118 protein-coding genes, 2 tRNA genes, 1 riboswitch and 3 other annotated features (1 of these 124 running past the window's edge) are annotated in these 115,343 nt (G+C 38.0%); of the genes, 25 read left to right on the top strand and 95 right to left on the bottom strand.

Translation table 11 applies throughout. From position 1 onward, the window contains the following. From H5S39_RS09785 to H5S39_RS09765, 5 genes are all read right to left on the bottom strand, one after another. On the bottom strand, window positions 1-70 hold the start of the coding sequence (locus H5S39_RS09785) for an exonuclease SbcC (RefSeq protein ID WP_182595277.1). Its footprint begins 818 nt before the window's first position; only the first 70 of its 888 coding nucleotides appear in the window; its start codon is at window positions 68-70; its stop codon lies beyond the left edge, outside the window. A 170-nt stretch (window positions 71-240) separates the two neighbouring features. Beyond that, the gene (locus H5S39_RS09780; RefSeq protein WP_182595276.1) at window positions 241-555 is read right to left on the bottom strand and encodes a metal-sulfur cluster assembly factor; all 315 of its coding nucleotides are present in this window, start codon (window positions 553-555) and stop codon (window positions 241-243) included. Window positions 556-582: 27 nt separating this feature from the next. Next, on the bottom strand, window positions 583-1,464 hold the full coding sequence (gene sdaAA / locus H5S39_RS09775; protein WP_182595275.1) for an L-serine ammonia-lyase, iron-sulfur-dependent, subunit alpha: 882 nt from the start codon (window positions 1,462-1,464) through the stop codon (window positions 583-585). Window positions 1,465-1,484: 20 nt separating this feature from the next. After that, window positions 1,485-2,147, bottom strand: a complete 663-nt coding sequence (gene sdaAB / locus H5S39_RS09770; RefSeq protein ID WP_182595274.1) for an L-serine ammonia-lyase, iron-sulfur-dependent subunit beta — start codon at window positions 2,145-2,147, stop codon at window positions 1,485-1,487. Between the two features lie 40 nt (window positions 2,148-2,187). Then, the gene (locus tag H5S39_RS09765) at window positions 2,188-3,225 is read right to left on the bottom strand and encodes a PTS sugar transporter subunit IIC (RefSeq protein WP_259407329.1); all 1,038 of its coding nucleotides are present in this window, start codon (window positions 3,223-3,225) and stop codon (window positions 2,188-2,190) included. A gap of 428 nt (window positions 3,226-3,653) precedes the next feature. Between H5S39_RS09765 and H5S39_RS09760 the strand changes: the two genes are divergently transcribed. Beyond that, complete coding sequence (locus tag H5S39_RS09760; RefSeq protein ID WP_182595003.1) at window positions 3,654-4,364, top strand: helix-turn-helix transcriptional regulator; 711 nt, start codon at window positions 3,654-3,656, stop codon at window positions 4,362-4,364. A 78-nt stretch (window positions 4,365-4,442) separates the two neighbouring features. Here the strand turns inward: H5S39_RS09760 and H5S39_RS09755 are convergent, their stop codons facing one another. From H5S39_RS09755 to H5S39_RS09740, 4 genes are all read right to left on the bottom strand, one after another. Further along, the gene (locus H5S39_RS09755; RefSeq protein ID WP_182595102.1) at window positions 4,443-5,396 is read right to left on the bottom strand and encodes an L-lactate dehydrogenase; all 954 of its coding nucleotides are present in this window, start codon (window positions 5,394-5,396) and stop codon (window positions 4,443-4,445) included. 142 nt (window positions 5,397-5,538) lie between these two features. Beyond that, window positions 5,539-6,837, bottom strand: coding sequence for a serine--tRNA ligase (serS, locus tag H5S39_RS09750; RefSeq protein ID WP_182595004.1), 1,299 nt, complete (start codon window positions 6,835-6,837; stop codon window positions 5,539-5,541). Between the two features lie 305 nt (window positions 6,838-7,142). Then, entirely contained in the window at window positions 7,143-7,664 is a 522-nt protein-coding gene (msrA, locus tag H5S39_RS09745; RefSeq protein ID WP_182595005.1) for a peptide-methionine (S)-S-oxide reductase MsrA, read from the bottom strand. A 25-nt stretch (window positions 7,665-7,689) separates the two neighbouring features. Next, window positions 7,690-8,541 carry a MetQ/NlpA family ABC transporter substrate-binding protein gene (locus tag H5S39_RS09740; RefSeq protein WP_182595006.1) on the bottom strand — a complete coding sequence of 284 codons (852 nt, stop codon included), beginning with the start codon at window positions 8,539-8,541 and terminating at the stop codon, window positions 7,690-7,692. A 479-nt stretch (window positions 8,542-9,020) separates the two neighbouring features. Between H5S39_RS09740 and H5S39_RS11655 the strand changes: the two genes are divergently transcribed. Beyond that, a complete protein-coding gene (locus tag H5S39_RS11655; RefSeq protein ID WP_003664033.1) occupies window positions 9,021-9,146 on the top strand; it encodes a hypothetical protein in 126 nt (41 codons plus the stop codon). A 76-nt stretch (window positions 9,147-9,222) separates the two neighbouring features. On the opposite strand, the gene H5S39_RS09735 is transcribed toward H5S39_RS11655, so the two are convergent. The 4 genes from H5S39_RS09735 to miaA all read right to left on the bottom strand — a co-directional run bounded on the left by H5S39_RS09735 (window position 9,223) and on the right by miaA (window position 14,771). Next, a complete protein-coding gene (locus H5S39_RS09735) occupies window positions 9,223-10,404 on the bottom strand; it encodes an aminotransferase class I/II-fold pyridoxal phosphate-dependent enzyme (protein ID WP_182595007.1) in 1,182 nt (393 codons plus the stop codon). 112 nt (window positions 10,405-10,516) lie between these two features. Further along, window positions 10,517-12,022, bottom strand: coding sequence for a glutamate--tRNA ligase (gene gltX / locus H5S39_RS09730; protein WP_182595008.1), 1,506 nt, complete (start codon window positions 12,020-12,022; stop codon window positions 10,517-10,519). A gap of 315 nt (window positions 12,023-12,337) precedes the next feature. Next, a complete protein-coding gene (gene glnA, locus H5S39_RS09725) occupies window positions 12,338-13,681 on the bottom strand; it encodes a type I glutamate--ammonia ligase (RefSeq protein WP_182595009.1) in 1,344 nt (447 codons plus the stop codon). Between the two features lie 166 nt (window positions 13,682-13,847). After that, on the bottom strand, window positions 13,848-14,771 hold the full coding sequence (miaA, locus tag H5S39_RS09720) for a tRNA (adenosine(37)-N6)-dimethylallyltransferase MiaA (RefSeq protein WP_182595010.1): 924 nt from the start codon (window positions 14,769-14,771) through the stop codon (window positions 13,848-13,850). A 114-nt stretch (window positions 14,772-14,885) separates the two neighbouring features. Between miaA and H5S39_RS09715 the strand changes: the two genes are divergently transcribed. Next, window positions 14,886-15,062, top strand: a complete 177-nt coding sequence (locus H5S39_RS09715; RefSeq protein WP_003664039.1) for a DUF3042 family protein — start codon at window positions 14,886-14,888, stop codon at window positions 15,060-15,062. Between the two features lie 96 nt (window positions 15,063-15,158). On the opposite strand, the gene H5S39_RS09710 is transcribed toward H5S39_RS09715, so the two are convergent. From H5S39_RS09710 to H5S39_RS09680, 7 genes are all read right to left on the bottom strand, one after another. Then, complete coding sequence (locus tag H5S39_RS09710) at window positions 15,159-15,578, bottom strand: rhodanese-like domain-containing protein (protein ID WP_182595011.1); 420 nt, start codon at window positions 15,576-15,578, stop codon at window positions 15,159-15,161. Window positions 15,579-15,597: 19 nt separating this feature from the next. Then, the gene (locus H5S39_RS09705) at window positions 15,598-16,569 is read right to left on the bottom strand and encodes an ROK family glucokinase (protein WP_182595012.1); all 972 of its coding nucleotides are present in this window, start codon (window positions 16,567-16,569) and stop codon (window positions 15,598-15,600) included. A gap of 22 nt (window positions 16,570-16,591) precedes the next feature. Next, window positions 16,592-16,831 carry a YqgQ family protein gene (locus tag H5S39_RS09700; RefSeq protein WP_182595013.1) on the bottom strand — a complete coding sequence of 80 codons (240 nt, stop codon included), beginning with the start codon at window positions 16,829-16,831 and terminating at the stop codon, window positions 16,592-16,594. A gap of 6 nt (window positions 16,832-16,837) precedes the next feature. Further along, window positions 16,838-17,497: a rhomboid family intramembrane serine protease gene (locus H5S39_RS09695; protein ID WP_182595014.1), complete on the bottom strand. Its 660-nt coding sequence runs from the start codon at window positions 17,495-17,497 to the stop codon at window positions 16,838-16,840. Between the two features lie 2 nt (window positions 17,498-17,499). Beyond that, on the bottom strand, window positions 17,500-18,054 hold the full coding sequence (locus tag H5S39_RS09690; RefSeq protein WP_182595015.1) for a 5-formyltetrahydrofolate cyclo-ligase: 555 nt from the start codon (window positions 18,052-18,054) through the stop codon (window positions 17,500-17,502). A 183-nt stretch (window positions 18,055-18,237) separates the two neighbouring features. Further along, a complete protein-coding gene (gene rpmG, locus H5S39_RS09685; protein WP_003664049.1) occupies window positions 18,238-18,387 on the bottom strand; it encodes a 50S ribosomal protein L33 in 150 nt (49 codons plus the stop codon). Between the two features lie 138 nt (window positions 18,388-18,525). Further along, a complete protein-coding gene (locus tag H5S39_RS09680) occupies window positions 18,526-20,625 on the bottom strand; it encodes a peptidoglycan D,D-transpeptidase FtsI family protein (RefSeq protein WP_182595016.1) in 2,100 nt (699 codons plus the stop codon). A 210-nt stretch (window positions 20,626-20,835) separates the two neighbouring features. On the opposite strand from H5S39_RS09680, the gene H5S39_RS09675 reads away from it, so the two are divergent. Continuing rightward, a complete protein-coding gene (locus tag H5S39_RS09675; RefSeq protein ID WP_182595017.1) occupies window positions 20,836-23,457 on the top strand; it encodes a YfhO family protein in 2,622 nt (873 codons plus the stop codon). A gap of 56 nt (window positions 23,458-23,513) precedes the next feature. On the opposite strand, the gene H5S39_RS09670 is transcribed toward H5S39_RS09675, so the two are convergent. The 9 genes from H5S39_RS09670 to H5S39_RS09630 form a co-directional block, all read right to left on the bottom strand. Next, a complete protein-coding gene (locus H5S39_RS09670; protein WP_182595018.1) occupies window positions 23,514-23,906 on the bottom strand; it encodes a HesB/YadR/YfhF family protein in 393 nt (130 codons plus the stop codon). 130 nt (window positions 23,907-24,036) lie between these two features. After that, window positions 24,037-24,513, bottom strand: a complete 477-nt coding sequence (greA, locus tag H5S39_RS09665) for a transcription elongation factor GreA (RefSeq protein ID WP_153930895.1) — start codon at window positions 24,511-24,513, stop codon at window positions 24,037-24,039. A gap of 64 nt (window positions 24,514-24,577) precedes the next feature. Further along, window positions 24,578-25,234, bottom strand: a complete 657-nt coding sequence (udk, locus tag H5S39_RS09660; protein ID WP_182595019.1) for a uridine kinase — start codon at window positions 25,232-25,234, stop codon at window positions 24,578-24,580. A gap of 112 nt (window positions 25,235-25,346) precedes the next feature. Further along, window positions 25,347-25,997, bottom strand: coding sequence for a C40 family peptidase (locus H5S39_RS09655; protein WP_182595020.1), 651 nt, complete (start codon window positions 25,995-25,997; stop codon window positions 25,347-25,349). A gap of 210 nt (window positions 25,998-26,207) precedes the next feature. Then, window positions 26,208-28,625: a phenylalanine--tRNA ligase subunit beta gene (gene pheT / locus H5S39_RS09650; protein WP_182595021.1), complete on the bottom strand. Its 2,418-nt coding sequence runs from the start codon at window positions 28,623-28,625 to the stop codon at window positions 26,208-26,210. A gap of 6 nt (window positions 28,626-28,631) precedes the next feature. Then, window positions 28,632-29,678, bottom strand: coding sequence for a phenylalanine--tRNA ligase subunit alpha (pheS, locus tag H5S39_RS09645; RefSeq protein ID WP_182595022.1), 1,047 nt, complete (start codon window positions 29,676-29,678; stop codon window positions 28,632-28,634). A gap of 39 nt (window positions 29,679-29,717) precedes the next feature. Beyond that, window positions 29,718-29,920, bottom strand: a binding site (T-box leader). A 61-nt stretch (window positions 29,921-29,981) separates the two neighbouring features. Further along, the gene (locus H5S39_RS09640; RefSeq protein ID WP_182595023.1) at window positions 29,982-30,320 is read right to left on the bottom strand and encodes a winged helix-turn-helix transcriptional regulator; all 339 of its coding nucleotides are present in this window, start codon (window positions 30,318-30,320) and stop codon (window positions 29,982-29,984) included. A 19-nt stretch (window positions 30,321-30,339) separates the two neighbouring features. Further along, window positions 30,340-30,846 (bottom strand): HD domain-containing protein, encoded by a 507-nt coding sequence (locus H5S39_RS09635; RefSeq protein ID WP_153930890.1) that lies wholly within the window; start codon window positions 30,844-30,846, stop codon window positions 30,340-30,342. Between the two features lie 63 nt (window positions 30,847-30,909). After that, window positions 30,910-31,686: a TrmH family RNA methyltransferase gene (locus tag H5S39_RS09630; protein WP_182595103.1), complete on the bottom strand. Its 777-nt coding sequence runs from the start codon at window positions 31,684-31,686 to the stop codon at window positions 30,910-30,912. A 96-nt stretch (window positions 31,687-31,782) separates the two neighbouring features. On the opposite strand from H5S39_RS09630, the gene H5S39_RS09625 reads away from it, so the two are divergent. The 4 genes from H5S39_RS09625 (at window position 31,783) to H5S39_RS09610 (ending at window position 35,182) form a co-directional block, all read left to right on the top strand. Then, window positions 31,783-32,058, top strand: a complete 276-nt coding sequence (locus tag H5S39_RS09625) for an acylphosphatase (RefSeq protein WP_182595024.1) — start codon at window positions 31,783-31,785, stop codon at window positions 32,056-32,058. Window positions 32,059-32,153: 95 nt separating this feature from the next. After that, on the top strand, window positions 32,154-33,092 hold the full coding sequence (yidC, locus tag H5S39_RS09620; RefSeq protein WP_182595025.1) for a membrane protein insertase YidC: 939 nt from the start codon (window positions 32,154-32,156) through the stop codon (window positions 33,090-33,092). Between the two features lie 221 nt (window positions 33,093-33,313). Further along, a complete protein-coding gene (locus H5S39_RS09615; protein WP_182595026.1) occupies window positions 33,314-33,724 on the top strand; it encodes a peptide deformylase in 411 nt (136 codons plus the stop codon). 138 nt (window positions 33,725-33,862) lie between these two features. Next, the gene (locus tag H5S39_RS09610; protein ID WP_182595027.1) at window positions 33,863-35,182 is read left to right on the top strand and encodes an MATE family efflux transporter; all 1,320 of its coding nucleotides are present in this window, start codon (window positions 33,863-33,865) and stop codon (window positions 35,180-35,182) included. Between the two features lie 105 nt (window positions 35,183-35,287). Here the strand turns inward: H5S39_RS09610 and yjeM are convergent, their stop codons facing one another. The 22 genes from yjeM to polA all read right to left on the bottom strand — a co-directional run bounded on the left by yjeM (window position 35,288) and on the right by polA (window position 54,298). Continuing rightward, on the bottom strand, window positions 35,288-36,778 hold the full coding sequence (gene yjeM, locus H5S39_RS09605) for a glutamate/gamma-aminobutyrate family transporter YjeM (protein WP_182595028.1): 1,491 nt from the start codon (window positions 36,776-36,778) through the stop codon (window positions 35,288-35,290). A gap of 236 nt (window positions 36,779-37,014) precedes the next feature. After that, the gene (locus tag H5S39_RS09600) at window positions 37,015-38,490 is read right to left on the bottom strand and encodes a HAMP domain-containing sensor histidine kinase (protein WP_182595029.1); all 1,476 of its coding nucleotides are present in this window, start codon (window positions 38,488-38,490) and stop codon (window positions 37,015-37,017) included. Window positions 38,491-38,502: 12 nt separating this feature from the next. Further along, window positions 38,503-39,189, bottom strand: coding sequence for a response regulator transcription factor (locus H5S39_RS09595; protein ID WP_153931047.1), 687 nt, complete (start codon window positions 39,187-39,189; stop codon window positions 38,503-38,505). A 221-nt stretch (window positions 39,190-39,410) separates the two neighbouring features. Continuing rightward, window positions 39,411-39,590 carry a 50S ribosomal protein L32 gene (gene rpmF, locus H5S39_RS09590; protein WP_003664092.1) on the bottom strand — a complete coding sequence of 60 codons (180 nt, stop codon included), beginning with the start codon at window positions 39,588-39,590 and terminating at the stop codon, window positions 39,411-39,413. A 54-nt stretch (window positions 39,591-39,644) separates the two neighbouring features. Next, on the bottom strand, window positions 39,645-40,202 hold the full coding sequence (locus tag H5S39_RS09585; protein WP_182595030.1) for a YceD family protein: 558 nt from the start codon (window positions 40,200-40,202) through the stop codon (window positions 39,645-39,647). Window positions 40,203-40,330: 128 nt separating this feature from the next. Continuing rightward, complete coding sequence (locus H5S39_RS09580; protein WP_182595031.1) at window positions 40,331-41,467, bottom strand: nucleotidyltransferase; 1,137 nt, start codon at window positions 41,465-41,467, stop codon at window positions 40,331-40,333. A gap of 11 nt (window positions 41,468-41,478) precedes the next feature. Next, complete coding sequence (locus H5S39_RS09575) at window positions 41,479-42,219, bottom strand: class I SAM-dependent DNA methyltransferase (protein ID WP_182595032.1); 741 nt, start codon at window positions 42,217-42,219, stop codon at window positions 41,479-41,481. Continuing rightward, a complete protein-coding gene (rsfS, locus tag H5S39_RS09570) occupies window positions 42,219-42,575 on the bottom strand; it encodes a ribosome silencing factor (RefSeq protein WP_182595033.1) in 357 nt (118 codons plus the stop codon). The genes H5S39_RS09575 and rsfS overlap by 1 nt, the downstream gene beginning before the upstream one ends. Continuing rightward, entirely contained in the window at window positions 42,575-43,150 is a 576-nt protein-coding gene (gene yqeK, locus H5S39_RS09565; RefSeq protein WP_220477119.1) for a bis(5'-nucleosyl)-tetraphosphatase (symmetrical) YqeK, read from the bottom strand. The genes rsfS and yqeK overlap by 1 nt, the downstream gene beginning before the upstream one ends. A 31-nt stretch (window positions 43,151-43,181) precedes the next feature. Further along, the gene (locus H5S39_RS09560; RefSeq protein WP_182595035.1) at window positions 43,182-43,826 is read right to left on the bottom strand and encodes a nicotinate-nucleotide adenylyltransferase; all 645 of its coding nucleotides are present in this window, start codon (window positions 43,824-43,826) and stop codon (window positions 43,182-43,184) included. 19 nt (window positions 43,827-43,845) lie between these two features. Beyond that, window positions 43,846-44,157 (bottom strand): ribosome assembly RNA-binding protein YhbY, encoded by a 312-nt coding sequence (gene yhbY, locus H5S39_RS09555; RefSeq protein WP_182595036.1) that lies wholly within the window; start codon window positions 44,155-44,157, stop codon window positions 43,846-43,848. A 25-nt stretch (window positions 44,158-44,182) separates the two neighbouring features. Then, window positions 44,183-45,307, bottom strand: a complete 1,125-nt coding sequence (yqeH, locus tag H5S39_RS09550; RefSeq protein WP_182595037.1) for a ribosome biogenesis GTPase YqeH — start codon at window positions 45,305-45,307, stop codon at window positions 44,183-44,185. Further along, on the bottom strand, window positions 45,300-45,830 hold the full coding sequence (locus H5S39_RS09545) for a YqeG family HAD IIIA-type phosphatase (RefSeq protein ID WP_182595038.1): 531 nt from the start codon (window positions 45,828-45,830) through the stop codon (window positions 45,300-45,302). The genes yqeH and H5S39_RS09545 overlap by 8 nt, the downstream gene beginning before the upstream one ends. A 152-nt stretch (window positions 45,831-45,982) precedes the next feature. After that, window positions 45,983-46,336, bottom strand: coding sequence for a 50S ribosomal protein L20 (rplT, locus tag H5S39_RS09540; RefSeq protein WP_076459319.1), 354 nt, complete (start codon window positions 46,334-46,336; stop codon window positions 45,983-45,985). 44 nt (window positions 46,337-46,380) lie between these two features. Beyond that, window positions 46,381-46,578: a 50S ribosomal protein L35 gene (gene rpmI, locus H5S39_RS09535; RefSeq protein ID WP_003664106.1), complete on the bottom strand. Its 198-nt coding sequence runs from the start codon at window positions 46,576-46,578 to the stop codon at window positions 46,381-46,383. 22 nt (window positions 46,579-46,600) lie between these two features. Further along, window positions 46,601-47,113, bottom strand: coding sequence for a translation initiation factor IF-3 (gene infC / locus H5S39_RS09530; protein ID WP_182595039.1), 513 nt, complete (start codon window positions 47,111-47,113; stop codon window positions 46,601-46,603). A 42-nt stretch (window positions 47,114-47,155) separates the two neighbouring features. Then, window positions 47,156-47,296: a sequence feature (ribosomal protein L20 leader region), on the bottom strand. A gap of 46 nt (window positions 47,297-47,342) precedes the next feature. Then, a complete protein-coding gene (gene dnaI / locus H5S39_RS09525; protein ID WP_182595040.1) occupies window positions 47,343-48,284 on the bottom strand; it encodes a primosomal protein DnaI in 942 nt (313 codons plus the stop codon). 2 nt (window positions 48,285-48,286) lie between these two features. Further along, window positions 48,287-49,657: a replication initiation and membrane attachment family protein gene (locus H5S39_RS09520; protein WP_182595041.1), complete on the bottom strand. Its 1,371-nt coding sequence runs from the start codon at window positions 49,655-49,657 to the stop codon at window positions 48,287-48,289. 17 nt (window positions 49,658-49,674) lie between these two features. Then, entirely contained in the window at window positions 49,675-50,139 is a 465-nt protein-coding gene (gene nrdR / locus H5S39_RS09515; RefSeq protein WP_182595042.1) for a transcriptional regulator NrdR, read from the bottom strand. A 45-nt stretch (window positions 50,140-50,184) separates the two neighbouring features. Next, a complete protein-coding gene (gene coaE, locus H5S39_RS09510) occupies window positions 50,185-50,784 on the bottom strand; it encodes a dephospho-CoA kinase (protein ID WP_182595043.1) in 600 nt (199 codons plus the stop codon). Window positions 50,785-50,786: 2 nt separating this feature from the next. Then, window positions 50,787-51,617 (bottom strand): bifunctional DNA-formamidopyrimidine glycosylase/DNA-(apurinic or apyrimidinic site) lyase, encoded by an 831-nt coding sequence (gene mutM / locus H5S39_RS09505; protein WP_182595044.1) that lies wholly within the window; start codon window positions 51,615-51,617, stop codon window positions 50,787-50,789. Window positions 51,618-51,628: 11 nt separating this feature from the next. Continuing rightward, a complete protein-coding gene (polA, locus tag H5S39_RS09500) occupies window positions 51,629-54,298 on the bottom strand; it encodes a DNA polymerase I (protein ID WP_182595045.1) in 2,670 nt (889 codons plus the stop codon). Between the two features lie 122 nt (window positions 54,299-54,420). Here polA and H5S39_RS09495 point away from each other — a divergent pair, with 122 nt between their 5' ends. Beyond that, window positions 54,421-55,107, top strand: coding sequence for a YoaK family protein (locus tag H5S39_RS09495; RefSeq protein ID WP_182595046.1), 687 nt, complete (start codon window positions 54,421-54,423; stop codon window positions 55,105-55,107). 34 nt (window positions 55,108-55,141) lie between these two features. Here H5S39_RS09495 and H5S39_RS09490 read toward each other — a convergent pair whose 3' ends face one another. From H5S39_RS09490 to H5S39_RS09475, 4 genes are all read right to left on the bottom strand, one after another. After that, window positions 55,142-55,855, bottom strand: a complete 714-nt coding sequence (locus H5S39_RS09490) for a Bax inhibitor-1/YccA family protein (protein ID WP_182595047.1) — start codon at window positions 55,853-55,855, stop codon at window positions 55,142-55,144. A 92-nt stretch (window positions 55,856-55,947) separates the two neighbouring features. Continuing rightward, a complete protein-coding gene (gene murC, locus H5S39_RS09485; protein WP_182595048.1) occupies window positions 55,948-57,252 on the bottom strand; it encodes a UDP-N-acetylmuramate--L-alanine ligase in 1,305 nt (434 codons plus the stop codon). Window positions 57,253-57,378: 126 nt separating this feature from the next. After that, window positions 57,379-58,023, bottom strand: coding sequence for a YtpR family tRNA-binding protein (ytpR, locus tag H5S39_RS09480; RefSeq protein ID WP_182595049.1), 645 nt, complete (start codon window positions 58,021-58,023; stop codon window positions 57,379-57,381). Window positions 58,024-58,165: 142 nt separating this feature from the next. Then, window positions 58,166-58,486 carry a thioredoxin family protein gene (locus H5S39_RS09475; protein ID WP_182595050.1) on the bottom strand — a complete coding sequence of 107 codons (321 nt, stop codon included), beginning with the start codon at window positions 58,484-58,486 and terminating at the stop codon, window positions 58,166-58,168. A 163-nt stretch (window positions 58,487-58,649) separates the two neighbouring features. Between H5S39_RS09475 and H5S39_RS09470 the strand changes: the two genes are divergently transcribed. Further along, on the top strand, window positions 58,650-58,988 hold the full coding sequence (locus tag H5S39_RS09470; protein WP_182595051.1) for a hypothetical protein: 339 nt from the start codon (window positions 58,650-58,652) through the stop codon (window positions 58,986-58,988). 174 nt (window positions 58,989-59,162) lie between these two features. Beyond that, window positions 59,163-60,083: a glutaminase A gene (glsA, locus tag H5S39_RS09465; protein ID WP_182595052.1), complete on the top strand. Its 921-nt coding sequence runs from the start codon at window positions 59,163-59,165 to the stop codon at window positions 60,081-60,083. Window positions 60,084-60,129: 46 nt separating this feature from the next. On the opposite strand, the gene trmB is transcribed toward glsA, so the two are convergent. The 3 genes from trmB to H5S39_RS09450 are packed head-to-tail and all read right to left on the bottom strand — an operon-like array spanning window position 60,130 to window position 62,716. Continuing rightward, entirely contained in the window at window positions 60,130-60,771 is a 642-nt protein-coding gene (gene trmB / locus H5S39_RS09460; protein ID WP_182595053.1) for a tRNA (guanosine(46)-N7)-methyltransferase TrmB, read from the bottom strand. Between the two features lie 12 nt (window positions 60,772-60,783). Beyond that, complete coding sequence (locus H5S39_RS09455) at window positions 60,784-61,986, bottom strand: ABC transporter permease (RefSeq protein WP_182595054.1); 1,203 nt, start codon at window positions 61,984-61,986, stop codon at window positions 60,784-60,786. Continuing rightward, window positions 61,979-62,716, bottom strand: coding sequence for an ABC transporter ATP-binding protein (locus H5S39_RS09450; protein WP_182595055.1), 738 nt, complete (start codon window positions 62,714-62,716; stop codon window positions 61,979-61,981). The genes H5S39_RS09455 and H5S39_RS09450 overlap by 8 nt, the downstream gene beginning before the upstream one ends. A gap of 136 nt (window positions 62,717-62,852) precedes the next feature. Here H5S39_RS09450 and H5S39_RS09445 point away from each other — a divergent pair, with 136 nt between their 5' ends. Together H5S39_RS09445 and H5S39_RS09440 are read left to right on the top strand one after the other, a co-directional pair. Beyond that, window positions 62,853-63,287, top strand: coding sequence for an HIT family protein (locus tag H5S39_RS09445; RefSeq protein WP_182595056.1), 435 nt, complete (start codon window positions 62,853-62,855; stop codon window positions 63,285-63,287). 1 nt (window position 63,288) lies between these two features. Next, window positions 63,289-63,513, top strand: a complete 225-nt coding sequence (locus H5S39_RS09440) for a hypothetical protein (RefSeq protein ID WP_182595057.1) — start codon at window positions 63,289-63,291, stop codon at window positions 63,511-63,513. A 31-nt stretch (window positions 63,514-63,544) separates the two neighbouring features. Here H5S39_RS09440 and H5S39_RS09435 read toward each other — a convergent pair whose 3' ends face one another. The 6 genes from H5S39_RS09435 to argS form a co-directional block, all read right to left on the bottom strand. Further along, entirely contained in the window at window positions 63,545-64,480 is a 936-nt protein-coding gene (locus tag H5S39_RS09435; protein ID WP_182595058.1) for a peptidylprolyl isomerase, read from the bottom strand. A 114-nt stretch (window positions 64,481-64,594) separates the two neighbouring features. Continuing rightward, a complete protein-coding gene (locus tag H5S39_RS09430; RefSeq protein WP_182595059.1) occupies window positions 64,595-67,087 on the bottom strand; it encodes an ATP-binding protein in 2,493 nt (830 codons plus the stop codon). A 3-nt stretch (window positions 67,088-67,090) separates the two neighbouring features. Continuing rightward, window positions 67,091-68,275, bottom strand: coding sequence for a metallophosphoesterase family protein (locus H5S39_RS09425; RefSeq protein ID WP_182595060.1), 1,185 nt, complete (start codon window positions 68,273-68,275; stop codon window positions 67,091-67,093). 98 nt (window positions 68,276-68,373) lie between these two features. Then, window positions 68,374-68,745, bottom strand: coding sequence for a YlbF family regulator (locus tag H5S39_RS09420; protein WP_182595061.1), 372 nt, complete (start codon window positions 68,743-68,745; stop codon window positions 68,374-68,376). Window positions 68,746-68,794: 49 nt separating this feature from the next. Then, a complete protein-coding gene (locus tag H5S39_RS09415; RefSeq protein ID WP_182595062.1) occupies window positions 68,795-70,960 on the bottom strand; it encodes a PBP1A family penicillin-binding protein in 2,166 nt (721 codons plus the stop codon). 233 nt (window positions 70,961-71,193) lie between these two features. Next, window positions 71,194-72,894, bottom strand: a complete 1,701-nt coding sequence (gene argS / locus H5S39_RS09410) for an arginine--tRNA ligase (protein WP_182595063.1) — start codon at window positions 72,892-72,894, stop codon at window positions 71,194-71,196. A gap of 351 nt (window positions 72,895-73,245) precedes the next feature. Here argS and thiD point away from each other — a divergent pair, with 351 nt between their 5' ends. Together thiD and H5S39_RS09400 are read left to right on the top strand one after the other, a co-directional pair. After that, window positions 73,246-74,073 (top strand): bifunctional hydroxymethylpyrimidine kinase/phosphomethylpyrimidine kinase, encoded by an 828-nt coding sequence (gene thiD / locus H5S39_RS09405; RefSeq protein ID WP_182595064.1) that lies wholly within the window; start codon window positions 73,246-73,248, stop codon window positions 74,071-74,073. Further along, window positions 74,073-75,011 (top strand): L-lactate dehydrogenase, encoded by a 939-nt coding sequence (locus H5S39_RS09400; RefSeq protein WP_182595065.1) that lies wholly within the window; start codon window positions 74,073-74,075, stop codon window positions 75,009-75,011. Before thiD ends, H5S39_RS09400 begins: the two co-directional genes overlap by 1 nt. A 144-nt stretch (window positions 75,012-75,155) precedes the next feature. On the opposite strand, the gene H5S39_RS09395 is transcribed toward H5S39_RS09400, so the two are convergent. Together H5S39_RS09395 and H5S39_RS09390 are read right to left on the bottom strand one after the other, a co-directional pair. Then, window positions 75,156-75,226, bottom strand: a tRNA-Gly gene (locus H5S39_RS09395). Window positions 75,227-75,273: 47 nt separating this feature from the next. Beyond that, window positions 75,274-75,573, bottom strand: coding sequence for a hypothetical protein (locus H5S39_RS09390; protein WP_182595066.1), 300 nt, complete (start codon window positions 75,571-75,573; stop codon window positions 75,274-75,276). Window positions 75,574-75,711: 138 nt separating this feature from the next. Between H5S39_RS09390 and H5S39_RS09385 the strand changes: the two genes are divergently transcribed. After that, the gene (locus H5S39_RS09385; RefSeq protein ID WP_182595067.1) at window positions 75,712-76,047 is read left to right on the top strand and encodes a hypothetical protein; all 336 of its coding nucleotides are present in this window, start codon (window positions 75,712-75,714) and stop codon (window positions 76,045-76,047) included. A gap of 59 nt (window positions 76,048-76,106) precedes the next feature. Here H5S39_RS09385 and H5S39_RS09380 read toward each other — a convergent pair whose 3' ends face one another. After that, window positions 76,107-76,502: an ASCH domain-containing protein gene (locus tag H5S39_RS09380; RefSeq protein ID WP_182595068.1), complete on the bottom strand. Its 396-nt coding sequence runs from the start codon at window positions 76,500-76,502 to the stop codon at window positions 76,107-76,109. 50 nt (window positions 76,503-76,552) lie between these two features. Beyond that, complete coding sequence (locus H5S39_RS09375) at window positions 76,553-77,266, bottom strand: ion channel (RefSeq protein ID WP_182595069.1); 714 nt, start codon at window positions 77,264-77,266, stop codon at window positions 76,553-76,555. Between the two features lie 133 nt (window positions 77,267-77,399). Between H5S39_RS09375 and H5S39_RS09370 the strand changes: the two genes are divergently transcribed. Then, window positions 77,400-77,483, top strand: a tRNA-Leu gene (locus H5S39_RS09370). A gap of 311 nt (window positions 77,484-77,794) precedes the next feature. On the opposite strand, the gene H5S39_RS09365 is transcribed toward H5S39_RS09370, so the two are convergent. The 6 genes from H5S39_RS09365 to H5S39_RS09340 form a co-directional block, all read right to left on the bottom strand. Next, window positions 77,795-78,073: a heavy metal-binding domain-containing protein gene (locus H5S39_RS09365; protein WP_182595070.1), complete on the bottom strand. Its 279-nt coding sequence runs from the start codon at window positions 78,071-78,073 to the stop codon at window positions 77,795-77,797. 352 nt (window positions 78,074-78,425) lie between these two features. Further along, window positions 78,426-79,097: a CPBP family intramembrane glutamic endopeptidase gene (locus H5S39_RS09360; RefSeq protein WP_182595104.1), complete on the bottom strand. Its 672-nt coding sequence runs from the start codon at window positions 79,095-79,097 to the stop codon at window positions 78,426-78,428. Continuing rightward, the gene (locus tag H5S39_RS09355; protein ID WP_182595105.1) at window positions 79,090-79,335 is read right to left on the bottom strand and encodes a hypothetical protein; all 246 of its coding nucleotides are present in this window, start codon (window positions 79,333-79,335) and stop codon (window positions 79,090-79,092) included. The genes H5S39_RS09360 and H5S39_RS09355 overlap by 8 nt, the downstream gene beginning before the upstream one ends. Before the next feature lie 113 nt (window positions 79,336-79,448). Then, on the bottom strand, window positions 79,449-80,372 hold the full coding sequence (rbsK, locus tag H5S39_RS09350; RefSeq protein ID WP_182595071.1) for a ribokinase: 924 nt from the start codon (window positions 80,370-80,372) through the stop codon (window positions 79,449-79,451). A gap of 57 nt (window positions 80,373-80,429) precedes the next feature. Next, the gene (rbsR, locus tag H5S39_RS09345; RefSeq protein WP_182595072.1) at window positions 80,430-81,446 is read right to left on the bottom strand and encodes a ribose utilization transcriptional repressor RbsR; all 1,017 of its coding nucleotides are present in this window, start codon (window positions 81,444-81,446) and stop codon (window positions 80,430-80,432) included. A gap of 83 nt (window positions 81,447-81,529) precedes the next feature. Beyond that, entirely contained in the window at window positions 81,530-82,138 is a 609-nt protein-coding gene (locus H5S39_RS09340; RefSeq protein WP_182595073.1) for a hypothetical protein, read from the bottom strand. A gap of 215 nt (window positions 82,139-82,353) precedes the next feature. Between H5S39_RS09340 and H5S39_RS09335 the strand changes: the two genes are divergently transcribed. Beyond that, on the top strand, window positions 82,354-82,986 hold the full coding sequence (locus H5S39_RS09335; RefSeq protein ID WP_182595074.1) for a deoxynucleoside kinase: 633 nt from the start codon (window positions 82,354-82,356) through the stop codon (window positions 82,984-82,986). Window positions 82,987-83,070: 84 nt separating this feature from the next. On the opposite strand, the gene H5S39_RS09330 is transcribed toward H5S39_RS09335, so the two are convergent. From H5S39_RS09330 to pepV, 3 genes are all read right to left on the bottom strand, one after another. After that, window positions 83,071-84,108, bottom strand: a complete 1,038-nt coding sequence (locus tag H5S39_RS09330) for a glycoside hydrolase family 73 protein (RefSeq protein ID WP_310735862.1) — start codon at window positions 84,106-84,108, stop codon at window positions 83,071-83,073. 210 nt (window positions 84,109-84,318) lie between these two features. Then, window positions 84,319-84,831: a universal stress protein gene (locus tag H5S39_RS09325; protein WP_182595075.1), complete on the bottom strand. Its 513-nt coding sequence runs from the start codon at window positions 84,829-84,831 to the stop codon at window positions 84,319-84,321. A 30-nt stretch (window positions 84,832-84,861) separates the two neighbouring features. Continuing rightward, window positions 84,862-86,268 carry a dipeptidase PepV gene (gene pepV, locus H5S39_RS09320; protein ID WP_182595076.1) on the bottom strand — a complete coding sequence of 469 codons (1,407 nt, stop codon included), beginning with the start codon at window positions 86,266-86,268 and terminating at the stop codon, window positions 84,862-84,864. Between the two features lie 86 nt (window positions 86,269-86,354). On the opposite strand from pepV, the gene H5S39_RS09315 reads away from it, so the two are divergent. Then, complete coding sequence (locus H5S39_RS09315) at window positions 86,355-87,215, top strand: NAD(P)H-hydrate dehydratase (RefSeq protein ID WP_182595077.1); 861 nt, start codon at window positions 86,355-86,357, stop codon at window positions 87,213-87,215. A 54-nt stretch (window positions 87,216-87,269) separates the two neighbouring features. Here the strand turns inward: H5S39_RS09315 and H5S39_RS09310 are convergent, their stop codons facing one another. The 6 genes from H5S39_RS09310 to H5S39_RS09285 form a co-directional block, all read right to left on the bottom strand. After that, complete coding sequence (locus tag H5S39_RS09310) at window positions 87,270-88,919, bottom strand: putative polysaccharide biosynthesis protein (protein WP_182595078.1); 1,650 nt, start codon at window positions 88,917-88,919, stop codon at window positions 87,270-87,272. A 112-nt stretch (window positions 88,920-89,031) separates the two neighbouring features. Continuing rightward, entirely contained in the window at window positions 89,032-89,295 is a 264-nt protein-coding gene (locus tag H5S39_RS09305) for a type II toxin-antitoxin system HicB family antitoxin (protein WP_182595079.1), read from the bottom strand. A 56-nt stretch (window positions 89,296-89,351) separates the two neighbouring features. After that, window positions 89,352-91,772, bottom strand: a complete 2,421-nt coding sequence (gene leuS, locus H5S39_RS09300) for a leucine--tRNA ligase (protein WP_182595080.1) — start codon at window positions 91,770-91,772, stop codon at window positions 89,352-89,354. A 61-nt stretch (window positions 91,773-91,833) separates the two neighbouring features. After that, window positions 91,834-92,046 (bottom strand) — a binding site (T-box leader). 49 nt (window positions 92,047-92,095) lie between these two features. Beyond that, window positions 92,096-93,283, bottom strand: a complete 1,188-nt coding sequence (metK, locus tag H5S39_RS09295) for a methionine adenosyltransferase (RefSeq protein WP_182595081.1) — start codon at window positions 93,281-93,283, stop codon at window positions 92,096-92,098. Beyond that, window positions 93,281-93,392, bottom strand: a riboswitch (SMK box riboswitch). Its footprint overlaps the gene before it by 3 nt. Window positions 93,393-93,440: 48 nt before the next feature. Then, window positions 93,441-93,977, bottom strand: a complete 537-nt coding sequence (locus H5S39_RS09290) for a DNA-3-methyladenine glycosylase I (RefSeq protein ID WP_182595082.1) — start codon at window positions 93,975-93,977, stop codon at window positions 93,441-93,443. Between the two features lie 70 nt (window positions 93,978-94,047). Next, window positions 94,048-95,487 (bottom strand): MFS transporter, encoded by a 1,440-nt coding sequence (locus tag H5S39_RS09285; RefSeq protein WP_182595083.1) that lies wholly within the window; start codon window positions 95,485-95,487, stop codon window positions 94,048-94,050. A 123-nt stretch (window positions 95,488-95,610) separates the two neighbouring features. On the opposite strand from H5S39_RS09285, the gene H5S39_RS09280 reads away from it, so the two are divergent. Further along, entirely contained in the window at window positions 95,611-96,066 is a 456-nt protein-coding gene (locus H5S39_RS09280) for a Fur family transcriptional regulator (RefSeq protein WP_182595084.1), read from the top strand. Between the two features lie 70 nt (window positions 96,067-96,136). On the opposite strand, the gene H5S39_RS09275 is transcribed toward H5S39_RS09280, so the two are convergent. Continuing rightward, window positions 96,137-97,483: an amino acid permease gene (locus H5S39_RS09275; RefSeq protein ID WP_182595085.1), complete on the bottom strand. Its 1,347-nt coding sequence runs from the start codon at window positions 97,481-97,483 to the stop codon at window positions 96,137-96,139. Between the two features lie 134 nt (window positions 97,484-97,617). Here H5S39_RS09275 and H5S39_RS09270 point away from each other — a divergent pair, with 134 nt between their 5' ends. The 3 genes from H5S39_RS09270 (at window position 97,618) to H5S39_RS09260 (ending at window position 99,015) form a co-directional block, all read left to right on the top strand. Then, the gene (locus tag H5S39_RS09270) at window positions 97,618-98,184 is read left to right on the top strand and encodes a VanZ family protein (RefSeq protein ID WP_182595086.1); all 567 of its coding nucleotides are present in this window, start codon (window positions 97,618-97,620) and stop codon (window positions 98,182-98,184) included. Between the two features lie 11 nt (window positions 98,185-98,195). Next, entirely contained in the window at window positions 98,196-98,363 is a 168-nt protein-coding gene (locus tag H5S39_RS09265; RefSeq protein WP_182595087.1) for a hypothetical protein, read from the top strand. Between the two features lie 127 nt (window positions 98,364-98,490). Further along, a complete protein-coding gene (locus tag H5S39_RS09260) occupies window positions 98,491-99,015 on the top strand; it encodes an HdeD family acid-resistance protein (RefSeq protein ID WP_182595088.1) in 525 nt (174 codons plus the stop codon). Window positions 99,016-99,069: 54 nt separating this feature from the next. Here the strand turns inward: H5S39_RS09260 and H5S39_RS09255 are convergent, their stop codons facing one another. The 3 genes from H5S39_RS09255 to H5S39_RS09245 all read right to left on the bottom strand — a co-directional run bounded on the left by H5S39_RS09255 (window position 99,070) and on the right by H5S39_RS09245 (window position 101,571). Further along, on the bottom strand, window positions 99,070-99,498 hold the full coding sequence (locus H5S39_RS09255; RefSeq protein WP_182595089.1) for a hypothetical protein: 429 nt from the start codon (window positions 99,496-99,498) through the stop codon (window positions 99,070-99,072). Continuing rightward, window positions 99,498-101,015: a Y-family DNA polymerase gene (locus tag H5S39_RS09250; RefSeq protein ID WP_182595090.1), complete on the bottom strand. Its 1,518-nt coding sequence runs from the start codon at window positions 101,013-101,015 to the stop codon at window positions 99,498-99,500. The genes H5S39_RS09255 and H5S39_RS09250 overlap by 1 nt, the downstream gene beginning before the upstream one ends. Window positions 101,016-101,139: 124 nt before the next feature. Beyond that, on the bottom strand, window positions 101,140-101,571 hold the full coding sequence (locus H5S39_RS09245) for an Hsp20/alpha crystallin family protein (RefSeq protein ID WP_182595091.1): 432 nt from the start codon (window positions 101,569-101,571) through the stop codon (window positions 101,140-101,142). 141 nt (window positions 101,572-101,712) lie between these two features. Here H5S39_RS09245 and H5S39_RS09240 point away from each other — a divergent pair, with 141 nt between their 5' ends. After that, the gene (locus H5S39_RS09240) at window positions 101,713-102,561 is read left to right on the top strand and encodes an aldo/keto reductase (RefSeq protein ID WP_182595092.1); all 849 of its coding nucleotides are present in this window, start codon (window positions 101,713-101,715) and stop codon (window positions 102,559-102,561) included. A 49-nt stretch (window positions 102,562-102,610) separates the two neighbouring features. On the opposite strand, the gene preA is transcribed toward H5S39_RS09240, so the two are convergent. From preA to nrdD, 7 genes are all read right to left on the bottom strand, one after another. Next, a complete protein-coding gene (gene preA, locus H5S39_RS09235; protein WP_182595093.1) occupies window positions 102,611-103,909 on the bottom strand; it encodes an NAD-dependent dihydropyrimidine dehydrogenase subunit PreA in 1,299 nt (432 codons plus the stop codon). Further along, the gene (locus H5S39_RS09230; RefSeq protein ID WP_182595094.1) at window positions 103,902-105,143 is read right to left on the bottom strand and encodes an FAD-dependent oxidoreductase; all 1,242 of its coding nucleotides are present in this window, start codon (window positions 105,141-105,143) and stop codon (window positions 103,902-103,904) included. The genes preA and H5S39_RS09230 overlap by 8 nt, the downstream gene beginning before the upstream one ends. Before the next feature lie 335 nt (window positions 105,144-105,478). Then, a complete protein-coding gene (apf, locus tag H5S39_RS09225) occupies window positions 105,479-106,180 on the bottom strand; it encodes an aggregation-promoting factor (protein WP_182595095.1) in 702 nt (233 codons plus the stop codon). A 328-nt stretch (window positions 106,181-106,508) separates the two neighbouring features. Continuing rightward, the gene (locus tag H5S39_RS09220) at window positions 106,509-108,209 is read right to left on the bottom strand and encodes a phosphoenolpyruvate carboxykinase (RefSeq protein ID WP_182595096.1); all 1,701 of its coding nucleotides are present in this window, start codon (window positions 108,207-108,209) and stop codon (window positions 106,509-106,511) included. A gap of 201 nt (window positions 108,210-108,410) precedes the next feature. Then, window positions 108,411-109,199, bottom strand: coding sequence for an aggregation-promoting factor (gene apf / locus H5S39_RS09215; protein ID WP_182595097.1), 789 nt, complete (start codon window positions 109,197-109,199; stop codon window positions 108,411-108,413). A 423-nt stretch (window positions 109,200-109,622) separates the two neighbouring features. After that, window positions 109,623-110,201: an anaerobic ribonucleoside-triphosphate reductase activating protein gene (gene nrdG / locus H5S39_RS09210; protein WP_182595098.1), complete on the bottom strand. Its 579-nt coding sequence runs from the start codon at window positions 110,199-110,201 to the stop codon at window positions 109,623-109,625. A 74-nt stretch (window positions 110,202-110,275) separates the two neighbouring features. After that, window positions 110,276-112,510: an anaerobic ribonucleoside-triphosphate reductase gene (gene nrdD, locus H5S39_RS09205; RefSeq protein WP_182595107.1), complete on the bottom strand. Its 2,235-nt coding sequence runs from the start codon at window positions 112,508-112,510 to the stop codon at window positions 110,276-110,278. A 407-nt stretch (window positions 112,511-112,917) separates the two neighbouring features. Here nrdD and H5S39_RS09200 point away from each other — a divergent pair, with 407 nt between their 5' ends. Then, window positions 112,918-114,315, top strand: coding sequence for a DHA2 family efflux MFS transporter permease subunit (locus H5S39_RS09200; RefSeq protein WP_182595099.1), 1,398 nt, complete (start codon window positions 112,918-112,920; stop codon window positions 114,313-114,315). A gap of 34 nt (window positions 114,316-114,349) precedes the next feature. Here the strand turns inward: H5S39_RS09200 and H5S39_RS09195 are convergent, their stop codons facing one another. Next, window positions 114,350-114,904, bottom strand: coding sequence for a GNAT family N-acetyltransferase (locus H5S39_RS09195; protein ID WP_182595100.1), 555 nt, complete (start codon window positions 114,902-114,904; stop codon window positions 114,350-114,352). Window positions 114,905-115,343: the final 439 nt, after the last annotated feature.

Genomic DNA, 115,343 nt, shown 5'->3' with positions numbered 1-115,343 from the left:
TTGTAATAATCTGTTGATTGATTACTTGAGTAACATCAAGTGAATCATTATTAGTTTCTACACTCGCCATAAGTATGCTCCTTGTCTTAATAACTACCTTTAATAATAAATAATTTCACTACCCTTTTTCCACTATTTTTTAATTTTTTTCAAAAATTTTATATTTTGTTTCGTAAAACACGAAAAAAGCTTTCCGGAAGTATGATTATTCCGAAAAACTTTCTACCTTTATCCAATTAACTAATGAATTCCAAGCGTTAATTTAGCAAGGCGACTCATCCGTTCTGTCGTCCATGCTGGTTCCCAAACAAATTCGACATCAACATTTCGCACCTCAGGAACCTTCTTAACAGCTTTAGTCACCATGTCTGCTAAAACATTGGTTAGCGGGCACCCCATCGTTGTTAATGTCATTTCAATTAAACAGATTCCATCATTATCCAAATCAATCGAATATACAAGGCCTAAATTAACAATGTCTACTCGTAATTCTGGATCAATAACTGTGGATAATTGCTGTATGATGTCATCTTTTATTGATTGCTTGTCTCTCATAACCAATTTTCAACCTATTTAAATATACTAAGCCTTATCACCAAAAATTTTTGCACGAATTGCTTGACCGGTTGGCGTACCTGCTAAACCACCAATACCTGTTTCTCGAAGCGATTCTGGTAATCCATGACCAACTTTATCTAGTGCTTCAATACATTCATCCGCAGGAATCTTACTTATGCATCCAGCTAAAGCCATATCAGCAGATATTAATGCATTACCCGCACCAATTGCGTTTCGCTTAACACAGGGAACCTCAACTAAGCCTGCAATTGGATCACATACTAATCCTAGCAAATTAGCAATTGCCATTGCAAGAGCTTGTGAACTCTGCTCTGCATTACCACCTGCTACTTCAACAGCTGCTGCCGCACCCATTGCAGAGGCACTCCCAACTTCGGCTTGACATCCACCAGTTGCACCAGCAATACCAGCGTGATTTGCAATTACCATTCCTAAACCACCAGCTGCAAATAGGAAACGAACCATTTGTTCTTCATCTAATTTTAAACGTTTCTCTAACATAAAAATAATCCCCGGAAGAGTTCCGGCAGATCCGGCTGTTGGTGTTGCACATACAATTCCCATTGATGCATTTACTTCATTTGTTGATATTGCATCTTGTACTGCTTCCATCATGGCATCGCCAGAAAGTGATTGTTTATTTTTTCTATAATTTTTGATCTTTACTGCTTCTCCACCGGTCAAACCTGTTTTTGAAAAAACACCTTGTCCTTCAGAGCCCTTTTTTACCGCCGCACGCATTGTTTCAAGATTATGTTTCATCTTGTCCCATACTTCATGACGCGGTAATCCAGAAGTTTTACATTCTTGTTCAATTATTAATTCTGAAATGGGTTTCCCAGATTGCATAGAGTCATCAACGATTTCCTTAATACTATCATACATAATGAACACTCCTCTTAAATTTATAAGCAAATAATATTTTCAAATTTATCTTTTAATTCTTTAATTACTTCATCACGCATATAGTTTTTGATATCGTATTCGTAAATATCACAATTTTCTCCTTGTAATACTTGCTTACGACTAAATGGTGCAACCTTTTCCAATTCTGCAGTAACTGGAAGAGCATTTTCATGTTTTTTCTCTTTATCAACAAAAATAATAATTGGTAGCGGTCCTGACGGTTGAACTTCTACACCATCTAAAACAAAGTCACGAATTTCAATTGCTCCCCCACCAATTGAACATCCTGAAATCCTTACTTTCTTTCCTGGTGCCGACATTTCTAAAACAGCTGTATTAGGGTGATTTATCGGACTTTCACCCGCCTCTTCAACAAATCGAATATCAATTCCATTATCACGAGCAATTTCTGGAGCAGTTGGAACACGAGGATCATCCGTCGCAAAACCCATTACACCAGCTGCAATAGCGTAATCTGTACCATGGCCACGATGAGTTTGAGCAAACGAACCATAATAATGAACAGTTACTTTTTTGGGTACGCCACCAAATAACTTATTAGCTGCTTGGCCAATTGCTACTGCACCGGCTGTATGTGAACTAGAAGGGCCAATCATAATAGGTCCGATAATATCAAAAACACTTCTATAATTTCCACTCATTTTAGGTTCTCCTTTTTGTTAAATCAGTTCACAAAAACTACTATCTTTCTTTTACAATGTCACCTTCACGGATTTCTGAAACTGTATGAATCTTAAAGTTTCTAAATACCCAGTGGCCGATATAAGCCCAAATAGTACTATTAATAAGAATCAAGATTACAGCCTCTAACGTCTTAAGCCATGGATTCATTCCAAAGACAACAATTAATCCAGCCCAAGGCGTTGCCATTCCTGTAACCCGTACAACTAACCCGAATGCTGTAACAATGATCCCATTAATCGCTCCCGCAAAAAGGTTTGTCACAAATATAGGAATTGGATTGGCTGAAATTATATCTAGTTGAGTTAAAGGTTCAATGGTTACAGCGATTGTTGTTGCCTTATCACCAAATTTCATCAAACGGAAGAATGAGAAGTTCAAGAAAGAGTTACCCGTACAACCTAAAGCACCAATTGCCATTGGAACCCCAAGTAAATTAATTAAACTGGTCAATACCATCGACGATAGTGGTGTCATACCAACCAATGGAATAATTCCACCCAAAATTGCTCCCATAATCCATGGGTTTGCCGTTTCGGCTTGTTTAATCGATCCGCCAATCACTTGTAAAATAGCCATAACTCCCGGTTGAATTAAGATTGCAATACCATTTGCAAGTAAAGGTGCTACTAAAATAACAACAATTAAATCAAGTCCACCAGTAATTCGTTTTTCAATCTCTTTTACTAAGAATGAAATAATATATGCAGCAATAAATGCAGGAAGTAACTTAAACTTAATCAGAGAAATCCCAATAATCATTGAAAAAACAGGACTAATTCCGAATGCTAATGGCACTAAAGCACCTGCGGCTAAGCCACCCATTGACCCCATAACATTACCGATTTGTTCGGCAAATTGAACATGGAAAACCTCACCGATTGCGTAACTTAAGAACGCTTGTGGTAAGAACGTGGCACATGCAGCACCTGACAATGCACTTACTGATTGCTTGCCGTGAGGAGCTTTAAACGTAAACAAGCTCATTGCAGCAATAACCAAGAAGAGCATTACAACACCTATAAGAATAGATAACATATGCTAAACCTTCTTTATTTATTTTTAATAATTAATTATCGGTGACGTCTTAATCATGAATGATAATAAATTATTATTACGATAATAGTATATCGTTTTTAAATGAACTTGTAAACGCTGTTATGAAACTTTTTTATTAATTTGATAACTTTTTACTACTAAATAAAACTCATAACACACTTGATATGACGAACAGATTAGTATTACAAACATAAGTATGTGAAATCATAAATTTACTTTCTTAGTAACTGATAATTTCTTATTATCAAAAATTGATTTATCTATAAAAAGAGAATAAAATAATATTAATATTTTACGCGTAAACTTAGTCAACCATATAGGTCGACAGGCCTGGTCGTCGCCCCCCCCCCATGATTTTTGGGAGGGGGCTATTATAAAACACTTCTAATTTAAAGGAAGGATTAAATATGCCAAACGAAAATAACAAAGATTTTATAAAGAAATATATTCCATTAGCAGATTTTGTCGCTGATATTTTGGGACCTAGCAGTGAAGTTGTTCTTAATGATGTCACTGATCTAGATCATGCAGTTGTCTACATTAAAAATCCAACCATTACTAATCGAAAAATAGGTGATCCCGCTTCTAACTTTGTATTAAAAATTATGAAAGAAGGGATTGATGACAATACAAATTACATTGCTAACTACTTTGGAAAATCAAAAAGCCATCCTCACTTAAGATCTTCAACATATTTTATTAGAAAAAATAATAAAGTTATCGGTATGCTATGTATTAACATTGATCAAGGACCATTAGAAAATTTAGCCAAACAACTAGAGATATTCCGAAATCTCTTTGAAGTTAAAACTAATCCCATTAGTGAATATGAAAGCTCTGCTACAAATTCATCATCTACGAAAGAAATTTCTGAAAATTTCAATAACTCTGTAAATTCTTTAGCAGAAGCTGCTGTTAAACAGAAAGAAAGAGAATTAGGAATCACCGCCAACTATTTTCAACAAGAACAAAAGATTGATCTTATTAAAGGTTTATATGAGGAAGGATACTTTTTACTCAAAGATTCCATTCGGGTTATCGCTGAATATCTGGATAGTTCTGTTCCAACTATTTATCGTTATTTAAATAAAGTTAAAAAATCAAATACATCTAAATAAGCAAAAAATTTAATTTTATATATTAAAAGGCTAAACCATTTATTATCCTGGTTTAGCCTTTTCTCATAAATCTACATTTTAGATACCAAGTAATGCATCAGAAATAACTTTCTTTAATGTTGTCACTGATGTTTCCATCTCATTCTTTTCTAAGACATTTAACGGAAGCTCTATAATACTCTCTATTCCACCTGCGCCAATAACTGCTGGAGTTCCAATATAGATATCATTATAACCATACGCACCTTCCAAACAGCATCCAACAGTTAGCACTGCACTCTCGTCACGTAAGATTGCCTTAGCTATTCTTGCAATTGCTGTTGCAACACCGTAATAAGTTGCTCCTTTCTTACTAATAATTCGATATGCTTTATTACGCACTTGGTTTTCAATATCAAATAATTCCTGTAAGTTAATTCCCTTTTGAGAAATTAAACTTAATAATGGGATGCCACTAATATTTGCAGATGAATATGCGGCAAATTCAGAATCACCGTGCTCCCCTAAAATATTGACATTTATATCTTGAGGATCTACATTAAATCTTTTAGCTAATGCTACTTTTAAACGTGCCGTGTCTAATGATGTACCTGAGCTAATCACTTGTTCTGAAGGAAACCCAGATTGCTTTAATACCGCGTATGCCATAACATCAACGGGATTTGCAGCAACAATAAATATTCCATTAAATCCAGTTTCAACTACTTTTTTCGTAATATCAGTAACAATTTTAATGTTTTTTGTTACTAACTGTAGTCTTGTTTCTCCATCTTTTTGTGGTGCCCCTGCGCATAAAACTACAATATCAGCATCCTTACATGCACTGTAATCACCAGCATCTATCCTTAGTGGACTTAGATTTGGAATAGCGTCTTCTAAATCCATTGCATCTCCTATTGCTTTACTTTCTGTATGATTTATTATTACTAATTCTTCAGATAATCCTTGATTAACCATAGCATATGCAAATGCTGAGCCAACAGCACCATCACCAATAAGGACTACTTTCTGATGATCACTTAACATCTTTATCCCTCCGTAACATCTAAACAATCACAAATACAACTATAACAGTATGATAAAAAAATGTCACTATAATATTTTTTTATCAAAAAAAGAAGTTCAACAATAAATGCTAAACTTCCATTTTGTAGATTGTTCTAAAATATGTTAATTACTTATTACGGAATGGTACGGCGTTCTCCTTAGTAATCTTTGTTACCCCATGCATATATGGCACTAATGCTTCTGGAATATCAACTGATCCATCTTCATTTTGATAATTTTCTAAAATGGCTGCAACTGTCCGACCAACCGCTAATCCAGACCCATTTAGTGTATGAACGTATTGTAACTTTCCATTTTCATCACGGAATTGGGTATGCATTCGACGTGCCTGGAAATCCAAACAATTCGAACAACTTGATACTTCTCGGTACTTATTTTGTCCAGGCATCCAAAGTTCAATATCGTGAGTCATTGATGCAGTAAAACTCATATCACCAGTTGTTAATGTTATTACATGGTATGGAATATCAAGCTTTTTAAGGATGTTTTCCCCATTAGCTGTCATTTTTTCTAATTCATCCCACGAATCTTCAGGACGTGTATACTTTACCATTTCAACTTTATGGAACTGATGCATCCGAATAAGACCTCTTGTATCTCGACCAGCAGCACCTGCTTCTGAACGATAACAAGGACTCATTGCTGTTACATAAACTGGTAACTCTTTTGCTGGAATCACTTCACCAGAATAATAATTAGTCAATGGTACTTCTGCAGTTGGAATTAAAGTCATATCCTCACCATTAACACGATAAACACTCTCACGGAACTTTGGATATTGTCCCGTTCCATACATTGCAGAAGCTTTTACAATATAAGGTGGGATTACTTCAGTATATCCATCTTTCATATGCTCATCTAGCATGAAATTATAAACAGCACGCTCTAATTGAGCTCCTAATCCAAGATAATAAACAAATCGAGCACCAGATACTTTAGCTGCACGATCGAAGTCTAAAATACCAAGATTTTCACCAATATCCCAATGATGCTTTGGCTGAAAATCAAACTGACGAATCTTACCAACCTTACGTAATTCCACTGCGCCGTCTTCTGTTAAACTTACAGGTACTCCTTCATGGGGAATATTTGGTAAGCGTGACATTTTATCATGAAACTCTTCTTCATTTTCTGTAAGCTTATCATCCAACTCTTTAATTTCATTATTAATTTCACGAACTCTAGCAATTGCTTCTGTTGCATCTTCATTAGCTTTCTTAGCATTTCCAATTTGCTCTGATGCTTCATTGCGCTTTGCTTTTAGTGTTTCGGTCTGTTGGAGTAGTTCACGACGAATTGCATCAAGTTTTAATACTTCATCAATTTCTTCAGGCTTTACACCACGCGTTGCTAATTTCTCCTTAAAAAATCCTGGATCCTTACGAATTTTCTTAATGTCTAACATAGTAATACCTCCTACACAAAAGAGCCACCTCATCCTCAAATATTTTGGGACGAAATGGCTCTTGTTCCGCGGTACCACCCAAGTTTGGCAAAAAATACCACCCTCATTATGGATAACGGTCAAAGCCGTGCGGAATTACCCGCCCACATTCATAGCACCGGAGTTTCGATCATCAGCTCACACCACCCGCTGATTCTCTGAATGATCTACTTGAAATGCTTTCGTGTTTCTTATTACGCTTTTTATTGTATTATAACCTTCTACATTTTTCAATAACTTTTTATTATTTAAATAACTTTTTATTATCATTTCCAATGTTTATCAATAAACTGTTGGCGACCGCCTGCCTCTTCCATGGCAAAACGTTGAGGATCTTTTTTATAGAAATTTTGGTGATATTCTTCTGCTGGATAAAATGGTCTTGCGTCTTCAATCGTTGTCACTATTTTATCATTCCCAAACTGCCCACTCTCTTGAAGTGCTTGTTTTGATGCTTCTGCAATTTTACGTTGTTCTTCGTTTTTTACAAAGATAACAGGTCGATAGTTATCACCACGGTCCTGAAATTGACCACTTGCATCTGTTGGATCAGTCTGGTGCCAATAGAGCTCTACTAAGTCCTTGTAAGATACCTTAGCAGGATCAAAAGTTATCTTGACCGCTTCCGTATGTCCTGTTGTTCCACTGCATACCTGCTCATAAGTAGGATTAGGAACATGCCCTCCTGTATATCCAGATTCAACTTTTTCAATACCAGGATAGGTATCGAATGGCTGAACCATGCACCAGAAACATCCGCCGGCAAAAATCGCTGTATCTAAACTCATATATATCAATCCTTTCATTATTATATTAATTACGTCCATAAATTGGCCATGCAGCTTCCTGAGCACCTTTATAAGTCTTTTCTATTGCTTGCTTTGTTTGCTCTGTTTGATAAGCTGCTACAACTTTCTTATAGACTTTATTATCCTTATTTTTCTCTTGAACTGCAATTATATTGACGTATGGCTTGGCAGCTTTATTGATTGGCTCTAAATATATTGAATCTTTCTTTGGATTCAATTTAGCCGCTACTGCATAATTTCCATTTATTATCGATGCATCAACTGAATTTAATGCGCGGGCTGCTGTCGCTGGATCAACTTCCTTAAACTGTAGGTTCTTCGGATTACTGATGATATCTTTTAGGGAGGGCTTTATTCCACTACCTTTTTTCACCTTAATTAAACCAGCAGATTGTAATACATTAAGTCCCCTTCCTAATGTTGTTGGCTCGTTAGGAATAGCAATCGTCGCTCCATCGGGTAAATCACTTAGTTTTTTATACTTATGCGAATACAATCCTAATGGTGAAATTACGGTATTACCAATCGAAGTTAAATGAGCATTCTGCTGTTTATTATAAGACTCAAAATAGTAGCGAGTCAGGCATGAATGCATATCAATTTTCCCTTCTTTTAATGCAACATCTGGTTGAACATAGTCATTAAAGATTACATATTCAACATTTATTCCTTGCTTTTTTAATCTCTTTCGTACATTATCCCATACCGGTTCAGAATCAGTACCAACTAACCCCAGTCTAACAGTTGTTACTTTAGTCTTTTCAAATCGTTGATGAATAATACTACCAATTCCAATAACAATAATAAGTGTGAGAATAATTGTAACTATTAATCCTTTTCTCTTTCTTCTTCGCATTTTTCCACTCCCCTTTAGAAAAGAAAACGTCCCCAGGAACACAATAAATGCTCCCAGGGACGCCAATGACGTGTTACCACCCTATCTTTTAGTACCAAAAAATACCCTCAGCCTAGATCAGTTAAATAATCTAGAGTAACTATAACGGATACTAACCCGTAGAAAGTTAACAAACAGCTCACTCTCTAATGCTTACTAAAGACCATCTTCACTACCCCGTACCTTGTCATTTCTCAGCTAACATGACTCTCTGGATAGGAACAAAGATAACTACTCATCTTTTTATCATTGTTTTGTAATTTATTTTTAATTATAATACTGTCATGAAGGTTAATTGTCAACAACTTTTTTCAATTTTTTAAGACTTTATTACGCATTATTGCATTTTTTATAGACTGAACTATAATAATAGTAACAGTTATTTCAGTTTTGTTAATAACTGTTTTGTTGAAGCGTTTCGGAAAGAGGCGAAGTTATTTATGGCACTTAGTAAGCAAGAACGTAAGGAAATGGCACGTAAAGCCATGGAAAAGCGTGGCAGCAAGAAGCCAGATGGTTCTGGTTTTGCAAAGATTGATGCTGACGCCAAAAAACTGAGCGAATAACTTTTTTTGAAGCAATTCACTTATATATTTTAAAGAGACAGAGATGTTTTTGAACACCGCTGTCTCTTTTCTTCTTCTATTTCTTATTTTTAGCCTGCTCGCAAAATCGTGCTAACCTATCCATTCCTTCTTTAATTTGCTCCAAACTAGTTGCATAACTAAAGCGTAAGTAACCTTCACCGCCACGGCCAAAGTTAGACCCCGCCGTTACAGCAACCTTCGCTTCATTCGCAAGTTGATAAATCAGCTCATTATCATCCTGATTCAGGAATGGTGGAATCTTTGCAAAAATGTAAAAGGCTCCCATCGGCTGTGTGCAATCGAATCCCATTTCTGTAAGACGCCGGTACATGTAATCTCGTCGTTTGATATATTGCTGGTCCATTTGTCTCGTTGCCTTATCTCCATCCCTCAATGCAGCCTCTGCAGCATCTTGAACAAAAGTTGCAATATCAGTGACAGCAAAAGCATGAACTTTAAAAATTAGTGATGTTACTTTAGCCGGTGCGCAAAGGTAACCAATTCGCCATCCGGTCATTGCATATGATTTTGAAAGGCCATTTGCTAAAATCGTCTGTTCTGGGAGTACTTTAGCCATACTTGAATACTCACCATCATAGTTCAATTCACTATAAATTTCATCACAAATGGTAAAAATCGGTTTATTTTTGAGCAATTCGGCTAGTTCATTTATTTCATCCTGACGGTAAGCAATTCCGGTTGGATTTGATGGGTTTACCAAAATTAATCCTTTGACCCGATCACCATACTTAGTCAAGTATTTGTGCAATAATTCTGGAGTCAATTTGAAATTAGTTGCTGAAGTATCAACTTCCACTGGGACTCCCCCTGCAATCATTACATCAGGTGAATAAATAGAAAATGTCGGGGTTGGAACTAACACCACATCCCCAGGATTAATAATTGCTGTCAACGCTGAATAAATTCCTTCAGTTACACCGTTAGTAACTAAAATCTCAGTCTTGGGATCATAATGGAGCCCATATTTCTTTGCTAATGTATCTGCTATTGCCGTTAACAATCCCGTCGTTCCTCGCTGTGGAGCATAGTGAGTTCGATTATTTTCAATACTTTTGATTGCTGCTTCTTTTACATCTGCTGGCGTATCAAAATCCGGTTCGCCAATTGTAAACTTAATGATTCCTGGAATCTTGGAAACATATTGTGAAAAATCAAAAACCTTTAATGTAGGTACATCACTCAGTACTTTCCGCATATGTTTACTCATATCAGTCATACTATTAAAATCCCCTTTTTACTCAATTCCTCAATTTTATTATAGGCCACTTTAAAATAAAAAGCACAGAACAACATTACTCATATGTTGTCCCATGCTTATCTTTATAATTTTAGTTTTCGAATGCCTCAATCATCCGATCAAGTAACTTAATATCAGTATCACGAGAATAGATATCCATAATCTCATAAATTTGTGGTGCAGAAGTTGAACCGGTAAAGGCAAGGTTTAGTGGGAAGTATAAGCCACGTCCCTTAATACCAGTTTCTTTACCAACCTCTTTAATTGCTTGGCTATAGTCAAGGTCATCGCCACCATTAACCAGCTTATCTTTTAAGCCCTTAATGACAGCTAAAACGTCATCATTAGCAAAGTCTTCATTATCTTTAAGGAGGTCATAGTTAAATGATTGATCAAGAACAGTGTAGTATGACCATGCATATTGAATAACTTCAAGGAGCTTATTAACATCACGTTGGTGAACATTAATTGTCTTCTTAAGCAATTCCGTCAACTGATCTTCAGGAATGCTTTGAAGGCGTGCTGCTTCTTCAGTCTCACCTTCTTTGACAAGTTCCTTGGTACGGTCAGCTAATTCATCTACTGACATACTCTTAATATATTGAGCATTCATCCAATCGAGCTTCTTTTGATCGAAGTATGCTGGAGCTTTTGACATCCGTTTAGGGTCGTATACCTTAATTAATTCGTCTTTAGAATAAATTTCACGTTCGCCAACTGGTGACCAACCTAAGAACGCAATAAAGTTGAAAATTGCTTCATGAAGGTAACCATGCTTCTTATATTCACTGATAAATTGAAGGGTATCCTTATCCCGCTTACTTAACTTCTTCCGAGTCTTTGGATTAAAAATCAATGGAATATGACAGAATGTTGGGTGATCCCAGCCCAAAGCTTCATAAATGGCGATTTGCTTTGGGGTATTAGAAATATGATCAGCACCACGCAAAACATGGGTAATGTCCATCGTATGATCATCAACAACAACCGCAAAGTTATAAGTTGGCATTCCATCACTCTTTTCAATGATGAAATCCCCACCAAGGTTATCAGAATTAAATGAAACATGGCCCCGTGCAATATCATCCCATTCGTAATCATGATTCTTAGGGAAATGGAAACGAATAGTTGGCTTTAAGCCCTTTGCTTCAGCAGCTTTTTGTTCTTCTTCACTCTTACCATACCAACGACCGTCATAATGCGGCGGTTCATTATTAGCCTTTTGCCGTTCGCGCATTTCAGCTAGTTCTTCTTCTGTTGAATAATCCTTGTAGGCAATTCCCTTATCCAATAGTTCTTGAATATACTTGTGGTAGATGCCTTCCTTGTTACGTTCACTTTGACGATATGGAGCGTACTTTGGATTTGGCTTATTTGGACCTTCATCCCAGTCAATCCCTAACCAATGAAGGTTTTCTCGTTGACTTGCTTCACCATCTTTAACATTACGCTTAGTATCAGTATCTTCAATCCGTAATACCATCGTACCGTTAAAGTGACGTGCAAATAAATAATTAAATAATGCTGATTGAGCATTTCCAATATGCAAGAAACCTGTTGGACTAGGTGCATATCGAACTCTGACCTTTTGATCCATGATCTAAGACTCTCCTTTAGTAACATCGAGATATCGTAATCTCTATTCTAATTGCATGCTAGAAACTTCTAACAACCATGTAATGGGGCATTATTTTCACTAAACAATGCCGCCCCTTAATGCAACAAATATAATTGTATATGAAAGAATATATTTGTCAATTCAAGTAACTGATTCATACAAAAACACTCAACAAACATTGCGCAATTCACTCAATAAACTATGAATTCGTTGCCAAAATGTTGCATAAGTGTTTTTTTACGTTATTTAATTGTCAACATCTCAGTAGTATTAATAAACTAGTAAGCTTTGTCATTAGTATTGTTCCATATAGTGCTGACGTTCCCAATCAGAAACATGTTGACGGTATGAAGCATACTCGCGGGTCTTTGCTTTCATAAAACTTTCGTAAAGGTGTTCACCCATTGAACCCTTGATGACATCATCTTGAGCTAATGACTTCAATGCATTGTGCAATGTATCTGGTAAATCACGAATATCTTTTTCTGCCCGTTCTACTTTGGTCATCGTATAGATATTTTCATCAACGTTATGGATTGGTGGCAAACTATTACGTAATCCATCAAGCCCTGCTTCGAGAACAGCTGCAATTGCTAAGTAAGGGTTTGCTGATGGATCAGCTGAACGCAATTCAAGCCTTGTGCCCATCCCCCGATCACTTGGAACGCGAACAAGTGGGGACCGGTTAGAAGTGGACCACGCAACATAAACTGGGGCTTCATAACCTGGTACCAACCGCTTATACGAGTTTACGATAGGGTTACAAATAGCCGTGTAACTACGAGCATGCTTCATTAATCCACCAAGGAAATGATAGGCAGTCGCTGATAATTTATCCTTATCACTTTCATCATAAAAGGCATTAGTGCCATCTTGTTTAAAAAGTGACATATTAAGGTGCATTCCCGAACCATTAATTCCAGACAATGGTTTAGGCATGAAAGTAGCATGAAAGCCATACTTCTTAGCAATCGTCTTTACAACAAACTTAAAAGTCTGAATATTGTCAGCTGCTTCTAGGGCATCAGAATACTTAAAGTCGACTTCATGCTGACCAGGAGCAACTTCGTGGTGGGCAGCCTCAACATCAAAGCCCATCTTTTCAAGAGCCAACACAATATCACGCCGACAATCCTCACCTGGATCAGATGGTTCCATATCAAAGTAATTTTCTTTATCATTAAGGTTAGTAGTCGGATTACCCTTATCATCTGTCTTGAAAAGGAAAAATTCTGGTTCTGGACCAATGTTAAAGTCCTTAAAGCCCATCTTACGCATATCTTCAAGAACACGCTTTAAATTATTACGGGGATCCCCTTCAAACGGAGTACCATCAGTTTTATAAACACTGCAGATTACTCGTGCAACCTTACCGTGTTCGGCCCCCCATGGGAATGCTAACCAAGTGGACATATCAGGGTAAAGATACATATCACTTTCTTCAATTCGAACAAAACCGTCAATTGATGAGCCATCAAACATAATCTTATTATCCATTAATTTATCTAGTTGACTAACTGGTAAATCAACGCTCTTAATTGTCCCTAATAAATCAGTAAACATTACTCGTAAGAAATGAATATCTTCATCCTTCACCATCTGACGAACTTCATCTTTTGTAAATACGTGCTTACCCATAAAACTTCATTCCCTTTCATACAATCTCAGTAATTAATATTGACCTATACCAATCAAACTTATTACTGTTCTCCTTACACTGTGTCATAGAATAACAATAGACTGTTTATAAGTCAATTCTATTTTAGACCTTTATTCTAATTAAAGTAATTAAACTATCGATACTTTACTTTTTTAACCAATCATCGATTAATTGCCTAATCTGATTAATCTGTGTTGGTTTACTTAATAGGTCATACCAATGTGTATCAGCCTTATTTCTAAACCACGTTAACTGCCGTTTAGCATAGTGGCGCGAGTCCTGCTTTATTTTAGCAATCGCATCATCAAGACTACATTCTCCCCGAAAGTAAGGAAAAAGTTCATGATAACCAATTCCCTTCCCCGCCGGAAGTTTTTCACCACCATTGTCATACAACCACTTTGCTTCCTCAAGTAATCCATTTTCAACCATTAAATCAACCCGCTTATTAATTCGATCATACAAGACTGACCGATCCGTAGTTAAGCCAATTAGTAAAAAATCGTTTTCAGGCTGATATTGTGGCTGTTCAGAGAAGAGCTGTCCCGTCTTTTCAATTACCTCAAGCGCCCTGATTACGCGGCGTGTATTACCAACCGGAATCTGTTTACTAGCATTGATATCCTTTTGTTTTAATTGATTCCAGACATACTCAGGTCCTTTTGCTTTTACCTGAGACTTCCAATAATTTCTAATCTCTAATGTTTTTTGATCAAATTGATCACCGCCTAGGGCTAGATTATCTGTTAGGGTCTGCAAATAGAATCCTGTCCCGCCAGCAATAATTGGTAGATGATCACGACCAGTTATTTCAATAATCTTTTTATCTGCCATTTTTTTAAAGCGGGCGGCCGAAAATCGTTCATCGATATTACAAATATTGATGAGGTGGTGAGTAATTCCTGCCATTTCTTCCGGCATTACTTTAGCAGTTCCAATATCTAAATGGCGATAAACTTGCATTGAATCCCCTGAAATAACTTCACCATTAAGCTCTTGTGCCAGTTTAATCGATAAAGATGTCTTACCTACCGCTGTCGGACCGACAATTGCAATTACTTTATTCATATATAACTCTCCATTTTTATAAATTTTATGCTAAAACTTATCCTTCTTACTGGTAAATCACCATTAATTCTTGCATAATGGAGGTAACCTATAAATTCGAGGAGGTTTTATGTTATGAAACAATTAGCAAAGGGTATTTTAGTTGGAAGTTTAGCAACAGTTGCAGCAATCGCTAGCGGGGTTTTAACTTTCCACAAAACGGTTATTAAGCCTGCCGAAGAAGAAGAAGAAAAGTTTGATCAAAACCGCCGAGCTGCTATTCGGAAGGGTCGTTCCGCACACCAACTATAATAAACAACTAATGTTATAAATAAAAGAAGGGCTGTGACTTTTGTCATCGGCCCTTTTTTGGATAAATTTTGTGAACACAAGTAATAGCCTTGTGCTTTAATACTTGGACTTTTTAGTCTTACCGTCCCATGTGCGGTAACCATCTTTTAAAATGTACAGGTGATCGTATCCATGCTTACCTAAAAAGGCTACTGCCTGGGTGCTTAACGTCATCCCTTCGTCATAAAGATAAACTGGTAGGTCCTTACGTAATTCACCATATTGCTGGCGGAGATATGGGTAAGGCAAATTACGCGCACCAAGAATATGTCCACTCTTAAATTCATTTTCTTGACGAAGATCAATTACCTGTGCTTTACGCATTCCTTTTTTAAAATCTTCTTGGCTTAATACGGTCGCATAATGCTTACGACGATAAGTCTGAAATGCCCAACTGAAAATCCATACCAGTAAGATGATTAAGATTACTGCATTAAGAATCATCAAACCAGAGCTAACTCCAAGTACCACTATCATTTCCCCTTATAAACTAAAATTAATCTTCATTAACGAATTGCCGAGCTAATGATGCGGCACCAATAACCCCTGCATCATTACCCAATTCAGCTAACTTCAATTGAGTTGAAGTCCGTACAGTTGGGAACGCAAACTTTTCGAAGTTTTGCTTTACTCGTTTTAATAAGAATTCACCAGCTGCTGAAACTCCACCACCGATAACAAGATATTCTGGGTTAAGAGCATTACTCAAGTTTGCAGCGGCTAATCCAAGATAGAAGCAGACTTCATCGACAACAGTATTTGCTAAATAGTCATTTTCCTTTGCAAGGTCAAAAACGATTTTAGCAGTAATTTCATCACCATTATCAATCATTGCCTTCAATCGGCTGTTACCTTCATATTCTTCAGCTTTGTCCTGAGCGATATGAACAATCCCAGTAGCTGATGCATACTGTTCAAGGCATCCACGATTACCACAAGTACAAAGGTATCCATTTGGCTTAACAATCATGTGGCCAACTTCACCACCGGCACCAACAACTCCGTGGATCAACTTACCATTCGAGATAAGTCCACCACCGACACCAGTACCAAGAGTCATGAACGCAACATCGTCACCTTCATTACCGGCACCTTTCCAACGTTCACCAAGAGCAGCAACGTTAGCATCGTTATCAAGGGCAAAATTCATTCCTGTACCTTGTTCAATTTGTTCTTTAACATTTTGGACAGTCTTCCAATTTAAGTTATATGCTCCTACAACTGTTCCCTTTTCACGGTCAATTGTACCTGGAGTTCCCATACCAATTCCAATAAACTGGTCACGTGTCATCTTATATAAATCAAGGTGGTGATTAATTGAGTCAATGATATCTGGGACAATATGTGAACCATCGTCCAAAATGTTGGTCCGTAATGACCACTTTTGTTGGATTTCACCGTTCTCCGTTAAAATTGCAAACTTGATAGTAGTACCACCAAGGTCAACACCAATTAATTTTTTAGCCATAATGATTCCTTTCCTGGGGAACTTAATATAGTTTACCCCTTTTAATTCTCGTTTGTTCTTCACGATGTTCTTTTCGCAAAACAATCTTAGCCTTCGCATACGTCGAGTTATCAATGACACCGGATTGGTATAAATTATCCAGCTCGATTGCCATCAATTCTATATCATATAATCGCTTGCCAACATATACAAACACATTAAATTCTTTTAGCAACTGTTGAACATCATATAACGTACGGTATGTTCGTGAGGTGACTGCCATAAATTATCACTTCAATTCTAGAGTCAGTATTATCAAACTCACAGTTAATATAGTGCCACTTAGGAACCGCTTTATCAAGTTAATATTTCCTAATAATGGGGCCCCAACAACAAACGCAATGAAAAAGCCGCCGAACAATCCACCAATATGCCCTACCAGATCAATGCCTGAAAGAAAAATATCCATTACAATATTAATTATAATGAAGAGAAAAAAGGTTCGACTCAAAACACGCACAATAACATTATGGTGAAAACAAACACCAAGCATCAAAAAAGCGCCAAATAGGCCAAATATCGCCGTGCTAGCGCCTGCTGAAATAGTTGTTGGCATCAAAACTGCACTAGCTAAATTGCCGAAAATTGCACTAACAAAATATATTACAATCATTCGCCAATGACCGAAAAACTCTTCAATATAGCGACCAATATATAAAAGCGTCACGCTATTAATAACCAAATGTGACAGTCCAACGTGTAAAAACACAGGTGATATCAAGCGCCACCACTGCCCGTCTTTAATCAAAACAGTACTCCTTGCACCTGCATTAAGGAGTACCATTGTATTGGTAGACCCACCTACATAAACTAACCAGCAATAAACAAGAACTTGAAAAACTATCAAAGTAAGTGTTACCGGCGCTAATTTTAATCCCTGCGACCGCATTTTTATATCTCCGGTAAGTATAATACCTTATCTATATGTTGATCAAACTCTTCTGGCAACCATTCATTTTCATTAGCTAACTGAGTAGTTAACGCCATTGAAATCGTTGGTCCATTATAATTTTGAAGATAGCGATCATAATAACCGCCACCAAAACCAATTCGGTGCCCAGAAACAGTAAACGCTACTCCCGGAACCACTATTAAGTCAATCTCATCTGGAGAATAAACCTTTCCTTGACGTGGCTCCAATATTCCAAATGATGTCTCATCAAAATCAGTATCTTCATTTAACTCAACAAATTCCATTTGACGATTTGGTAACGTCCGCGGAATAACAACTTGCTGCCCCATATGACGAGCATGAAGAATGATTGGCGCAGTATCAATCTCAAAAGACTGACTCAAAGTAGTCGCAATCGTTTTGGCATTTAGCCATTCAGGTTGATCATACAAGAGTGATGCTAACCGTCGTTCTTCGTAAAGCCGTGTATTTAAGTCTAATTGTTGCAGGCGTGCAATGTATGCTTGCCGTAATTCTTTCTTTGAATAAGCCATTACGTTATGACCGCTCCTTTATAGTGAAATAACAAACGGTATCAGCTTTTATTATCACCGCTTGTGCGAATTTATGCAAGCGTTTTTTTAGAAAACAACTGACACAAAAGTAAAAAATACTACTTATCTTTCTCTGTAAAAAAAGGACTAAGGAAAAATTCCTCAGCCCCTCCTAGTAGGTCATTACTTAGTTTCCCGGTGTAATGTAACCTTTTGTTCCCGTGGACAGTACTTGTTTAATTCAAGACGATCTGGGTTGTGACGACGGTTCTTGCTAGTTAAGTAAGTCCGTTCGTGGCATGAAGTACATTCAAGTGTAATGTTGACACGCATTGTTTTGACCTCCAAACTATTTCTTTTATTTAACGTGGTTATCTTACGTAACCCTAACTCGTACAACTATATCATTTATTTTTCATTTTGGCTAGTAATTTATCAAACTTTGTTAAGGAAATTTCCTTGACAGCTTAATTATTTACTAACATCTTTAGGACTTTGAACCATCTTCCAATATGCTTCAAAAATTTGTTTAGCCATCGTTAGGTTTGCCCCACCATCAGAATTAGATGCCCCTGGAATAGCAAGGGCAACAACAACTTGCGGATTATCTGAAGGAGCATAGCCTGCAAAGCTTAAAGTAGTAGTGGAATGCGACTTATAGTAAGTTTCAGCAGTCCCTGTCTTACCAGAAATTGATGGCTTTACACTTGCTAAAGCTTTACCCGTAATATAACGGTTTGACCCATGTACCACCTGATAAAGCCCTTGCTTAACCACATTGAAATCTGCTTTTGATGCTGGAATAGTCATCTGAACTTGTGGCCTCGTCGTGTACTCTACAGGGCCAAGTTCACCATTGGCTTTTGTTCCCCGAATTTCTTTAACAATATATGGACGCATCCGATTACCACCATTAGCAATCGTTGACATGTATTGAGCTAACTGAATAGGAGTGTAACCGTCATAGTTACCGTAAGACAAGTCAAGTGCAGAACCAATATGCTTTTGATCAGCTGGACCAGTATATCCACTTGTCTCTCCCGGCAAGTCAATTCCTGTCTTCACACCTAAACCAAACATGTTAAAGTATCCCCGTGCTTTAGCAAAAATCGTTGGCTTCATTGTAATTTGAGCATTAGGTGAATACTTCATCCCTCCCTCTTTCATTAAGAGTTGCATCATGTAAGAGTTAGAGGAAACCTCAAGAGCAGTTGGCGCATTAACTGCCATGTTTGCAGAACCACCATGGTTAAACCAGGAACCCTTTGATGAAGTACCGGCAACTTTAATGGGCATATCCGTTAAGGTATTGTTGGTTGGCGTAATCACCCCATCCATCAGCGCACCCATCACCATTGCTGGCTTAACTACAGACCCCATCGTGATCGGGTGGTTGATTGCACCAATCTCATCTGGTGTTTCTTTTCCGGTCTCTGGGTCACGGTCAATTCCCGCCATTGCATAAATTGCTCCTGTGTTCGGATTCATAACTACAGCGTATACCCCTGTCGAATATTGGTTTCCGGCTGCAGAGTAATTATTTTTTAAGATTGATTGCACTTTCTTTTGGAACTTGGCGTTAATCGTTAAGACAAGGTTGTCACCTTTCTTTCCAGGGTACTTTGTCTTTTCTTTTGTTACATCATTACCATTAGTTGTCACTTCTGTTTGTGACTTTGATCCCGCAAGTGTGGCCTGGAATTGTTTTTCAAGGTAACTCTGACCAACACTATCATTCCGTGAATATCCTTGGGCAAGCAATGAATTAACCTCATCACTTGGCAACCCAGTTGTTGAAACTGTTCCTGTCAACGATTGAATATCCTTACCCTGTGGATAGTTTCGCGTCCATGATGTACCAATTTTTACACCGGGCATCTCATTTAGGTGTTCACCAACTGCGGCTAATTCTTTTGCACTGACTCCCGTCTCCTTAATATAAGTTGTCGAAAGAGAGTATGCACCGCTCATGGCCGCATAAATTCGAGCATTATTCTTTTGCTGGTCAGTCAACTCCCATGCACCAGGATGCTTGCTTAAGTAGTCTAAAGCTTTATTATATTTTGTATCCTCTGAATCTTCATCTGATGTTTTTACGTGTTTTAAGACGCTCTTCAACCGTTCTTTGTCCGCAAGATAGTAGTCTTCTTCGTTACGTTCCATTAAACGAGAGTTCTTATTAGAAACTGATACATAACGTCCTAGTCGATTAGCGATTTGATAGAGCTGGTCTGTTGTAACATTAGCTCCCTTAGTATATGTGATCGCCTGGTGGGTCTGATTACCTACAATAACGTTACCCTGGGCATCATATATCATCCCCCGCTGAACATTATTAGTCTGCGTTGTCGTATCAGATCTCTTCACCTCAGCCTTATAAGATGTTCCTTGTAGGACTTGAAGGTAAAATAAGCGAACAGTTAAAGCTAATAGTAAAACGCCGACAATCCACAGCAGCATATTTAGCCGAAATGGAATAATCGACTGCGCATTTTGCCGTTTTTTATTACGTGAACCAAATAAGTTCATGATTCGATCAAAGAATTTCACAGTTTTACAATTCTCCTTCATGGTAGTGAATCTATTTTAGCAAAAATTACCTATCTCCACAGATAATTTATCACTACTAACGTGAAAATAATACTCTTTATTTTATAAGAAATGAAGAACTTATTCCAATGATTTAATGAAATTTAATGAACAATAGTAATGATTATCATTTCGAAACAAGATATGATAGGGTGGATGTGTTTATTTAATGAGAAGAAGGAGAAATTTGCTGTGTTTTTATATCAACAACATAATCGTTTCTATCGATACAAAATTTTAATTGTAAGTTTCTTATTACCGGTCGCATTAATGGCCTGTTATTTCATGTACCGGCAAATGACGCCCTTTGGTAAAAGCAGCCTGCTTACTGTTGATCTCGGTCAGCAATATGTCGATTTTTTTGCTTATCTACGAAATACCATATTACACCATCCAAGTAGCTTCTTTTATTCGTTTAGTAAAGGACTCGGTGGAGAAATGTACGGAACAAATGCCTACTACCTGCTTAGTCCATTAAATTTAGTCTTATTACTCTTTCCGGCCCAACATCTGGCAACCGGAATTACCATCGTAACCCTTATCCGCTATGGCCTTTCTGGTTTAAGTTTTGCTTGGTTATTACAAAAAACTAAATTACAACAAGGGTGGCGAATTCTTGCCTTTAGTACGGTTTATTCAATGAATGGGTGGATGATTGCCAACCAATTGAATATGATTTGGCAAGATGCACTTATCCTTTTACCATTAATCATTTGGGGACTACTCCAACTTATTCACCGGCAATACGTTGGCCCATATATTGGCTGGCTCGCAGTGATGATGATTGACAATTACTACATGGGCTGGATGATTGCCATCTTTACTTTTCTGTTTTACGTTTGGCAAATGTCAACTATTACTACTTGGCGTCAACGGGGAACTATCTTCCTGCGCTACATTGCTAGCTCCCTTTTAGCTACTGGAATTTCTGCAGTTGTCCTTTTACCAACCTTTTACGCCTTAATGCAAAGTAAAGGAACATATACTGAGACAAAGATTCATAATCATTTTGAATATTTTGTCCCCAAAATACTCGGTAAACTTGTTCCGGGCTCATTTAGCTTTGGTCAGATGCCAAGCGGCCAACCCAATATTTATATTGGAATGCTTTTAATGATCGGTGCCTGTCTCTACTTTTTTGATAACCGTTTTTCCCTTAAGCAACGAATTATTGGCGCTATTATCTCCGCATTCTTTATTCTTTCATTTTGTTACGAACCGCTTGATTTATTGTGGCACGCTGGACAATTTCCTGTTTGGTATCCTTATCGTTTCTCTTACCTCTTTTCATTTTGGTGTATTTATCTTGCTGCTAAAGTTATCCAACCAGATTTTCAAATTAAAAACCGTAGTGCTTTTCTCCTAACAATCTTAATTATTGCAATTTATTGGTATGTTGGCACCTTAAATTTATCTTATATTAATCGAAGTCAACGAAATATCGGTCTTTGCTTTGCCTTAATTGCAATTTGTTGTCTCTGCATTCCACGAAGAAATTCCCCTCGCCTATATGATGTTTTATTAATCTTACTGGCGGTTTGTGATATTGCAATGAGTGGATACACCGCTCTAAATAAAATTTCATACGTATCTCAGCCTGAATTTGGTAACTACACCATTGCCTTAGATAAATCCATAAAAAAGCTAAAAGAACAGGATGATGGTCTCTACCGGGTGGCTAAAACCTTCATGCGGACAAAAGACGACCCATTCCAAGCCGACTTTAATTCTGGAGATCACTTTGGTTCTACTCTTGAACCACCAATTCCCGCATTTATGGGCGCAATCGGACAACCAGATGGTGATGGCTTTGTGACTTATGCTAATGGAACGGAAGTCAGTGATGCCCTCCTTGATTATAAATATACGATGAATACTCGTAATACCACGGCTGGACAAGATCTACCATTATCCGGCTTTCGACCTGACTGGTATAGCTATCCCCTGATTGGTAATACGACCGCGGTTAATTTACGAGAGAATCCTTATTCCTTACCGATTGCTTTTGGGGCGAACGCAGCTATTCTTAATCTACAGCGAACAACAATGGATCCGTTAAATTATCAATCACAAATTTTCCAAACATTAGCTGGACGCCCAACCTTTCATTCTTTATTCGCCGTTCAAAATTTTAGTTCCGTTAAGTTTAATAATGTTCAAAGTGCTAAACAAATTACCGGAACTATTTTTCGTAAACAAAACCTTCTGCGCCCCGCTTCAGTTCAATTAGAATTCATTCCTCCGACTAATGATTCATATTATCTTACCCTCGGTCCAAACGTTAAAGAAGATGCCACAATCACGATGAACAATAAACATTTCACCCAGTATGATACTTTTCGTAATACCGTGGTTATCAATGTTGCACACGATCAAAAGGGACAAAAGATTACTATTAACCTTAGCTTAAAAAAAGCTACCTTATGGATGCAAAACGTCAGTATCTACCAGCTAAAGCAGCGAGCATTTGACGCAAGTTTAAAGACACTTAAAAGATCACCACTTAAGATTTCTTCATATAGCAGCAACGAAATTAAGGGAACCGTTAAGCTTCATGCTGGACAACACGTGTTAATGACAACGATTCCGGCTGCTACCGGTTGGCATGTTAAAGTCGATGGTAAAACAGTTGCTCCCCGGACAGTGCTAAATACATTTATGGCTATTCCCATGAATCCTGGAAAACACCATGTTGAGTTCTATTACCGTCCACCATACCTTATTTCCGGTCTTTTAGTTACCCTTTTGAGTCTCATAATTACTGGTTGGTGGATTAGAAAAGAACATCAGCAAAAATCTATTTTCAATAACTAAACGGTAAATTAAAAGAAGCATAGTTATGCTGTAATGAATAGCATAATTACGCTTCTTTATTTTTGTGAAGCCCCTGTCGATGCATCTGCCTTATTATCAGCATGATCGTCACCATCATGAGCTAATCCAGCAACATCAGGTGTATGATCCCCGTCCTCATGCTGAAAATGGAAGACCGGGCCATCATCTTTAGCACTGTAGTCAACAGTTGTAATAAGCCCCTTAAAGAACCAATCATCCAATGAATCAACGTGGTAGTTTATTCCATCCTTTTTAATTTCTAAAATTGGATCAACTGGTTTATCTTCACGAGTAAATCCTTGCGAAAATCCATGATGAACCTCGGTCCGACCATAAGTTTTGCCGTAAAACTTTATTCCATTACCCGCTTGTAAACCCATTTCATCACGAAACCACTTACTTGCAGCATCTGTAATAATTAATTTCAATTTAATTCACCTTCTGCCTTTTTTGATATCGTTTTCATAGTCTTTACTATAACATAGTGACAAGTGAATATAAATAAACAAAAAAGAACCTATAATGATTTAGGAAATTCATCATAAGCTCTTTTTACAATTAATCGACCTTAACAATCTTAACTTTGATTGTCCCATTAGGAACTTCAACTTCAACCTCTTCGCCAACTTTATGACCTAATAAACCTTTGGCCATTGGTGATTCGTTTGAAATTTTGCCATTAAATGGATCAGATTCAGATTCTCCGACAATTTGATATTCTTCTGGTTCTTCATCTGGCAATTCTTGAATAGTAATTGTCCGCCCCATTGATACTTCATCTTTATCAACGTCTTCATTGTCAATGATTTCAGCATATTGAAGCATATTTTCAATTTGAGCAATCCGGCTCTCAACCATTGCCTGCTCATCCTTAGCTGATTCGTATTCTGAATTTTCGGACAAGTCGCCGTAACTACGAGCAATCTTTATCCGCTTAATAACCTCTGGACGACGCTTCAATCGATATTCTTCAAGTTCATCTTCAAGCTTTTTCTTCCCTTCAAGGGTCATTGGAAAAGTTTTTTCTTCAGCCATTTATAAACACTCCTCATAATTTATCCAGTGCAACATTACCATTTCTACTTCAGCTTGTAAACACCTATTGTAATTCGGTATGACCATGTTTTACCAAAATATCCCGAATCTTAGTAGTCAATAAATCAATTGCTACTTGGTTTTCACCACCATTAGGGATAATAATGTCCGCATAGCGTTTTGTTGGTTCAACAAATTGATGATGCATTGGTTTAACAGTAGCCAGATACTGAGTAATGATTGATTCGAGGGACCGTCCTCGCTCAACCATGTCCCGCTGGATTCGCCGAATAATCCGGATATCGTCTTCAGTATCAACATAAATCTTAATGTCCATTAAGTCCCGTAATCGTTCATCGTCAAGAATCAAAATTCCTTCTAAAATAATTACGTCTGTTGGTTCAACATGAACTGTCTTATTCGACCGGGTGTACTGCTTGTAATCATAAACCGGCATCTCAATTGCCTTGTTATTACGCAATGTCGATAACTGCTTAATTAAAAGATCCGTATCAAATGCCAATGGATGATCATAGTTAACTGCTTTTCGTTCTTCCATTGTCATGTCTGCTTGATCATTGTAGTAAGTATCTTCATTAATAATCTGAATGGCTTGCCCATGCAATTGATCATAGATCTTTTTACTTACAGTTGTCTTTCCGCTACCAGAACCACCAGTAACACCAATAATTACCGGGTGTTTATCCTGTTGAGTACTCATTAATTCGTCTCCTCAATTAAACTTTCTAATCTGAAATAGTATATAGCACTCACATGCGATGCGCAAGGTAATTGCTGATTTTAAATTATTAAAAGTAGGCTAGAAAGAAAAACTAATGCATTACCACGTAATAATTACCTGGGAAGTATTGTTGGTCAGTAATCTTAACCGTCTCATTTTCATTTGGTGCTTGGATAATCCGTCCATCACCAAGGGAAATTGCAACATGATATGGCGCATCGTCAGAACCATAAAATACAAGCGCCCCATATGGAGCATTAAGAACATTGTCATGAATGTGCGGACCTAATGCTTGTTGTTCATAAGTAGTGCGTTGAGGGATACCATAACAGTATTGTACTAACCCTGAGCAATCAAATCCGCCCGGCTTATTACCACCCCAAACATATGGAGTCCCTAAGTAAGACATTGCCTTGTTAACGGAATCTTTTAAACTTTGGCTATTTTTTGCGCCTTGATCTTGCTTCTGGTTAGCTGCAACCTGACCATTATTTGCTGAGTTGTCTTTGCTTTTCGTTGGGATCGTCAGCTTTTGACCAACAAAAATCAGCTCTTTATTTTGTAGGTGATTAGCGGTTGCAATATCATCTGCACTCACATTATATTTCTGCGCAATTGCGTTTAAATTATCACCAGCATTAACCGTAACAGTCGTATCAGCTTTAGCGGTAACTGTTCCCATTGCCATTGCCCCAGCCATTCCAAGCGAAGACGCTAAAATTTTCTTTGTTGTACTATTCATTATTTGTCCTTTCTTTTATATAAAATCATCAAAAACACTTATCAAACCATTAATAAAATAGCAGAAAAATTAGAAATCTTCAACTGCTCTTTCATCAATTAATATCCCTCTATTATTATATATACGTAAAAAAACGATATCTGCACTTTTTTATTTAAAAGATTAAAGAGATTCTGTAAAGTTAATTTTACACAATCTCTTTACACTAATTTAACGAATTTCAGCATCAACTTTATCTTTCAAGAAGGTTGTAACCTTATCAAAGGCACTATTAACCTGCTCTTCTGTTAAGGTGCCATTATTGTCTTGGTAAGTTAATGTATAAGCCAAGGACTTCTTTCCGACTGGAAGATGGGAGCCGGCATAAACATCAAACAAGTGAACCTCTTTTAAGAAAGCACCGCCTTTTTGCTTGATTGCTTTTACAATTGTTGCATTTTCAACATCTGCATCAACTAACAGCGCAATATCACGCGTAATAGATGGATACTTACTAATTGCTGTATATTCATTTTCAATCTTTGGCGTTGCAAGTAAGGCCTCAAGGTTAAGTTCAAAGACATAAGTTTCTGGAATTTTATATTCTTTTGCCGTTTGTGGATGAACTTGACCAATAAATCCAACTAATTCGTTGTCAATCTTTATGTCAGCAGTCCGTCCCGGGTGCATTTCCGGTCGTGCTGTTGTCGGAACAAATGAAATCTGCCCAGCAATTCCCATGTTATGCATGTAACGTTCAACGATACCCTTCAATTGGAAGAAATCAACCGGTTGATCCTTCTTATTCCAACTATTAGCAACTAATTGTCCAGTTACTGCTCCAGCCAAATGTTCTTGTTCCTCAGGTCGCTCGTCACCTTTTGGTAGGAAAACCCGTCCCTGTTCATATAAGGCAACGTTTTCGACATTCCGTGCAACATTATAAGCAACATCATTAAGTAAGCCACTAATAATGTTCATTCGAGTAGCGACGTGGTCAGAACTCATTGGGAAGTCTAGCTTCATCGGTTCATTAAGTGGCGTAATCTGGAACTGCTTAGCCTTTTCAACGGTTGTTAATGAATAACTAATTGCCTGCGTTAACCCCATTCCTTCTAAGTCATGACGACTTGCCCGAATAAAGCGTTGGCGTGGAGTTAACCCACCACGGTTACGTGTCATTGTCGGTAGTGTTGATGGTAAGTTATCATAACCATAAATACGAGCAATTTCTTCATACAGGTCCGCTGCAATACTGATATCCCATCGACGTGCCGGTGCAATTACTGTCAATTGGTCATCGCTATCTTGATGATAATCAAACGCTAAACGATCAAAGATATCTTCTACCTGATCCATTGTAAGCTTAGTTCCAAGAACATGATTAACCTTCGTAAGTGAAAGCTTAATTGACTTATCAACGGCTGGGGCTTCACTACCGGTCACAATACCAGCCGTTATAGTTCCACCAGCAAGTTCTTTAATCATTTCTGCTGCTTCATTAAGTGCTGTTTCAACTGTTGCCGGGTTAATTCCCCGTTCAAAGCGCATTGAAGATTCACTATGAAGGTCAAGACGACGAGCCTGTTTACGAACCATTACTGAATCGAAAATAGCAGCTTCTAATGCTACTGTAGTGGTATTATCGTTAACCGCTGTTCCTTGGCCTCCCATTGTTCCAGCAAGAGCAACCGGTTGGTCATTAACAGTTACTACAATATCTGTTTCCTTTAACTTTTGTTCATCCCCGTCAAGCGTTACAAATTCTTCGCCCTCATTAGCATGACGAACACCGAAATTATGAGCCGGAAGTTGGTCATAATCATAACTGTGAAGTGGTTGACCGTATTTTAGAAGAATATAATTGGTAACATCTACGACATTATTGACTGGTCGAATTCCACTATTCCACAGCCGAATTTGAAGCCAAAGCGGACTATCCGCAATTTGAACTCCCTTGATAACTCTAAGCTTATAAGTTGGGGCAATTTGGGAATCTTCAATATCAGTTTGAACTAAATCAGCCGTTTTTTCAGCGCTTTCTTCTTTTACAGCCAATTCCTTAAAATGTGGCTTCAAGCGATAAAAAGCAGCAATATCATTAACATTGCCATAAATACTAAGCATATCTCCACGGTTAGGCGTGACATCCGTATCAATAATTGTATCGTCCATGCCTAAATATTTGAATACGGAATCGCCGTTTTGTGAATCGTTTGGTAAGAAATAAATTCCTTCTTCATAATCCTTTGGTGCGATTTTATCACTAAAACCAATTTCTTGGAGAGCACAAAGCATTCCGTTAGATTCTACTCCCCGGATCTTACCACGCTTAATTTTTTGATTATCAGCGATTCTAGCACCATGTAATGCCACAATCACTTTTTTACCGGCCTGAACATTTGGCGCACCACAAACAATTTGAATTGGCGCTTCTTCGCCCACATCAACCTGGCAAATGTGTAAGTGGTCAGAGTCAGGGTGATTTTTACATTCAATAACTTCCCCGACCACAATCTTCTTTAGCCCATCACTCAATGAATAAACGTCATTGATGTCAACCGAGGTACGGGCAATCTTTTCCGCAAGATCTCGCGGATCTACATCTAAATCAAGGTATTCTTGTAACCATTGGTATGATACTTTCATTTTGCATTATCCTTTCTGGTCGAATTGGTTGAGGAAACGGACATCATTAAGATAGAAGTTACGAATATCATCAACTCCGTACTTCAACATTGCAAACCGGTCCGGTCCTAATCCAAAAGCAAATCCACCATATTCTTCTGGGTCAACACCTGACATTTTCAAAACATTCGGGTGAACCATTCCGGCACCAAGAACTTCAATCCAGCCAGTGTGTTTACAAATCGCACATCCTTTTCCTAAACAATTGAAACAGGTAATGTCAGCCTCAACTGATGGTTCCGTAAACGGAAAATAACTTGGCCGAAGACGAACCTTTAATTTATCACCAAAGAGGCTTTGCGCAACAGTTTCTAAAGTACCCTTAAGATCAGCCATTGTAATATTTTTGCCAACTACCATCCCTTCAATCTGATGGAATTGGTGGCTATGAGTCGCATCGTCAGTATCACGACGATAAACTTTACCTGGTGAAATCATTTTTAACGGTCCCTGACTAAAATCATGCTTTTCTAGCATCCGTGCTTGCATAGGGGAGGTCTGGGTCCGCATCAACACTGATGAGGTAACATAGAAAGTGTCCTGCATATCACGTGCTGGGTGGTCTTTAGGTAAATTGAGTTTTTCAAAGTTATAAACTTCCTGTTCAACCTCATCACCTACTGCTACTTCATAGCCCATTGATACAAAGAGGTCGACAACCTGGTCAATAATTTGCTGAATAACGTGCGGTTCACCTTGCGCTACTGGTGTTCCTGGAAGAGTAACATCAATTGTTTGGGCCGCAAGTTTGGCATTCATTGCTGCCTGTTCTAATTCTGCCCGCTTAGTCTCAATAGCAGCAGTTAACTCATCGCGTACCTTATTAGCAAATTGACCAACTTTGGGCCGTTCTTCAGCACTTAATTCACGCATTCCACGAAGAACAGACGTAATTGGTCCCTTTTTACCAAGCATCTTAACCCGAATCTCATTAACCCTTTTTAGGTCTTCTGATTGCCTAATGTCTTGCAACCCTTGATCCCGCAAATCGGCTAATTTTTCTCTTAATCCCATAATTTCACTCCTTAAATCAAATAAAAAACCCCATCCCAATATAGGGACGAGGTTACGCGGTACCACCCTAGTTTGTAGAAAATCTACACACTCAATAATCAATAACGGTGATTGGCCGGAATACCATTACGTATCAGCTCCGGAAATGAAATTCACTTTAAATCACTGATCGTAACTCTCAGAACTAGGTCACGACTCTCTAACAGGATCATCCAGCTACTAGTTTCCATCATTGCCTTTAACTCAATTACATATTCTAGACAATCATTATCAGACCGTCAAGCGTTATTTTAGGCAAATTGTTTAAATCCACTTATCGCTCCAAACATGAACAGCATCCATAACTGGCTTTAATTCTTGTCCACGTTCAGTCAAAGAATAATCAACTCGACTAGATCCTTCATACGTGTTACGACTAACGATTTGCTCATCTTCTAATTCTTTTAACCGTTCACATAAAACACGATCACTACATTTTGTGATACTGTTAGCGATATCCTTAAATCGCATGTTACCTTTTTCTAGTAACACCTCAATAATTAGACCATTCCATTTTTTCCCCAAAATCATAAACGTATGAGTAAATTTAGGACATAGTTTACAATCTTCATCCAATGCCTTTTCTGCTACTAATTGTTCCATAAATAAATCTCCCTCTCATCTACCAAGTTGTTCGCATCCGACGTTTCTTAATCTTCCGACGTAACTTTGCCCGCAGTGGACCAAAGAACTCGTGCTCTGCCTCAAAATCATCAACAAGCGAAACGATTAAACTCTCTGGATAGCGAGGAACTGCTAGGGTTGCGCCGAACATATGCTTGAGAATAATATCCTTTTCTTTTTTATTCAGCGGTGTCAGCTTCTCTGCATTTCGTAACGCCACGCGGGGATGGATAAAAGCATGGGTCCCTAAATTAAACTTGGTTGTTCGCCAGTCATAATAAAAAAGATCATGTAGTAATCCTGCCCGTGCAGTGCTTCGATAGTCAAGATGCATTTTCTTGGCAATTTTATAGCTATCATACGAAACCGCAATAGAATGTTGCAAACGTGTAGAGTGATGGTGCTGAGTATAATTAGCTAGCTTTTGGACAGCTGGCTGAGCTAATAAGTCGGCAACAATCGATACATACTCCTTATCGGCGCGCCATTCATTTTTTGATTTCATGTAATACCCCTTTTCTATTTATTGAAATTATCATACACGATTTTGTACGGAAAATAAATTAATTTAATCTAAATTTTGGTTAAGTTGAAACATCAGGATTCCAGCAGAAATTGCTACATTAAGTGATTCTGCATCGCCCCGCATCGGAATATATAAATTATCAGTCGTCATTGACAAAAGTTCATTACTCATTCCCTGCCCTTCATTACCCATCACAAGTGCAAAGGTATCACCGGGATTAACAGTCCGGAAATTCTTAGCTTGCGGATTGAGCTGGGTGCCAAATACCGGCGCACCAATACTCTTAAAATCTGCAATCCATTTTCGCAAATCACCTTCAAACAACTGTAAATGGAACTGGCTACCCTGCATTGAACGAACAACCTTTGGGCCAAATAGGTCTGCTGAGCGGTGACCAACAACAACACCGGCAAATCCTGCTGCATCAGCAGTTCGAACCATTGTGCCAACGTTACCAGGATCCTGGACCCGATCTAAAAATAACCATGCGCCCTTAAGCGGTCCAGCAGGCATCCGATGGGCATCCGGCATAGTAACTACCGCTGCAATCCCCTGCGGAGTTACCGTATCAGTAATATGTTTCATAATTTCTTCGGTAACTTCATAAACATGTCCAGCCATTGTTGTCAGGTCAGAATGAGCAACTAACTGATCAGCAGTTCCAATTAGCTCTAAAAGTTCTATTCCAGCCTTTGAAGCTTCTTGGACAAGATGCCAGCCATCAAGTAAATATGTTCCTGTCTGCTGACGAGCCTTTTTAGTCTGAAGTTTCTTCCAGTCTTTGACGTGCTGATTATGAATAGATGTTAATTGTTCCATATTAATTACATACCCTTTCTTATTGATTAAATTATACCATGTTCCTGATGTACAATTATAAGTAACCATTATAAGTTTTTCTTAAGGAGGAGCTAGATGATTAATAAACAGCTAAGAATAACAGGACGAGTGCAGGGCGTCGGTTTCCGATGGAGCGTATACCAATTAGCAAATCAATTACATATTAATGGAATTGTTAAAAACCAAAAAGATGGCAGTGTTTATTGTGAATTACAAGGACCAGTTGACGATATTAGGCAAATGATTAATAAAATTAAGCAAGGACCGACTCCATATGCCCGAATTAAAACTATTGACATCAAGACCGGTAAAGTTAAGAATTATCAAAATTCTTTTAGAATCACCCGTTAGTTCATGATTACAGGTAGAATTCACTCCTTTAATAGAGTAAAATATTTAATATTAACGTAAATAAAATGAACATAAGGGAGTTTGATCCATTAATTATGAAACATAAACGAATAACGATTGCAGGGGGCCTTTTTACTCTTTTGCTACTCCTTAGCGGATGTGTACGCACAACAAAGAGTGGTCACCCTTATGGCTTCGTATATGATTATATGGCAAAGCCAATGCAGCATTTGATGGAATGGCTTGCTAGCCATATGGGAAACAATTACGGTTGGGCCATTATTGTTATCGTAGTTGTTGTTCGGACGATTTTATTGCCAGTGATGTTTTCACAAATGAAAAAATCAACTATTATGCAAGAAAAAATGTCTAAGGTTCAACCACTGATTAAGGAGTTAACCGAAAAACAAAAGGCAGCAAAAACACCTGAAGAACAAGCGGCGGTCAGTCAACAAATGATGGCTCTCTACCGGGATAACAACATCAGTTTAACGGGAGGAATTGGTTGTTTACCATTACTGATCCAATTACCAATTTTTGCTGCATTATACGCAGCGATCCGTTATTCTCCAGACCTTTATCATGCTACATTCTTTGGCATTCCGCTCGGTAAACCAAGTATAATTCTTGCGGTCCTATCATTTATTGCTTATGCAGTACAGAGTTATCTTGGCCTAGTGGGCGTTCCAGAAGCGCAGAAAAAGCAAATGAAAATGGCAATTTGGATGAGTCCATTTATGACCTTTTTTATTTCAATTACATCTTCTGCTGGGTTAGGACTTTACTTTTTTATTGGCGGATTGTTTGCAATTCTCCAGACGCTGATGGTTAATGCTTATCGTCCACGAATTCGGCGCCAAATTGAAGAAGAGAGTAAAAATAACCCAATAAAGATGCCAGCAGCACCAGCAATCAAGAAACCAAGTACAACAAAACCAACAAGTGCAATCGACCAATTACGCAAGGAAGACTCCGCTAACTCTAGCAACCGTAATCGGCAACGCAACGCTGGAAAACAACACCATAAAAAATAATAGTATCAAGGGGCAGGAAAAAACAGAATATTTTTTCTCAGCCCCTTTTTCCTACTGATATTTTACGAACTTACTAAACCTAATCGCAGGAATTAACTGAGAGACTCAAGCCTAACTACGAACGATTCTGATGATGTTATCATCATTCATCGTTCTAGGCTAGTCAACCGTCCCTCCGAGTAAGTTAATTCCCAGCTTCCTTTAATTTTAGGAGAATTCAAATGATCAAATCAATTATTAAAGACCAACAATTACTTGCTAAAAAAGCAACACCTGCAACGAAGGCAGACTTATCAATTGCACCTGACCTGATTGATACCCTCAATGCTCATCAAGCTGAATGTGTAGGCATGGCTGCTAATATGATTGGAATAACTAAAAACATCATTATTGCTCGGATTGGAACATTGAATATTGTTATGTTTAATCCACAAATCATTGCTAAAAGCTGTCCCTATCAAACTGTCGAAGGTTGTCTTTCCCTACAAGGTAAGCGGCCAACAAAACGCTATAAAAAAATTACAGTTAAGTTTTTTAATCAGGCTTGGCAAGAGCAAACTATTTCATTAACTGATTTTGCTGCGGAAATAGTTCAACATGAAATCGACCACTGTAACGGAATTATAATATAAACTAATTCTTAAATTTGCTAAAATGACTATAAATGAAATAAGGATGGTAAAATCGCCGGGTTTTACGATAGATTAATTAATGCCTCTCAAACAGGCGTCCAACTAGGAGGATGGGAGCATGATTTGTGGAGGCTTTTTATGAACACAACTATGCCAATTACAGCAGAAGTACGCCACTATGTTATTCGTAATGTCATTGCCACTCTTGGGATGTCAATGTACGTTATTATTGATACACTGTTTATCTCCATTGCAGCTGGGGCGTTAGGATTAACAACGTTAAATTTGGTCTTACCACTCTTTAACGTCTTTAATGGAACAGGATTGCTCCTAGGCGTTGGTGGAGCAACAATTTTTTCTTTAAATAAAGTAATGCATCCTAAACGCATACAATCTTTATTTAGCCAACTTGTTATCTTTGCCCTTAGTCTAGGTATCGTTTTAGCAGTACTCTTAAATATTTTTGCGGTTCCCGTGGTTAACTTTCTAGGTGCTGACAGTGCTACTCGTCAAATGGCCATAACATATTTACGGATTATCGCTTGGAGTGGTCCCCTCTATATGGTCAACTATATTGCAATTAATTTTATTAGAAATGACGGTAATCCAACACTTACAATGAAGGCAACTTTGACTGAAACCATATCAGTAATTATTATCGACTGGTTCTTTATCTTTGGGATGGGACTAAAAATTGAAGGGGCTGCATTAGCGGTTCTCTTCTCCCCAGCGATTAGTTTATTTGTTTTAAGCTTTCATCGACACTTTGCTAACCGTCAACTTGAATGGCACTGGGCTTTTCCCCAACTAACAAATATATATCGGGCAGCCCGATTAGGAATAGCATCTGCCCTAAATGAATTAAGTACCGGGGTTAGTATCTACTTTTTCAACCACGTATTATTACAGTTAGCAAATAACTACGCTGTTGCAGCCTATGGAGTAATTTCAAATATTGCTATAGTTGTCCTAGCGATTGCTAATGGAGTAGCTCTTGGTGTCCAGCCACTAGCAAGTCGTGAGTTTGGTAAACATGAATATCAAAATGTTGCTACTAGTTTAAAAAACGGGATTGTAATCACCCTGTTTTTATCAACCGTTAGTTTCATCATCTTAATTGCTTTTAAATTACCAATCATCGAAATTTTCAATACCGCCCATTCTAGCCAGCTCGTAGCATACGCAAGTGTCGGTTTGCCGATTTATTTTACAAGTGTCTTTTTTAGCGCGTTAAATCTTTTGTTTATTCTTTTTTTGACCGCAATTGGATCAGCACGAGCATCATTCTCCCTTTCAATTCTTCGGGGATACATCATCTTATTGCCTGCTATTCTCCTTTTAGCTAAATTTGTTGGAATAAACGGAGTATGGGCAGCAGTTCCATTGACAGAATTTATAATTAGTTGTATCGGCGGCACAATAATTTACCAGCGACTCAAAAAATTAAATAACATTTAAAAAAGGATTAGAGAAAATTCATAACATTTTCTCTAATCCTTTTTTAAGATGCAATTTTACTATTAAAATTATTATTTTAATCTCAACAAAGAGCTTCTTACTCTTTTAATTAATCTTTTTAGCCGCATGATTATAAAATATCCATGCAACTAAGCCAAAGAATACGGGGCCAAATGCAGTCCAGAATGCGGTTTGGAAATCACGATTAAGGATCGGTTGGATACAAGTAAAGATAATTCCTAAGCAAACAATTATTTCAACGAAGGCAACCAGAACATTTGTCCAAAAACGATTCTTAAATACAACGAAATCATGTGGGATATTCTTTCTTTGAAATACCGGAAAAGCACCAACTAAGAAAATATATGGAGCACAAGTAGAAACATTAACCATATCGGTCAGAATCTGATAAAAGCTTGCTGCAGCTGATCCCCCGAAAGCAATTAAGAAAATAATACAAGATACAAAGATTGCCTGAATCCACATTGCAAAAGCTGGCATCCCATGCTTGTTTAACTTAACTACTTTTTTGGGCCATAACTCAGGATTGGCCCCCATAATAAATGATTTAATTGGCGAGTAGACTAAGAGGAACATAGCACCAAGCATCCCCATCAAACCAGCCAAAGCAATCATCCGCGTAAATAATAAACCAAGGAAAATATTTGTTGCATGACTTAAACCAAGTGAAACTCCCATTTGATACCCAAGTTCATTAAAAACCACGTAGGTAACGTTACCAAGGTTAACATTTGACCGCGCAATTACGTGATTATAATTAACAGAAAATCCTGTCATTAAAATCATCAAAACATAGCTTCCGATAGTTAAAAGTGACCCAATCACTAATCCGCGGGGAAAAGTCTTTGCAGGATTTTTCATACTATCAGTAACCCCACCAAGATTCTCCATTCCACCATAAGCAAAAATAGCATAAACAACAAATGAAATGATTGCAATTGGCGTCTTAAATGCAGGATTAGGTGATTCAATAAAACTGCTAATACCGTGAATGGGCTGCGCAGTTACCCCCTTATTAGCAATAATTGTAATAAGACTAGCAATGATGAAGATGGCATTCATCCCAATCATAAATGCTCCCCCAAAGGAACTAATCTTGGTAATTCCGTTTATTCCTTGGGAACTTAGCAATGTCACTAATAAAACAAAGAGAATAGCTAAAATTCCGATTAACTGGTTAGAATTAAATATCCACCAATGCCATTGTTGGGTGGTATCATGACCAAATAACAAAGCCGACAAAGTAATCCAAAGCCGGGAAGCGCTAGAAACAAGCCACAGAACCCAACTTGCCAACCAAATAAAGGTACCGATAAAGGCCAAACGTTCACCAATAGAACCAGCTAGCCATGAATAGATTCCACCTTTGGCATCCTTAAAAGCCGATCCATATTCTGCCATCATTAAACAACAAGGGAAGAAAAAGCATACCCCCGCAAGAATGTACCAAAACATTCCTGCATATGCCATTTGATCATAGGCAATCGAAACATTACCAAACCCGTAAATTGTTGAAATAATCATTAGCACCAACGTGGGGGTAGTGATTAATTTTTTCTGCTCTTTCGCAGCCACTTCAATTCAACTCCTCAATAAATATTCACTTTTTTAGTATTCGCTTTCATTATACCGCTAATTGTGAAAAAATTGCTTGGTTACTGAACAGTTAAACAGAATTGTCTATTTAAGATAATAAAAAAGCTAGCTAACACACATAAAAACACACCATACGCAAATGAGCTCCAGCGCCGGTAAAGCTCTGAAGCTCATTTATACTCGTGAAGATGTAAAGAAGCCCTTCTTCAATTAATCTACTTCTTAGTTTCTGGATCTTCGATTATTGGCAGAATGATTCTAAACAGTGAACCAGCACCAACGGAACTCTCTAAGGTAATTGAACCATGGTAGCCTTCGATTAGACGCTTAGCAATCGAAAGTCCCAAACCATTACCACCCTTTTTACGGCTACGTGCCTTATCAACACGGTAAAAGCGGTCAAAAACCCGTTTTACATTCTCTTGTGAAATTCCTTCGCCAAAATCCTGGACACCAATTTCAACTGTATTCATTCCTCGTGACAAACTAAGGTGAATCTCTTTATGGTCATCAGTCGAATACTTAACCGCATTATCGCATAAGATAACCAAGACTTGCTCAAGATGATCGCGATAGATATCAACAGTAATCGGTTCTTTAAGGTCATCATCCAACCGAAAAGTAAACTCAGGATATAACATTTTAAAATTATTAAAGACTTGGTGAACGACATCATTAACAATCGTGTGCTGATTTCGAAAATTAATTTCCACTTGTTCAGCACGGCTAAGATCAAGCATCTCCTGAACTAGGTTTTTCATTCGCTTCGTCTCAATTAACGTTGCCTTAATTGAATCGTTGAGAACTTTAGGGTCATCTTTCCCCCACCGTTGGAGCATTTCCAAGTGTCCTTGGATAATTGCCACTGGCGTCCGTAATTCATGACTTACATCACTAACGAACTGGGTCTGTTGGTCAATATAGCGTTGCATCCGATCAAGCATCTCGTTGAACATTGTCGTTAATTCTGCCAATTCATCATTACGATTAAGGGTTGGCACCCGTACATCCTTTGTCGGGTCAGAACTAATCTCTTTAACTGTATCATGGATATTATCCAATGGTCGCAAAAGAAATAACGAAAGAAAATAACCAAGTAAGCCACTAGCAATTACAACTAAGCATAGTGCAAGCGCACACACTAATTCAAGCTGGTGATAGCTGCGTGTATAGGCATCGAGGTTGTTTTCAACTTGCAGATAACCAATCAGTTGGTTATTTTTTTGACCATAAATTGGCATTTGTCCAACTAAAACATCATGATCTGGCCCTTGAGCAATATGAACACTACGATTAGTTGTAAAATGCGGTTTTTTAATATAAGGTCCCGTACTTAGAATATTCTTTCCATCTGGATTATAGATATTAATCACCAGGTGACCATCACTTAATTCTTTTACCACCGGTCGACGATAGTCTTGCCCAGAAATAATCTGAGACTTACTGGCATTTGGGTCAACTAACCGACTAATCCTTTTTTTAGTCAATGGTGCATTAGCTGTTCCTAATTGGCGACTAATATTAGTCATTCCTTGATTTAATAGTTGCCGTTCCTGATGGAAAAGATTCTGAGTAAATGCACTAAACAAGGCCATTACAACGACAAAAAAGATGATAAGGGATCCCAATGCTGTCCCAAGCGCCCACTTAACCTTTAATGAAATAAACCGTCTTTCATCTTTTTGCTCCATAATTAATCATTCCTATGAACGGATTACATACCCAGTACCCCGCACTGTCTGAATGTAGCTTTTTTCGCCAGGGCGGTCAATTTTATTTCGCAAGTACCGAATATAAACATCAACAACGTTAGTCTCAACTTTTGAATCGTAGCCCCATACCTTACTCAAAAGGTCTTTACGTGACATTACTACATTAATATTTTCCATGAGAATTAATAACAACTCGTATTCACGCTTAGTTAAGTTAATAACCTCATCCCCACGACGAACAACCCGATTTTCCTTTTCGATAGTCAAGTCTTTGTAGTTAACCGTCGTTTGATGTTCTTTATTATTACCATCCTCAATACTAATTCGGCGTAATAATGCCCGAACACGTGCTAATAATTCTTCAATTGCAAAAGGCTTAACAATATAATCATCAGCCCCGTGGTCTAACCCAGATACCCGGTCAATAACCGAATCACGAGCAGTCATAATAATAATCGGCGTATCTTTTAACTCACGAACTCGCCGTGCAACTTCAATTCCATTTAATTCGGGCAACATTAAATCAAGTAAAATAACATCAAAGTCCTGATTCAATGCAGCATCTAGGCCTGCCCGACCATCAAGTTCGACGTCGGTATCATACCCTTCGTGCTTTAATTCAAGTTCAACAAAATTTGCTAAATTTTCCTCATCCTCAATAATTAAAATTCGACTCATTAATAATTCACCTACTATATAATCTTCTTATTTTTGATATACGTATTAATAAAACACAATAATTCTATCACAAATTTCTAATAAACCCTAGTGTTCTTAATACGAAAATATAGATTTATCAAGGAATTAGATTATATCATTTTTATCTGTCAGTTCTTAGAAAATTTTAAAATAAAAAAACCATCCTAGGTCCGGCGCCTAAAGGATGATTTTTATTTTAATTAGTTGTTAGTGTTAACAACTTGCTTGCCATCGTAGTATCCACAACTTGGGCATACCATGTGTGACTTACGAAGTTCACCACAGTTTGGGCAAGGGGTAAGGCCAGGTACATTTAACTTAATGTGACCCCGACGCATACGCTTCTTAGTCTTTGAAGTCTTCCGTGCTGGAACAGCCATGTTTGACACCTCCTAAGAAATTAAAATTATCCACAAATGGTTTTTAACCGTCCGCTACTTTTTGTCATCCTGATCAGGAAAAAGGTTTTGCAACTTCGCGAGACGTGGATCAACTTTTTTATCTTTCTGCTTTTGGGCCTTATAGTCATCCTCAGAGATAACATTCCACCCTTTACCATTTGGCATTGGTTTACCAGATTTTTCTTCGGCAGAAAGGACCCGTAACGGTACCTGCTCCACAATATTTTCAGCTAATGCCGTATCGAAGTCAATTGATTCTCCTCTTTTTATAAGGAAAACCACATCATCTTCGTCCTCATAGCGAGAAAAGTGTGAGCGATCATCAATATACGTCTCAGTAAACGTAAAATCGAGTGGTAATTGAACGGGTGTTAACGAACGACTAGATGGAACTGTCAGCGTCGTCATAACGTGTGCGCTAATCGTGGCATCCCCGTCGTCATAAGTAACGTATCCATCAACTTTAACCGGTTGAACGGCTAAAATAATATCTGGAAATAGTTTCGTTAATGATGCGTTCAGATCAAAAGTACTTTGAATATGAAGTGGCTCATCTTGATAACGATGTAACTCAGCTAACGACCATTTCACCGTACTAACCTCCTAATGCAACATGTGCAATTATACTAGTCCCCCAATAGCTTGTCAATGTTTTTTCCTTGACAAGCTATTAGGAATAACAATCTACTCAAATATTTTACCAAACTTTGCCCAGTACGTTAATTAATAATTACTGGCGGATGTTGTAAATCTTGTTCTATCGGCGTAAATAATTGATAAAGTTTCCCTGCTCGATAATCAAGATTAAGCAAACCGTCGCGAAGCTTTTGATCTACCTTAGTAATCAACGGTATATCCACTTGTTTCTTTACCTGATGTAAATACTGGCGGCCACGCTGATTAAACGCTAAAACATGCAAATAAGGCCGCTGAGTATGCTTTTTTACCGCTTCTTGATTAATTTGCAGCAACGTATACAAACTAACCCGCAATAGATGAGCATAGGTATAACGCTTTGTCTTGGTATACTTCATAAATGCTGCAAAATCAAGACTACGCTGGGCGGCCTCTTTCATTCGATACTCTAACCCCTCCGCCATTAAATATGTTGATTGAAGATAAGATACTGGGGCTTGGATTAATTGATTTCGTAACAACGGGTATAGTTCATGCCAAGACGGAACCATTTTTACATGGGTAAGCAAGGTAGCCATTGACGGCGGTACAGCCTGCTGGTATATGTTGTCATTATTAGCCAGAGACTCACGAATCGCACTGGCACTCGCAATCTTACCCGTAATTACATTATCATGATAATTACTCCCCTGACGCTTAATAGGGAGCAATTTAAAAGGATAGCGATTCTGCATCTTCGTTTTTGTATATGCAAAGGCAAGAATATCATTGGGATCGACTAGGGTAATCCCTGTCTGCGCCGCTAATTGTTGATTAAACTGGGTAGCATATGTTGCATTATAATTATTAAAGCTTTCCTGGTTAAAAAACTCTTCTGCTTTAACTAATCTTTGAAAATCCCACTGTGGATGTTCAGCACCAAAAACAACTGTATTTACCCCCAGGGCCGCCAATAATCGTAGTGCACCAGCCGCAAAACGGTGTGCTGGCTGAACCGCATAAAAAAGTGGAAGTTCTATCACTAAGTCCACGCCATTAGCAACTGCCACAGATGCCCGTGACCATTTATCAATAATTGTAGGTTCGCCACGTTGGGTAAAATTGCCACTCATCACTGCGACCGTCACATCAGCCCCCGTTATCTTTTGCGCCTGTTGAAGGTGGTAGTAGTGACCATTATGAAAGGGATTATACTCAACTACAAGACCAACTGCCTTCATCTTTTATCTCCTTATTTTTGACATCTAAAAAACAACCGGGTCGGATTACTGGACTTCATCTCGGTCGAAAAATCTGATCCTACACTTACGGAATTAAAACCAGCTTGATTTAACATTTGTTTTAATGATGATAATTCATATGCTCGTTCATAATGGGTCTCACCCACTCGCTCATAGCGACCATCCTCTTCACGGATAAAAAATGTTAATTCATGAATAACGCCATGATTAACACTATCATTTGCAAAGCTCTGCCACATAAACGCCTGTTGGTGATCTTCATCTTCATAATTGTACATGTAACCAGGATATACTTTATCCGTTTGATAAGGGGTAATTACATCAAATAAAAAGACACCGTCATTTTTCAGGTGTTTAGCAACCTCCTTAAACGTCTGCTGAACTTCCGCCGCTCCATTTAAATAACAAATTGAGTCTGCATAACAAGTAATAGCATCATATTGGGGAAAAGCACTGAGATCACGCATATCAGCCTGCACTAGTTGTAAAGGGATACTCGCTTCTGCTGCGTGTTGATCAGCTAAGCTCAGCATTGTAGCAGAAAAATCAGCTACTGTTACTTCAAGGTCCTTTTTAGCAAGCAGAACTGCCAACCGACCGCTTCCACCTGCAAGATCAAGAATCTTTTTATCTTGTAATTGCAGATTTTCAAGGGTAAATTTTTCCCAGTTACGATACATTTCAGGATCAAATAACTGATCGTATAATTGGGCAAAACTCTGGTAAATCATTATTCATTAATCCAATCTTTGATATCAACTAATGGTGCATCTGCCCATAGTTTTTCAAGATTATAGAATTGACGTGTCTCTTCACGGAAAACATGTACAACGACATCACCTAAGTCTACTAAAACCCATTGTGCATGGTTTTTCCCTTCAACACTACCAATCTTAACGTTTTCTTCATGTGCCTTTTCGATAATTGCATTAGTTATTGCTTGAACTTGACGATCAGAACCACCAGTCATAATAACAAAATAATCGGCCATTGGACTGATTTCATCAACTTTAAGTGCAACAATGTCTTCAGCACGCCGACCATCAGCAGCTTTTATAACCATTTCTAACAATTTTTTACTATCCATTAATCGATCTCTCCTTCATATTGTGGAACCCATGCATTATACGTATCAATAGTCTTAGGATAAATAGGCTTACCATTAGCGATTAAATAATTTAAAGTGTGTTTGGTTTGGTAGGCCACTCCCGCTTGAAGATTAGCGGCCGTAATTACCCGCGCTTTTTTTACCCCATCAAAGTCACGATTAGGTTCAATATAATCGGCCATATAAATAACTTGTTCAAGCTTCGTCATTACTGGCGCCCCTGTAGTATGATGACGAACTGCGTTGAGAATATCTTCATCCCAAACATTAAGTTCATCTTTTATTAATTCCGCACCAACAATCCCATGCCAAATTGCATTACCATAGTTTAACAAATCAGGATTAAGACCCTTTTGCTTGATCTCATTAATAAAATCACTATCAGGCCGCTGCTTGGCATAATCATGAATCAGTCCCGCAATACTTGCTTTTTCAATATCAACCCCATTCTTCTTAGCGAGGTCGATTGCCGTTGCTTCAACTCGTAAGACATGATGAAAGCGCCCGTCTTTTAAGGCCTTTCTTAACCGTTCAATTAACTCAAGCCGTGTCATAGGAATATAATTTTTAGTGTAAATAATTTCATTACTCACGATATAAATGATGCTCCTCAATAAAGTCGCTCACTGCATCTGGTACCATATACTTAATTGACTGCCCATTTTTTATCCGACGTCTAATATCCGTAGAGCTAAAATCAATCGTTGGTACATCAACCCAGATTACAGGATATTTAGTTTCATTTTTTGCTCCTTGCCGGTGAATACCAACAAAATGAAAACGTGGTAATCGGACTAGGTCATCAATCCGATACCACTTCTCCAAGTAATCAACCATATCCCCGCCAATAATAAAGTAATATTCAGTATTGGGATTTTTGTCAAGTAGTTCCTTAAGCGTATCGTAGGTATAGCTAACCCCACCACGTGCTAGTTCTGCCTTCTCAATGCCTAAAAAAGGATTGCCATTTATAGCTAGTTTTAACATCTGAAGACGCAATTGGGGGTCAATGGAACCCTTATGATCTACATGAGGAGGCTTTGCATCTGGCAGAAAATCAACCCGATCAAGACTTAGCGTATGACCAACCTGATCAGCAAAAAATAAATGCGCATTATGAATAGGATTAAATGTCCCACCATAAAGCCCGATTCGTTTATGATGATTAACCGTTGTTTTCTGAAACTGAGCCTGCGTTTGTACCTTATCTACTACATTACAGCTTTGCACAATGTCACTCCCGTTTCACTTAGATTTCTGCAACTTGTGAAGACAACTCACGATAATCTTCATTTGCTGAAACCTTAAATAAAACTAACACTCGGCCAATAACTTGAACAACTTGAATGGCCGTTTTTTCTTCAATTAATTGACGTACTTCATCAGTTGTTACATCAGAGTTTTGTAAAATGCTAACTTTAATTAATTCACGACGATCGAGCGCACCATCTAATTGGGCGAGCCAATTACTCGTTAATCCTTCCTTACCAACAGAAAATAATGGTTGTAAGTGATTAGCTTGTGCACGCAAAAATCGCTTTTGTTTTCCTCGTAATTGCATAATTATTTCCTTTCAAACATTAAATTTAAATCATTGCTCGACGAACCATGGCGCCAACACCTTTTGGTACCCATGCCGCAACTGTCGTTTTAGCCGGTACTGTAATCCACCCGAGTCCTTCAAAGACTACATCACTTTTCTCATTAACATGAAATTCATATCGTTCAAGTGGCGGAAAACCATCTTTTTCATCTGCTACCGGTGGTGTTAGTAGGTCTCCTAAGTGCTTTGCATAGAAATTATCTGCATTGCTTAATTTAGTCCGGTGAATTGGTAGGTTATTATCAAAGTATGTAACCATTCCAACTTTTTCACCGTGGAGATAATCAAACCGTGCAACTCCGCCAAGAAATAATGTCTGACCATCATTTAATTGGTATGTCCTTGGTTTAATTTCCTTTTGGGGCGCAACAATTTTTAAATCTTGTGGCGATAGTACATGAGCCATTTGTTCTTGATGAATAATCCCAGGAGTATCAACTAAAATATGCCCATCATCAAGAGGAATTTCAATCTTATCAAGAGTCGTTCCAGGAAAACGGGAAGTAGTAATTAGCTCCTTTACCCCTGTCCGTTGCTTAATAATTTGATTAATTAATGTTGATTTTCCGACATTGGTTACACCAACAACATAGACATCACGATCATGACGATACTTTTCTATTACATCAAGTAAGTGGTCAATTTGGCGGTTCTTCTTAGCTGAGACAAGAACTGTATCAATTGGCCGTAATCCAGCTATATTTGCCTGTTGTCGAATCCAATCTCGTAGCTTAGGCCGACGGAGTGATCGTGGAAGCAAGTCTTCTTTATTACCAACTAACAATACTGGATTATCACCAACAAAACGGTGTAACCCGGGAATAAGGCTTCCATTAAAATCAAAAATATCAACGACATAAACAATTAAGGCATTTGCATCCCTAATTTGATTTAATAATCGTAAAAAATCATCGTCAGTTAAGGAAACAGGAGCGATTTCATTGTAGTGTCGCAATCGAAAGCAACGTTGACAGTATAGCTCACCAGTCTCTTGCCCTTTTTCTAAAGCTGACTTAGGTGTATAACCGAGACCATTTGGATCTTCAGTCTGAATAATACTCCCACAACCGATACAGCGTAATTTTTCATTTTGTTCTTGTTCAGTCATTCAAATCCTCCTGCCATTTCAAATTTGGGTATTTTTTTAACAGTTGTTTCCAAACCCGTCGTTCAAAGAACCGGTTAATTCGTGTATCCCATTTATCAGTATTCAGTAATGGACGTACTAGAATACTACGAATGCCTGCCTGGTTTGCCGCAGCAACATCTGTTAATAGTTGGTCGCCAACCATTACTACTTCATTTTTAGTTAAGTTAAGCTTCTTTCGTGCGCGATTAATTCCAAAGCTTAATGGCTTTAATGAACGAGAGACAAATGGCAGGTCTAAACTATCCACTGCCTTAGCCACACGTTCTTTGCTATTATTAGAAATAACAATTAACGGAATATTAGCCTCATGTAAAGACTTCATCCATTCCTTTAATTCTGGAGTTCCATTAGGATTATTCCAAGCAATCAACGTATTATCAAGGTCGCTAAAAACAGCTCGAATCCCACGCTCTTTTAATTGGGCAGGTGAAACTGCATATATTGTATTGACCATCCATGTTGGTTTAAATATCTCTAGCAAAGCTGCACCTCATTAAGATTTTTATTATAATCAACAACTGTCGATTATATGTTCTAATGTTTAATTATATCCTGTGTCTTAACAGGAACGCAACTAAAAAAAGACCACTCATCATGCATACGCACTATAAGCGGTCAATAAAATATTTAGGCTTAGTTAAGAGCTTTTTTAGCTTCGTCAACAAGAGCCTTAAATGCATCTGCATCGTTAACAGCTAAGTCAGCTAACATCTTCCGGTTGATGTCGATATTTGCAAGCTTTAAGCCATGCATTAACTTACTGTAACTAATGTCGTTCATACGTGCAGCAGCGTTAATCCGTGCAATCCAAAGTTCACGGAACTTACGCTTGTTGACCTTACGATCACGGAAAGCGTAAGTATAACTCTTCATTACTTGGTCCTTAGCTGTCTTAAAAAGACGGTGCTTTGAACCACGGTAACCCTTTGCTAACTTCATAATGCGCTTGCGACGTGCACGCGTAACAGTTCCACCTTTAACTCGCATGTTGAAATCCTCCTACGTATCTTAAATAGTTATTTTTTTGAAGTTTACTTAAATGGTAATAACTTCTTGTAACGCTTTACGTTGGTCTTGTCCATCATGCTCAAACCACGTAATTGACGACGTTGCTTCTTAGTCTTACCGTGGAAACGGTGACTGGTAAATGAGTTACCACTCTTGAAACCACCATTAGCTGTACGCTTAAAACGCTTTGCGGCAGCACGGTTACTCTTCATCTTTGGCATAACTAATTCCTACCTTCTTAAATTAATTTTTTGCTTTATCAGCAGCTGGAGCAAGAGTTAAGAAAATACTCCGCCCTTCCATCTTCGGACGTTGGACAACAGTGGCAATGTCTGATGTTTCTTCAGCCATTCGTTCAATCATGTCACGACCGATATCCTTATGTGTGATAGCACGACCACGGAAACGTAACGAAATCCGTACCTTGTCACCCTTCTCAATAAATTTACGAACACGCTTTAACTTTACATTAAAGTCATTTGTATCAATTGATGGACTAAGGCGAATTTCCTTAACCGTTATCGTCTTTTGCTTCTTACGAGCTTCACGCTCTTTCTTTTGCATCTCGAAACGGTACTTCCCGTAATCCATAATGCGGGCAACAGCTGGGCGTGCCTTAGGTGCAACTAATACTAGGTCAAGGTTAGCCTCTTCAGCTAATTGTAGTGCTTCCCGCTTAGACTTAATGCCTAATTGTTCACCACTTTGACCGATTAATCGCACTTCACGTGCACGAATACCGTTATTGACAATCATATCTTGTGCTATGGCAACGCACCTCCAATTTTTTTAGCGAAAGATCAAGCAAAAAAGCGAGGCACATCTGTACCCCGCTTCATAATAATGACTATAAATAGTAATAGCTTTAATCATCATTTATCTCGTCAGCCCGGCGATCGACACCACCTAGGCGAGAAGCGGGTGCTTCTGCTTTTTCTTTCAACGTTTATTAGCTTACTAAATAACTAAATCAATGTCAAGAATTTTATCCCTTATCACGTAAATTTTTTCCTTCCATTTCGACTTCTCGTGATAAAAACTTAATTCGTTCCATTATCCTCTCTGCTTTAAGGGGCTCATTATCTCCCTGAGTGTTTATTGCAAGATGATTATTCTGTAATTCGGTCATTGAAAAATTTGAACTAAAGAATGTCGGCAACTCTTCTTGCATTCGATATTCAAGAATAACACCAAGAATATCATCACGTACCCAAGTTGTCATTGCACCGGCTCCAATATCATCAAGCATTAACACCGGTGCTCGTTTAATTGCATCTAATTTTTGGCCTGTATTATTTTGCTTAATTGAATTACGCATTTCAACAGCAAAGCTAGGAAAGTGAACCATTGTCGTTGCAATCTCTTTTGTCTTTGCTAATTCATTAGCAATCGCACCGAGCAAGTAAGTTTTACCTACGCCGAATTTACCATAAAGATATAATCCAGGCTGAAAATTATTTTTAGTATAATTTTCAGTAAAGTCCATTGCTGCCTGCATTGCTCTCATTCGTGTATCTGTCTGCATATCTTCATTTAAGTAGTAATCATCATACGATGCGTTTTTAATAAACTTTGGCATATTGATTGAACTAACTAGTCGTTTAATGTGCCGTTGCCGCTGTTGTTCAATTAACTGCTTGGTTGGAACATATGTAACATCAACCTGACCAGCACTGATTATTAATTGAGGAGAGTAACCAGGGGCAACAGTAGGTACCCCCTTTTTAATCAATTGCTTTTCGTGGAAAAATTCATAAAGTTTTGATTCTCCTCTTCTTATCGCTTCTTTACTAAGACGATCACGATTACGATTTAAAAATGCCTGAACATCTTCGTCCGCATAGACTTGTTTCATTGTCTGTTGAATATTACCAACAATATTCTGACCACGCATTAATTCTTGCAAAGTTTTATTAAGTGATTGCATCGCTATCGCCTCCTTTTATTTTTCTTACGATTGGCAATCCGTTCACGGAGCTTAGCAATTTCTTGTGAAGAAGCTTTTTTCATTAGCTCGCTTTCTTTTTTCTTACTCCATTCCGGCATCGGTTCATTAATAGTTTTACGTCCGCCTTTTTTCTTTAGGGGCTGCGTTTTCTTTTCTTGTGATTGTTTATTAAAAGTTTTTAATTGAATTAAAGCTTGATCCCCTGTTACTACTCCATTTCGAAGCCAATTATTTGCAATAGCATCAACAAAGTTAGCACTTAAGGTTGAATTACCACGGTCACCAATGACATACCACGTCAAAATATTAATAGCATCCCGTTGAAGTTTATCTTCTTCAATTAAGCGAGTCAAAATATGTCGCTCTCCTGATGTCACATAGCCACCAGTTTGCGCCTTTAAATCTTGAAGAAACTCTATCGGCGAATAATCCTTAGCCGTAATTAAAAGTTGGCGGTCCCTACTCGTCAATTGATCATTATCTTTATCAATTGGTGAGCTTTCTTTCTCAGCTACTTTTGCCGGCCGAGTGTAGACTACATTATACGTTGAAGCAACAATCCGCTTAAACTTTTGGGGATCAAAGTGATTATCTTTAAGACTAATCGAACGTAAAACTAATTTTTTCATTGTTGGTTCATCAATCCCATATAGCTGGTGTTCAATGAGAATTAATTCACGATTATGTTCTAAGTCAGCACTAACAACTGGCTGGTTAGCAAGCAAATGAAGTAATGTTGACCAATCAAAATCAGTAGCCATACCAGCAGTCAATGACGGTTGCTTTTCAACTGGAGCTTGATTACGAGCATTCACAATAGATTGTGGAGTTGATGTAATGGATTGCGAATTAATATGAAATTCATCAAAAAAATGGTGGCTTATGTTTGTTAACGAAGTATCAGTAGATGCTAACCTATATTGGCGGCTCTGATCAACCAACCGTTCGAACGCCTCTTCACCAATTTCTTCAAGTAAAAGAATACTTAGTAAGTTATCAGCAATAAACTTCTCCGGTGAAAGGGGCGTTTGTAATTCATAAACATAAACATCTCCAACCTCGTCATGCTGAAAATAAGTTTGTATTAACCCAACAGCTTCTAATCGATGCAACGCCTCTATAACCTGTCCGTTACCAGCATTAAGCTGAGCCAATAAGTTGCTTTGCATCGCACGATCGGCAAGTGTTGGTCGTGGTCGTAATTGTGCTTTTAAAGCATAAAATAAGCTAAACGCAACAGGTCCAAGGACTGGCTGGTAAAATGATGTAAATACCTGATCATTAAACTCAACAAACGATGAACTAGCGGTAACAATATATCCCGCTTGTGGATCAAAGGTTGTTGCCGTCATTTTACTGCCTCCCCTAATTACTTTTTATGCTCCGACTTCATCATCGATTCAAGTTCGTTCATAAAAGCATCAACATCTTTGAATTGGCGATAAACACTTGCAAAACGAATATAAGCAATTTCATCAACAGTTTTCAATTCATTCATCACGAACTTACCAATAATCTGACTTGAGACTTCACTTTCGCCAATGCTACGAACTTGTTTTTCAACCTTATCTGTAATTTTTGTTAAACGTTCCATACTAACAGGCCGTTTTTCGGCAGATCTAACAATCCCGTTTAAAATCTTTTGCCGACTAAATTCCTGTCTTGTTCCGTCCTTTTTTATTACAAGTAATGGTGTTTCCTCGTACCGTTCAAAGGTTGTAAAGCGAAAGCCACAATGAATACACTCACGACGACGACGAATAAAACTGCCATCTTCACTTGGGCGGCTATCAACAACCCGTGATCCATTTTTGTGACAATGCGGACAGCGCAATGCGTCCCCCTCCTTTTTAGTATAAGTACCTTATTTTATCATATTTTACTTATTTTTTAGCTGATTTATTAATGAAGCAACTTGTTTTTGTAAGGCAACTTGGTCACTATTATTATTAATCACGTAATCGGCACGCATAACTTTTTCTGATAGTGACATCTGGGCAGCAATTCGCGCCTGAGCAGCTTTCTCTGATGAATGATCACGTGTCATTAGTCTTCTAAGCTGAATTTGTGGCGAAGTATAAACAACAATGACTTGATCACATTCTTTATCATAATGTTGTTCAAATAAAAGGGGGACATCAAGCACAATTACTGGTATCTTTTGCTTTTTTAGGGCAGTTACCCGAGCAAAAATTTCATCCCATATCAATGGTTGAAGTATATCATTAAGCTTTTGCCGCGCTTGCTGATCATTAAAAACGATCCGAGCTAAAGCAGGACGATTTAACTCCCCATTCGGCAAAAGAACACGCGATCCAAACGTCTTTACAATCCGTGCAAGTCCTACCGATGCAGGCATCTGAACTCGACGGGCAACTTGGTCTGCATCGATAACAGGAATTCCAGCTTGTCTTAATATTGTGCTAACTGTTGTCTTCCCGGTTGCAATACCACCCGTTAATCCAATTATCTTAGTCATATTTATTCCCTTAATGGCTGACAATGAGGGCAGAATGTTGTTCCACGCTCGGCAACTTTGATCTTGACCAGTTTTGTTCCACATCGCGGACATTCTTTCCCCGCATGTCCATATGCATTCAAGCGGTCTTGAAAAGCCCCTGCATCCCCAAATGCATTCGTAAAACTATGAACCGTTGTTCCCTTATATTTTATTGCGGTCGCCAACTCATCAATAATGTTCTTACGTAGGGCGATAATTTCTTCATCAGTCAAGGTATTAGCCGGTTGCTCAGGATTTATGCCGGTCATCCATAAAACTTCATCAACATAGATGTTACCAAGTCCTGCTACATGTCGTTGATTGAGTAAGAAGGGCTTAATCTTCCCACGACTTTTTCTTAACTCATCCTTAAAAAAATCAATCGTAAATTCTTTTGCAGTCGGTTCAGGACCAATCGTCTTTAGTCCCCCTACTAACATCTCTTGCCCTGTTTTTACTAACGTCATCCGTCCAAACTTACGAGTATCTTGGTAGCAAAGTTCAGTACCATCTGTAAACTCAAAGACAACGTGTGTATGCTTATCAATCGGCTTACCAATGGACTGGTTATAATATTTTCCTTCCATTCGTAAATGAGAAACCATTGTCAAACTATTGGTAAAACGGAACAGCAAATACTTTCCGCGTCGGTCAACTTTTTCAATTGTTTGTCCAATCAATGCTTGGCGAAACTCCTCAATATCATTAGTAATTGTTTTACCATAGTAGACATCAATGGCATTAATTTTTCGCCCAGCAGCAATTTTCATCAAGCCGCGCCGAACGGTTTCAACTTCTGGTAGTTCTGGCATTTGCCTACCTCCTACTTCTTTAGGTCATACCATGTATCACCATACTTACTCTCTACCTTCAACGGCACATCAAGTTTAACTGCTGAGTCCATTACCTTAGGAACTAATGTAGATAATACAGGTATTTCTTCTTTGGGTGCTTCAAAAACTAATTCATCATGAATCTGCAAGAGCATTTTTGTCTTTAAATGCCGCTTTTCTAGTTCGTCTTGCATGTGAATCATTGCAATCTTAATAATATCAGCCGCACTACCCTGAATTGGCGTATTCATCGCTGTTCTTTCCGCAAATGATCGTTTGCTAAAACTCTTTGCATGAATATCTGGTAAGTAACGACGACGATGAGTAATCGTTTCAACATATCCATTCTTTCTCGCAAATTCAATTGTATCGTTGATATATTTTTTTACCCCCGGAAATTCATGGAAGTAATTTTGAATAAATTCGTGTGCCTCTGCCCGGCTCACGTGAATCCGTTGTGCAAGGCCGTAGTCACTGATTCCATAAACAATTCCAAAATTAACGGCCTTTGCTCGTCGCCGCATATTACGGTCAATTTCAGCATCTGGATCTAAATGAAAAATCCGCCGAGCAGTACTAGCATGAATATCCTCACCATTTTTAAAGTCTTCTTGAAGATTCTTATCACCGGTAATGTGTGCAAGAACTCGTAACTCAACTTGGGAGTAGTCAGACGAAAAGATTTGCCATCCTTCATGACTTGGTACAAATGCCTTTCGAATCAACCGTCCTTCTGGTAAACGAACCGGAATATTTTGCAAATTCGGATCCACTGATGACAAGCGACCTGTTTGCGTCAAAGTCTGGAGATAACGAGTGTGGATTTTCTGGTCACTAGAATGAATCACTTTTAATAAACCGGTAATATAGGTTGACTGAAGTTTTGCTATTTGACGATATTCTAGAATTTGCTCAACAATTGGCGATTTATCTGCTAACTTTTCTAAGACATCTACCGCTGTTGAGTAACCTGTTTTAGTCTTTTTAATAACTGGCAACTTGAGTTTTTCAAAAAGAATATGACCAAGCTGTTTTGTTGAATTAATGTTAAATTCTTCACCAGCTTCTTGATAAATTTGATTTTCAATTTCTGCTAACCGCTCAGTAAGTTTACTCCCCATATCTTTGAGTGTTTGCGCATCAACACGAATTCCTGCAATCTCCATCTTTGCTAGAACCCGAGTTAATGGAAGTTCAATATTTGTGTAAAGTGGTGTTTGCTCATTTTCATCAAGTTTTTTAAACAGGTCTTTACGTAAATTTTCAATAGCCCGAGCTTTATTAGCCAGATGACTAAAGAATACATCATCGTCATCTGGTACTGCCCGCTTTACTCCTTTGCCATAAACTTCTTCATCCGTTTGAACATCATAATAGTCATGTTCGTGAGCAACTTGCCCAAGATCGTTACTATTATCGTTAGTATTAAGGAGATATGAAGCAAGTAAAAGGTCAAAATTGATATTTTCTAAATCAATCCCTAACCGATGGAGGCCAACAATCTGAGCCTTAGCATTAAAAACGTTCTTTTTGATCTTCGAGCTAGTCAAAAGATTTTTCAATGGAAGTTCCTTAAGCAGATCCATATTGCGGCTAGTAAACCAGTGGCCATCCTTACCGACGACAAATCCAGCAAAAGGTGAAGTATGATAATTTGCTTCTGGCATTTCGAGATAAAAACTTACTTCATCCGTCAATTGATTCAGTTCAGTTATATTATCTTTGGTTAATACTGTGTACTCTATTGGAGCTATTTGAGCATTATCTTCCTCACCTATTACATCATCAGCACCCATTTTTTTCAGGAAAGACTTGAAGTCCATTTGCTGATAAAACTTAACCAATTCATCCTTTTGTGGACCAGTGTAAGTCAAATCTGCTAATCCAATCTTAATCGGGGCATCTTGTAAAATAGTTGCTAACGTTTTACACTGCCGAGCAATCGCTTCATCTGCAAGCAAGTGCTCCTTCATCTTGCTCTTCTTTAATTCATCAATTCGGTCATATAATTCTTCAACGGAGCCAAATTGTTTAACGAGCTTCAAAGCCGTTTTTTCACCAATCTTAGTAACGCCAGGATAATTATCCGAAGAATCACCCATTAATGCCTTCATATCAATAATTTGGCGCGGCGTAATTCCCAATTTTTCTTCAATATGCACTGGCGTATAGTGTTCTGTATCGGTTACACCCTTATGAGTAACGGCAACTGTCGTATGTTCACTGGCTAATTGGGTTAAATCGCGGTCCCCAGTCACAATTAAAGTCTTATAACCCGCGTCATCAGCTTTTTTTGCCAATGTTCCAATGATATCGTCAGCTTCATAATTAGCTAATGCATAGCTATGAAGGCCAGAATCCTTAATTAATTCTCTAACATACGGTATTTGCTCGGTTAATTCATCAGGTGTCTTATTCCGTCCACCCTTGTAATCATCATACATTTTTGTCCGGAAAGTTACTTTTCCCGCATCAAAAGCTACAAGAGCTGCATCCGGCTTAAAGTTTTGTAAAACATGGTCGAGCATCAGCTTAAATCCGTAGATTGCTGCCGTGTGCAAACCGTCTTTATTTGTAAATTTATCCATTTGATTATGCATTGCAAAAAATGCCCGGAAAACAATGCTATTTCCGTCAATTAATAGTAATTGTTTTGTCATTTAATTCCCGCCCTTCTATCGCTAATAGTAATTGTACCAAAGAATACCGCAATGTTTTAGTTACTTGACTAAAGATTAAGCTATAATTATAAATAAACGTTATTAACTTTGAGGTGAACGTAATGGATAAGTTAATTAACTACCAAAAGCCTGCAGAAGCCCGCCTATTTGCTCTTCTTCTTACTTTTAGCGGTGGCTTTATTGACGCCTTTACATATATTAAGTGTGGCCGCACGATGGCTGCAGCGCAAACCGGTAATATTATTTTTCTTAGCGCCGCACTAGCAAACCATAATTTTTTCGGAGTAGTAGACCGGCTAGGTTCATTAATTGCCTTTGTTGTTGGCCTAGCAATGGTTAGTATCTTTCATACACATTTAAAAACTGATTATTGGCGAGTCGTGTGCTTACTTCCAATTTTGATTGTGGGCGCGATAATCGGCTTATTACCGGATGATTTTCCTGATTATATCATGGTACCAGCTGTATCTTTCGGTCTTGCTATGCAAAGTGGGGCCTTCAGTAAGATTGAGGGGTTGGGTTACAATAGTGTTTTTACTAGCGGAAGCGTTAAAAAGGCAGCTGTGGCCTGGAGCGAATATTATTTTCACCACGATCGAACTCAGCGGACAGTTGCACTTAGCTATTTTACAATTGTAATTTGTTTTACTATTGGCGCAATTATCTCTGCACAACTTCTTCCTTTTTTTCATATGAAAACTATTTGGATTGCAACTTTCCTGATTTTAGTTACCGACAGTGCTTATTACCTACAACTATTTAAAAGTAAACAACAGCAAATAAAATAAGCGACCAAGCAAAAAGCCTGACCGCTTATTTTGTTTAATTACGATCACTCATTCCAAAAATCTGGAGAAGTGAAATAAATAGGTTAACGAAATCTAAGTACAATTGCAATGCACCTAAAACTGCTAAACCAGTTACGGAGACTTGATCTCCATAGTTAATGTAAATCTGCTTCATTTTCTGAGCATCCCATCCAGTCAAAACCGTAAAAATAATTACGGCAATGAAGGAAAAGATATAGGCAATCGCCGGACTTTGTAAAAACATATTGATTAAGTAAGCAATCATCAATGCGACTAAAGCAGCCATTGCGTGAGCACCAAATTTACTCAAATCACGTTTGGTAAATGTTCCGTATAATGCCATGGTGACAAAAACCGCTGCCGAAGATACAAAAGCTGAAGCTATACTTGCGCCAGAATAAACGCCAGCTATAATTGCAAACTCAACTCCATAAATCACCGCAACCAACATTAGCATAATAAAGCTACCAACTGGATTACGAGTAGCGCTAAAACTAACCCCCATTGATAAAGCAATCGGCAAAAGTAAAATGATCCAAATCATTGCTGGATGAGCACCAAAGAAACCAAAAACCGCGGTACGGAAAACACCCATCGTCAAGTAGGCACTAAAAGCTGAAACAAGAACGGCAAGTGTCATATTACCATACATTCGGGTTAAAAACCTGTTCAAACCAGCGGCATCGGTGACAATCCGGCGCCCTGGCTCCTGTGAAAAGTTGTTCATCAAGACTCCCTCTTTCTATATTTAATTTGACTTTATTTGACTATTACAAAAATGGTAGCAAATGCTACCATTTCAATCAAGTAAATATTTAATTATTTTAACAATTCTTTGTACTTATCTTCGTATTTTTCAATATCTCCTGCGCCCATAAATACAACTACCGCATTATGGTATTGAAGAAGTTTATCAAGTGTATCCATATCAATTTCTTCACTGCCATCAATCCGTTTTTCTAAGTCAGCACTAGAAATATTACCTGCATTTTCACGAATAGAACCAAAGATCGGGGTTACAAAAGTCTTATCCGCACGACTTAACGAGCTAGCAAAGCCATCAATATATGCTGCTAACCGTGAATAAGTATGCGGTTGAAAGACAGCTATAATCTGACGATCCGGATATTTTTGCCGGGCAGCATCAATCGTTGCCTTAATCTCACTTGGATGATGGGCATAATCATCAATAATCGTCATATCAGCAATATCACTCTCACTAAATCGGCGCTTAACACCGTTAAAATCAGCCAATTCTTGCTTAATTTCATCCATATTCATATGTTCCATATAAGCAACAGCAAGCACTGCTAAACTATTTAGAACACTGTGTTCACCATATAAGTGAATAGTAAAGGTACCAAGCTTGTGGTCACGGAAATAGGCATCGTACGTTGAACCTGCAGGTGTGCGCTGAATGTTTTCGGCACGGAAATCATCATCAGGATTAGTTCCATAATAGTATACGGGAACATCAACCTTTAATTGGCGAAGATTAGGATCATCACCCCAAGCAAAAATTGCCCGCTGCACCTGCTTACCATATGTCTCAAATGAATCACGAACATCTGCAATATCTTTAAAATAGTCTGGGTGATCAAAATCAATATTAGTCATAATCGCGTAATCTGGGTGATAAGCAAGAAAGTGATCACGATACTCATCAGCTTCAAAAACAAAGAAACGTGCATCTGCATTCCCCTTACCAACACCATCACCGATTAAGTAACTAGTTGGTTCAACTGCTGCTAATACATGGGATAAAAGTGCCGTTGTACTGGTCTTACCATGAGCACCCGCAATACCAATACTAGTATGAGTTTTAACTTCATTTTCAACGGCCTCAGGGTAACTTAAAATTTGAAGGCCTAATTCATGTGCACGTTTAATCTCTGGATGATCATCATCAAAAGCATTCCCCTGAACAACAATCATCCCTGGTTTTAAATTGGCTGGATCAAATGGCAAAATCTTAATTCCTGCTTGTAATAATGGCGCTTGTGTAAATGTTTCCTTTTCAATGTCCGAGCCTAATACTCGGTGTCCTTTGTCATGGAGGATACGTGCTAAAGAGGCCATTCCGGTCCCTTTAATACCAACAAAGTAATACGTCTTTTGTTCCATCAATCCAATTCCTTTCAACAATTCAATTTAAAATAAATGTAAGGGCTAAGTCAGTATAGTATGACCCATCCCTCACTAAATAATAAAACATTATAAGATTTTGGCAATAGTAATCAGACGTTTTTATTAGTTTACTGGATAAAAAGTATCCGCCTTCGCAAAATCAACTGCTTCGCCAACTTTTTGCCATTCATCAGGAATAATAAATAATCCCTTTTCATCAGGGGCATTCTTAATCCGTAATTCACGAAAGCCACAGAGCATCCCATCGCTATCAACACCCATTAATTGGCCAGGCCAAATAATTTTACCATCAGGCATCATCGCTCCCGGTCGAGCAACAACAACCTTGATTCCTTCCGCAACATTAGGTGATCCGCAGACAATCTGGACAGTCTTATCCTCTGCAATTCGTGTTTGAGTAACTTTTAAGTGGTCAGACTTAGGATGATCAGTAATCTTTTCAACATAGCCAACCACAAACTTAGGATCTTCGTCGGCCGTTAGAAATTTGTCAAAGCCAGCCTTTTTTAGTTTTGCGTTTAATTTTTCAACTTGAGCAGCTTTTAAGAATACCTGTCCGTTTTCACTAGTTAATTCTGGTAAAATTTGACTAGCATTCATAAAATTATAGCCCAACAATTTGCCATCCTCTGATGTAATCTGGGCTACATCATCAGCAATCTTGGTATCTTGATTTTCCACATCTGGTGCAGTAATAACAACCAAGATGTCTCCTAATTCATTAGGATTATAACTTGAAATTAACATCAAATATTCCTCTCTCTAATATAATATCGACCGTCTAATATTATGACACAAAAAGAAGGCTGTGAAAAACATTATTTAAAGCAATAAAGGAGGCTGAGGTAATCACAGTCCCTTCATTAGAATTATTCACAGTTCTTTTATTTTACTCCAAACTTTGTAAAAAATCTTCTACTTGTTGCTTAGTTTTACGATCCTTATTGACAAAACGACCGATTTCCTCACCATTATTATATGCTACAAAACTTGGAATTCCAAAAATATTCAATTCAGCAGCAAGATCAATATTCTCATCTCGATCTACCTGGTAAAAAGTGTAATCACTAAAGTCTTTTTCAATATCAGGCAGCGCTGGCTTGATAAAGCGACAATCAGGACACCAATCAGCGGTAAAGAAAAGGATAACTTTACCTGTACCGATGGTTTTTACTAACTGGTCTTCTTTTAATTGTGGTAATCTTTTCATAATTCCTCGTCTCCCTAATTATTTTAGCAATATTATACCATGCTTCTTATCAATTGTAAGTAATCTACTTATGAGGATGGATGTTTGGATTTTAATAATTAAAAATGATAGAATAAATAAAAAGTTAGAACGAAAAAATCAATATAATAAAGGAAGCAATCATATGAATGCAAGTAATAACTCCCTTAATCCCTGGATAATTCCAGTTACCCTTGGCGCTTCAGGTATTGCCGGTTTTATTGCCGGTAAGCTATTTGGAAACCGCCAAGTATCTGCTGATCGTATCTTAAAATTAGTGAAAAATGATTTTGCAAGCGAAGGATCAGTTACTGGTAGTTGGATTAACGATAAAGCAATTCCATTCCAACGGTTTGCAGTTAAAACAGATGCCTATGAAGGTGGAATCTCTCGACTAGAAGATGGTGAAAAAGTCGACTATGAATTCGTGGCTGACGCTTATACCGGTAGTTTATTAGAACTAAAACGGATTGAAAATAATTAACATGTATTTAAAAATACTAAAAGGGGGCAACGTAATAGCAGTCATCTATGACTCTATTTTCAAGCCCCACGAGCCTAAATAGCTCCAGGATTCGGTTTTACCGGCTCTGGAGCTTATTTATGTATATTTTACAAGGTTAGCTATAATCGAAACAATTAGATGGAGGATTTTACGATGAACCTTAATGATGCAATTCAAGAATGCTGGGATAAAATTGATGAGGGACAAGTCGCTACTTATATACCAGGTCTGGCAAAAGTCGATCCATACCAACTAGGAGTTTACCTATTCGACGTTGCTAATGATAAACGATGTCAGGCTGGCGCGTCGCAGGTTCGCTTTGCCATCGAAAGTGTCTCAAAAGTCATTACCCTCCTCTACGCAATTGAACGGCTAGGGCTTACTGCTGTTGAAGCCCAGGTTGGTACCCGCCAAACTGGTTTTCCATTTGATACGATTCTTAATATGGAGATTACTAAAGAGACCCACCCCCTTAATGCTTTCATTAATAGTGGAGCAATCCTAATATCCTCGCTAATTGAAAAAGAAGATGGTCGTTTGCCTTTTGATCAAATTTTGGACTTTACTCGCGAAATTTGCAACGATCCCGAAATCACCCTTGATGAAGGAATATATCAATCTGAACTTCGCACTGGCGATATGAACCGTTCGCTAGCCTATTATCTCAAGGCTAAGGGGGTGCTAAATAATGATGTTCCCACCAGTCTTGATACTTACTTCAAGCAGTGTTCAATGATGGTCACTTGCAAAAGCTTAGCTAACCTCGGTGCTGTCCTTGCCAATGATGGGGTTGCCCCGTGGAATGGAAAAAGGATAATCTCTAGCGCGGCTGCTACGTACACTAAATCTGTAATGATGACAACCGGGCTTTATAATGAATCTGGAACGTACTCAGTTAAAATTGGCATTCCAACTAAGAGCGGCGTTGGTGGTGGACTTGTTGCAACCGCACCTAACCATTATGGAATTGGTATTTTCAGCCCGGCTCTAGATCACGCCGGCAATAGCATTGCTGGTTTGGCCCTTCTTGAATTAATCAGTAAAAAACTAAAGCTTAGCATTTTTAAATACTAATACAAATACTGGCCAGCAAGTTTTTATTTACTTACTGACCAGTATTTTATTTAAAATTAGCAATTAGCTTATAGATTGGCTGACCTTTAGCAGCAAATTTTTGTTCATACTCTGTTTCAATATTATGCTCATTTTCCTCACTATGATGAAGGTCAAGCCATACTCCATCAAAGCGCATTCCGTAATTGTTCATACTTTCGAGTGAAAACTCAAACAAACCCATATTATCAGTCTTTAGTTCAATAATCCCTTGTGCTTGTAAGATCTTTTCATAGGTAGCTAAGAACGTCTTATAGGTCAAGCGCCGTTTAGCATGACGTTTTTTCGGCCATGGATCAGAGAAGTTCAAGTACATTTTTGCAACTTCACCAGGTTCAAAGTATTCTTGAAGGTCTTCTCCATCCCCACAAATTAGCTGGAGATTAGGCAACTCTTCCTCTAACGCCTTCTTAAGAGCAATTGCTGCAACTGTTCGTTGAATCTCCAACCCGATAAAATTAATCTCTGGATGAGCTTTTGCCATACCAATAATAAATTGGCCTTTTCCCATCCCGACTTCAAGATGGAGCGGCTGTTTTTTTACAAACCGCGACTGCCATTTACCCTTTAATTCTGGGGCATTATCAACCATCATTTCTGGATGAGCCGCGATTAATGGATCGGCCCATTTTTTATGTTTAACACGCATAAATTAAGATCCTCATTTCATTAGTTTTTTTACTCTGACATTAAAGTAGAAACGAATTAATACAAATACTTCAACTATCGCAATAACTAAGTTTACCATCATTTGACCAACATTAAGTCGCCAACCGATACTAGCAAGGGCAATCAAAATTGCTTCTAAAGCCGTTACCTTTGCTAATAATTGCTTAAAGTCTGTCTGTTGTTGATTGGCAGGAATTGGATAAATATGGGTAAAGACATTTGCCTCATACTGATCATAAAGAGGCATCAGCTGAGTTGCAATTAGATAAATAAATAAAATAACAATCGCTGTATTAAGCCAGCCTGCTGGCAACAAGAAAACAATCACCATGCCTAATAAAGTCAAGCGGCTTACAATTCCACTAACCTCAGTACCGCGGACAAAAGCACGGGCATAAAGGTAAGACCACGGTTGATCCCCCTTGCTCAACCAGCGTACAAGACCATCCGCCCACTTACGCCGTTTAGTGTTTCCTTGAACACTTGGCACATCAGTAAAAAGATTAAAAAAGCGATAAACACTATACATCCGATCTTGCTCTGTCTTTACAGCAATTCGCCAATTAACTGCTAAGTCACGATAATAGACAACTACAGCTAAGTACAAAATCAAGGCAACAACAAGCCCAACATACGGATTAACAATCCACATCGCAATTGAAGCCAGCAACGGATTTACCCAGTATTCTAGTCGAGTCCGCCACTGTTGATTTCCCCACCGCAAACTAAGCGACTTACGGGCAACATGTATCCAATCTGCTTTATTGACAATTGCAACTAAAAAGATTGCTACAATTTCAAAATTAGTTAACTTTTCGGTCGTTAAGGCAAAGGGCAAGGCAATAAAAGCGCCTACGACAGTCATTATCTCAGCTAAAATCAGGCTATACCAAGTTGCCTGATTAAGGTAGCGATGGATTCCTTCAACTTGTGGCAATAAAAAGACTGGGTCCGGTCTCTTTATTAACGTCGCTAAGCGTCCTATTTGGGCAATAATTGTAAACCAGCCGATCAAGACTAGTCGTGTCCACCATTGATGTGGTCCTAGTGTTGGCAACCATTGTGAATACCCATATGCTAAAGCGCCAAATAAGAAGAAAAGGGCAATTACAAAGTGATCATTAAATACTAAACGCCAGTAGCGAAGCAAGAGCATAAAGTGCTGACTACGACGCTTGCTAAATAATTTATTCATGCTGATCACCCTTTGCAAGATGCAGGTAGATCTCATCAAGCGACTCACCTGCATAATCACCAGCCGTTCGTAATTCTTCAAGAGTCCCATGAGCACGAACTTTTCCATTTGCTAACAAAACAAAACGGTCACAATAACGTTGCGCTGTGTCAAGAACGTGAGTCGACATCAATACTGCCACGCCCTCTTTTTTCTTTTGCTCAATTAATTCCAGTAAATCATGGACAGCTAAGGGGTCAAGTCCATAAAACGGTTCATCGATAATCAAGAGCTTCGCGTTCGTCATAAACGCACAGCAAATCATTACTTTTTGCTTCATTCCCTTAGAAAAGTTAGCAGGAAACCACTCAAGCTTATTATCAAGCCGAAACATTTTAAGAAGTTTTGTTGCTCGTTGCCATGCCTCATCATGGTCAAGCTGGTATGCCATGATAGTTAAATTGATGTGTTCGCGAAGAGTCAACTCATCATAAAGAATTGGCGTTTCAGGAACATAAGCAATCTGCTTTTTATATTCTTCTGGATTAGTTTGGATAGTAAGTCCATTTATCTTTATTGATCCAGAAAACGGCCGTAATAAACCAATTACATGGTTAAGGGTTGTTGATTTTCCGGCCCCATTTAAACCGATCAAACCAACCAGTTCTCCTGGTTGAACATCAAAACTAACATCTTTAAGGACAGGAATCTGCGAATATCCACCAACAAGTTTGTTTATCTCTAATGCCATTATTCATCCCTTCTTAACTTCTACTTAATCATATCGTTTTATTATATCATAGGTCATTTCTTTTCCTAAATCATGCACAGCAACACTTTTTTCGGTATACTTAGGGTAAGTTTAATCTTTAAAAGGAGTGAATAACATGGATAATAACTGTATTTTCTGCAAGATCATTAAGGGTGATATCCCTAGTTACACAGTATATGAAGACGATGTAGTCAAGGCGTTCCTCGATATTTCACAAGGAACACCCGGCCACACGCTTGTTATTCCTAAGAAGCACGTTCCCGACTTATTTGCCTATGATGCTGATCTTGCCGCTCAAGTATTCGCACGAATTCCCAAGATTGCCCGGGCAGTTAAGGATTCTAATCCGGCAATCAAAGGGATGAACGTGGTTAATAATAATGGTGAAGTGGCTTACCAATCGGTCTTTCACTCCCACTTCCACTTAGTTCCCCGTTATACTGACAATGACGACTTCAAAATGATTTTTAAAGATAATTCTAACAAGTATAACGATGAAAAGTACAAGGAAATTCAACAAGCAATCATTAACCAAATAAAGGAAGCATAATATGCAACGACTGAAAGAAATCAAAAGCGACTTTCAACACCTTAGCAGTAATGTAGCCCAATTAAAAAGAGGGATTAACGAATTACAAGATTCGTTACCGGCAGTAACCAATTTCGTCAAAGAGATTGAGCGAGACATTAAGAAATGGCAGTTTAAGACCCAACCCCGATTAAACCGTATCCAGATTATTCTCGATGTATTAAAAATTGATCAAAAAGAAAAGTAATAAAAAAACAGCCAATAAGGCTGTTTTTTTATTACTTATTACTTGAATTTGAACTACTGTGGTTAGTTGAACTGGTAGTTGCATTAGAATTAAGGTAATCATCAAGAATGTTCTTCACATCATTTTCCTTAATAGAAACATTCCCCTTCTTCAAAACATTAGAAACAACTTTCCGCATAAAGTTTTGATTGTTCATATTCTCTTGAACAATTTGGTTCTTCAAGTCATTGATGTGCTGACTCTTCTTTCCCTTTGCAGGATGCTCAATCATGTAGATAACTTGATAACCATCATCAGTTTTAACTGGCGTTGTCGTGTATTCACCCGTCTTTAACTTAAAGGCTGCCTTCTTGTAAGCAGAGTCTAATTGATTATCAGTATTATCAAAGGCAGGAAGCTTACCACCGTTGTTTTTTGTTTGACTATCTGTTGACTTAGACTTAGCAAGTTTCTTAAAAGTCTTGTACTTATTGCTGGAATCATTTAATTGGTTAATAATGTCTTCTGCATCAGATTTGCTACCCACAAGGATTGTAGCAGTTTGCACTTTTGGTTCGTACTTTGTCCATTGCTTGTTAATCTGCTTGTTAGTAATGTGAGAATAATGCCGAGCAGCAGCCGTTAAGAGCAAGTTTGACCGGATCTGTTGTTTCAAGGATTTTTCAGTTAAATTTTGACTTTGTAGGTAAGAATTAAAGTCATCCCCGTATTCACTCTTATAGGTATTGTATTGGGCATTGACCTGCTTGTCACTAACTTCCTTGCCATACTGCTTTTCCAAAACTTTATCCAGAATCATCTGTTGGAGAACTTGCTTACCAGCGCTCGTTTGCTTCATACTGCTATAATATTCGCTCTCCGTAATCTTACCGCCACTAGTTGTAGCAACCGCCTTATTTCCACAGGCAGCAAGGGGCATCATCAAAGCAGCCCCGGCAATAATTGCAATTAACTTTTTGGATTTCATGTAAGAAACACATCCTTAAATAAAATATTTTTTCGATAACTTCACTCATCCAATATACCACACTTAATTTTTCATGCCAGTATGGTATAAAAATGTTTAGACCATCTTCATAATTTATTCATGATTTAATGCCTGCAAATCTAAAACACTGGCAGACAATTTTTTCACACGGTCATCAGCGGTAAAGTACAAGACTTGATTCTTCTTTGCAATTTCCGTTAATAACTTTAGCATGCGCTGACGACGTACATTATCAAAATTAACAAAGCCATCATCAATAATTATTGGGAAATTTGCTTGATCGCTCATTACAGTTACAAATCCTAAACGCAGGGCAATATAGAGTTGCTCAGCAGTTCCCTGTGACAATTCTTCAACCAAAAAGACTTCTTGATCAGCACGGACAACTTTGATCCCATCAACAGTTAAATCAATCTTAGTATAGCGATTCTCCGTTAAAAGAAAAAAGAATCGTTCTGCTTGACGAATGATTGCGGGATACCGATCAGCTGAAGCTTTGACAAGGGCTTTGTTGATCCATTCTATCGCTAATTGATATTGAAGCCATTCCTGTACTTCACGCCAAATTTTAGTAGCTAAGTTAGCCCGCTCCTGTTCAAGATTACTTAGGGTACCGTCCTCAGCTAAGCTCGTGATTTCTACCTTATCCTTTTGAATTTTCGTTTGTGCCTTAGTAATCGTCAAATTTAGGTGGTTAATTTGCTCTTGCATGCGTGTAAGTGCAGACTCCAATTCTTCTTTACTTACGTATTTTGCTAATTCTCGGCGGTCGGTGATAGTTAGCTGCTGACCATAAGCATCGGAAGTAAGGGATTGTGATTGTGCCGCTGACCGCTGTGCCAGATACTGCGCAAATTGTTGATCATCGTGAACATCAGCCTGCTGGTAAAGGTTCATCTTTTGTTGATGAATCTTATTGGCTTCTTGAGCAAGGCGAGCTAGATTACTAGCAATTGTTGCTTTTTCTCTCGTATTTACTTGGACATCTTGCTGAGCCTGTTGACGCTGTTCAAGTAAGTCATCAATCTTTGCCTTCACCGAACTAAGGGGCAGGGTTTGTAAAGCAGGCGATAGTTGTCGACGAAAAACCGTAAGTTGATGATTATACTGCTGCTGATCTTGTGCAGCAGCTTTTACTTGGGTAGATAACTCAGCAGCCCGTTCTATATCCCCCTGCATTAATAACCACTGGTCAACAGGAAAATCACTTAAGTCATGCTTGCGCCCAAATGCATTTATTTCCTGGGCATTATCTTTTACCGGAGAAAAATCCTTATCTACTTTTTGCCGTCGATAATAAAGATACATGACCGTTGCAAATGCCACAATTGCCCCAAGTGCCGTAAGAAAGGTAATGTTAGCCAATAAACCGATAATAAAAAGAACAAATCCTCCTATAATGCCAATCATTGATGGACGTGAAAGATCGCCCGCTGACTGATTATTCCCAATTCGTGAAATCGTACTACCATTAAGCAACTGAATAAGTTCAGTTTTTGCCTGCGGAGTTAATGGCGCTGGTAATGGATAATGATAATGTCCTTTAATCGAATTCAATTCATGTTGCCAATCCTTAACCTGATCCTGTTGACGTTGCTGTAACGCTCCTGTAGCCTGTAATTCAATTACTCGTTCTTTAAGCCGTTGTAGTTCCTGAACGTGGTGCGTAGTTTGTGTTGATAAGGGATGAGTATTAAGAAGTGTTAACCGTTGCTGATACTCTTCTTGTTGGTGGTGAATTTCCTTTTCTTTTACTTGGAGTTTTTGGACTGCCATAACCTGCTGGTCGGTTAAGTAATTGACAGACTTGTCTATTTGTTGATTATTTCGCCATTTAGAATAAACTGGCCATAGTTGGTGTAAATGCTCAAGTTTCTGTAAGGCAGGCTTTTGATTAGCCAGTTCTGATTGTGTACGTTGCAGTACTTTTTGATTATTTTTTAGATCTGTCTGTAAATCCTGATAATGTTGAAATTTTCCCCGAACATGCTTAATTTTATCCGTCAAAACCGTATACTGATGTAAATCTTGGTTTAAGGGCCATTTTCGTCCTCGTGGTTTATAAAGATGATCCGCATGTTTTTGATACTGACTAATCAGTTTATCCCATTGGGCGCTCCCGACTGCACCAAGTTGTTGCAAGTGTTGCTGCCATTCATCGCGGTTGACCTCATCAACTACTGCTAAATCACGTTGACCAAAACTAAATAGTGCTTGGTAAAGTGAACGATCCATTGTACCAATTAGATTCCTTAATTCTTGTTCACCGCCCTGGTTTCCCTGCGAATCTATCACCGTCACTTTTCCTCCATTACGGCCACGTTGCCGCTTAATTAAGTAATCTTCGCCATTAGCTTCAACCTGCAAACTGCCGCCATAGCTAGATGTATTTTTAGGAATATATTGGGCAAAGCGGTTCTTACCTCGACCATCAGCAAAACCAAATAGAATGCTAACTAAGAAGGCCATTAAAGTTGTTTTCCCTGCCTCATTCGGACCATAAATTATTTGTGGGTTAGCTGTAAAATCAAAATCTTGGTCATGCCATTTTCCAAAACCATCGATATGGGCTTTTTTAATTTTCATTTACTAATCCTCCCGCCGTAATAATTGAGTTGTTGCCCGTTTTAACTGTTGAAGGTCAAGAGTCGTTAACTTACTTGCTAAATCCGCATTTCGGGCTAAACTTGCCGTCAACTCAGCAATCTTAGCAGGAACAAATACCTCGTTAGCGGCTTGCTGCCAATAATCTTCATCTAAGTCAGTCATCGATGGTAGTGAATTTGACTGATGAACTAATAAATTATAGATCCACCATTGATTATTATCTGCATTTTGACGCTGAAGGTGTTCAAGCACATCCCCATTAATAAGCAGGTGTTGAATTGCTGGTGATAGCTGGTCACTTTTGGTAATTAAAAGTTCAACAAGCTGGAATGGTGTTTTTTTAACTGCTTCTATAACTTTTTGAGATAGAAATCGTTCCAATTCTGCTAAATTCGCGGTCGACATCGCAGCAACCTTTATCGTTGACCACTCGATTTCAGCAACCGGCTTAAACTGCGGGATAAGTTTATTGCCTTGGCTTTCAACTAGGTAATAACCATGCTGACCGGCTTCATTTTTATGTCGTCCCTGAGGATTGCCACTATAAACGATTGGTGGATTAGCAACAAGTAGCTGGTGCTTATGGATATGACCGAGCGCCCAATAATCATAATTTTTAGCTTCTAATTCAGAAATGGTAAACGGGGCGTAGTGGTTATCTTGGTTCTGTTGAACTGCCCCGTGTAACATCCCAATATGCCAAGTTGTTTTCCTTTTTGGAGGATATTTTATTAACGGATCCTCACTAATCCAGCGTTGATCATAACTAAAACCAGAAATCGCAACTGTTTCATGATTTGCTAGTGTAATAGTCGTGGTGGTTACTCGATTGCCAAAAACATAAACATTAGCTGGCAATCCATCCTTTCCGTGAACGACCTGATAATCATGATTTCCATAAAGCAAGTAAAGAGGAATCTGTGCTTGGTTAAGACGTTCACATTGCCTGGTAAAAAAATCAGTAGCTGCAATACTCTGCGAATCTCGGTCGTAGATGTCGCCACTAATCAGGACAAAATCAACTTGTAACTCGATCGCATCATCGACAATTTTCTGAAAAGCTGTAAAAGTAGATGAATGAATACGTTTCCACAACGATCGAGGCATCGCTGTCAACCCTAAAAAAGGACTATCAAGATGTAAATCTGCTGTATGAATAAATCGCATAATTAATTCTCCATCATTAAATATTTACCTTAAATTAATGAAGAGGCTGAGAAAAATTCTACATTTTTCTCAGCCCCTTACTCATTAAATGAGATTAATTATTCTTGTCCTGGCATTTTTGGCATTACTTCACTATAAAGATCTTGAATTGGACTTGTAATGGTCTTGTTCAATTGTTGAAGCATACTGTCAACTTGTCGTTCTTGGTTCATCAAATCTTGAACAACCTTTTTACCACTAACTTCTTTAGCAAGGTTTTGAATCTTCTTAATTTCATCATCAGATGGTTGCTGACCAGCCATTTGTTTGTGTTGTGCATCCGCTTGAGCTTGTTGGAACTTTTTGAACGTATCAAAAGTAGCACTATCAGCTTTTAAGGCTTCAAAAGCCTTTTGTAATCCTTGGTATTCTTGTGTTTCGCGTAATTGGCGACTGAGTTCATTTGCAGTATCGTAAATATTTACAACCATTGAAAAATCTCCTTTTATACTATTCTTGTTTTTATTGTATCATATTCTCCTAGAAAAGCGATCGAACATTACTCCACCATTGACTTGCCTTATTGCCAAAATTATTAATTGACTGGCTAAAGTTATTTACAAAGTTGTCACCATCTTTGAGGAACGAGCCCCACCCTTTTGATGATCCTTTTGTCTTTTCATTTGCCCTTGTCTGGGCATCTTCTACCGTAAACTTAGTTCCAGCAGTATTCGGCAAGATTGCACTCATTTCATTTTTGTAAAGATAATTAATACTTCGTTCAGAAATATCATTTAATGTATGACTCTGATTTGTATCATCGTATCCTTCCCAAGTTGCAACCACAACATCAGGAGTATAACCAACAATCCACTTATCACGATCATTAGAGTCATCGCCTTTAACTCCTGAATTAGTTGTTCCTGTTTTACCAGCAATCGTGTAACCACTTGGCTTAGCGGACTCACCGGTTCCATGAGCAAATACACCAATCAGCATACTAGTCATTTCTTTAGCGGTCTTGCCAGAAATAACTCGTTTGTTCTTTGTACCATCATTTTTAGCAATAACCTTTCCCGAAGCATCTTCAATCTTAGTAATGTAGTGAGGAGACGGCATTAATCCATCATTAGCAAAAACAGCATATGCGCGTGCCATTTGCTGTGGTGATACCCCCTTGGTCATTCCACCAAGAGCAAGAGCAAGGTTTTTATCTCCCTTTTCGACTGGTAAGCCAAATTTCTCCGCCATATCATATCCACGATTAACACCAATCTTATTTAATAGCCATACTGCCGGTGCATTTAAACTCTCATACAAGGCCTTATACATTGGCACCGTTCCACTATAAGTATCATCATAGTTTTTGGGGGTGTAATTATTAGTACCGTATGATTGCTTTTTATCTTGTAAATTTGAATCGTAGAAATAACCATGTTCAAGAGCTGGTGTATAGACCACAATTGGCTTTATTGTTGAACCTGGTTGACGACGCATTTGAGTTGAACGGTTAAATCCACGGAAAACATGCTTGCCTCGTCCACCTACGACTGCTGTTACTCCGCCATTCTTCGGATTCATTGCAATGGAAGCCGACTGAACCATCGTTCCATCTGCTGAGTCTTGCGGGAAGTTATCATCATCGTCATAAGTTTGCTGCATTGAACGTTGCTGATCTTGGTCAAGCGTAGTATAAATTCGATAGCCATTATTCATAATATCCTTTTCTGAAATATGGTAACGGCTCTCTGCTTCGGCAATAACCGCATCAAAGAAATATGGATATTTATAGCTATCATTAGGAACATAACCATTAGTAATACTAAGCGGTGTCCGCTTGTACTGATTTGCAGCACTTTGACTCAACTTGTGGTTTTCGACCATCAGTTGGAGAACCATATTTCGTCGTTGCTTTGTCGCATTTGGGTGTTCAATTGGGTCATATATTCCCGGGGAGGTCAGCATTCCCGCTAAAGTTGCGGCTTGCGGAACCGTTAATTGGCTTGCATTCTCATCAAAGTAACGGCGGGCAGCATCTTGAACCCCCCATACCCCATGCCCAAAGTAGGCATTATTAAGGTACATTGTTAGAATTTCATTTTTGCTGTATTGGTTTTCAACTTCGATTGCAATAAAAATTTCCCGTGCTTTACGTGAAAAAGTTTGTTGTTGGGTTAAAAAAGCATTTTTAACTAGTTGTTGGGTTAAAGTACTTCCCCCACCAGAAATATAATCACGGTGGAGAAGTTTATTTTTAACTAGTAGAAAGCCAGCCCGTCCTAGACCTTTAACTGAAAATCCATGCTCATGGTAAAAATTACGGTCTTCTGTTGAAAGTACCGCGGCAGGAACATTTGACGAGATATTCTTCAGCTCAACATAAGTTCCCTTTTGCGCATAAAGACTTCCAGCTGACTGGTTACTTCGGTCATAGATCATTGTTGGCCGTTGCAAACGATTTTTTAGGTTTTTGACGTCAGCAGTCTTAGCCACAAATGTCAGGTGAATACTGGTAAGTAAGAAGATCCCTAGTAAAATTACAATGATCCACCGGGTTAATTGGTAACGATGCCAGAATTTTTTAAGCATTGCTACAAAAAGCTGCCAATAGTGTTTAAACCAGGCCTTAAATACTTGCCATGCCTGTTTCCACCATCTTAAAAGGCGCTCTTTTAAATCTGAATTTGATTGTGGTTCTCGCTTCATTCATAATTCTCCATTTTCATTCAAAAAGCTGCCCATTATTTTATCATATTCCTAAAGTAATAAAATAGTTTTAGCAATAGTTTAACTTTAAATTAAACGGTAACTGCTAACCTTTCTTAACATAACTTATGCTATTTAAAGACATAAAGAGACTGGAATTTAACTCAGTCTCTTTACTGTTTTTATATTAATATAACTGGCTCAGCTTTAAACAAACCAACCTTAGACGATCATTACATCTCATCCGGAGCTTTGATATCAAGTAGGTCAAGAGCAGACTTTAGAACATTACTTACAGCTTGCGTTACAGCTAACCGTGCTGGTTGGGCCTCATCATCTTCAAGAATCCGCGTATGTGCGTAGTATTGATTAAACTTCTTCGCTAATTCAAGGGTATATTTAGCAACTACCGATGGGTCATAATTTAAGGCAGCCCGCTTGATAGCTTCACTGTATTGTCCTAAGAAACTGATCAATTCCCAGGCTTCGGCACCAGCTTTAGTTAGGTCAACATTACTGAAGTCCCGAATACCACCCTTCCGTAAAATACTTTCTGCCCGTGCATGAGCATATTGAACGTAAGGGCCAGTTTCTCCTTCAAACTTAACCACATCTTCAAGCTTAAAGTTAACCGCGTTCCGCCGATAGTTCTTTAAATCATGGAAAATAACAGCACCGACACCAACCTGTTGGGCAACTTCATCAGCATTTTCAAGGTCAGGATTCTTTTCTTCAATTTGCTTTCGTGCTAAGTCAATTGAATCATTTAAAACGTCTTCAAGGGAAACAACATTTCCTTTTCGTGTAGACATCTTTTTACCATTCAAGTTCATCAAACCAAATGAAACGTGTTCAATTTGATCCCACCAATTGAAGCCCATATCTTTTAATGCTAACTTCAATTGACGGAAGTATGTGTCCTGATCTGTCCCTACCACATAGATAGACTTAGCAAATCCATACATCCGTTTCCGGTAAAGTGCTGTCGCCAAATCACGAGTAATGTACGTTGTTGTTCCATTACTTTTAATGATTAGCAATGGTGGAAGATTGTAGTGGTCAAGGCTAACAATCTGTGCACCCCGGCTTTGTTCAAGCAAGTTCTTGTCCTTTAATAATTGGATTGGTTCTTCCATCTTTTGAGCGGAGAAAGCTTCACCATTGTATGAATCAAAGTGAACATCTAACATATCATAAACCCGGTTGAACCGTTCTAATGAAAGGCTTCGAAACCGGTTCCACATCTCCCATGCTTCTTCATCACCATGTTCAAGTTTAGCAAACCAATCTCGACCTGCTTCGGTGTATTCAGGGTGATCTTCTGCTTCGGTATTAATCCGTACATATAATTTAACCAACGTATCAATTGGGTCTTCTTTTAACCCCTTTTGAATTTCTGGATCATTACCCCACATCTTATAAGCAGCCATCATCTTTCCAAACTGTGTACCCCAGTCACCAAGATAATCGATTCGAATAAGGTTATAGTTAACCTTTTCAAGAATCCGTGCAACTGCTTCACCAATCATTGTCGAACGTAAATGTCCAACTCCCATTGGCTTGGCAATATTAGGTGATGAATAATCGATCGTAACATTCGCCTGGTGACCAAGATCAAGTTCACCATAATGGGCAGGATCAGTTAAAATACTTTGTAAAATCTTTGCACCGACTTGAGCTTTATCAAGGAAAAAGTTGATATATGGACCAGCAACAATAACTTTTTCAAAGCCATCTTGGTCAACTTTTTCAACTAATTCGCTAGCAATCATTTGTGGAGCTTTATGCAAAATCTTAGCTAAGAAGAATGTTGGAAAAGCATAGTCTCCATTATTAGAATCTTTAGGCCGCTCAATTTTTGCTTCGATCTCTTTTATGTCCATCTCTGGTAGCGCTTGTGCTAATGCTGCTGCTACTTGTTGCTTGTCATTCATATATAAATTCCTCCTTAAATAAAAAACGTCTCCAATAAGCTTATACTTACTAGAGACGAGAGTTCCCGCGGTACCACTCTAATTGAATTAGAATTCCACTCATTTATTGATTTAGTTAAAATACTCAAGGCACGCCTTCATAATTAAGGAAACCCCTAACTCTCATCAACTATAGGGTCGCTGTAGATCCTTAAAAAATTACTACTCCTTGAGTTTTGTTCTTAAATATTATAACAAATCCCCACTTAAATACAAGGTCTAATGGTAAGGTGCTCGTTGCTGCTTTTTTCTTATTTATTATATGTTACAATGATGATTATTAAATACTAATGAAAGGTTGATGAGTTATTTATGACAAAGCCCACAATCCAAGCCTTAACAATTGCAGGTCATGATTCAGATGGCAGCGCTGGAATGCCAGCTGATCTCCATGCCTTTTTTGCAGATGGCGTCTATGGTCACGGAATTTTGACCGCAGCAGTTTCTGGAAATTCATACGGAATCACTTCTTCACAGATTATGTCAAAAGAATTTATCGCTGAGCAATTTAGAGTATTACGAAAAGATTTTTCTATTAAAGCCGCTAAAACTGGAATGTTAGCTAATGATGATGTAATTAATGTTGTTGCTGATAATTATTCCATAACCGACTTCGGTCCACTGGTCGTTGATCCGGTTATCATCACAAAGCATGGCGCTATGCTGCTAGAACAATCTGCATATGAATTATTCCGCGAACGAATTATTCCATTAGCAACTGTCATCACCCCTAACTTTTACGAAGCGCAAAAACTAACAGGGATAGAAGTGAAAACTAACGAAGAACGAGTGGCGGCTGCCCATTCTCTTCAACAATTGGGAGCAAAAAACGTTATCATTAAAGGCGCCCATAATGATAAAAGCCAAACAACCGTTGATGATTTCGTTCTTCTTGAAAATGGCGATAATTTCTGGCTTTCAAAACCTTTCGTTAAAACAACTCGTCTTAACGGAACTGGTGATAGTTTTTCAGCAATTATTGCTGCCGAGCTTGCTAAAGGAAATAGTGTTAAAATAGCTGTTACAAAGGCTAAAGATGCCGTATATACAGCAATTGCTAATCCCTTAACGGTTGGGCATAAATTCGGTCCAATCAATCATTGGGATGCACAAAAGGAGTTGCAACAGGAGGAATTCTAATGCTGGATACATATAGGCATAAGGTTGTATTAATTGGTGATGGCGCTGTTGGTTCAACATTTGCGTTTTCGTTACTACAATCAACCAATGAAATTGATGAGTTAGTAATTGTTGACCGGACAAAAGAAAAGGCTGAAGGGGATGCTCTTGATCTAGCAGATATCACCCCACTCACCAGTCCGGTTAAAATTTACGCCGGTAGCTACGAAGATACTGCGGACGCTGATGTCGTTGTAATTACTGCTGGAATTGCCCGTAAACCGGGCGAGTCGCGACTGGACCTTGTAAACAAAAATGCGACAATCTTAAAAACAATCATTGACCCAATCGTCGCCAGTGGTTTTGCGGGAATCTTTGTAATTTCAAGTAATCCTGTTGATATCTTAACTACTCTTGCCCAACGAATCAGTGGCTTCCCTAAAGAACGAATTATTGGAACCGGAACTTCCTTAGACTCGCTGCGTTTAAGAGTTTTTCTAAGCAAAAAGCTACACTTATCAGTTAATGTCATCGACGCCCTTATGTTGGGTGAACATGGTGATACATCCTTTGCCGCGTTTAATGAAATTACCGTTAGCGGAAAACCGTTAAAAAATCTAACAGCTCTTTCTTCAACAGAGAAAAAGGAGATTGAAAAAGCGGTGCATCAAGCAGGTGGAAAGATCATCGCTAATAAGGGGGCTACTTTTTACGGGATTGCTAAATGCCTATCTGCAATTACTCGTGCTATTATTGAAAACCGCAATATCGTCCTGCCAATCTCTGCTCCCTTAGATGGTCAATATAACATTGAAAATATTTATCTCGGTACTCCAGCTATCATTAATAGTCAAGGGATCGGACAAGTACTTGAATACCCGTTAACCACTGATGAAGTTGAAAAAATGCAACAATCAGCAATCGCAATGCAAGAAGTTCTTACAAACATTAATGTATAAAGTATCAGTTAAAAACTTCTTCGTAGAATTTCGCTCGCATAATGCAAATTGGCCTGTTAGTTTGGAATACGACTACTTTAATGAAGGGCAAATAAATAAAGGACTGGTGAGGAGATATAATTTTCTCACCAGTCCTTTATTATAAGCGGGTAACGAGAATCGAACTCGCGACGCAACCTTGGGAAGGTTAAGTTTTACCACTAAACTATACCCGCATATACTAAACTAAGTTCAACACTTAATTAGTATATACCTCTTATAATTATTTGTCATTACTTTTTGAAGATTTTTTCGTCTTCTTTTTTGATGACTTTTCATCACTATCTTCCTCATCGTCGTCTTTTTCTTCGCGAGGAACAGCCTTGACCATCTTGGCATCTTTTTGTCGAATAACGGCACGCCCGTTTAATTCGTTGACCCCGCTCTTATCAGATGGGTCATAATCTTGAATCGATATCATAACTGAATTAGTGTACACTTTTTCAACAACACCAGAAAAGTCATGTTCTAAAGGACCAAATTTTTTAGCTTTTACAATATCCCCAATTTCAAAATCTGCCACTTAATTTCACCTCATATATATTGTTGTTTGGAAGTAATATACGTACTTTACACTTTTTTTACTATATTTTCAAGCCAAAAGCATATAGTCAGTTCATTATAATAATGCTAAAATCAAAGCCGAAAGGAGTTTATCCATATGTTAAAAATAATAGCGGCTATCCTTATCGTAATTCTACTAGTTACTACTACCATTGGCCTACATGCAAAGATTGAACGAAAAGTTACTAATTGGCTTGAACTTAGTCGTCTATCCTATTTTATTTTACTATTCGTTTCAATTGTCCACGCATTTCTATATTTTAAAAGTTTATTCATTAGTGATATTCTATGGATTATTTACTTAGTGATTACTTATATTCTAATGGAAACTGCCTTTCGCCTTAAACGGGAAACATTTGGAAATCCTCACTTAACGGTGCTGCTTTTCATTATCCTTGTGATTGCTTTAGGGATTAGCTGCTGGCAAATATAATCCAAAATATAATTATTTCTAGCAGATAACTATATTTTGGATAACCAGAAAAATGCTTTTTAATAAACTAACGGGGCTATTTTTTGTTGATACCATTTTCGCCCATCAAGAGAAAATGGATTTGTAAATGGTGCAGGGACAATTAAACTATCAGCAACATTAAATAACTTTAGTTGTCCTTTCACTTTGATCGGATTAATCCAATAAGAACCTCCTTGCTCAAATGCCGCAATTTTCCAAGCATAATATGGACCATCACCGTCATCTCTTTTTACAATATCAGTTATTTTTACAACACATAAAGCATATCCAGCAACTGCGCCAGGTGTCTTCTTAGCTGAATTGCAAATCAAAAGATCACCACGATAATGAGTCGTCCAGCTTCGATATTCTTCTGTCTTAACTCCATTAAGAATTTCCATCGCATATTCCGGACGAATTGATAAAGCCTTCATCAAATTACCTCTCCTAAGCAAACACAAATAAAAAACTAGAACTTAATTTTTTATTCCCTTCCTTTAGTTTCATTATTTATTTTCTTAATTTCAGCTTGTAGCTCCTTATTCGCTTCTTCTAGTTTATTCAATTTCTCCAACACTTCCTCCATTCGGTCACTTGTATGATCCTGGATAAAGAAATTGGTAATTGAACTAGTCAATACACCAACAAAACCAATCCCAACAACCATTAATAAGATTGCAGCAAGTTTTCCTAAAAAAGTATGTGGAGAAATATCACCATACCCAATTGTTGTCGCAGTAGCAATTGCCCACCACAATGAATAGCTAAACGGTTCATGCTCACTAATTGAATACATGGATGCTGATACCACAAGAATACACACACTCGTATACATTACATAGATTAAACCGTTTGTTTGGAGAAGGCGGTTAAGCTTACCGGTTAAACCGATAAGACGAAAAATACGTAAAACGCTAACAAACCTTGCGATTCGAGCAAAACGGAACAAATTAAAGGTTGCATTTACCGGAATAATAGAAATTAAATCAAAGAAATTCTGCTTAAAAAATTTCTTTTTATCTTTTGCCAAATAAAAGCGAATAACATAATCAACAGTAAAGACAACCAGTATAATATTATTTAATAATGCCGGATATCCTACATTAATATTAATAACTGATCCATAATCTAAGATAATCAATAAAATTGAAACGACAGCAAGAATCACCATAATTGATTCATAAATTTTCTTTTTCATTGTTAATACCCCAAATCATATCTACTCACTTTTTTAGTATAATCAGGAACTGACATATTCGCAATCAGTATTAAAAAATGCTTGTAATTTTTGCTGAATTCGTTATACTTAATAATGTTACAAAATAGTTAGTGCCTCAGTGGCGGAACTGGCAGACGCGCAACGTTCAGGTCGTTGTATGGTTATCCATGTACAGGTTCGAATCCTGCCTGAGGCATTATTAGTTATTATAATGAGTTATCGAAAAGTTAAAAATTCTGTCTCTTTCTATATTATAGATAACGAGAAGTTATAACTTATTATAATTAATTTCAAAATTGATGTACAAACTGATGTACAGTAAAACGGCACCTCAATCAAGAGATGCCGTTTTGATTTTAAACCACTCAATTTATGTGATTGTATCATTTAAAACTAGAAAGAGCGCCGTTTAAGCGCCCAGCTACCAGTACGACTTAAGTAATCAACTGAAGCCATCTTGTAATCCTAATTATCATTGTGCCTATTCTGCAACGTATCCGTCAAGTTTCAGTTCATAAATTGAATCATCGTCCCATACGCCGTTAACACCAAAAATTTTGGTGCCACCTGCATATTGGCGACATTGGTAGTAAATCGAACTTCAACTACACCGTCTGCTCCTTTTTCGCTTGCCCGTCGTTTTAATTTTTCTTGAACATCAATAAATAGCTGGTCCATCGACTCAAATGAATCAATTGCTTCAGTTGGCATTGCCAAATGACTAGTTGCATTAACGATCCCTAAAATACGGTGTGCTTGCGGAAACCCCTCTGTGGATAAAAACATTTATTATTCCTCCTAATATCATTACCATTTTAAAATAACAAAGAGACTGGATATTTTCCAGCCTCTTTCACTAATACGGAAAGAATCTACCACTTTGCTTAGGAACTAATATTTAATCCATTTTTGATTCTAACTTCCGCAAAGTCGTATTAATCTATTATTTGGTGCACCCTGGTGACCTGTTATATTAATTACATAAATACTTAACACGGGATTCCTAGTCACGCTTACGTTGCTTCTCGCCTACTTTAATGCCTTCAACGCCAAATAATAGGAGAAAAATTTATCCTCATAATTTTCTTTCCACATTTATATTATACTTATTTTAGAAAGCGATTACAATAACATATTATTAACTAACCTGCATTAAAAGAACGTACATCGCAATGCTATTATTAATTATATGAACTGCAATTGAATTACGAATATCACCCGTTTTTAAATAAACAAGTGCCAAAATCAACCCCATATAAGCATAAATTATAAAACTAATCGGATTAGTACTCATATGTCCAGTTGAAAAAACAATACCTGAAAGAATTGCCTTAGGCCAAATATTGCCACGTCTAAAAAACATATTGGTAAGTGTTCCACGAAAAATCAATTCTTCTGCGATAGGGCTTAAAATAACGGCTGAAAATACAAAAATGACAGTAATAATTGGACTATGACCAAGCATACTTCCTAAAGCAGCATTATTAGCCGTTTCAGTTTGATGATAGATTAATTGATTAAAAAAACTTAAAATGTCCATTCCGACTATAATTGCTAAATACCCACCAATAATCCACCTGATTTTAATACCAGCTGGCGAACCTAACTGATTATAGGTGTGATAAGTCCGACGAGCCCACCAAATAATCGCTAACATTAAGCATATAAATAAAATCATAAAGCCATAAACTGCAAGCTGGCTTGTTTTTGCGTAATGGATTGCAAAATTAACCACAATTGGTGGAATCTCAATGGCAATCAACATTAATGCTATTAAGACAACCCTAAACGCCCAAGACTTTTTAATCATTCTCATTCTTCTTTTGCTCTTCCTTTGCTCGCTTTTCACGCATTCGTTGGATACTCCAGCGGGTTGAAATTTTAGTTACGATAATATTAGCAATTACAAAGCCGATCACCCACAGTAAGTACATTACCCATCCTGAAATATAATGTTCAATTGTCAGCCACACCAAAAGCGCGAATATGATCAACGGCGGTGTAACTACCTTAAGGATAAATTCTGCTTTCACAAGTAAAACCTCCATCATTATTTGTCCAACAGTTTACTAAATCAAAATCAAAAGCGCAAGTAGTCTTTGCGTAAATTAAAGCTCAGAACATCGTTATAAACATCCTGAGCCTTTTTTTAATATAATATTTAGTTATTCTTTGAAGCTGCAATAACTTCATCATGAGTTGGAATTGATGGCAATGCACCGAGCTTTTGAACTGCCAGTGAGCTTGCTCGTTGAGCGTAAACTAATGCCTTTTCAATGTTACTCATATCTGGTTTTAATTGTGATGATAACGCTCCAATAAAGGTATCACCTGCTGCCGTTGTATCAACTGCATTAACTTTGAAAGCTGGAATAAAGTTGTAACCATCTTGTGTACAGTAAAAGGCACCTTTAGCTCCCACCGTAATAATCAAATTACGAACACCCATTTGTGCAAACTTAGCAGCTGACATTAACATCGAAGTTTCATCGGTAACAATTATTCCCGTCAATGCAGAACTTTCTGTTTCATTTGGAATAATTAAATCAGTTAGCTTTAATACTTCAGGATCAATCTTATGTGCAGGAGCAGGATTTAAGATTGTCTTAACACCATTTTCTTTAGCAATTTGGAATGCCCGTAAAGTTGCTTCTTGCGGAGTCTCAAATTGCGCAATAACAAAATCAGCAGCAGCAATTTGATCCCGAGCGTCTTCAACTTCTTTAATACTTAATTGTTGGTTAGCTCCCCCATATACTAAGATACTATTTTGACCATTTTCATCTAATAGAATCGCAGCCGAGCCGGTTCCAGCCTTAGGATCAACATGGATACCTGCCGTATCTACATTGTTATCCTTCAACGCTTGAACCATCATTTCACCACCAGCATCTTCACCAACTTGGCCAACAAAAGCCGTTTCTGCACCAGAACGAGCAGCGGCAACTGCTTGGTTAGCACCTTTCCCACCAGCAGCATTAGTTTTATCTAAAGCAGCAATTGTTTCACCAGGTAATGGCATTCGCTTAACCTTCATTGTTGTATCAACGTTTAAACTCCCTACAATTGTTACATGGTTTGTCATCTATTTATTTCCTCCTTGAATAAACAATCATTTAACTGGTAGTACCATCATACCATATTATTTTTGTTGATAGGGGCCTGTACTATCTCGTTCAATTAATTTTACTGGAAAACTTTGCACACGCGCTTCATCACTATCATGATTAATCCGTTCAATTAACATTTTAGTCGCACCTGCACCCAAATCAAAAATTGGCTGCTGAACGGTTGTCAATCGAGGATACACATAATCGTCCCAATAAATATTATCATAGCCCATCACTGACATCTCTTCTGGAACTTTTATCCCTCTTTCATGTAGACCACGAAGAAGCCCAATTGCCATTTCATCATTTGCAGCAAATACGGCAGAGGCACCAGTAGCAAGTACTTCTTTTGCTGCTGTATACCCACCGGCTTTTGTAAGTGGTGCACGAATAATATCGTGAGAATCGATAATAGTTAAACCACTTTTCTCAATTACTTTTTTAAAACCATTCATACGATGATTTAAATTTTCAGTCGGATTATCAGACGTCAAAACAGCAATCTTTTTATGTCCTAATTTTAATAAGTGTTTAGCCGCAATTTGTCCCCCTAAATAGTCACTTGTCTGCACGCGGTCGCCATCTTGGGTATGGTTTTGATCAAATAAAATATACGGAATATCATTAAATGATATAACCTCTTTTATTGTTGCCGTTGTCATCGTCGCACTAGCGATAACAAGGCCACTAATTGACCGCTCTATCATTTGTGAAAGGTAATACTTTTCAAGTTTGGGATCCTTATTTGCACTAAAAACTAATGGAATAAATTTAGCTTCTCTTGCAATACTTTGTACCCCCTCAACAAATGTTCCAAAAAACGGATTTGCAATATTAGGAACTAATACACCTATTGTCTTAGCGCTTTTTAAAATCAAATTACGGGCATTAAAATCAGGAACATATTTATACTTATCTCGCAACGCAAAAACCTTTTCCTGGGTTGCCTTGCTAAAGCGTTCACCCTTATTATTAAGGATTTGCGAGACTGTTGTAACTGAAACACCTGCTTCATTTGCTAAATCACGAATCGTTATCTTCTTTTTCATTGCTGTCCAACCTCTTTAGTAAACAGTTTTATTAAGCTAAATAGTATTTAAATTACCTTAAACTAAATTAGTTTTATTTGCAATCATAATTCCTTAAAAATATCTTGAAGGATTTGTTGGCCTGTTGCCATTTGTGCACCCCGAACTCGAAGGTAATCAATTTTGGCACGTAATACATCGTACTCCCATAATGATGATAAATCATGTTCATTAAAATAATGGAGAGTTAACTTAATCGTATCGAGTTCTGTAATTATCCCGGTAAAATCATCTCTTCCTTTATATTTATCTGTACCAATTACTACCGGTAGCTTATTATTAAAGGAGTCTGCTAATAAATTTGACAATAGATTTCCTTGGGTAATTTCTGGATTGTCATCAATGAATTTTTGAACCTGCCAAATGTCGAAGTATCCATAATCATGAGCAACTTTAGTCTTTTCTGAGACAGATGTCAGATAGTCACTGTGACGTTCGGTATATAAAATACTGTTAATTCGAATTGCAATTAAACCGTTAATCTTTCCGTCCCAATCGATACTGATCATTAGGCAGAATACTGGATCAAGTGCAACTACAAAGCCAACATTAAAGTAATCATCATTAGGAAGATTATGAACCTCAATTAACGTCCCTTGTTGCTTTGCTAATGTTAGCTGAACTCGATTATCGTTTTCGCTTTCTTTTCTCATCTGTACTTCCTTAAAGTTAATTTTTCACGTGATTAAATTTTAAATATTTAGTCACCCGATATTTAATATTATAAACGCTCACAAAGCAGATGTGATAACTTTTAATTTGATAAATTAATTTTACTAACCACCAAATCTTGTAAAATTAAGTATGTTCTTCCACAATATTTTGTAGTAAGATGGTTTCTGTGACAAAAAAGTAAAGAGGGGCCATTATGGTGATTATTACAGCAGGGATGATCGGTGTCGGCAAAACTACCCTAACAGGAAAGATTGCTGAACACTTACATACAAAAGCATTTTTTGAACCAGTTGGAGAAAATCCAGTTTTACCACTGTACTACAAGAATCCAAAGCAATACGGCTTTTTACTCCAGATTTATTTTTTAAACAAGCGGTTCTCAATGATTAAACAGGCACTAACTGATGACAATAATGTGCTTGATCGTTCAATCTATGAAGATGCACTTTTTACACGTGAAAACAACGCAGAGGGCAATATCAGCGATACAGAGTTAGAAGTTTACTTAAAGCTCTTAGACAACATGATGAACGACCTACAACAGTTGCCAAAACGAGCACCAGACTTGATGGTTTATTCAGAAACCGACTTTGAAACAATTTTATACCGTATCAAAAAGCGTGGTCGCGATTATGAACAAATCGATACTAATCCAGAACTAAAGGATTATTACTACAAAATGTGGAGTGCCTATAAACAATGGTATAAGGATTATGATGCTAGTCCAAAAATGAAAATTGATTTAGAACGCTATGATCTTGAAAACCCTAAGAATGTTGAAACCGTCCTAGGAATGATTGATGAGCGATTAAAAACATTACGATAATATATTAGTGACCGAGGCTGGGAATCAACTCAGCCTCGTTTCTATTTTAAAAACTAACTACTGACTAATTATCACTAATAAAGGCTATTCTCTTTGCCCTTTTAGTTTATGCCAAAATTCAATGATTCCTGCTGTTCCCAACCCACCTAATAATGATAAATAATGTGGAACATGATTATTATCTTTCTTTGCTTTTACCGAATGCTTACTCACCATCGGTATTGGCCTAATATTTTCATTATTATTAGAAATTGGCAAGGCTTTAACACTTTTATTATCATGAGGGGACAGATCATATTTTGTTAACTGATACGTATCTATTAACTTATTTAATTTTTGATCATAATCTGGATCAGTCGCATAGCATCCTAACAATGCCTTTGTTGCAATACGATAGTTTGTTGCCTTTTTGCGATGGACTCCGCTATATAACGGTGCTTCAAGAGTCTTTGCATAGTTTCGTAATGATTCACTTTCATTTTTATACTGACAGAAATTACTAAAAATCGTAAACTGCCTACCGTGACGGTCATATTCAATTGTCGGTTGATTTATTGTACGGTTGGCAAAATATCCCTTGACTCCAAATAGGTTATAATATGGCGCACGACTTAAAGTACTTCTTCCCCAATCACTCTCTAAAATCGCCTGAGCAATAATAACGGAGGGATACAAATCATATTCTTGCCCAATCTTCTGCGCTGCTTTTGCTATTCGATTGATGAATTTTGCTTGGTAATCTGATGGTAATTGCGGTGGGTAAATATGATCATCAACTTTTAAATTATTTTCGCGGTTCTGCAACGTTGTTTTATCCCTTGTCTCTTTTTCATCGCTCTCACCCGCTGATTGATCAACTGTATCATCGATTACATTTTTATATCCGTGATTCACTGATGTCGCATATTCATTTAAAGCTTGCTCGTATTCTGTCAAATAGGCATTAATGTATTCTTCATCGTGGTTTGCCAACTCTTCCTCATCAACTTGGCAAAAATCTTTTACTGCTTCGCTAGCATCATGCCGTGCAGCCTGCTGTAAACTGTCTGCTTTAACACCCTGCCCGCTTAAGCCCATTAACATAATCATCGCACCGATAATCATTTGTTGTTTTAACATCATAAAAAACACTCCTTCACAACGTCCTATTAATATATATACGTAAAAATTGTGAATTTGCATTTTTATAAGTAAAACAAATTGATAATTAAGATCATCTCTTATCTTAACTGCTTAAAGCCACAACTTAATAAAGCCCTTTAAACCAACATCTTTGCTGATTTAAAGGGCTTCTCTTATATCTCAAATATTAAATTATTTACTCAGTTAATTTTACATCTCTGGATACGTTGATTCTTTAATGTCTAACTTTTGGTTTTCCAAATTTGTTTTAACCACTGTTACATCACAAGGAGCTTCGCGAATAGTATACGCTGCTGTCGAACCAACAAGTAGTCGTCCCACAACATTTAAGCCGGTTGCGCCAATAATGATTAAATCAATCCCATTTTTTTGAGGATAATGTTCGGCAAGTTCAACCTTGGCATTACCAATTTCGACAGCCGTTTCGATTTCTTTAACTCCTGCTGCTGCAGCTTTCTTCTTATAGGCTGCTAACTTCTTTTGCATCGTCTCAACAGCTGAATCATAGATACTATGGCTAACAAAACCATATCCACCTGGCCCCGTTGTTGGGTAGCGCTCACCATTAATAATACTCAATAAGTATAATTTTGCATCATTTGTCTTTGCAACATCAATTGCCTTGGTAAACGCCATATCAGACTGTTTTGATCCATCGATACCAACTAAAATTTTTTGATAACTCATTTTTGACACCTCCATACCTTATTCTGCTTTTATTTTAGCACAATCTTATTCTGTAACGAGATTATTAATCGCTTCCATGTAAATAGCCATCGATGTAATTAGGTCGTTAACTGGCTGGTATTCATTGGCTTGGTGCATTGTATTTGGTGTATGCGGCATCAATGCCCCAAATGCTACCCCCCGTTTCATAAGACGACCATAGGTACCACCACCTACAACTTCAGGCTTAGCATCAGTATCACCAGTCTGATTAATATAAGCCTGCATTAGTGTCTTAACAATTGGGTCATCAGGATCAACATAATGCGGTTCTTGTGCCGGTCCTTGTTTAACATCGATATTAAGTTTATCTGCAACTCTCTTAACGGTATTTTCTAAGTTATCTGGAGTTACCCCTTTAGGAAAGCGGAAGTTCATATCAATATGCCCACCTTCAGCTGCATCAAACTTTAAAATTCCAGCGTTCATCGTTAATTCACCCATTACCGGATCAGCAAAGGCACCACCATCGAAGCCGTTCATTCGGGTATCGAGGTGAAGGTAGTCGGCAAGAAATTCAATAAAGCTCTTAGCACCACCGGCAAAATCATACTGATTCAAGAATTTAGCAAGGTACGTTCCAGCGTTAATTCCCTTCTCCGGCTCCATTCCATGAGCAGCCTTACCAATAACGGTAATTTTAAGCCCTCTATCAGTCGATTCGATATTGCCGTCTACCGGGTTTTCCTCAATAAAGTGACCAAAATCATTAGTAATTTCTTGTGGATTGTCCGTTCGCATAATCGCAACAGCTTCTCGAGGAACCATGTTAAACCGCAAACCAGATTCAAAATTAATGAGTTGCGTCGATGCATCTCCATTGCCAGCAGGAACGTCAAGTAACAACGAAACCTGCCCCTTCTCACCATTTATTACTGGGAATTCAGCATCTGGAGAAAAACCAAGCGTTGGCGCCGGCTCAACTTCAAAGTACCGGTGCATCCCGGTCCAATTACTTTCTTCGTCAGTGCCGACAATAAAACGAACCTTTTTATTAAACTTAATACCTTGGTCTTTCAGATACTTGAGAGCATAATAAGCAGCCATTCCAGGTCCTTTATCATCTGAAGCTCCTCGTCCATATAATTTTCCATCCTTAATTACAGGATCAAAGGGGTCTGTATCCCACCCTTTGCCTGCTGGCATTACATCTAGGTGGGCTAAAATTGCTAGGGTTTCGTCACCTTCACCCCACTCTGCATAGCCAACAAGGTTATCAATATTTTTTACTTTAAAACCGTCTTGTTCTGCCATTTCCAAAAAAGCTTTTAATGCTTGAGCCGGACGTGGCCCAAGCGGATATTCATCAGTAGCAGCTGCATCATCACGCACACTAGGAATCTTCATTAACGCCACGAGGTCATTCAAATAGTTTTCTTTCTGTGCTTCAGCCGCTTTCATCCATTCAGTCATTATAATCCCTCCAAAATATTCTACTTTGACTAATTTTAATGATACCATTAAACTGTTTAGTAAATAAATAATAAGGAGTCTTAAACGTGGAAAAGCTTACTGACCAAATCCTTAAAGATGTTATTACACCGCGACCGCAAAATAGTTTTAAAGGAACTTTTGGTAAGGTGACCCTAGTTGGCGGTAATCACAACTTCGGGGGAGCAATCATCATGGCATCAATGGCTGCTGTATGTGCTGGTGCCGGATTAGTGACAACCGCCACTGATAAAAGTAATTCCAGTCCCCTCCATTCACAATTACCGGAAGCAATGTTTGCTGATTTTACTAATGATAAGCAAGTTGCTGATCTTGTTCAAGCAGCTACCAGTGTAGTCGTTGGACCTGGCCTTGGCGATGATGAATCAAGCCTTCAAATATTAAAAAATGTTTTTGCCAATACTAATGACCAACAAAATGTTATTATCGATGGTTCGGCTATCACCCTAATGGCACACGAAAATATCGATCAACCGCACGGTAATATTATCTATACCCCCCACGAAATGGAATGGCAACGGCTATCAGGAATTAAAATTGGTGAACAGACAGAAGACAAAAATAAGATTGCTCAGCAAAAACTAGGAGCCACAGTTGTTTTAAAGAAACATCACACCGAAATTTACACTAGCAATCAAGTATATCAATTACCAATTGGAACACCTGCACAGGCGGTCGGTGGAATGGGTGATACTTTAGCTGGAATTGTTGGTGGCTTTACCGCCGAGTTCAACGATAAACCCGCTGAGGCTGTTCTTGCCGCCGTTTATGTGCACAGTGCGATTGCCGAAAAGATTGCTGAAAGTCAATATATTGTTCTTCCTCACCAAATCAGTCGTGCTTTACCGGCTTTTATGAAGAAGATGGAAAAACTTGAAGATGATCATCATATTGGCTTTTTGAACTAAATAATAAAAGGAGTTGAGATTCAGCTGCACTAATGCAACTAAAATCTTAACTCCTTATTTTATATGCAATAATATACGCAATCTTTCTACTCGTGGGCCAAGCAACCGGTCTGCTAAACGTGACTTAAGAATTAGGTATAAGTAAATACCTACACCAACCAGTACTCCTGGAATCAGCGAGAAAAACGCTGTGTAACGACCATATGAACTAACAAAGTGCCCAATAATCAACATTACAATCTTGGTTCCAACAAACATTACCAATGAATAAGCCAAAATTTGATTTGTCGGAACAGCCATCTTATCAAAACGAAGATTAAATTCCATATTAAAAGAATGAAGGATCAAGTAGTTAACAACAAACATTGAAATTCCAGTTGCTACTAACGGACCAACCCCCTCAAAAATCCAAATACATGGAAACTGAACAAGAAATTTTACGATTATACCAATACCAAGGAAAGTCATCATTTTTTTATTTTCAGATATTCCCTGCATCATCGCTGCTCCTACCGTGTAGAGGCCGAGTAAGATTGAGATATAGGCGGATACTTGAAGAACAACTACCCCTGCTGCATCATAACGATAAAAGACAGTGTAAATTTGCTGTGAAACGGCAGATAACCCTAACGCTGCCGGAATCATTACAAAGTAAAATAACAGGAGAACATTTTGAATTTGCTTGCGCATCCCCTCATGATCATTTTGAGCTCTAGCAGTTGCAAGCAGTGGAATCACTGTTGCCGCCATTGCCGATGCCAACGAAATTACGATCATGTATAGCTTATTAGCATTAAATGAAAAAAGCGCGTATAACACTGTAACCTGATAATGGGAAAAGTGACCAACCATTGACATCATCCGTGGGAACGTATATTGGTCAATTAATTGATAAAGATTAATCCCACCTTCAATAATGATGAACGGAATTGATTGATAAACAATTTTAAGAATTAGGCTCGTAGTTGAAACTTCAGCATTAGATACACTATGTTGAACGAGCTCATTCATCTCGTTTAGGTGACGTAACCATGCAATTATTAACACAATGATGGCGCCAAGTGCACCAACAAATGCCGCAAACGTCGATTGGGTAACAGCACTAACCCAACTTCCATGCTTGATCTTCATAATAAAATATGTGGCAGCAAGCATGTAAATAACCCTAAAAAGTTGTTCAACAAACTGTGACATTGCCGATGGTGCCATCCAATTATAACCTTGTAAAAAGCCTCGCGTGATCGACATTGCTGGAATAATCAAAACCGCCCATGCTAAAGACTGGATAACTGGAATAACATTCGGGTCTCCGTTATCCATTAACGAAGCCCCAAAGAGCATAATAATAGCACAAATCATCCCCATCACCATTGAAACATACATTCCTGAGTGATATAGACGCCTACTAACACCATACTCATTAATCCCATTGTAATGTGCAACCAGTTTTGAGATTGCTGATGGAATCCCCGCCGTTGCAATTACTAAGAAGTACGAATAGATATTATAACCCTGAGCAAATAATGCATTAGCTTCATTACTATAGGCGCCAAACCATGTTACCCATGGAATAATATAAATTGCTCCTAATATCCGTGAAGTAATACTTCCCGCAGTCATCCAAGCTGATCCACTCAACATCTTTTCGCGAGCATCTTTTTTAACCGCGGTACCGCTCAAATCATTTATTTTATTTTCCTCCATGATTTGTTGCAATCCTACCTTTTTATTTAATCGAATAAAAACAATCTTAACTATTTTATCGTGAATAGAAGACTGACGCAATTCGATTTAGACTTTTTAATATTTCTTTAACTTAGTACTGGTCTAAGTCAACCGTTACTATTTTAATAATCTTCTGTGGATTTTTTGCTTGAAGACTTTTTAAATCACTCGGGTGCGGTGCTTTTTCAAAATGCCCTAATTTGTCATTAACTGTAATTGCAAGTCCTAATTTTGCAAATTCCATTGCTTCTTTCATTGTTTTTCCCTGGGTAAATGCCTCAGGTAAATCTGGAAAGTCTACTTGAATTTCATTTTCTGTGGGGGTGAAAAAAGCGGGATATTTTACTATTTCCATTCAATTCTCCTTCAACAAAAAAGGCCTGACTAATGTCACAGCCTTCTTTGATTTAATTATTTAGCAACAATATTAACAATCTTATTAGGAACAACGATGACCTTTTTAATATCTTTGCCATCAGTAAATTTCTTAACGTGTTCGTTAGCTAAAGCTTGTTTTTGTGCCTCATCACGGTCAGTATCCTTTGCCATCTTGATCTTGGCACGAACTTTTCCGTTAACTTGGACAATCATCTCAACACTATCTTCTTCCAGCGCCTTTGGATCATAAGTTGGCCATGGTTGGTAAGTAATCGTATCGCTAACACCAAATTGACTCCACAGTTCTTCAGCCATGTGAGGCATAATCGGTGAAATCATCTTAACAAAGCCTTCCATGTATTCGACTGGTAAATCATCAACTTTATAAGCTTCGTTAACAAAGACCATCAGTTGTGAAATAGCAGTATTAAAGTGCATCCGTTCATAATCTTCAGTTACCTTTTTAACTGTTTGATTATAAACCTTTGTTAATTTGCCGTCATTGTATGTTGAAATTCGGTCGCGAAGATGATTATTGTCATCCATCAACAACCGCCATACCCGGTGAACCCACTTGTTAGCACCATGAAGGCCTTTTTCATCCCATGGAACTGACTCTTCAAGAGGACCCATGAACATTTCATAAAGGCGAAGGGTATCGGCACCATATTGGTCAACAATGTCATCCGGATTAACAACATTTCCTTTTGACTTCGACATTTTTTCATGATTAGCACCAAGAATCATTCCCTGATTAACCAGCTTCATAAATGGTTCCTTAGTTGGTACCAAGCCAAGATCATAAAGAACTTTATGCCAAAAACGAGCATAGAGGAGATGCAAAACCGCGTGTTCAGCTCCACCTACATACAAATCAACTGGTGACCAATAATCAAGCGCTTCTTTAGAGGCAAATTCTTTATCATTGTGCGGATCTGTATAACGGAGCCAGTACCATGATGAACCAGCCCATTGTGGCATCGTATTAGTTTCCCGTAGACCATGACGACCATTTTCGTCATAAACATTAACCCAGTCTTCAACATTGGCAAGCGGACTCTCACCTGTTCCCGATGGTTCAATATTATCGGTATCAGGAAGCTTTAATGGTAATTCATCTTCCGGTACTAGTGAAGTCGTTCCGTCATCCCAGTGAATAACCGGAATTGGTTCTCCCCAGTAACGTTGCCGACTGAAAATCCAGTCGCGAAGACGATAATTAACCTTCTTGTGACCGGCATTATGTTCTTCAAGCCAAGCAATCATCTTATCCTTAGCGGCAGCAATTGTTAAGCCGTCTAGGAATCCAGAGTTAATATGCTTACCATCACCGCTAAAGGCACCTTCTGAAAGGTCTGCTCCCTCAATAATTGGCTTAATTGGGAGGTCAAACTTCTTTGCAAAATCATAATCACGCTGATCACCTGAAGGAACAGCCATCACCGCCCCTGTTCCATAAGAGGCAAGGACATAGTCACTAATCCAGATTGGTAGCTTTTCTCCATTTACCGGGTTAATTACGTATGAACCAGTAAATACACCAGTCTTATCCTTATTTAAGTCCGTTCGCTCAAGGTCAGACCGCCGGGAAGCTTCTTCTTTGTATTTTGCAACTTCTTCTTTGTGCTCTGGGGTTGTTAATTGGTCAACTAGTTCTTGCTCTGGTGCTAAAACAACGTATGATGCACCAAACAAAGTATCAGCACGGGTCGTGAAGACTTCAATCTTGGTATCTTCATCGCCAGCTACCGGGAAGAATACTGATGCCCCCTCAGAGCGGCCAATCCAATTTCGCTGCATTTCTTTAACGCTTTCTGGCCAGTCAACTAAGTCTAAGTCGTCAATTAGCCGGTCAGCATAAGCAGTAATCTTTAGGACCCATTGCTTCATTGGCTTCCGGTAAACCGGGTAGCCACCCCGCTTTGTCTTACCATCTTCAACTTCTTCGTTAGCAACAACAGTTCCTCCCATGAAATCAGGAGCCCAGTTAACCATAATTTCACTTTCGTATGCAAGACCCTTTTTATATAATTGCTCAAAAATCCATTGTGTCCACTTATAGTATTCTGGGTCAGTGGTATTAACTTCCCGGTCCCAATCATAAGAAAAACCAAGGGACTGAATTTGGTCCCGGAAATGATCAATATTTTTATTAGTGAATTCTTTAGGATTATGCCCTGTCTTTAATGCATATTGTTCCGCCGGTAGTCCGAAAGCATCCCAACCCATGGGGTGAAGAACATTAAAGCCTTGCATCCGTTTTAATCGTGACATCACATCAGTTGCAGTATATCCCTCTGGATGACCAACGTGAAGTCCCTGTCCTGAAGGGTATGGGAACATATCCAATGCGTAATACTTCTTTTGATCTTTATTAATATCAGCTTTAAATGTTTGGTTCTTTTTCCAAAACTTCTGCCACTTTTTTTCAATCGACGTATGATCGTAAGCCATTATTATCGCTCCTTAGTATTATTTTCTAATAAATCGTAATAAAAAAGTCTCGTAGAAAATCCTACGAGACGAAATTAAATCCGCGGTACCACCCGTCTTCCATGATAAACATGGCGCTTAGGACCTTAACGCGGTAAACGTCATTACCTACTAATAATGATTCAGTAATGATCATTTATAGATGAGTTCGTAATTAGCTGTCCACTTGTTTACACCACCACAAGCTCTCTGGATACTCAGCTAAAGACTACTACTTCTATTACGATTAAATATTTAACGCTTATTCTAACAACCAGCATTAATGATTGCAAGCATTATCTCTATTAACCTAAAATTTTCTTTAATTCATCAACTTTATCAAGGTGTTCCCATGGTAAGTCAACATCTGTCCGGCCAAAATGACCATAAGCAGCGGTCTGCTTGTAAATTGGCCGCTTTAAGTCAAGCATCTCAATAATTCCTGCAGGACGAAGATCAAATACTTTACGTACAGCCGCAATCAATTCATCTTCAGTCCGCGTACCAGTACCATAAGTATTAATCATAATTGAAACTGGTTCTGCAACCCCAATTGCATATGCAACCTGGATTTCTGCCTTCTTAGCATAGCCAGCAGCAACAATATTCTTCGCAATATACCGTGCAGCATAACTTGCAGAACGGTCAACCTTTGTAGCGTCCTTTCCAGAAAAGGCCCCACCACCATGGTGAGCAGCTCCGCCATAAGTATCAACAATAATCTTTCGGCCAGTTAAACCTGCGTCTCCCTGTGGACCACCGATTACAAAGCGTCCGGTTGGATTGATGAAGTACTTAGTCTTGTCATCAAGGTATTTTTCTGGAATAACTGCCTTGATAACTTGTTCTTTTACATCCTTTTTGATCTGGTCTAATGATACTTCAGGGTCATGCTGAGTGCTTAATACAACTGTATCCACTCTTACAGGCTTATCATTTTCATCGTATTCAACAGTCACTTCTGCCTTTGCATCTGGACGAAGGTATGAAACAACCCCATCTTTACGTAATTGAGCAATCTTACGCATTAATTTGTGACTCAATACCAATGTAAGTGGCATGTATTCAGGTGTCTCATCTGTTGCGTAGCCAAACATTAATCCTTGGTCACCAGCACCAATTTGGTCAAGCGGATCAGCATCGCCTTCACGAGTTTCTAGAGAATCATCAACCCCTTGAGCGATATCAGGTGACTGTTCATCGATTGCAGTAATAACCGCGCAGTTATCAGCATCAAAGCCGTACTTACCATCAGTGTAGCCAATCTTTCTAATCGTATCACGAACAATCTTTTGAATGTTAACGTAAGCCTTAGTAGAAACTTCACCAAAAACTAGTACTAAACCAGTAGTTACTGACGTCTCTACCGCGACCCGTGAATCAGGATCTTTTTCAAGTAAGGCATCTAAAATTGCATCACTGATTTGATCAGCAATCTTATCCGGATGTCCTTCTGAAACTGATTCAGATGTAAATAAATGTCGTTCTGCCATTTTCTAATTCCCCCATATTCTATTGAAACTTTCAACAGTTTGTAGTTGCGGTTACAAGGCATCTTCACGTTCAGACGTGAATCCTATCGGGAATTGCTTCATAACGAAAATAATCTTAGCATAGTTTCCAACCAACAATCAATGATAATCCGTAACATTATTCTAATCGAGCATTTACCATCCCTACTGCAGTCATGAATGAATAGATAATTGTTGGTCCAATAAATTTAAATCCGGCTTTACGCATTTGCCTTGATATTTCCTGAGACTTTCGAGTCTGTGCTGGTAAATTCTCACCTTCAGTTAAAACTAAACGTTGTGCTTTTCCACCAACAAATTGCCAAATGTAATCGTTAAAGGTTATATTCTTTTTTCTAAGCTGAAGAATCACATTGGCATTATTAACTACTGCCTCAATCTTTCGCCGGTTACGAATAATTGTTGGATCTGCGCAAAGCTGTTCTATCTTTTTTTTATCAAAAGTTGCGACTTCTTCAATCACAAAATTTGCAAAAGCCTGCTCAAATGCAGCACGACGTTTCCAAATCGTCTGCCATGTTAGTCCAGCTTGAAAAAGCTCAAGCGAAAGCATCTCAAATAGTTTTTGATCATTATGAACTGGGAACCCCCAGTAATGATCATAATATTCTTGCATCTCAACGGACGAATTTGCCCATGCTGGTCGCCTTATCATTTTGCTAGTCCTCCTTGAAAAGAAAATAAGGAAGCGATTCTTCACTCCCTTATAAATATATACGTAAAATTTATGCTTTTACACTTTCCTTTTTAGTATTTTTTAGCATTAATGCCAAAACTAAACCAATAATCTCAATGACAACCATCCCAATAAAGACAAGATGGTAACCGTGTAACGATGCTGCTTGACTCGCACTGCCCTGTTGAATAGCATTAGCTGTTGCAACAGTCAAGACTAACGTTGAAATAGTAACACCAGCGGATCCAAGAACCTGACGAACAGTTGTAATTACAGCTGTCCCATGAGGAACCAAGTTGTCTGGTAAGGCATTGGCACCGAGGGTCACTGCTGGCATCATTACAAAGGCATTTCCGCCCTCAATAACCATCGCACAAAGAATCATCCCCAAAAGACTAAGACGGTTAAGCATTAATGTGCCTGCAACCCAGCCAATGATTATCATCATCATTCCAACTAGCATTGTCGGCTTAAAGCCAATTTTATCTGCTAGTTTACCTGATAGCGGATTAAGGATGCTCAAAAATACCGCACCAGGAACCAGTGACATTCCAGATACAAACGGGCTAACCTTTAGAACACCTTGATAATATAGCGGAAAAATAATGGTAGTTACAATCAATGCGATATACGAAATTGATGTTAGTAAAATTGCTAGGTCATAATTAAAGGTTTTCATTACTCGTAACTCTAATAGCGGGTGTTGAAGGTGTAACTGACGAATACAGAACCAAATAACTGCTAAAATGCTGATAATAAAGATTGTCCCATTAACACCCCACGCAGTACTCTTTTTACCAACTTGGTCAATAACATACATAATTCCAATCAAGCCGACCAATAGGATAACAGATAACCAATCTAAATGGCTTTCATGACGTTCCATTACGTCCTGAATCAAACCGCTTCCTGCCATTACAATAATTACCGTAATCACAATCATAAAGAATACGAAAAGACTCTTCCAATCAAAGAATTTGAGAATAATCCCTGAAACAATTGGTCCACATGCAAGAGCTGATCCCATTACTAACCCGGCAATGCCCATTGTTGTTCCCCGTTCATCTTTGGGGGTAATTTCTAACAATACTGTTTGGTAAGATGGAAATAAAACACCAACTGCAAATGCTTCCATTGCCCGACCAATCATCATAAACCAAAAGCCATTAACTCCCAATGATGCGGGCGTTAAAACAATCATTAATGAACCAATATCAAATAAGGCTAAAGCGCCAATAAACATGGTCTTAAAGCTAAGATTATTCAACATCCATGGACTGATAGGCATACTGACACACATCACTAACATAAATCCGGTTGTCAACCACTGAACAGTGGAAGCCGAAATCCCAAATGCGTTCATTAATGTCGGATAAGCCGTTGAAAGCGATGATTGGCTAATTGACATCGTAAACGTACCAACTAATAGTGTAAAAATAAACCAAAAGCGACTATATTCTTTACCGTTTTGGGCAATGCTTTGATCCATAAAACTCTCTCCCTATTTAGAATAATTATTATCTAATACTTCACTATTATATGTTTTGAATTGGTGAATGTAAATGTTATAATTATATTAGATTATAATTATTTTAAGAAAGGAGGAAATATTATGGCAGAAGCAGAATTTGATCGCGCTCTTGACCATTTACGAGAAAATAAAGTACGTCTTACACCACAACGAAAAGTAATTCTTAACTACCTAATCAACCATCACACACACCCCAGCGTTGAAATGATTTATGATGATTTAAAAGATAGCGTCGATAATATTAGCATGGCGACCGTATATAATACCCTTAAGCTTTTAGTAGATTATAACCTTGTTATTGAATTAAAAAATGGTGATGGTAGTACCCATTTTGATTATTTTGGGCATCCCCATTACCATGTTGTCTGTGACAATTGCGGAAAGATTTCCGACGTTTTTGACGACCACTTTACAGAAATTACCAAAGACATGGCAAACATGACTCGCCAAAAAACTGGTTACCTAGTTACTGGTAATAATATTGAAGTTCACGGGCTTTGTCCTGATTGCCAACGTAAACTACATTTAAACCGTTAACAAATACTATAACCCCTAAAAAAGGGATCAAACACATTTGTAGCTTGATCCCTTTTCGTTTACAAATAAACTAATCATTTTTTTGTGCTAATGATGCAATTGCTAAAATAATAAACCATACCATCGTCAATAATAGAGCAATTAAAGTTTGTTTTTCCATGCATAAAACGACTAAGACGACGATTAGAAATCCTAAAATTAAATAGTCGGTAAACGGTGCTCCAGGCATTTTAAACGCTCTTGTTGAATGCTGACATTTAAGGTACTTAAGATGAGCTAAAATAATAACAGCCCAAACAAATAGAAAACTAGTAGTGGCAATACTTGAAACAAGCGTAAAAACACCATTGGGGATAATAAGATTCAAAATTGTCGCAATTCCGATAACCAGTGCTGAAATAATAATTGCAATCGCCGGCACCGATTTTTTCGATAGCCGACTAATTTTACGAATGCTTGGTCGGCGTGCATTCGCTGTTAATTCTGCCAGCATGCGCCCAGTTGTATAAAGCGAACTATTACATGCGGAAGCCGCAGCAGTAATTACAACAAAATTAACGATACTTGCCGCTCCTGGCAATCCAATATCACGGAAAACAAGTACAAACGGGCTATTGTTTGGGGAAAGCTTATTCCAGGGATAAATGCACATTATTACCGCCAAAGCACCAATATAAAACAACATAATTCTTACCGGGATTCCGTTGATTGCTTTCGGAATAACAACTTTAGGATTCTCAGCTTCCGCGGCAGTCACACCTACCATTTCAATTCCGACAAATGCAAAGACAACCATTTGAAAAGATAGCAAAAAGCCCTTAAAGCCTGTTGCAAAAAAGCCACCATAATTCACCAAGTTCGCCGGTGTCGATAAATAACCACCTGCTGAATGAAAACGAACTACAACCAAAAGGACTCCAACTGCAATTAAAATAATAATTGCTAAAATTTTTACCAACGCAAACCAAAATTCTAATTCACCAAACGTGCTTACTTTCATTAAGTTTAGGCACAATAAAACGAGCAAGGTTAACAGCCCCGGGATCCACTGCGGAACATGGGGCAGCCATAATTGAAAATACAACCCAATCGCAGTAATTTCTGCCATTGCCAATGCAATCCAGCATACCCAGTAAGCCCAGCCCATCACAAAACTAACTCGGCTACCCAAATAATCACGAATTGCATCCATAAATGATCGATATTGTAAATTAGATAACAACAATTCGCCAAGCGCACGCATAATCCCGAAGCAAACAATTCCGGTAATTACATACGCTAGCAGAATTGCTGGACCAGCAGCATGAATTGCCTTTCCCGAGCCAAGAAAAAGACCGGTTCCAATTGTTCCACCAAGTGCCATTAACTGAATATGGCGACTTTTTAGTTTTCTTGTAAATTGTTGTTTTTCTACCATGATACTTATTCTCCCTAATAGTTGAAGATTTCTTAATAGCTTATTACATTACTAGCCATTAGTTCCAAAATCAACTATGATATATAACATTGAAAATTAATTGTACACCATTTTTCTTATGAGGAGAATTAACATTGCGAGCTTTAATTCATTGGATTCCATTTTTTATTTATTTCTTTGCAGGAACAATCCTAATTACCCATAACCATTTATGGGAACGTTTTTCTTCAAAGAGCCAGCACTTCACAATTACAACACTGTTTATTTACTTAACTGCAATTGACTGGCTATGCCTTACTCCTACCATGTTTAATTTTAACTCTGCAAATAAGTTGTTATTCTATTTTCATGGTGCTCCATTCAACATTATTCCCCTACAAGGATTAAGCGAAGAATTTTTTCTTAACGTCATCATGACAGTTCCCTTTGGCATTTATCTTTATTTAATTAATCATCAAATGCCGTTTACCCACGCTATTTTATATGGTTTCTTATTTAGCTTTTTTATTGAAAGCAACCAATTTGTTTGTGATTTGCTTTTTCATATTGGTCGTGTCGCCGATGTGGATGATTTGATTAGCAACACATTAGGAACTACAATTGGCTTTGCAGTAATGATTATGCTAGATCAAACAGTTTTTCACCATATCATTAAACAATTCATGCTGATTGGCGGGAAATCTGATAAACTGAATAACTGAGGTGGTAGAAGATGATTACAAACGAACAACGGGCACATGATATTGCACTTACTATCCTTCAATCACGGGTAAAAGACTTAAAACCAATTGAAGCATATCATGAATATGTCAATTCATTATTACCAATCTTAAAAGAGATTGATAAAGATTTTCCCAACGGAATTAAGGAACACCTTTAATTTCCCGGGAAATATCATAAGCCATAGGTTAAGAAACAGTCTTAGTCTATGGCTTTTATCTTTGCTTGTGTTATTACTTCAATTGAACTATGATATTAATGATTTTATATTAAAGGGAGGTTTTACGATGTTCGAGGAAACTAAGAAAGGCTTTGACTGGTTTAGTTTGATTGTCGGAATTCTATTTTTAATTGCTGGAATTGCTTCTTTTAATCGTCCAGATCGTACCTTGCGCTTTCTAGCAATTGTTGCTGGAGTCGCATTTATTTTTCGTGGTATTTATGAATTATGGTTCCGACAACGCATTAGTCAGCTACTTCAAGAAGCTTCTGGTTGGTTAATTTTCTCTGCAATATTGGATATTATTTTAGGAATTATCTTCCTCTTCCAACCAAGCTTTGGTGTGCTATTCATCGCTATTATCTTTGCAATTTGGTTTATCCTTGATTCAATTACAGAACTGCTTAGCGCTAAGTTCTTCAAAGAATTTCATCGGGGATATTACTGGTTTATTATTATTCTCGCAATAATCAGTCTGATTTTAGGAATTATCCTACTCTTCAGTCCATTGCTTTCTGCGATTACTGTTGTATGGTTAGTTTCAACTTTCTTGATTGTTTTTGGAATTATGAAGATTATTCAAGCATTCTAACTTAAAGGTCGCTAACGTGTCATTGCCTGTCGGCTATAAACGTTAACGACTTTTTTATTTTTGCTGAATTTTGCGAATATTTTGGATAACAATTGCTCGTCCATCTTCAAATAGTAATTTATGAGTATGATGATTAATTTGTTTTAACTTTCCGGTATATTCTTCATAAAATCCTGTTTGGCCATTAAAATATTCAACTTTTAAGATTGGAAATGGTTTTTGATGCCTAATCTTAGCTAATTGTACCTGCACGCGATAAGCTATATCAACCGATGGATAATTCTTATGCTGGTACTTATCCGCTATTTCATTCAATAGCTTGTGATATCCCGTCAAAGCAGCAAAAGGAGCAAATTGTGCGGCGCGATCTTCACGCGGCATTGGTAAATGAGCTGATGATTGGGGACGGGAACAATTCATAATATCACGATAAGATGATGTATCACTAAACAATGCTTCTTCAATTTGCTCTTTATTTTCCATTAAGCTTGATGTCCTCCAATCTGTTTATTTCTTTCAACTAAGGTCGCACTCTTTTTTAAATCTGCTGCCCTGATAATTACATTTTTGCCAAAATCTTGTTGTAATCCAAGAACTAATTTCTGTAGTTGCTGGTCTTTTTGCTCTGTTGCTTGCTTCACGTAATGACTTTGTTGGTGTGTCTTCGTATCCATAAACAAATCTAATTGTTCACTATAAGATTCCTGCTGAGCAGCTGCCGGAGAAAGTAAATGATTTGCAATTACTGTAATTTTGCGGGTCGTCAATTGCCGATTAGTTCTCGTATCATAGAGCTGCATAAAGTAAGCCATCAATTCGGTAGCTGAAGCAGTCGGCAACGGCAGTGCGATTGTTGCGTGCATCGGTTTAGGGATACGTCGTCCATAAAAATCGTTTACTAAACTTCCTTGGTACTCTTCTCTAGTGACATTTGAAATATCGTATGACAAAAAAAGACCAATCTGATCTGTCATCATCCCCTGTTTTGTTAATTGAAGAGCTAACGAATTAACCATTTCCTTAACAATTAACCGCGTTTCTGCAAAATTATAAGGACGAGTAAGAACCTGTCCTGAATAAATCCCATGATCTGACGAATGATAATTTTTAATATCTGCAATCGTTGTCGGTTCATACCCCCACGCATGATCAATAATTATTTCAGCATTTTTACCAAACTCACGATATAAAACCTCTTCATTCATTTCATCAGAAAGTTTGCCAAGCGAGCAACGTGCAATATCCCCCATTGTATTTAGCCCCAGCTTTTTGAGCCGTCGCGCATAACCATGACCAATACGCCAAAAATCGGTAAGTGGTTGGTGCGCCCACAGATAACGACGAAACGAGTACTCCGTCATTTGAGCAATTCGCACCCCATCCTCATCACCAGGAATTCGCTTTGCAACAATATCCATCGCTACTTTTGCCAAGAAAAGGTTAGTTCCAATACCAGCAGTAGCAGTAATCTGAGTCTCAGCCTTGATAGTTTGAATAATTTCTTTAGCAAGGACGCGTGCACTAACATGATGCTCAACAAGATAATCGGTTACATCCATTAATACTTCGTCAATCGAGTACACATGAATTTTTTCCGGCGGTAAATAGCGCAAGTAGATCTCATATATCTCTGCGCTTTTCTTTAAATAAAAGCCCATCCGCGGTTTTACAATTCGAAAGCCAACCCGAAATTCAGGATTCTTTTTCAGCTCTTGTCGATAAATTGACGTTACAGCCGATAATCGATGATGTGGCATTTTGAGAGTTCGTTCACGATTTAGTTGGTCAATTCGCTGGATGACCTTATATAAACGCGCACGACCGGATACGCCAAATTGTTTTAGCGCAGGCGAAACTGCTAAACAGATTGTTTTAGTTGTTCGTGATTCATCAGCAACAACAAGATTGGCATCCAATGGGTCCAATCCATATTCTGCACACTCAACTGACGCATAAAAGGACTTTAAATCAATAGCCAGATATGTCGGTTGTATTGCCATCAGTGTTTACTCCTCATTCTTGATTAATAACTCTATTATACCCATGTCCAAACATATGTTCAAGGGAAGGGCAAAATTAAGAGGGCCAACATTACTGTCATCACTAGCCCTCTTAGTTAATTATTTATTCAATTTCAATATGACTATCGTCGTCAAGCTCTTCACTCTTTTTCGGTAGCGTAATTGTCAGTACACCGTTAGTATATTGAGCTTTAATCGCCTTTCTGTCAGCATCAGGCAAACGATATTGCCGGCTCATTTGTCCGTAACGCCGTTCACTATGTAAAATATTACCTTCCTTATCACTATCGTCATCAAAGGTATCACGCCGACCAGTTACTGTTAAAATATCATTAGCATAACTAATATGGATATCCTTTTTGTCAAATCCCGGCATATCAATCTTAACCGTATAAGATTTGTCACTTTCCGCAACATCTGTCTTCATGTGATTTGCAACTGGAGTTAAATCAGAGAAGAAATCATCGTTCATCAAATTACGCATATTCATCAGATTATCAAAAAAATTATTACGGTTTTGTAATTCATTAGCCATACCGAACTCTTCCTTTCTTTCTCATGATTCACTTTCTATCTTAAACACTTTCATAAAAAAAGCAAACCATATGCTAGGTCACCATCGTTAAAAGCGAATATAATAGTAGTAGGCAAATTACCCGAAAGGAGCTGGAACTTGATGAAAAATGTCATAATTAATAATGTTTCAATGCCTGCAATTGGAATTGGTACTTGGCATATGGGAGATTCGCTTACCAATTATTCAACTGAAATTAAAGCCATTCAGACTGCGATTGATGCTGGAGCACGAGCGATTGACACCGCTGAAATGTATGGTGATGGCCGATCAGAAAAATTAGTTGGTGCTGCAATTAAACCTTATAACCGTGAGAAACTATTTCTTATCGATAAGGTTCTCCCCTCCAATGCAAGTAAAATCAAACTAGAGCACAGCCTCGATCAAAGTTTGACAACTGTTGGCACAGACTATTTTGATTTATACCTATTACATTGGCGGGGTGGAATTCCACTGGCTGAAACAGTTAATGAATTGGAACGAGTAAAACAAGCAGGAAAGATTAAAGCATGGGGTGTTTCTAACTTCGATGTTACTGACCTTGAAGAAATGTGGAGGATAAAGGCCGGTAAAAATTGTGCTGCAAATGAAGACCTTTATAATTTAGATGAACGGGGTATTGAATATGATTTACTTCCTCTCATGAAAAAACACCACCTTCCATTAATTGCCTACTCACCACTTTCACAAGGAGATAATATCTCGGGTAAATTAACAACGAATTCGTTACTGAAAGAAATTGCTGCAAACCACCATGCTACCGTTGAACAAATAATGCTCGCATGGGTTCTCCGCATCGGTAATGTATTAGCAATCCCTAAGAGCGGAACGCCGAAACACGCAAAAGAAAATGTAGAAGCAGGTAATATTGAACTAAGTGATGAAGAAATACTCAAACTTCAACAAGCATTTCCATCTCCTAACCATAAACAACCATTAGCCGTAATCTAAATAAAAACTGCTGGTGAAAGGAAATCCCTTTCTTCAGCAGTTTTATTAGTTAATTTTCTTGTGTTGCCGTTGCTGGATGGTAACGATGTAGACGTTGTGAACCAACATCAATCTCATCTGGATTACCCTTACGTCCCGGCTTCATTTCAACGACACCAAGCTTAATTGCACCTACTGGACAAACTAATGCACATAGTTGACAACCAACACACTTACTCTTATCAAAAACTGGTAAGCGCTTATCATCATCCCACGTCAAAGCTTGGTGAGCACCATCTTGACATGATACAAAGCAACGGCCACAACCAATACACTTATCCCAATCAATCTTTGGATAAACTTTATAGTTACGGTTTAATTGGTTAGTCGGAACAATATTCTTATTTGCTAATCCAACTAAGTCTTGCAAATGATCAACATGTTGTTCTTCCATGTAGTGCATCAAACCATTAGTCAAATCATCGATAATTCGGTATCCGTATTGCATAATTGCAGTAGTTACTTGAAGAGTAGTAGCCCCCATTAAGATGAATTCAGCTGCATCTTCCCAGGTTTCAATACCACCAATTCCTGAAATAGGTAACTGTTCTAGACCAGCAGCTGAACGTAGCTGTTGCAAGAACCGCAATGCAATTGGCTTAACAGCTTTACCGGAAAGGCCTGATACTGATGACTTACCATCAATGTTGGGCAACCCAACTTTCTTCTTAAGATCAACATCAACAATCGACTTAACGGTATTGATTGATGAGAATCCATCAGCACCACCTTCAAGGCAAGCCTTAACAACTGGAACCATTGAAGTAATATTTGGTGTCATTTTGGCAAGAACAGGTAAACTAGTTCCGCGTTTAACAGCTTCACAATTACTCTTACATAATTCAGGATTAGTTCCCACGTCAGAACCCATTGTATGAGACGTCATCTGTGGGCATGAGAAATTAAGTTCAATCATGTCAGCGCCTGCTTCAGTAACGAGCTTAGCAAGATTAGTCCAATCTTCTGGCGTTTCACCCATGATTGAGGCAATTAAAACTTTTTCTGGGTACTCTTCTTTTAACCGGCGCATATCAGCCAAATCTTGGTCTAATGGGTGTTCGGATAATTGCTCCATGTTCTTAAAGCCGACAAACGGAGTATCTTCCTTTGTCAACTCATCAAAACGTGGTGAAACCTCATCAATTTTAAAGTGTTCTGGTGAAAGAGTCTTATAAACGATTCCACCCCACCCAGCATCATATGCGTTTTTACACATCTCATAACAATTGCCAACTGGTGAAGATGACAAGCAGAATGGGTTCTCAAAATGAACTCCTAAAAAGTCAACTGATAAGTCTTTTTTAATCATTTTCTTGTCCTCCTAACAAGCGGTCAATCTCTTCGGCAACTTCTTTTCCTTTTTGGACAGCTACAACAACGGTCTTGTCACCATCAACAATATCACCGGTAGCAAATACCTTCGGATCCTTTGTCCGGAACCGTGCTTCCCGGAATGGAATTTCATTATGTTGTAAATCAAGATCTAAGCCTTCAGCATCGGCTTTTTGTCCCACCGCTAAAATAATCTTATCCGCGGTAATCGTTAATTCACTGTCAATTTTACGGTGCTTAAATGTTGCCCGATTTTGATGAACTTCTTTTGGAACATAACCATCAACAATTGTTACACCCATTGCTTGTGCTCCGGCTAATTCTTTCTTTGAAGCCTTAAATTCATCAAATTGTTCGTATACAACATCAGTAACATAAGGAACATCTAGCTTCTTGAGGGTTGTGACAACGTCCATTGCAACATCCCCACCACCAATAACAAGGACATTCTTTGGAAGATCATCAAGTTTTCCGTTGTTTTCCTTTGCACGGGCAAGGAATGAAATAGCTGATTCTGTACAAATATTATGTTCAAACATTGGCAGCATTTTAGCTTTGCTTGTCCCAATAGCAACAATTACGGCATTATGATTTGCCTTAAGGTTATCCATTGAAATATCCTTACCAACTGTTGTGTTATACGTAATGTGAGCACCCAAGTCAAGAATCCGTTGTACTTCATAATCAACAATTTCTTGAGGAAGACGATATTCAGGAATTCCGTATGTCAAATATCCACCGGCCTTAGCATTCTTTTCATAGATATCAACGGCATATCCCTTTTGTAAGAGCGTTGTCGCTGCCTGTAATGCAGAAGGACCACTTCCGACAATCGCAACACTCATTCCATTTGGCTCACCAGCTTTAAGAATTTTCATGTTAAGCTTACGTTCCATATCAGTAACGTAACGCTGAATTCCACCGATATCAATAGGTCCATCAATCTTTGCACGGGTACATGCCTTTTCACAATATCGTTCAGTAGGACAAACCCGAGCACAGATAGAACCCAAGGCATTATTTTCACGAATTGTTTCTGCCGCCCCCTTAATATTACGGAAACGAACACTCCGAATAAATTTAGCTGGATTTGTGTGTGCCGGACATGCTTGAGAACATGGGGCATCATGGCATAGGAGACAACGAGCTGCTTCTTGCATTACCGTCGTCATTGTGTACCCCTTTGGTTCTGTTTCATACTTTGAAGTCATCAAGACAACCTCCTCTAGTTCGCGCCATTAGTTAATCTACAACTTAGTGATAAATGTCACTTTCTACATTTTAATAATACAATTTAAACGGTTTCATCATAATTGGGTAATTCCCTACGTATAAGAAGCGTTTTATTATTAAAGCCAATATTTTAATATATATTAAATGAATATTTTTATGATTATGTAAATTGCAATTACTTACAGAAGGACTATCAATAACCATCAAAGTTTCACAAACTTATATAAATAACGAATAAAAGCGCCTAGCCATCATATGAGACTAAGCGCTTTAATATGTTTGAAGTTTGTTGATTATCTATCTTAATTAAATTTTAGTACCAACCGTGTGATTGCCAGAATGATTGGGCAGCACTCCATGAACCATAACGGCTCGCTACGTATTGGTCGGCTACTCGTTCTTGGTTTGCTTCTGAGTAATCACCATTTAAGTATGATGCTGATAATTGGTATTTACCTACGTATTGACCATTACGGGCGCTGTAGTTACCACCAGATTCACGAGCAGCAATCCACGCCTTAGCTGATGCATCATTACCACTAACGCTGGAACTGTAGTTAGTTGTCGTAGCTGATTGTTGGTTTGTTGATTGTTGTTGTACAGTCTGTGTTTGAACAGGTGCCTGCTGTTGAGCAGTCTGTGTTTGTGGTGTTTGAGTTGCCACTGGTGCTTCAGTTGCAGCTTGCGTTTGTGTATCTGCTGATGAAGCAACATTAGCAGCTGGTAGTGTAGCAACTTGCTCTTGAGTTGCAGGAGCTACTTCACCGTCATCCTTGATTACTAATTGTTGACCAACATAAATCAAGTTTTTATCAGCGATATTATTATGACTCGCTAATGTATCTACAAAAGTTAGATCGTGACCTAATTTGTAAGAAATCCCAGAAAGGGTGTCACCTGCTTGTACCGTGTATACACTGTCGGCATTTGCAGTTGTTGCAGTAGCAACCGTACCTAATGCGACGGCACCAGTAATCGCTGCTGTAATCTTGGCTACTTTCTTAGATAACTTCATTATAAATTCAATCCATCCTTTTCTCTTAATTAATCAAATAACTCATTTCAACGATATCTACTATACAGGATTAGCGTTACGAGCGGGTTACCAGCATTTATCAATTTTCGTTACTTATGTAATTTTTTGTAATGAAATACTTCACATAATTATTTGCCCGCAAAAGTCTTACCATATCAACGAATTTCCACGTTCAACAGCAACAGCAAAAATTCCAATAGAATAAATGAATTGAATCTTTTGATAAAAAATACCGAGTAAAATGAAAAAATAGCTCTATAACAAATAATTGTTACAGAACTATTGCAAAATTGTCTTAATCGTAATCTTAATTATTCATCAAAACATCAAGTAATTCCTGGGCTGATTCCTTAAGGGCATCCTTTGATTTATCATTACCAAGATGGGTAAAGATTTCTCCAACATAAACACCCTGATCAAAGAGCTTCGTAAAGACCTTATTAATAATCGGCTTAGTCAATTCTGGTTCTTGAACCGGACCAAATGGATTGGCAAAGAATGTCTTACTCATTCCGACTTCATCAGTTGTCCCTAACGCCTTTCGCTGCCCAGCGATAAATACCTTTTCAGCTTCTTCTTTGGTATCAAAGCGATGAATTCCAACTTCATCACTATAGTTATTGGCATATAGCCACATATCAATGTGGTGATGCTTAATGACGTTTTGATAAGTATCTGCAGGAATAATTACCCGCGCATTCTTTTGTTCTGGATTAAGATAAACACCACGGTCCATGTTATTAAATGCAACCGCACTGCTTAAGTCATCAAGCCGCACAAAGGCACCTGTTTCAGTTCCCTGGGCATATACACCTGGTTCACCATCAGTTAAAGTAAAACTTCCCATATCATCAAAGATTGTCTCCATGCTTACAATCTTATCATCTGCTAGTTCTTGTAATGCCTCAATTGACTCTGACTTACCAGCACCTGAATCACCAAAGAAAACAACATTCTTTTCCTTACCATTAGTAAATTTAATTTTTAGCATTGAACCGTGAATTGGTAACCGACCATTATAAATTTGGTGAAGATTATGCAAAGTTAGGCACATTTTCTTCATATATCCAAAGTAAGTAGTCTTGTCTGTATAAGGTACTTCCCCAATCCACATATTATTCTTTTCATCGCGGTAGTAATGAGAAACCATGCCTTCAGTCTTCTCCAAACCAAAGAGGAGGATCATGTCAGGCTTTTGACCTTCAATTTCATCAGGCGAAGCTAATTCAAAGAGGTTGGAAAGTGCGATCCCATTTACTAAATAATCAACATTAAAGTAAATAAAGGCAAGACTTTCACCAATCTTAGCAGGGTAACAGTACCATTTGCCACGTTGACCATGGAAACGCTTGATTGGGTTTTCTTTAACTTCTGAAAATACCCCTTCCCGCTTATTACTCTTAGTGTGCATCATCATTGGTGGACGAAGCATCACTGTATTGATAAAGTCAATATCCTGTAATTCATCATAACCTTCTGGAATCTGCCAATCATGTTGCTGAACTAACACCGTCGCATTAGTAGCTGCATTCACTTGCCGATATGTGCGGTTTTCAAATCCTTGAAGTTTTTCTTCTAGAATACGGTATGCTTTTCGAACTAAATCATTAAACTGGGTATCAACTGTCCGAAACTCATTGCCTAAAATTTTATTATCATTAAAGTTAATTACCGATACCCGTAAAAATGACCGGTAGTATGAATATAATTCTTCAACACTCTCTAAAATATCCTTAGGATCATATTCATCAAAAGCACTATCGTCATTAAACAAAACTTTCTTCAAAATGTCGATGAACTTATTAGCACTTGCATTATCAAAAGCATCGTCATCATGATCAGGATTACGTGAAGCAAGATAAAGCTTAACAACCGCCTTCAATTCATCACTATTGATTAATGATGGAATATCCGTGAAATAGTTTTGACTATAATTTAAGGTTGCTACTCCGCGATCAGGATTTATATATAATGACTTTGTATCAATAATCTGACTCTCTTTTGGCATGGATCTCATCCTTTCATCACTTGAATAATTCTATTATAGTATATTTTTAGATTAAGATGAAAATAAAATTAACTTTTTTTCATTTACTTTGTTAAAGAGGCCGAGAAAAAACAAAATGTTTTTTCTCGGCCTCAACCTATTATTAATGGTATCCGAACTTATAGAGCTTAATTTCCAGCTTCCCTATAATAAAATTAAATTTTAGTACCAACCGTGTGATTGCCAGAATGATTGGGCAGCACTCCATGAACCGTAACGGCTCGTTACGTATTGGTCGGCTACTCGTTCTTGGTTTGCTTCTGAGTAATCACCATTTAAGTATGATGCTGACAATTGGTATTTACCTACGTATTGACCATTACGGGCGCTGTAGTTACCACCAGATTCACGAGCAGCAATCCACGCCTTAGCTGATGCATCATTACCACTAACGTTGGAACTGTAGTTAGTTGTTGTAGTAGTGGTAGAAGCTTGTGGTTGAACAGGTGCACTATAGCTTTGTTGCGCTGTTGCTGTAGCAGTTGACTGTGGAGCCGCAGACTGAACTGGTGCTTGTGATTGTGTTTGAGCTGATACCGGTGCTGCTGATTGTACTTGACTTGGTTGCTCAACAGCTTGACTTGTAGCTACCGGTACTTGACTTGTCTGTTGTGTTTCTTGTGGCTGTTCTACTGTAGCAGATGCTTGACTTGCTGCTGGCAAAGTAGCGGCTTGTTGTGCAGTTGCTGGTGCCACTTGGCCGTTGTCTTTAATCACTAATTTTTGACCAACATAAATCAAATTTTTGTTGGCAATATTATTATTTGAGGCTAAGGAATCAACATAGGTTAAATCATGACCTAATTTATAGGAAATGCTTGATAAAGTATCACCACTTTGCACCGTGTATACCGAATCAGCATTAGCAGTAGTTGCTGTAGCGAATGTTCCCAAGGCAACAGTACCTGCCACAGCAGCAGTAATTTTCGCGATGTTTTTCGTTAACTTCATAAAGAAAAATCCCATCCTTTTCATAAAATTCGTTTTAATTAGTTAGTTAATTTATTTGTTTAATTATTTAAGTTGTTGAGTCTTTATATCTCTCAACAGTTATTAATATACTCCCTTAAAATTACACATGGGTTACCCTGTATTATCAATTTTGCTGTCTTTCGTAATATTTTGTAATAAATAAATTAATAACCCTTTCATATTTATAGCTCTTCCACTGTTATAACAGTAAATTAGGTGGAGCTAAATTTCTCCCGTCGTCTGCCAAACTTTGTAATATATAACATAAATAAACCACTACTTTTACTTCGAATTTGCAAAAGTAGTGGCTTATTTTCTATTATTATGATTTTTTGTAACACCACTGTAACTAAATATGAACATATACAAACATTTTTTAGCTCCCCAGTGGCCTTTTATTCATTAACGAATAAGTTTATCCCAAATTATTACTTTTCCTTGTTGCAATGATTTGGGGACATCAATGATTCGTTGGTTTGAACTCCCCCGAAATTGGAGTGTCAAATCTTTTTTTGCAAGTAAGAAGCGTCCATCCACCAGAATATCAAGGTAGTGTAATAACTCCAGCTTATCATCAGATTCCTTCATTAACTCTTCCCAGGTATAGCCAGACCAGGACCAAATGTCTTTTTCATGACCAAATTCTTTTCTTACCCGTTTAACTATTTTTAAACATACCTGGGTATTTAAGAAAGGTTCCCCGCCTAAAAGGGTTAACCCTTGAACATAACTCTGCGAAAGATCTTTAATAATCTGGTCTTCTAATTCCTGTGTATAAGGTTGTCCATAATGAAAATTCTGCGCAGCTCGATTATAACAACCAGGGCATCTGAAAGGACAGCCACTTACGTAGAGACTGCACCGAACGCCTTCACCATCAACAAAATTAAACGGCTTATAGTCAGCAATATACTGTTGTGAATAATCCTTAGCCAGCCATTCTTGTGGCTTCGGATTTCGCGGTAATTTAGCTTCAGCCATTACTTCTCCTCCTATATTAAAGTATTAAAGGCCTGCAACATTTGCTAAAGCAGACCTTTTTCTTCTATATAATATTAAATCTGCTTACCAGTAATTCCAGCATGAGCTTTTATATCCATTTGTCGATTTTGTTCAAAGGTAGCAGCCTTTTTAATCATCCCTGCATCCATATGTTTTACCCGGTGGATAATTTCTTCGTGACGACCATGAACCATTGGACGTTGTTGTGGATTTCCTAGGTAGCCACATGTTCGTTTAACGACATCACAAGTTGCTGGATCATGATTACCACATTGTGGACACTTAAAGCCTCGTGCTGTTGCCGCAAATTCACCTTTAAAGCCACACTTGAAGCATTGGTCAATCGATGTATTAGTTCCTAAGTAACCAACGTGATCATATGCCCAGTCCCATACTGCCTCGAGAGCTTTTGGATTTTGACGAAGATTAGGATATTCACAATAATGGATAAAGCCGCCAGCAGCGTAGTTGGGAAAGTCCTCTTCAAAAGTAAGTTTTTCAAATGGGGTTGGGTGTTTACGCACGTCATAGTGAAAACTGTTAGTATAGTATTCCTTATCTGTTACATCTTCGACCCGACCAAACTTCTTTAAGTCATCTTGACAAAAAGTATCAGTTAAGGATTCAGCAGGAGTGGAGTATAAACTAAAATGATATCCTTCTTCTTTTTCCCATTTGACACAAAGGTCATGCATTGCTTTGGTAATTGCGATTGCAAAGTCATGAGCCTCTTGATTGCCCTCCCAGTTTGAACCATAGAATGTAGCGCATACTTCATATAAACCAATATAGCCAAGTGAAACTGTTGCCCGACTATTTTTAAATACTTCATCAACGCTATCTGTTTTCTTTAATCGTTTTCCAAATGCACCGTACATATATAGAAGCGGCGCATTTTCCGGTCTAGCTTCTTTTGTTCGCTTAATTCGATAATCAAGGGCAATCTTACAAATATTCATCTTTTCTTGAAAAATTTCCCAGAATAATTGCTTATCGCCATGCGCCTCAAGAGCAATCCGCGGTAAGTTAACTGTCACAACTCCCAAATTCATTCGTCCGGAATTAACTTCCTTACCAGTCTCAGGGTCTGTCCATCCCTGTAAGAAAGACCGGCAACCCATTGGTGTTTTAAAACTTCCCGTAATCTCTTTAATCTTGTCATACATTAGCAAGTCCGGATACATTCGTTTAGTGGAACACTCAAGAGCGAGTTGTTTAATGTCATAATTAGGATCTCCTGGGTTTAGGTTTAATCCTCGTTTGACAGTAAATATTAATTTAGGAAAAATAGCTGTTCGGTGTTCTTTCCCTAACCCCTTTATACGGATCTTTAAAATTGCCTTTTGAATTTCTCGTGAGAGCCAGCTCGTTCCTAAGCCAAAATTAACTGTCGTAAAAGGTGTTTGACCTTGACTAGAATAAAGGGTATTAATCTCATATTCTAACGCCTGCATTGCATCATAAATATCCTTTTTAGTTTTTTCACGAGCAAATTCCTCACGCTTAACTGGAACGATCCACTTTTTTGCGTCTTTCATATGCTTATCATAATTAAGCTTGGCATATGGCTCTAATAATTGATCAATCCGATTAGCAGAACATCCACCATATTGTAAAGAAGCAACGTTGGCAATAATTTGGGACATTTGTGCAGTCGCCGTTTGAATTGAACGCGGTGAAGATACCCATGCATTACCAATCTTAAAACCATGCTTAAACATTTCATCGAAGTCAATCAGGCAACAATTAGTCTCCGGCGTTACTGGGGAGTAATCAAGGTCATGCCAGTGAATATCCCCTCGTAAATGAGCCTTGGCAACAATTCCTGGCAACATCCGCAAACCGAGTGCGCGACTAACAACTCCCGCTTCTAAATCCCGCTGAGTATTGAAAACATGACTATCCTTATTAGCATTTTCATGGACAACCCGGGAATTACGGTCAAAAAGCTGCTCTAATTTATTCTGGGGATTTGTCGCCTTAGCAAATATCTCTTCATCATGTTTACGATAATCACGGTAAATCTTAGCAAGTTCTTCATGATTAGCAGCTACTAAACCTTGAACGAAAAGATTCGCAATAGTTTCAGCTTTAACTGTTGATTGATTAACTAAGGCAGCAAAAATAGTCTCATAAACACTCTGAATAGTCTGCTCGTCCGCATTAAGCGCATGTAAAACCAGCTTAATCTTATAAGTATAAAATGGTGTCACCGTTCCATCACGTTTAACTACGCTGACACTTGTTAAATTGTTAAGATCTCGTTCATTAACTACTTGCACTTTCATCATCATTTCACCTCTCGAATATAACGGTTCCTATCATAGCCCAAAATACAACTTATAGAAAGAGTTGACTTTTAAAACACTATATGTTGTGGTTTGATAGTCTTTATTTTTATTAACAATGAATCTTATTCTGATATAACAGAGATAAAATGAAAGAAGTAATGTTGCCAGTCTTTAGACGCTACCTTTCTAATATTTAAATCGTTTGTTTTCTAAATTGTATTATCACCAAATAGAATTTTTAAAAATAAATCATAATAATCATTAACAATCAAGTCAGCTTAATAATCTTAAGCTATTATCTTAAGATTATTATCCATCTCAAAAAGGACTTACGAACCCTTCTCCTAATTTGCTAGACTAACATTTGTGTGAATTTTATATAGAGAGAAGGAGTGTTTTCATTTATGGAAAATGCATTACAAGCCCGCCAACAAGTTGCCCATCCAAAACTTGCGATGGTCAGTATGCTACTTGGCGCTTTTGTAGGAATGTTTAGCGAAACATCATTAAATATCGCTTTGCCAAAATTAATGGCAGCTTTACAAGTTAATACTGCCACGATTCAATGGTTAGTTACTGGCTATATGCTGGTTATCGGAATTATCTTGCCACTATCAAGTATTATTACTAAATGGTTTACTACCCGCCAAGTAATTATCTTTGCACTTACTGATTTTATAGTTGGTGCCTGCATTTCAGCGTTAGCTAATAATTTCCCAGTTCTGTTGATTGGTCGGATGATCCAGGGAATTGGTACCGGATTAATTCTTCCATTAATGTTTGCTGTGGTAATGCAAATCTTCCCACCAAAAAAGATTGGGGCTGTCATGGGAATTTGCGCCTTAGTTATTATGTTTGCGCCAGCGATTGGTCCGACATTAACTGGATTAATTTTAGCTAAACTATCATGGCAATGGATCTTTTGGTTATTTATTCCGTTCTTATTAATTGCTTTAATCTTTGCAATTACTTCATTAGAGAATATTGGTGAATTGACTAAACCTCATGTTGACGTTTTATCAATTCTTGAGTCAGCAGTTGGTTGCTCTGGAATTGTTATCGGTGCAAGTTTAGCAAGTCGCGATGGCTGGTTATCATGGTCAGTTCTTGGCTCCTTGCTTATCGGAATTCTTGTCTTAGGATTTTATGTATATCGGCAACTACACTTAGCCACCCCTATTCTTAACTTACGAATTTTCAAGAATCCTGCGTTTGCTATTGGTTCCTCGTTAGTTATGCTCGACTTCGGAATTATTCTTTCGACGATGTACCTTTTGCCAATGTTTTACCAAAACGGTCTCCTATTACCAGTTGCTTTAACTGGACTAGTTATGTTACCGGGAGGTGTTATTAACGCCTTGACTTCAGCATTGGCTGGTCGATTATATGATAACATCGGGGCTAAAAAGCCAGCTATTCTAGGTTTCATTATCGCTTTAATTGGAGCTGTAATGTTAGTATTTACAAGTACAAACACCTCGATTATTTATGTTGTAATTGCTCACATCATCCTAATGATCGGTTGCCCGCTTGCTATGTCACCATCACAGACTAGTGCCTTAAACGCTTTATCAGGGATGGAATCAGGTGATGGTAGTACAATCATGAATACGATGCAGCAAGTTATCGGTGCGTTAGCTACTGCTTTAGCTACCAGTTTCTTAGCATTAGGAAGCTCAACCGTATCTGGTTCAACTGCTTTCCGATTTACTAATGGTTTCCACTACGGCGTTTACTTTGCTATTGTCTTAATTGTTATCGCAATTCTTTTAGCATTTAAGATGCGTGACCAACGTAAATAGAAAAAAGGTCCTCTATTTTGGAGGGCCTTTTTTATTACTCACTAATTATCTTAAATGGCATATAGTGACGATGGCGATTAGTCAAAAAGCGATTCATCAATTGTTGAAATAATTGTGGATTTACCATTGATTGTTGCTGACTCATTAAATCAAATTTTTCATTATCTTTTTCAATTGTGTAAAAACCAGTCTTTTCAAAACCATTGTTTATATAAAATTGTTGGCGCCGTATCCGTTGGCTATTATTTACTGCTATTGGATCTATTCGCTCAGTACTTAATGTTACTAATTTATTAGCATACCGCTTTTTTATTGCTGCTAATGTGGCACTACCGTATCCTCTACTATGGTAATACGGATCAATTGCTAAAAAGAATATATAAGCTATTCGCCGATCAAATACTGTGTAGAAGAACCCTACCCACTTTTGTTGATCATAAATACTACAAAATTCTGCTTTACCGGCTTTTGCCCGCATTCTTAAAAAAGATAATGGTAAACGCTCATTTTTAGGGAAAACTGCTTTATATACATGATTGATTTTCTTAAAATCAGTTGACTTGGTAGCTACTCTGATAACTTCAATCATCGTTCATCATCCTTTCATTTCAAATAATCATATCGTATATTACCGGCGAAAAGCAATATCTAATAACTACCATAAATGATATGGCTTTTTCTTAGTACCATCAATATTGGTTAAGAATGATAAAGGTTAAAAATAAACGTAAAAAGTGCCGACAACGAAAAAATCTCAGGTAATTTAAATTCGTTAAGGATATGTTCTTATTATGGTTGAAGTAAACAAGATTATTTATAGCATAAAATTCCTTAATCGATCAGATGGGCTTGATCATGCTAACTAATGAGTATTTTAGTGACTTCAGTAGCTAAATGCGCATTAGTCCCTTTGAAAATCGTTAATTGGACATTATCAATATTTAATTTCAACGCTGGCTGAGGAATGTAATCAGTCTTTTTAGCGACCTGATGATGGTGAGACTTAAATACCGGTGCAATAATTTCAT

The organism is Limosilactobacillus rudii (assembly GCF_014145455.1).
Lineage (GTDB): Bacteria > Bacillota > Bacilli > Lactobacillales > Lactobacillaceae > Limosilactobacillus > Limosilactobacillus rudii.
Note: the sequence above shows the minus strand (reverse complement) of the source record. Positions and strands in the feature narration are given on the sequence as shown.

Coding starts and splice junctions, on each gene's coding strand:
- H5S39_RS09780 (WP_182595276.1), bottom strand. CDS start 555: ATGAGAGACAAGCAATCAATAAAAGATGACATCATACAGCAATTATCC.
- sdaAA (WP_182595275.1), bottom strand. CDS start 1,464: ATGTATGATAGTATTAAGGAAATCGTTGATGACTCTATGCAATCTGGG.
- sdaAB (WP_182595274.1), bottom strand. CDS start 2,147: ATGAGTGGAAATTATAGAAGTGTTTTTGATATTATCGGACCTATTATG.
- H5S39_RS09765 (WP_259407329.1), bottom strand. CDS start 3,225: ATGTTATCTATTCTTATAGGTGTTGTAATGCTCTTCTTGGTTATTGCT.
- H5S39_RS09760 (WP_182595003.1), top strand. CDS start 3,654: ATGCCAAACGAAAATAACAAAGATTTTATAAAGAAATATATTCCATTA.
- serS (WP_182595004.1), bottom strand. CDS start 6,837: ATGTTAGACATTAAGAAAATTCGTAAGGATCCAGGATTTTTTAAGGAG.
- msrA (WP_182595005.1), bottom strand. CDS start 7,664: ATGAGTTTAGATACAGCGATTTTTGCCGGCGGATGTTTCTGGTGCATG.
- H5S39_RS09740 (WP_182595006.1), bottom strand. CDS start 8,541: ATGCGAAGAAGAAAGAGAAAAGGATTAATAGTTACAATTATTCTCACA.
- H5S39_RS11655 (WP_003664033.1), top strand. CDS start 9,021: ATGGCACTTAGTAAGCAAGAACGTAAGGAAATGGCACGTAAAGCCATG.
- H5S39_RS09735 (WP_182595007.1), bottom strand. CDS start 10,404: ATGACTGATATGAGTAAACATATGCGGAAAGTACTGAGTGATGTACCT.
- gltX (WP_182595008.1), bottom strand. CDS start 12,022: ATGGATCAAAAGGTCAGAGTTCGATATGCACCTAGTCCAACAGGTTTC.
- glnA (WP_182595009.1), bottom strand. CDS start 13,681: ATGGGTAAGCACGTATTTACAAAAGATGAAGTTCGTCAGATGGTGAAG.
- miaA (WP_182595010.1), bottom strand. CDS start 14,771: ATGAATAAAGTAATTGCAATTGTCGGTCCGACAGCGGTAGGTAAGACA.
- H5S39_RS09715 (WP_003664039.1), top strand. CDS start 14,886: ATGAAACAATTAGCAAAGGGTATTTTAGTTGGAAGTTTAGCAACAGTT.
- H5S39_RS09710 (WP_182595011.1), bottom strand. CDS start 15,578: ATGATAGTGGTACTTGGAGTTAGCTCTGGTTTGATGATTCTTAATGCA.
- H5S39_RS09705 (WP_182595012.1), bottom strand. CDS start 16,569: ATGGCTAAAAAATTAATTGGTGTTGACCTTGGTGGTACTACTATCAAG.
- H5S39_RS09700 (WP_182595013.1), bottom strand. CDS start 16,831: ATGGCAGTCACCTCACGAACATACCGTACGTTATATGATGTTCAACAG.
- H5S39_RS09695 (WP_182595014.1), bottom strand. CDS start 17,497: ATGCGGTCGCAGGGATTAAAATTAGCGCCGGTAACACTTACTTTGATA.
- H5S39_RS09690 (WP_182595015.1), bottom strand. CDS start 18,054: ATGGCTTATTCAAAGAAAGAATTACGGCAAGCATACATTGCACGCCTG.
- rpmG (WP_003664049.1), bottom strand. CDS start 18,387: ATGCGTGTCAACATTACACTTGAATGTACTTCATGCCACGAACGGACT.
- H5S39_RS09680 (WP_182595016.1), bottom strand. CDS start 20,625: ATGAAGGAGAATTGTAAAACTGTGAAATTCTTTGATCGAATCATGAAC.
- greA (WP_153930895.1), bottom strand. CDS start 24,513: ATGGCTGAAGAAAAAACTTTTCCAATGACCCTTGAAGGGAAGAAAAAG.
- udk (WP_182595019.1), bottom strand. CDS start 25,234: ATGAGTACTCAACAGGATAAACACCCGGTAATTATTGGTGTTACTGGT.
- H5S39_RS09655 (WP_182595020.1), bottom strand. CDS start 25,997: ATGAATAGTACAACAAAGAAAATTTTAGCGTCTTCGCTTGGAATGGCT.
- pheT (WP_182595021.1), bottom strand. CDS start 28,625: ATGAAAGTATCATACCAATGGTTACAAGAATACCTTGATTTAGATGTA.
- pheS (WP_182595022.1), bottom strand. CDS start 29,678: ATGGGATTAAGAGAAAAATTAGCCGATTTGCGGGATCAAGGGTTGCAA.
- H5S39_RS09640 (WP_182595023.1), bottom strand. CDS start 30,320: ATGGAACAATTAGTAGCAGAAAAGGCATTGGATGAAGATTGTAAACTA.
- H5S39_RS09635 (WP_153930890.1), bottom strand. CDS start 30,846: ATGAAATCAAAAAATGAATGGCGCGCCGATAAGGAGTATGTATCGATT.
- H5S39_RS09630 (WP_182595103.1), bottom strand. CDS start 31,686: ATGGAACAATTAACATCTATTCATAATCAGCACGTCAAAGACTGGAAG.
- H5S39_RS09625 (WP_182595024.1), top strand. CDS start 31,783: ATGATTAATAAACAGCTAAGAATAACAGGACGAGTGCAGGGCGTCGGT.
- yidC (WP_182595025.1), top strand. CDS start 32,154: ATGAAACATAAACGAATAACGATTGCAGGGGGCCTTTTTACTCTTTTG.
- H5S39_RS09615 (WP_182595026.1), top strand. CDS start 33,314: ATGATCAAATCAATTATTAAAGACCAACAATTACTTGCTAAAAAAGCA.
- H5S39_RS09610 (WP_182595027.1), top strand. CDS start 33,863: ATGAACACAACTATGCCAATTACAGCAGAAGTACGCCACTATGTTATT.
- H5S39_RS09600 (WP_182595029.1), bottom strand. CDS start 38,490: ATGGAGCAAAAAGATGAAAGACGGTTTATTTCATTAAAGGTTAAGTGG.
- H5S39_RS09595 (WP_153931047.1), bottom strand. CDS start 39,189: ATGAGTCGAATTTTAATTATTGAGGATGAGGAAAATTTAGCAAATTTT.
- rpmF (WP_003664092.1), bottom strand. CDS start 39,590: ATGGCTGTTCCAGCACGGAAGACTTCAAAGACTAAGAAGCGTATGCGT.
- H5S39_RS09580 (WP_182595031.1), bottom strand. CDS start 41,467: ATGAAGGCAGTTGGTCTTGTAGTTGAGTATAATCCCTTTCATAATGGT.
- H5S39_RS09575 (WP_182595032.1), bottom strand. CDS start 42,219: ATGATTTACCAGAGTTTTGCCCAATTATACGATCAGTTATTTGATCCT.
- rsfS (WP_182595033.1), bottom strand. CDS start 42,575: ATGGATAGTAAAAAATTGTTAGAAATGGTTATAAAAGCTGCTGATGGT.
- yqeK (WP_220477119.1), bottom strand. CDS start 43,150: ATGACACGGCTTGAGTTAATTGAACGGTTAAGAAAGGCCTTAAAAGAC.
- yhbY (WP_182595036.1), bottom strand. CDS start 44,157: ATGCAATTACGAGGAAAACAAAAGCGATTTTTGCGTGCACAAGCTAAT.
- yqeH (WP_182595037.1), bottom strand. CDS start 45,307: ATGACTGAACAAGAACAAAATGAAAAATTACGCTGTATCGGTTGTGGG.
- rplT (WP_076459319.1), bottom strand. CDS start 46,336: ATGCGAGTTAAAGGTGGAACTGTTACGCGTGCACGTCGCAAGCGCATT.
- rpmI (WP_003664106.1), bottom strand. CDS start 46,578: ATGCCAAAGATGAAGAGTAACCGTGCTGCCGCAAAGCGTTTTAAGCGT.
- infC (WP_182595039.1), bottom strand. CDS start 47,113: ATGATTGTCAATAACGGTATTCGTGCACGTGAAGTGCGATTAATCGGT.
- dnaI (WP_182595040.1), bottom strand. CDS start 48,284: ATGCAATCACTTAATAAAACTTTGCAAGAATTAATGCGTGGTCAGAAT.
- H5S39_RS09520 (WP_182595041.1), bottom strand. CDS start 49,657: ATGACGGCAACAACCTTTGATCCACAAGCGGGATATATTGTTACCGCT.
- coaE (WP_182595043.1), bottom strand. CDS start 50,784: ATGACTAAGATAATTGGATTAACGGGTGGTATTGCAACCGGGAAGACA.
- mutM (WP_182595044.1), bottom strand. CDS start 51,617: ATGCCAGAACTACCAGAAGTTGAAACCGTTCGGCGCGGCTTGATGAAA.
- polA (WP_182595045.1), bottom strand. CDS start 54,298: ATGACAAAACAATTACTATTAATTGACGGAAATAGCATTGTTTTCCGG.
- H5S39_RS09495 (WP_182595046.1), top strand. CDS start 54,421: ATGGATAAGTTAATTAACTACCAAAAGCCTGCAGAAGCCCGCCTATTT.
- H5S39_RS09490 (WP_182595047.1), bottom strand. CDS start 55,855: ATGAACAACTTTTCACAGGAGCCAGGGCGCCGGATTGTCACCGATGCC.
- murC (WP_182595048.1), bottom strand. CDS start 57,252: ATGGAACAAAAGACGTATTACTTTGTTGGTATTAAAGGGACCGGAATG.
- ytpR (WP_182595049.1), bottom strand. CDS start 58,023: ATGTTAATTTCAAGTTATAATCCTAATGAATTAGGAGACATCTTGGTT.
- H5S39_RS09475 (WP_182595050.1), bottom strand. CDS start 58,486: ATGAAAAGATTACCACAATTAAAAGAAGACCAGTTAGTAAAAACCATC.
- H5S39_RS09470 (WP_182595051.1), top strand. CDS start 58,650: ATGAATGCAAGTAATAACTCCCTTAATCCCTGGATAATTCCAGTTACC.
- glsA (WP_182595052.1), top strand. CDS start 59,163: ATGAACCTTAATGATGCAATTCAAGAATGCTGGGATAAAATTGATGAG.
- trmB (WP_182595053.1), bottom strand. CDS start 60,771: ATGCGTGTTAAACATAAAAAATGGGCCGATCCATTAATCGCGGCTCAT.
- H5S39_RS09455 (WP_182595054.1), bottom strand. CDS start 61,986: ATGAATAAATTATTTAGCAAGCGTCGTAGTCAGCACTTTATGCTCTTG.
- H5S39_RS09450 (WP_182595055.1), bottom strand. CDS start 62,716: ATGGCATTAGAGATAAACAAACTTGTTGGTGGATATTCGCAGATTCCT.
- H5S39_RS09445 (WP_182595056.1), top strand. CDS start 62,853: ATGGATAATAACTGTATTTTCTGCAAGATCATTAAGGGTGATATCCCT.
- H5S39_RS09440 (WP_182595057.1), top strand. CDS start 63,289: ATGCAACGACTGAAAGAAATCAAAAGCGACTTTCAACACCTTAGCAGT.
- H5S39_RS09435 (WP_182595058.1), bottom strand. CDS start 64,480: ATGAAATCCAAAAAGTTAATTGCAATTATTGCCGGGGCTGCTTTGATG.
- H5S39_RS09430 (WP_182595059.1), bottom strand. CDS start 67,087: ATGAAAATTAAAAAAGCCCATATCGATGGTTTTGGAAAATGGCATGAC.
- H5S39_RS09425 (WP_182595060.1), bottom strand. CDS start 68,275: ATGCGATTTATTCATACAGCAGATTTACATCTTGATAGTCCTTTTTTA.
- H5S39_RS09420 (WP_182595061.1), bottom strand. CDS start 68,745: ATGGTTGTAAATATTTACGATACTGCAAATGAACTCAGTCGCCAATTA.
- H5S39_RS09415 (WP_182595062.1), bottom strand. CDS start 70,960: ATGAAGCGAGAACCACAATCAAATTCAGATTTAAAAGAGCGCCTTTTA.
- argS (WP_182595063.1), bottom strand. CDS start 72,894: ATGAATGACAAGCAACAAGTAGCAGCAGCATTAGCACAAGCGCTACCA.
- thiD (WP_182595064.1), top strand. CDS start 73,246: ATGACAAAGCCCACAATCCAAGCCTTAACAATTGCAGGTCATGATTCA.
- H5S39_RS09400 (WP_182595065.1), top strand. CDS start 74,073: ATGCTGGATACATATAGGCATAAGGTTGTATTAATTGGTGATGGCGCT.
- H5S39_RS09385 (WP_182595067.1), top strand. CDS start 75,712: ATGTTAAAAATAATAGCGGCTATCCTTATCGTAATTCTACTAGTTACT.
- H5S39_RS09380 (WP_182595068.1), bottom strand. CDS start 76,502: ATGAAGGCTTTATCAATTCGTCCGGAATATGCGATGGAAATTCTTAAT.
- H5S39_RS09375 (WP_182595069.1), bottom strand. CDS start 77,266: ATGAAAAAGAAAATTTATGAATCAATTATGGTGATTCTTGCTGTCGTT.
- H5S39_RS09365 (WP_182595070.1), bottom strand. CDS start 78,073: ATGTTTTTATCCACAGAGGGGTTTCCGCAAGCACACCGTATTTTAGGG.
- H5S39_RS09360 (WP_182595104.1), bottom strand. CDS start 79,097: ATGATTAAAAAGTCTTGGGCGTTTAGGGTTGTCTTAATAGCATTAATG.
- H5S39_RS09355 (WP_182595105.1), bottom strand. CDS start 79,335: ATGGAGGTTTTACTTGTGAAAGCAGAATTTATCCTTAAGGTAGTTACA.
- rbsK (WP_182595071.1), bottom strand. CDS start 80,372: ATGACAAACCATGTAACAATTGTAGGGAGTTTAAACGTTGATACAACA.
- rbsR (WP_182595072.1), bottom strand. CDS start 81,446: ATGAAAAAGAAGATAACGATTCGTGATTTAGCAAATGAAGCAGGTGTT.
- H5S39_RS09340 (WP_182595073.1), bottom strand. CDS start 82,138: ATGAGAAAAGAAAGCGAAAACGATAATCGAGTTCAGCTAACATTAGCA.
- H5S39_RS09335 (WP_182595074.1), top strand. CDS start 82,354: ATGGTGATTATTACAGCAGGGATGATCGGTGTCGGCAAAACTACCCTA.
- H5S39_RS09330 (WP_310735862.1), bottom strand. CDS start 84,108: ATGATGTTAAAACAACAAATGATTATCGGTGCGATGATTATGTTAATG.
- H5S39_RS09325 (WP_182595075.1), bottom strand. CDS start 84,831: ATGGAGGTGTCAAAAATGAGTTATCAAAAAATTTTAGTTGGTATCGAT.
- pepV (WP_182595076.1), bottom strand. CDS start 86,268: ATGACTGAATGGATGAAAGCGGCTGAAGCACAGAAAGAAAACTATTTG.
- H5S39_RS09310 (WP_182595078.1), bottom strand. CDS start 88,919: ATGGAGGAAAATAAAATAAATGATTTGAGCGGTACCGCGGTTAAAAAA.
- H5S39_RS09305 (WP_182595079.1), bottom strand. CDS start 89,295: ATGGAAATAGTAAAATATCCCGCTTTTTTCACCCCCACAGAAAATGAA.
- leuS (WP_182595080.1), bottom strand. CDS start 91,772: ATGGCTTACGATCATACGTCGATTGAAAAAAAGTGGCAGAAGTTTTGG.
- metK (WP_182595081.1), bottom strand. CDS start 93,283: ATGGCAGAACGACATTTATTTACATCTGAATCAGTTTCAGAAGGACAT.
- H5S39_RS09290 (WP_182595082.1), bottom strand. CDS start 93,977: ATGATAAGGCGACCAGCATGGGCAAATTCGTCCGTTGAGATGCAAGAA.
- H5S39_RS09285 (WP_182595083.1), bottom strand. CDS start 95,487: ATGGATCAAAGCATTGCCCAAAACGGTAAAGAATATAGTCGCTTTTGG.
- H5S39_RS09280 (WP_182595084.1), top strand. CDS start 95,611: ATGGCAGAAGCAGAATTTGATCGCGCTCTTGACCATTTACGAGAAAAT.
- H5S39_RS09275 (WP_182595085.1), bottom strand. CDS start 97,483: ATGGTAGAAAAACAACAATTTACAAGAAAACTAAAAAGTCGCCATATT.
- H5S39_RS09265 (WP_182595087.1), top strand. CDS start 98,196: ATGATTACAAACGAACAACGGGCACATGATATTGCACTTACTATCCTT.
- H5S39_RS09260 (WP_182595088.1), top strand. CDS start 98,491: ATGTTCGAGGAAACTAAGAAAGGCTTTGACTGGTTTAGTTTGATTGTC.
- H5S39_RS09255 (WP_182595089.1), bottom strand. CDS start 99,498: ATGGAAAATAAAGAGCAAATTGAAGAAGCATTGTTTAGTGATACATCA.
- H5S39_RS09250 (WP_182595090.1), bottom strand. CDS start 101,015: ATGGCAATACAACCGACATATCTGGCTATTGATTTAAAGTCCTTTTAT.
- H5S39_RS09245 (WP_182595091.1), bottom strand. CDS start 101,571: ATGGCTAATGAATTACAAAACCGTAATAATTTTTTTGATAATCTGATG.
- H5S39_RS09240 (WP_182595092.1), top strand. CDS start 101,713: ATGAAAAATGTCATAATTAATAATGTTTCAATGCCTGCAATTGGAATT.
- preA (WP_182595093.1), bottom strand. CDS start 103,909: ATGATTAAAAAAGACTTATCAGTTGACTTTTTAGGAGTTCATTTTGAG.
- H5S39_RS09230 (WP_182595094.1), bottom strand. CDS start 105,143: ATGACTTCAAAGTATGAAACAGAACCAAAGGGGTACACAATGACGACG.
- apf (WP_182595095.1), bottom strand. CDS start 106,180: ATGAAGTTATCTAAGAAAGTAGCCAAGATTACAGCAGCGATTACTGGT.
- H5S39_RS09220 (WP_182595096.1), bottom strand. CDS start 108,209: ATGCCAAAAGAGAGTCAGATTATTGATACAAAGTCATTATATATAAAT.
- apf (WP_182595097.1), bottom strand. CDS start 109,199: ATGAAGTTAACGAAAAACATCGCGAAAATTACTGCTGCTGTGGCAGGT.
- nrdG (WP_182595098.1), bottom strand. CDS start 110,201: ATGGCTGAAGCTAAATTACCGCGAAATCCGAAGCCACAAGAATGGCTG.
- nrdD (WP_182595107.1), bottom strand. CDS start 112,510: ATGAAAGTGCAAGTAGTTAATGAACGAGATCTTAACAATTTAACAAGT.
- H5S39_RS09200 (WP_182595099.1), top strand. CDS start 112,918: ATGGAAAATGCATTACAAGCCCGCCAACAAGTTGCCCATCCAAAACTT.
- H5S39_RS09195 (WP_182595100.1), bottom strand. CDS start 114,904: ATGATTGAAGTTATCAGAGTAGCTACCAAGTCAACTGATTTTAAGAAA.